Here is a 113,921-nt window from a genome sequence, read left to right on the forward strand (position 1 = left end):
GACGTCTTCGATGCGGGAGCGCAGATCCGCAAGCTCCGTCGGAACGACGCTTGGGACCCGATCCGGGAAGGATGTGGTGCCTGCACCCCATCCCGTACCTACGGGCGTGGCGATCGCATAACCGTTGGCGAGTTCCCTGCCCTTGACGACCAGGGTGCCGTTGACTCGGACCGGCTCGCACTGATCGCTGTGGCAGTGGCCGGCGAAGATCACGTCGAGGAATGGACATGCCGCCGCGAGTTTCCGATCCTCGTCGAAGCCGGAGTGGCTGAGCACAACCCAACTGTCCATCTCGTGGTGGTGGGCGAGAATCAGCTCGCGCAGGGCTTGGACGGGATCGGTGACGCAGTGGTCGACACGTTGGGCGGCCGGGATCGAGTGGAAGGCTTGCCGGCCGATCACAGCGGTTACGCCGACGCGTCGTCCATCAATGTCGGCGATGTGCAGGCGGCGGAAGAGAGCGTCGCCGGTGCTGGCGTTGACGGCGTTGGCGCAGACATGCGCCGGTGAAGGTCCGGCTCGAAGTGGTGGGGCCAGCCGTGGTTGCCAGGGGCCAGCACGTCGTACAGCATGAGCAGGATCTCCCGCTCGATCGTGCCGCCAGCGAGGCGGCAATACCCGCTGCCTTCGAAGAAGTCACCGCAGTCCACGATGAGCGAGGTCGGGCGCAGCGCGTGGAGGTGGGCCAGGAAGGGCGCGGCGTTGTCGAATGCCGAGTGGACGTCCGTCGTGGCGACGATCTGCCGCAGGTTCCGGCCGCCGGTGGTCACGGGGTGACCTCGCAGATGTCGGCGCCCAGGGTGCGCAGCTTGCCGGTCAGGTCGGCGTGGCCGCGGCGCAGCTGGTCGAGGCCGCCGATGGTGGTGACGCCTCGGGCGGTGAGGCCGGCGACCATCAGGGCGGACCCGGTGCGGATGTCGGTGGCTTCGACGCCCGCGCCCGTCAGCTGCTGGGGCCCGGTCAGGCGGCATTCGGTGGGCGAGATCTCTTCGATCTCGGCGCCCAGGCGGGTCAGCTGCGGCAGCAGGTTGCCGTGGCGGCCGGGATTGATGGCGTCGGCGAACAGATGCGTGCCGGGCAGTCCGAGGGCGAGTGCCATGAGCGGTGGTTCGAAGTCGGCGTCCAGGCCGACCGGGCTCAGGGAGGCGATGGCTCGCAGGGGACGGCCAGTGGGGGATGTCTCCTGGGCGCGGACGGTAAGGCCATTCGGCTCCGCGTCTGCGGGGATGCCGAGCTGATGAAGGGCAGCTGCGAACGGGCCTACGTCCTTGCCTTGCACGCCGTCGATACGGGCATTGCCCCGCGTCGCGGCGATGGCGCAGGCCAGTGTGGCTGCCTCGATCTTGTCTCCGGGCACCGTCCAGGCAACGGGGGCAGCCGGCGGCGAGGAGGGCGGTGAGAGAGCGAGCACATGTTCGCCTGCGCGCGTCTCCCAGCCCACCGAACTCAGGGCGTCGAGCACGCTCAGGACCTCGGGCGAGAGATTGGGCTGGCCCAGCCGTAAGGGCCGACCGGTCGTGAGGGCGCGCAGTGTCGCGGCCACGGTCGCACCGCGAGAGCGGAACGGCAGTGCGATGGAGACGGTGCCGGTGTGAGAAGTGAGGGCCCTGATGCCGTATCCGGAGCTGTCCTGCCGGCTCCGGTCGCCGAACGCCTCGTACACCTTGAAGTGCAGCTCCATCCCGCGCGCACCGATCCGGCAGCCGCCCGGCCAGGGCAGCCGTGCCTGGCCGTAACGCGCGAGCAGGGCGGGGACGAGGTAGTACGAGGCTCGGATCTGGGCTGCCTGCGCCAGATCGGGCAACCCCCCAGATGCCTCCGTCGGCAGGACCACATACGTAGTCGGTTCTCCGACGGGCTGCGCGACATGCCACCCTGCCTGTTGCAGCAGAGCGAGCATGATCTGGACGTCCGTGCTGTCCGGGACGTTGCTCAGCCGGACCGCGCGACCGAAGGCCGCCGCGGCGGCCAGGAGCGGCAGAGCGGCGTTCTTGGAGCCGTCGACGCACACGGTGCCGACGAGCGGCGGCCCAGGGCGTACGGCGATCACCTCGGCGGCCACTTTGGGGGCGTGGGTGGTCGTCATCATCAACTCCTCTGCAGAGGAAGGAAACAGGCGATGTCCTGGCTGGGTTTGCTGGTCAGGTCGATTTCGGCCCAGCAGCGCTTGCCGTTCTCCGTCGGCTCGGCGTGGTACCGGTTGGCGAGAGCGGCGACGAGGAACAGGCCCCGGCCGCCCTCGCTGTCCGCGTCGGGCAGTGCCGGCTGGGGCAGCACCGGGCTCGTGTCGCAGACCTCGATCCGCAGGACGGCCTCGTCGAGACAGACCACGAGTGAGACGGATCCGGTGCCGGCGTACTGGACAGCGTTGGTGACGAGTTCGCTGACCAGCAGTTCGGCCGCGTGCACCACATCGGTGCCCAGTCCCGCGTCCCAGCCCGCTATCGCATCCACGACCTGGTGCCGGGCCTCGCTTGGTGCGGCGGGCGTCGCTGGTAGGAAGAAAGCGAGCTGGTGCGCTTCCATGAGCGGCCTCCGGTGTAGGTGGGGCCACACCAAGCAACCAGTCCGTCGCCGTGAGTGGTGAGCCCTGACGCGGGCGCTGCATGACTTATGCAGGAGCTGCATCACCGCCAACTAGGTCTGACCTATGCTCGATTGAGCAGGCAGGATCAGCGACGGCGGAAGGAGCCGTGGCAGATGGCCGATGCGCATGGCGAAGCGAGACGGATCGGAGAACGGATCCGCCGGGCACGGGTGTTACAGCGGCGTTCACAGCACGACGTGGCCGCAGCGCTCGGGTATCACCAGTCCAAGGTGAGCCGTCTGGAGAGCGGTCGCGGCACGGAGGACATCCGCGTACTACGCGCCATCGCGCAGGAACTGAACATCCCGCCTCATGAGTTGGGCCTCGCCCCATCTCAGGACGTCTCCGCCGCCGATCAAGAAGCTGACGACATGCACCGCCGCACCTTCCTCACCGCGAGCATCGCAGCGCTCGCGGCCCCGGCCGGCTCTTCGGCCTCGCACACCGCCCTCGTCCAGGCCCTCCTGCCCGGTCCCGGCCCCGCAGGCACCGGTGGCCCACAGGACACGGCAGTCCTGTACGAACACGTCGGATCAGCACTCAGGCTCTTCCATACCTGCCACTACACGGAGCTGGAGCGCACCCTCCCAAGCCTGATCGCCGACCTGCGGATGGCTGCCAGCGATGCGACGGACAGGGACCTCGTGTCCCGGCTCCTAGCCACGGCGTATCAGACGACGACGAGCCTGTTGCTCAAGCAGCACGACCAGGGCAACGCATGGCTCGCCGTCGGCCGGGCGATGGCCGAGGCCGAACGCTCGGGGGATCCGGTGGTCCTCGCCTCCAGCGTCCGTGTGCAGGCCCATGTCCTGGTCCGTGAGAAGCACGCCACCGAGGCCGTCACCCTGGTTCGGCACACCGCCGACCAGCTCACCGGCTCCTACGACCGGCGCTCTCCGAAGTACCTCGCCGCTGTCGGACTGCTGCTCCTGCGCGGAGTGACTGCGGCCAGCAGCCGCGGTGATCGCGCGGCCACGAAGGAATTCCTCAGCGAGGCCAAGGAAGTCTCCCGGTACGTCACTCTCGACCAGCCCGACGCCTGGGCCACCTTCAGCTCCACCAATGTCGCCCTGCACGAGCTGAGCGCCCTGGTGGCCTTCGGCGACGCCGGCCTCGCCCTTCAGGCGGCCCGGCCCCTCATGCGCCGACACATCCCGGTCCCCGAACGCCGCGCCGCACTGTGGGTCGAAGCGGCCCGCGCCTACAGCCAGCAGGGCCGCCTGGCCGACGGCTACCAGGCCCTGCGGATCGCCGAGACCTGCGCCGCCCAGGACATCCGCCGCCCAGATGTCCGCAACCTGGTCGCCGCCATGGCCGCCCGCGACCGCCGACGTACCCTGCCGGAACTGCACCACTTCAGCCGCCAACTGGGAGTCCCCGCGTGACCGAACCGACCGCCCCGGACAAGAAGCCCTTCCTGTACGTCGTCGTGTGCGCGGCAGGCGTGGCCCGTGACGTCGGCAAGCTCATCACCACCGCCCAGGAGGCGAACTGGGACGTCGGCGCCATCGCCACACCGCAGGGACTCGGCTTCATCGACGCCAGGGCGATCGAGGCACAGACCGGCTACCCGATCCGCTCCGCCTGGCGTTCACCGGGAGACCCGCGCCCACTGCCCCCGGCGGACGCTATCGCCGTTGCCCCCGCCACCTTCAACACGATCAACAAGTGGGCCGCCGGAATCTCCGACACTCTCGCCCTGGGCATTCTGTGCGAGGCGTACGGCATGGGCATCCCGACCGTGGCACTGCCCTACCTGAACTCCGCCCAGGCCGCCCACCCCGCCTATCAGCAGAGCCTGGACCGGCTGCGGGGGATGGGAGTCCTGATCGGCTCCTGCGAACCGCACAGGCCGAGGGCCGGTGGCGCGGCGGAACGCTTCCGCTGGGAGGAAGCACTGGAGTTGCTGGAGCCTCTGGTCACGGTGCGGTGACGCCGTTCCGAACGTTCACTCAGGAAACGCGCGCAAAGCGGTTGTGGGGGCGGGGTGTTGTAGCCCCGCCCGGGCCGGGGGTGTTCTGGGTCAGGGCCACACCAGGCAGTACGGCTGGTGGCCTGCCTCGTGCAGGCGGTGGCTGAAGTCCTGCCATTCGTGCAGGAGTTGGTACACGTTGAACGCGTCCCGTGGGCCGCCGCGGTCCGGGACCGTGGACCAGATGAACGCCGCCGCGCCCACCGCTTCCTCGCCGATGCCGCGGAGCGGGTCGACCACCGTCATCGGCAGTTTGACCACCGCGTAGTCGGGGTGCAGGACCACCAGTTCGAGCGGCGGCACCTTGTGCAGGGGCACGCCCTCGATGCCGGTCAGCACCATCGCGGCCATCGTCTCCGGCTTGATCTTGGTGAACATGCCGTTCATGCCCAGTTCGTCGCCGCCGAGTTCTTCGGGGCGCATCGAGATCGGGACCCGGGCCGCGGTCGCGCCGTCGGGCGCGCCGAAGTATTTGTACGTCACCCCCACCCGACCACCATTTCTGCTCCCCGCCCGGAGGCGGTCGACCCGGCGGTCGGCCCAGCGGTCGGTCCGCCGGTCGGGCCGCTCGGGCTCTCCCGGTACACCCTGTGCCTGACGTGCTTCGGTCGTCTCCTCCGCGTCGCGCCGGTGCCTTCCCCGCCGGGCGCGTCGAGGACCCAGGTCATCAGTCCCCTCGCCCAGTCCGCCACCGCGATGCATATCTCCACCCGACTGCTTTTCTAGGACGCGTGGCCCCCGCCGCGCAACCCGATCATCGTGTCAGTGACCTCCCCCACGTCCGCCCGCCGAAACGTGCGTTGAAACATCAGTCCGCGGGACCTTCGTGGCTGTTGATCACCGTGTGCCGTATGAACTGGTGTCCTTCTGTGGTTTCGCCCTGTGTATCAGGCCGTCTCGGCCCACAGTCTCGCAGATGACGGGCGTTGGACCACGTGTTTGCGGGAGCCGCGACGGCGGCGGCCTACCCTGAGGAGGTCACTACGCAACCCGGAGTCCGAGAATCGCCGAGAACTTCGGGGAAGGTCGGAGAAGGTCGGAGAGGTCGGAGAAGTCGCAGGTCATGAGTGAATCGTCCCCTTCAGGTGCGCCCTACCCCTATGAAGCGCCCGTCTCGCAGGCACTGTTCGACCGCGCGTCCGCCGTCACCCCGGGCGGCGTGAACTCGCCGGTGCGCGCCTTCCGCGCCGTGGGCGGCACGCCCCGGTTCATGGTGTCCGGATCCGGCCCCTATCTGACCGACGCCGACGGGCGGGAGTACGTCGACCTCGTGTGCTCCTGGGGTCCGATGATCCTCGGGCACTCGCACCCCGAGGTGATCGCCGCCGTACAGGAGGCCGTCGCGCGCGGCACGTCCTTCGGGACGCCCGGGGAGGGCGAGGTGGCCCTCGCCGAGGAGATCGTCGCCCGGGTCGAGCCGGTCGAGCAGGTGCGGCTGGTGTCCAGCGGGACCGAGGCGACCATGTCGGCGATCCGGCTCGCGCGCGGGTTCACCCGGCGGTCCAAGGTGATCAAGTTCGCCGGCTGCTATCACGGTCATGTCGACTCGCTGCTCGCCGCCGCCGGGTCCGGCGTCGCCACCTTCGCGCTGCCCGACACCCCCGGGGTCACCGGCGCCCAGGCCGGCGACACCATCGTGCTGCCGTACAACGACCTGGAGGCCGTGCAGGAGGCATTCCACCGGCACCCCGGCGAGATCGCGTGTGTGATCACGGAGGCGTCGCCCGGCAACATGGGCGTCGTGCCGCCCGAGCCCGGCTTCAACCAGGGGCTGAGGGACGCGTGCGCCAAGAACGGCGCCCTGTTCATCTCCGACGAGGTCATGACCGGTTTCCGTACCAGTCGGAGCGGCTGGTACGGGATCGAGGGCGTCAAGCCGGACCTGATGACCTTCGGCAAGGTGATGGGCGGCGGGTTCCCGGCGGCGGCCTTCGGCGGTCGCGCGGACGTCATGGCCCATCTCGCCCCGGCCGGGCCGGTCTACCAGGCGGGCACGCTCTCCGGCAATCCGGTCGCCACCGCCGCGGGCCTCGCCCAGCTGCGGCTGCTGGACGACGCCGCGTACGAGACGGTCGACGCCGTCTCCGCGCAGATCCGCTCCCTCGTCAGCGAGGCGCTGACCAAGGAGGGTGTCGCGCACCAGGTGCAGACCGCCTCCAACATGTTCTCCGTGTTCTTCACCGACCGGCGGGTGCGCGACTACGAGGACGCCAAACGGCAGGAGTCCTTCCGCTTCACCGCCTTCTTCCACTCGCTGCTGGCGAACGGCGTCTATCTGCCGCCGTCGTCCTTCGAGTCCTGGTTCGTGTCCACCGCCCACGACGAGCGGGCCCTCCAGAAGATCGCCGACGCCCTTCCGGCGGCGGCCCGAGCGGCCGCGGAGGCCACCGCATGAGCACCGGCAAGGACATCACGGTCGTCCATCTGATGCGGCACGGCGAGGTCGCCAACCCGGGCGGGGTCCTCTACGGGCGGATGCCCGGCTACCACCTGTCCGACCTCGGGCGGCGGATGGCCGACCGGGTCGCCGAGCATCTGTCGTCCCGCGATGTGACGTACGTCGCGGCGTCCCCGCTGGAGCGGGCGCAGGAGACCGCGACCCCGATCGCCAAGGCGCACGGGCTCGGCCTCGACACCGACGAACGGCTCATCGAGGCCGCGAACGCCTTCCAGGGCAAGACGTTCGGGGTGGGCGACGGGGCGCTGCGCAAGCCCGGCAACTGGAAGCACCTCGTCAACCCGTTCAGGCCGTCCTGGGGTGAGCCGTACATCGACCAGGTGGTCCGGATGAAGGGCGCGCTGGACGCCGCCCGGGACCGGGCGCGCGGGCACGAGGCGGTGCTGGTCAGCCATCAGCTGCCGATCTGGATCGTGCGGTCGTACGTCGAAGGGCGGCGGCTGTGGCACGACCCGCGCAAGCGGCAGTGCACGCTCGCCTCGCTGACGACGTTCACCTACCAGGGGGACCGGATCGTCTCGGTCGGCTACACCGAGCCCGCCCGCGACCTCGTCCCACCCCACCTGCGCATCGGCGCCAAGCCAACAAAGGGCAAGGGCAAGGGCAAGCCCTACGGCGCCTGAAACCGCACGCCTCTCCAGCCGTGAACCACCTACGGGCTTGTGGGGCCAGAGCGCCGACGCGCCTGCGGGCTTGTGGGGCTTGAGTGCCGACGCGCCTGCGGGCTTGTGGGGCTTGAGTGCCGATGCGCCCGGGGGCTTGTGGGGCTTGAGTGTCGATGCGTCTGCGGGCGGTGGGGCTTGAGCGTCGGTGCGCCTGGGGGCTTGTGGGGCCTGAGGGCCGACGCGCCTGCGGGCGGTGGGGCTTGAGCGCCGGTGCGTCTGCGGGCTGTGGGGCCTCAGCGTGGGCGCGGGGTCTGATCGTCGACATGCGGTGGACACGCCTAGGGGCTGTGCGGCCGGTGTGCCGATGCGCTTACGGGCTGTAGGGCCCCGAGCGTGGCCTCGCCTGCGGGGGTTGCGGCGCCTGCGTGCCGACGCGCCTCCGGGGCCTGAACCGCGGACGTGCGCATCGCCGGGCGGGCCGCGCACCACCGCACGGACGTCGCGCGGAGCCCCGCAGCCCGGCGCGGGGTTCCGACTTCGGCATCCGGCTCCGTCCTGGGTGTGGGGCTCCGCCCCTGGGCGTGGTTCGGCCCTTGGCGCGGAGTTCCGCCCTGGCGCCTGACTCTGCCCTCGGCGCGGGTCACGCCCTCGGCGCGCGGCTCCGCTTTTGGTGCATAGCTCCGTCCTCGGCGTGGGGTCTGCCTGGGCGCGGGCTTCGGCCGTCGGTCAGGGGTTTCGTCCTCGGCGTGCGACTCCGTCTCGGGGCCCGGCTCTGCCCTCAGCGCACAGCTCTGTCCTCGGCGCGGGGCGCCGCCCTCGACGCTTGGCTCCGTCCTGGGTGTGGGGCTCCGCCCCTGGGCGCGGTCCGGCCCTCAGCACGGGGCCTTGGCGCCACGGCAGCCGGTTCCGCCCTGGCGTCCGCTGCGCCCACGGTGCCCGGCCCCGCGCCGCTGTCTGGCTCCGATCCGGCACCTGGACTGCCTGGGCGCGTGCCCCGGCATGGGTATCCGGACGCGTCTGGGGGGCGTGCCCTTGCCTGGGTTCCCGGACCCGTACGAGGCGTGCCCCCACCTGGGTACCCGGATCCGCCTTGCTGCCCTGCCCCGCCGCCGGCGCCCGCCCACGGTGTTCGCCCGCGGCGTCCGGCCCCGTCTGGGTTGCCGGCCCCGCGCCGGTGCCTGTCCAAGTCGCTCCCATGGCGTTCGCGCAGGGCACTGCCTTGGCGTTCCCGGTGCTCGTCCACGGCGCTCGCCCACGGCGCCCGGCCCCGCTTGGGTTGCCGGCCCCGCCCCGGCGCCTGCCCAAGGCGCCCCCACGTCGCTCGCCCAGGCACTCCCATGGCGCTCCCGGTGCTCGTCCACGGTGTCCCCGAGGCCCCCCCACGGCGCTCGCCCGCGGAGTCGCCCCGCGCCCCCACGACGCCCCCGGCGCTCGACCAAGGCCCCCCGAGGTGCCCCACGTTGCTCGTCCCCGGGTGTGGTATGCGACACGTTGGTGGGGTTGGTAGGTAAATATGGGTGAATGATTGGAACCTTGGTGTTCCTCGGGCCCTCTGAGGGGGTGACCAGCAGCAGGACGTGACGGATCGGGGATTTCATGCGCACCTTCTCCCGGAGGGGAGTACTCGGCCTCGGCGCGGGCGCCACGGCCGCCGGACTCGCGGGATGCGGCTCTCTCAGAGCATCGGACGGCGGCGGGCACGCGTCCGGTTCCGGTGGGGGCGGCAAGGACCGCGGCGGGAGTGACAGGGCGCACGGCAGCGGCAAGGGCGACGCCCCGGCCGCGCGGCCCATCGGCGACGGCTCCACGGCCTTCACGGGCAAGCAGCCGCACCAGCCCGGCCCGCCCGAGCCGCTGGAGCCCGGCCAGGTGCCGCCGCAGTTCGTGGTCTTCTCCTGGGACGGTGCGGGCGAGGTCGGCAACGGCCTCTTCCCGCGCTTCCTCGACCTGGCCAAGGAACACGGCGCGAGCATGACCTTCTTCCTCTCCGGGCTGTATCTGCTGCCCGAGTCGAAGAAGCGCCTGTACGACCCGCCGAACAACCCGCGCGGCGCCTCCGACATCGGCTATCTCACCGACGAGCACATCAGGGCCACGCTGAAGAACATCCGCCGCGCCTGGCTGGAGGGCCACGAGATCGGCACCCACTTCAACGGGCACTTCTGCTCCGGATACGGCACCGTCGGCAACTGGACCCCGGGTCAGTGGCGCAGCGAGATCGAGCAGGCCACGTCGTTCGTGAAGCGGTGGCGGACCAACAGCGGCTGGAGCGATCTGCCCGCGCTGCCCTTCGACTACGACAAGGAACTCGTCGGCGGCCGTACGCCGTGCCTGCTCGGCCAGGACAATCTGCTGCCGACCGCCCGCGAGCTGGGCTGGCGCTACGACGCCTCCTCGCCCGGCGGCCGTCAGGTGTGGCCCGGCAAGAAGCTCGGCGTGTGGGACCTGCCGTTGCAGCAGATACCGTTCCCCGGCCGTTCCTTCGAGGTCCTGTCCATGGACTACAACATGCTCGCCAACCAGTCGGTCAACTCGACCAGGGCGCCGGCGTACAACTACCCGGGCTGGCGGCGGCAGTCGGCCCAGGCTTACATCGCGGGATTCAAGCGGGCATACGAGACAAACAGAGCGCCCTTCTTCATAGGCAACCACTTCGAGCAGTGGAACGGCGGCATCTACATGGACGCCGTCCAGGAGGCGTTCGAGCACATCGCGCGGGAGCGGGACAAGGGCGCCGACGTACGGCTGGTCTCCTTCCGGCAGTTCGTCGACTGGCTCGACGCACAGCGTCCGGCCACGCTCGACAGGCTCCGCACGCTGGACGTCGGACAGCGCCCGACCGGCGGCTGGAAGACCTTCCTCTCCGAGGGCGCCGAGGCCCCCGCGAACGCCGCCTGAAATGGGGGTTTCCGTCCGCAAGGGGGGTGCCCAAGATCCCCGGAACGGGCATGCGAAACTTTTCACATGAGTACCCGCAGCCGCGCCGTCCTGTTCAGCGCCGTGGCCGCCGCGGCGGCCCTGACCCTGTCCGCGTGCGGCTCCGGCGGCATTTCCGGGGGCGGCGGCAACACCAACTTCGTCACCGGGAACAACGGCATCGACACGGCCGCGAAGGGCTCGCGGGACGCGGCGCCCGACCTGTCCGGGAAGACGATCGACGGCAAGACGCTCGACATCGCCGACTACAAGGGCAAGGTCGTCGTCGTCAACGTGTGGGGCTCGTGGTGCGGGCCGTGCCGCGCCGAGGGCAAGTACTTCGCCAAGGTCTCCGAGGAGTACGCCGGCAAGGGCGTCCAGTTCGTCGGCATCAACACCCGGGACTCCAGCACCACCCCGGCCCTCGCCTTCGAGAAGCAGCAGGGGATCACCTACCCCAGCCTGTACGACCCGACGGGCAAGCTCATGCTCCGGTTCAAGAAGGGCACCCTCAATCCGCAGCTGATCCCCTCCACGCTCGTCATAGACCGGGACGGGAAGATCGCCGCGCGCGCCCTGCAGGCCCTCAGCGAGGAGAACCTGGTCAAGATGATCAAGCCGGTCCTCGCGGAGAAGTGACGTGAGTGCACTCCTGACGCTCGCCGAGGCGACGGGCCGCAACGAGACCGTGTTCAGCGGCGCCCTGCTCATCGCGCTGCCGATCGCGGTCGTCGGCGGTCTCGTCTCCTTCTTCTCCCCGTGCGTCCTGCCGCTCGTCCCCGGCTATCTCTCCTATGTCACCGGAGTCGCCGGCACCGATCTGGCGGACGCCCGGCGCGGGCGGATGGTCACGGGCGCCTCCCTGTTCGTCCTCGGCTTCACCGTCGTCTTCGTCTCGGGCGGCGCCCTGTTCGGCTACTTCGGCTCGACCCTGCTGGACCACCAGGACGTACTGACCAAGGTGCTGGGCGTGCTCATGGTCGTCATGGGTGTGTTCTTCATGGGGCTGATGCCCTGGCTCACCCAGCGTGAGTTCCGCTTCCACCAGCGGCCGAGCACCGGACTGATCGGGGCGCCGCTGCTCGGCGCGCTGTTCGGGATCGGCTGGACGCCCTGCATCGGCCCGACGCTGGCCTCCGTGCAGGGACTCGCCATGAACCAGGCCAGCGCCGGCCGCGGCGCCCTGCTGACGGTCGCCTACTGCGTCGGGCTCGGCGTGCCGTTCGTGCTCGCCGCCCTGGCCTTCCGCAAGGCCCTCGGTGCCTTCGGCTGGGTCAAGCGCCACTATGTCTGGGTGATGCGCATCGGCGGCAGCATGATGATCGTCACCGGTGTCCTCCTGCTGACCGGCGCCTGGGACCGTCTGGTGCAGGAGATGCAGACCTGGTCCAACGGCTTCACTGTGGGGATCTGATCGATGAGCACGACTTCCAAGACCGCGCCCGACAACTCCCCGGACGCAGCGGAGGAACAGGGACTCGCGGACGCCGGCTCCCAACTGTCCACCGCGCCGCGCGACGAGCCGGTGAGCATGCCCGCGCTCGGCGTCATCGGCTGGGCCCGCTGGTTCTGGCGGCAGCTCACCTCCATGCGGGTCGCGCTGCTGCTGCTCCTGCTGCTGTCGCTCGCCGCGATCCCCGGCTCGCTGATCCCGCAGACCGGCATCGACGTCACCAAGGTCGACGACTTCCGCAAGGCCCACTCGACGCTCGCGCCGATCTACGACAAGCTCGGCCTGTTCAACGTCTACAGCTCGGTGTGGTTCTCCGCGATCTACATCCTGCTGTTCGTCTCCCTCATCGGCTGCATCGTGCCCCGCACCTGGCAGTTCGTGGGCCAGCTGCGCAGCCGTCCGCCGGGCGCGCCCAAGCGGCTGACCCGGCTGCCCGCCTACACCAGCTGGCGCACGACGGCCGAGCCCGAGGAGGTCCGCCGGGCCGCGCTCGCGCTGCTGAAGAAGCGCCGCTTCCGCGCGCATCCGGCCCAGGACGCGGTCGCCGCCGAGAAGGGCTACCTGCGTGAAGTGGGCAATCTGGCCTTCCACATCGCGCTGATCGTGATGCTGGTCGCCTTCGCCTCGGGCCAGTTGTACAAGTCGGACGGCACCAAGCTGATCGTCGAGGGCGACGGGTTCGCCAACTCGATCCTGCAGTACGACGACTTCAAGTCCGGCAGCCTGTTCACCAATGACGACCTGGTGCCGTTCAGCTTCGACCTGAAGGACTTCAAGGGCACATACGAGCTGACCGGCCCGAACCGCGGCACCCCCCGCACCTACCAGGCCAAGATCACCTACAGCAAGGGCGCCTACGGCAAGGAGACCCCGGCGACCGTCAAGGTCAACAAGCCGCTGGAGATCGACGGCGCCAAGGTCTACCTGGTCAGCCACGGCTATGCGCCGGTCATCACCGTCCGCGACGGCAACGGCAAGGTCGTCTTCGATGACGCGGTCCCCCTTCTGCCGCTGGACGGCAATGTCACCTCCTCCGGTGTGGTCAAGGTCATGGACGGCTACAAGAACCCCCAGGGCGTCAGCGAACAGCTCGGCTTCCAGGCATGGTTCCTGCCGACCTACGGGGGCAAGGGGAGCCCGATGGCCTCCCAGTTCCCCGCGTTGCTCAGCCCGATGCTGGCGCTGAACGCCTACCACGGCGACCTCGGCGTCGACTCCGGGCTGCCGCAGAGCGTGTACCAGCTCGACAAGAGCCATATGAAGGAGTTCAAGGACTCCCAGGGCAAGCTGCTGAAGAAGCAGCTCACGCCGGGGCAGACCATGACGCTCCCGGGCGGCGCCGGCTCGATCACCTTCAACAAGGAGATCAAGGAATGGGCCGGCTTCGAGATCGTCCAGGAAAGGGGCGCCGGCTGGGCGCTCGGCGGTGCCATCGCCGCGATCCTCGGCCTCGCCGCGTCCCTGTTCATCCAGCGCCGCCGCGTCTGGGTGCGCGCCGCGCCCGGCCCCGACGGCGTCACCGTCGTGGAGATGGCCGGCCTCGGCCGCAGCGAGTCCGCCAAGGTCCCCGAGGAACTGGGCGACCTCGCCGGTGCCCTCTACGACCGCGTGCCCGGGGCACCAGACCCCGACGACGAACCCTCACCATCCGCCGACTCCCCAGCCGTACCCGCCGAAGGGGCTGAGAAGCAGTGACCTCCGCCGCCGCAATCGATCTCGCCGCCGCGACCAACGAACATCTCGCGAGCGTCAGCAACACCCTGATCTACTCGTCGATGGCCGTCTATACGCTGGCCTTCTTCGCGTACATCGCGGAATGGCTGCTCGGCAGCCGCAGCAAGGTCGGCCGTACGGCCGCCGCGCTGACCGCCGACGCACCGAAGAAGGCGGCCGCGCCCGCCGTCACCGTGAAGAGCGCCGGCGGTACCGCCGTGCTGGAGCGGCCCAAGGTCGTCGTCCGGTCGGCGGCCGGCGCCCGGGACGTGCCGGACGGCCCCGGCGCGCACGGCGGTGACCAGCAGGGCGACCTCTACGGGCGTATCGCCGTCTCGCTCACCGTGCTCGCCTTCCTGGTGGAGCTGGGCGGGGTCATCGCCCGCGCGGCCTCCGTGGAGCGGGCGCCGTGGGGCAACATGTACGAGTTCAACATCACCTTCTCCACGGTCGCCGTCGGCGTGTACCTCACGCTGCTGGCGCTGAAGAAGAACGTCCGCTGGCTGGGGCTGTTCCTCACCACCACGGTCCTCCTCGACCTCGGCCTCGCTGTCACTGTCTTGTACACCGCCAGCGACCAGTTGGTTCCCGCCCTGCACTCGTACTGGCTGTACATCCACGTCTCCACCGCGATCTTCTGCGGTGCGGTGTTCTACGTCGGCGCGGTCGCCACGATCCTCTACCTGTTCAAGGACTCGTACGAGACCAAGCTGCAGAGCGGCGGCCGGCCCGGCAAGTTCGCCACCTCGGTGCTGGAGCGGCTGCCCGCCTCCTCCTCGCTCGACAAGTTCGCCTACCGGGTCAACGCGGCCGTCTTCCCGCTGTGGACGTTCACGATCATCGCGGGCGCGATCTGGGCGGGCGACGCCTGGGGCCGCTACTGGAACTGGGACCCCAAGGAGACCTGGTCCTTCATCACCTGGGTCGCCTACGCCGGCTATCTGCACGCCCGCGCCACCGCCGGCTGGAAGGGCCGCAAGGCCGCCTACCTCGCGCTGATCGCGTTCGGTTGCTGGCTGTTCAACTACTACGGCGTGAACATCTTCGTGAGTGGCAAGCACTCGTACGCCGGCGTCTGACCCGGGTGCGGAACGTTCCGCTCCGGTCCAGGCTTGTGGCATGTCCGGATCCATCGAACAGGCCCGCAGCCGGACCCGCGGGAACGCGCACCTGCTCCGCTTCCTGGTGCGCCTGCCGAGGCCCATGGAGGCGGTCTGGCCCGCGCTGACCACGCCCGACGGCCTCGCGGGCTGGCTGACCGCCGCCGACGTCCTCGAACCGCGGCTCGGCGGCATGGTCACCCTGCGTGAGCTGGGGACCGGGCGGGTGACCGCGTGGGACGTGGACCGGATCGCGGAGTACACGCTGGAGTGCGGCGGCCGGCTCAGGTTCCACCTGGAGCGCGACGGATCCGGCGGGACCGTGCTCCGCTTCACCCACGAGTTCCGGGGCGGGGCGGAGCCGGAGTCACGCTGGCGGACCCGCTTCGAACGACTGATCGAGCACCTGGAGTCGGCCCCCTAGGACGCACACCGTCACGTGCCGATGTCCTCGTTCCACAGCGCCGGATGGGCCTGGACGAAGCCGCGCAGCAGGCCGATGCACTCGGGGTCGTCAAGGACCAGGATCTCCACGCCGTGCGCGGCCAGCCAGTCGTGCCCGCCGTGGAAGGTGACGGCCTCGCCGATCACGACTCGTGAAATGCCGAACTGACGCACCAGACCGCTGCAGTACCAGCAGGGCGACAGCGTGGTGACCATCGTCGTGCCCCGGTACGTCCGCCGGCGGCCCGCGGCGCGGAACGCGGCCGTCTCCGCGTGCGTCGACGGATCGTCGTCCTGGACGCGGCGGTTGTGGCCGCGGCCGAGAAGGGTGCCGTCGGGGCCGTAGAGGGCCGCGCCGATCGGAATGCCGCCCTCGGCGAGCCCGGCGCGGGCCTCGGCGACGGCGGTGGCCAGCCAGCCGCGGGCCCGCTCCTGGTCCGGGTGCTCCATGCGTCCACTCTCCTTCGGCGCCGACTCCGGGCCACCGTGCGGAAACTACCCGCCGGGGCGCGCCGTTACCGGCATTTCGCCCGGCCGCGGACCGCAGACGCCGTCGGGCCGCGGCCCCGGGTTGCCGATGCCCGTCCTTGCGGGGTCGCCTCGGTGAAGCCCACGGAAACGCACTCTGTACTCTGGCCCGATCGCCGCCGCACGAGCGGCAGTTGGGCCCTGGGTGGGAGGAACGGTCATGGTTGCTGCTCCGGTTCTGGAGGAGCTGCGAGAGGTCTGCCAGCCGCAGGCCAAGCTGGCGAGCCGCAACGGCGAGCACTGGGCCGGGCGCCTGTACATGCGGCGCGTCTCGCTGCGGTTCACCCGCCAGCTGGTGCGCACCCGCGTCACGCCGGACCAGCTGACCTGGACCATGGTCGGCTGCGGGGTCGCGGCGGGCGCCGCGCTGCTGATACCCGGCCTGGCCGGGGCCGTGCTCGCGGTGATCCTGATGCAGCTCTTCCTGCTCTTCGACTGCGTGGACGGCGAGGTCGCCCGCTGGAAGGGGCAGAACAGCGCCACCGGCATCTACGTCGACCGGCTGGGCGCCTATCTCGCGGACGCCGCGCTGCTGGCGGGCGCCGGGTTCCGGGCCGCCGAGAACGGCTTCGGCGGCTGGCTTTCGGTCGGGATCGCCACTGCGCTCGGCGTCGTCCTGCTGAAGGCGTCCACGGACCTGGTGGACGTGGCACGCGCCCGGCGCGGGCTCGGCGTCGCCGACGACGAGGCGACCCGGCCCCGCTCCCAGGGCGTGGCCACCGTGCGGCGGCTGGCGGCGGCGTTCAAGATCCACCGGGTGACGAACGGCATCGAGGCGTCGCTGGTGCTGCTGGCCGCTGCCGTCGCGGACGCCGTGACCGGCGGGATCGACCCGACGCGCTGGGCGCTCGGCGCGCTGGCCGTGATCACCTGGGTGATGGTCCCGGCCCACCTCCTGTCCATCCTGTCCTCCTCCCGCCTGCGCTGACCCTGCCGGGGGCCCAGCCTGTCGACTCCCGGCCCGTTGAGGCAGCGGAGCCGGGCAGAAGCCGCGAGCACCACCCGGGAGCGGACCATGGGCGTCCGGCCGCGCGGCCCCGCGCAGCGGGTCGAGGACCGAGCGGAATCCGGGACGCGGTGACCGTGACGCGGGGTACGGATCGGACGGGCGTCGCGTACGTCGTCGACACGCGCTGCACTCCTGGCCCGACGTGAGCGGGCCGGTGTGCTCACGGACGTGGAGAGCGGACACGTGGACGCCGAGCAGCGTCGCGGATCTCCCTGGGGCGCAGTTTCCGGGGCATTCCGCAGAGTGCCCCCAGCGCACCGCGTTCCTCACGCAGCGCCGCTCCCGGACGCGTCCGTGGCGTGCGGCGCGCGTATGGTCCTCGTCGCCTGCGTGAGCGGGCCGGTGTCCTCACGGACGCGGAGAGCGGACGCGCGGATGCCGAGCAGCGCCACAAAACTCCTCGGGGCACCGGGGCTTTGGGAACAGCCGACAGAGGGCCCCGGCGTCTCGCTCGCAGTGCCGTTCCCAAGGGGACGAGCACCCCGGACACGTCCGCCGCCGGTGACCGGGACATCAGCACCGTCCGCCGGCGCGCCTCCCGAAAGGCCCGGCCGTCGACCGTTCGCCCGGAGGCAGTACACGAAGGCCATGGGGCCGGCGACAGCCGCCGTAAGCGAGTTCGTCCCGGCGACGTGCGCGCCGTTCAGTTGCCGCGGCGTGCTCCTGCGGTGGGTGCCGCCGCGGCGAGGTGCGGCCGTCGAGCGCGTTGAGCCGTCGGGTGGGGTGGGCCGTCGGCCGGGTGAGTGGCCGGGGTCGGCGTTCGGTCAGTTGCCCTGGGGTTCCTCGCCGTTCTCCTTGCGGCGGAGTTCTTCCTCGCGGCGGCGCAGGTCGGCCTCCCAGTTCTTCAGCAGCTGCTCGTCCCGCTTGTTCTCCTCCGCGAGGGACTTCAGGAACTCGGGGTTGTCGTCCGGAGCGACCTGCTCGAACCGGTGGTTGCGGTGCCACTCGGACGGGGTGCGGCCGGTCACGGGCGGCTGGCGGACCTTGCCCGTGGCCAGCCAGACGATCGGCCCGACGATCCAGAAGAGCAGGATGATGAAGACCCAGGCGATCTTCGGAAGGTGCCGCGCCTCGTCCTCGGGCGTGTTCAGGCAATCGATCAGCGCGAAGATCGTCAGTGCCAGCGGCACCAGGTACATCAGCAGCCTGAGCATGTGAAGGAAGTCCTCTGAAAACGATGGAGGGGTTCCGCACCGGCCCCCCGTGACGGGGCCAGGGTAGCCGCTCGGGGATACTGGACCCCATGGCTTACGACGATCTTCGCTCCTTGCTCAGGGCCCTGGAGCGCGAGGGAGACCTCAAGCGCATCAAGGCCGAGGTCGATCCCCATCTGGAGGTCGGGGAGATCGTCGACCGGGTGCAGAAGTCCGGCGGCCCGGCCCTGCTCTTCGAGAACGTGCGCGGAGCGAGCATGCCGCTGGCCATGAACGTCTTCGGCACCGACCGGCGGCTGCTGAAGTCCCTGGGCCTGAAGTCGTACGCCGAGATCTCCGACCGGATCGGCGGACTGCTCCGCCCCGAACTGCCGCACGGCTTCGTCGGCGTGCGCGAGGCGTTCGGGAAGCTCGGCGCGATGACCCACGTACCGCCGAAGAAGGTCAAGTCGGACAACGCGCCCGTGCAGGAGGTCGTCCTGCACGGCGACGACGTCGACCTGCACGCGCTGCCCGCGCTGTTCACCTGGCCCAAGGACGGCGGTTCCTTCTTCAATCTGGGGCTCACCCACACCAAGGACCCGGATACCGGGATCCGCAACCTCGGCCTGTACCGCCTCCAGCGCCACGACCGGCGCACCATCGGCATGCACTGGCAGATCCACAAGGACAGCCGCAACCACTACCAGGTGGCCGCCCGCAGGGGCGAACGGCTGCCGGTGGCCATCGCCTTCGGCTGTCCGCCCGCTGTGACCTACGCGTCCACCGCCCCGCTGCCCGGTGACATCGACGAGTACCTGTTCGCCGGGTTCATCGCCGGCAAGCGGATCGAGATGGTCGACTGCAAGACCGTGCCGTTGCAGGTGCCGGCCAATGCGGAGGTGGTCCTGGAGGGCTGGCTGGAGCCCGGCGAGATGCTGCCGGAGGGCCCCTTCGGCGACCACACCGGCTTCTACACGCCCCAGGAGCCCTTCCCGGCGCTCACCATCGACTGCGTCACGATGCGCAGGCGGCCGCTGCTCCAGTCGATCGTCGTGGGCCGCCCCCCGACGGAGGACGGGCCCCTCGGCCGGGCGACCGAGCGTTTCTTCCTGCCGCTGCTGAAGATCATCGTCCCGGACATCGTGGACTACCACCTGCCCGAGGCGGGCGGCTTCCACAACTGCGCGATCGTGTCGATCGACAAGAAGTACCCGAAGCACGCCCAGAAGGTGATGCACGCGGTCTGGGGCGCGCACATGATGTCCCTGACGAAGCTGATCGTGGTCGTCGACGCGGACTGCGACGTGCACGATCTGCACGAGGTCGCCTGGCGGGCCCTCGGCAACACGGACTACGCCCGCGACCTGAGCGTCGTCGAGGGCCCCGTCGACCACCTGGACCACGCCTCCTACCAGCAGTTCTGGGGCGGCAAGGCGGGCATCGACGCGACGCGGAAGTGGCCTGAGGAGGGTTACACGAGGGACGGGGGCTGGCCGGACATGGTCCTGTCGGACCCCGATACGGCGGCCCTGGTGGACCGCCGCTGGAAGGAGTACGGACTGTGAAGGGCACCGACATGGTGGTGTGCGGCAGCGCGGGGACGGGGCTTGCCCGCCGCCGCGGGGGTGATCCGGAGCACGGCCTGTGAGCAGCGCTTCCGCGGCGATTCCGCAGCCGGGACGCACCAGGGCGTTTCTGCGTCTGGTGATGATCGAGCACTCCGTGTTCGCGCTGCCCTTCGCGTACATCGCGTCGCTGACGGCGATGTACGCGTGGGACCGGAACATCCACTGGGGCCGGCTGCTGCTGGTCACCGTCTGCATGGTGGGTCTGCGCACCTTCGCGATGGCCGTCAACCGGATCATCGACCGCGAGATCGACGCGCGCAACCCGCGCACCGCGCACCGGGAGCTGGTGACCGGCGCGATGTCTGTGCGGCACGCCTGGACGGGCGCGCTGATCGCGCTGGTGGTCTTCCTCGGCTCGGCGGCCCTGCTGAACCCGCTGTGCCTGGCCCTCGCCCCCGTCGCGGTGATCCCGATGGTGGTCTATCCGTACGGCAAGCGGTTCACGAACTTCCCGCAGGCCATCCTGGGCCTGGCCCAGGCGATGGGTCCGGTGGGCGGCTGGCTCGCGATCAGCGGCGCGTGGTCCTGGAACGCGGTCATCCTGGGGCTCGCGGTCGGCATCTGGATCGGCGGCTTCGACCTGATCTACGCCTGCCAGGACGTGGAGACCGACCGTGCGATCGGTGTCATGTCGGTGCCGGCCCGGTTCGGCATCCCGGCGGCGATCTGGGGCGCGCGGGTCTGCCACACGATCACGACGGCCCTGTTCGTCTGGTACGCGGTCGCCACGGAAGCGGGCGCGTTCTTCTGGCTGGGGCTGCTGATCGTGGCCGGCGCGTTCTGCTACGAGCACACGATCGTGCGCCCGCACGACCTGTCCCGACTCAACCGGGCGTTCTTCTCGACGAACGGTTTCATCGGCATCAGCCTCTTCGTCTGCGCCCTGATCGACCTGCTGGTGCGGGGGCTGACCGTGTAGCTCCTTCGCCTCTTCGAGTGGCGGAGGGCGACGGCTGGTCCGGCGGTCCACCACGGGCTGCGGTGGCCGACACCCCTGCCGTGGCGGGGACGATCCGAGGGCGATTCCCATGACCCCGTGCACGGTCATGCGCGCCCCGTCCCTGCGGGGATCGTGCCCAGGCTGCCGCCCCGTCCTGAACACGATGGGGCGCGCCGGTACGCTCGTGGTGTGAACGCAGGAGAAACGCAGCGCGTGCCTTGGATCGTGGGGGTGTCCGGAGCTTCCGGAACCCCGTATGCGGCCGCCGTGCTGCGGGCGCTGCTGACCGCGGGGGAGCGGGTCGACCTCGTGGTGTCCCGGGCGTCGCGGCTCACGCTGCTCGACGAGACCCAGATCGCCTTCCGGGACGGCCACTGGCAGCAGGACCTGCGGGAATGGCTGTCGCGCGGAGCCGACGGCAAGCCCGGGACGTTCGACGTGGACATCGAACGGGTGCGGTACTGGAACGCGGGGGACCTCGCCGCCGGGCCGTCCTCGGGGTCGTACCGGACCAGGGGCATGCTGATCGTCCCGGCCTCCACCGCCTGTGTGGCCGGGGTGGCGCTCGGGCTGTCCAAGGACCTGCTCCAGCGGGCGGCGAGCGTGACCCTCAAGGAGCGCCGCCCTCTGGTCGTGGCCGTACGCGAGACCCCGCTGAACGGCCAGACGCTGCGCCATCTTCTCGCCCTGGACGACGCGGGCGCGATCGTGGTGCCCGCCTCGCCGGCCTTCTACGCGGGGGCCACCCACATCCAGGACCTGGTGGACTTCGTGGCCGGCCGGGTCCTCGACGCGGCGGGCGTGCCGCACCGGCTCTACCGGCGCTGGGCGGGCGAACTCGGCGGTGGCAGCCGGACCGAGTGAGCATCAGGCGGCGCCGGCAGCGCTCACCCCTTCGGAAAACTCCAGGAACTCGGCAGATCCCACAGCGGATCTCCTCAGCGGAAGGCTTCGATCGCATGGACGCGGTGGACAGGCAGCTCATCCAGGCCCTGAGAGAGAACGGCCGGGCCTCCTACGCGGAGCTGGGGCGCCTCGTCGGCCTGTCGGGCCCGAGCGTCACCGACCGCATCAACCGGTTGGAGGCGGCCGGTGTCATCACCGGTTACCGGGCCACCGTGGACGCGGCCTCCCTCGGTCTCGGCGTCACGGCCCTGATCGGCATCTCCCTGTCGGACGCGGCCGACCACGAGGACGTGGCCCGCAGGCTGAAGGACCTGCCCGAGATCGAGGACTGCTGGTTCATCGCAGGCGACGACTCGTTCATGCTCAAGGTGCGGGCGACGGACGTGGACGGCCTGGAGCGGATCATCCGCCGGCTGTCGGGGACCAAGGGCGTCTCACGCACCCGTACCACGATCGTGCTGTCCACCAAGTGGGAGAACCGGGTGGGTGAGCTGCCCGAGGAGGTGTAGCCGCCGGGGCGTACGGTGGGCGGAGTCTTCGAGAGAGAGGTCAAGGACATGGACGTCGGGCTCAAGCGCGAGCTGGAGGAGAAGGTGCGGGCGGGCGTCCGCCTCACCCGCGAGGACGGCATCGCGCTGTACGAGTCGGACGACCTGGCGTGGCTGGGCGGTCTCGCCCACGAGGTGCGCACCCGTAAGAACGGCGACGTCGTGCACTTCAATGTCAACCGGCACCTCAACATGACGAACGTGTGCACCGCGTCCTGCGCCTACTGCTCCTTCCAGCGCAAGCCGGGTGAGAAGGACGCGTACACGATGCGCATCGAGGAGGCCGTCAAGCTGGCCAAGGCGATGGAGGCCGACAACCTCACCGAGCTGCACATCGTCAACGGCCTGCATCCGAACCTGCCGTGGCGCTACTACCCGCGTTCGCTGCGGGAGTTGAAGGCGGCGCTGCCGAACGTCTCGCTGAAGGCGTTCACGGCGACGGAGATCCACCACTTCGAGACCATCTCCGGGCTCGGCGCCTCCGAGATCCTGGACGAGCTGATCGACGCCGGTCTGGAGTCGCTGACCGGCGGCGGCGCGGAGATCTTCGACTGGGAGGTGCGGCAGCACATCGTCGACCACCGCACCCACTGGGAGGACTGGTCCCGCATCCACCGCCTGGCGCACGAGAAGGGTCTGAAGACCCCGTGCACCATGCTGTACGGCCACATCGAGGAGCCCCGGCACCGCGTCGACCACGTGCTGCGCCTGCGCGAGCTCCAGGACGAGACCGGCGGTTTCCAGGTCTTCATCCCGCTGCGCTACCAGCACGACTTCGTGGACATGAAGGACGGCAAGGTCCGCAATCGCCTTCAGGCGCGCACCCAGATGGCGACGGGCGCGGAGGCCCTGAAGACCTTCGCGGTCTCCCGCCTGCTCTTCGACAACGTCCCGCACGTCAAGGTGTTCTGGGTGATGCACGGGGTGCGCACGGCCCAGCTGGCGCTCCAGCACGGCGCCGACGACATGGACGGCTCGGTCGTCGAGTACAAGATCACCCATGACGCGGACGACTTCGGCACGCCGAACAAGCTGACCCGCGAGGACCTGCTGGACCTCATCCGCGACGCCGGCTTCCGCCCGGTGGAGCGCAACACGCGCTACGAGATCATCCAGGAGTACCCCGGCCCCAACCCCCAGCGCCGCGAATCCCCCCAACCAATGCGCCTCTGAAGACCCCACGGCAGGCGCCCGAAGGGGCGCGGGGAACTGCGCGCTCAGCCACATCGCGTCCCGCACTCGGCATCCATCCCCCACCACCCCCTCGTTACGCCGCGCCCAACCCCGGGTACCCGCCCAACCGTGGCTACGACGCAAGCGAACGCCTACACGGCGGAGCCCTACGTGCCGACCCGAGGCGGTCTCGCCGCCCTGCGCAAGGCGGCGGCCGGCTGCCGCGGCTGCCCCCTGTACCGGGACGCCACGCAGACGGTCTTCGGCGCCGGAAACGCGGACGCGCGCGTGATGCTCGTGGGCGAGCAGCCCGGCGACCAGGAGGACCGGCAGGGCAAGCCGTTCGTGGGCCCGGCCGGAAGGCTGCTCGACCGGGCGCTGGCGGAGGCGGGCATCGACCCCGCTGAGACATACGTCACGAACGCGGTCAAGCACTTCAAGTTCACCCGGGCCGAGCCCCGCAAGCGCCGTATCCACAAGGCGCCGAGCCTGCGCGAGACGGCGGCGTGCGCGCCGTGGCTCGCGGCCGAGCTGAGGGTCGTGGAACCCGAGCTGATCGTGGTCCTGGGCGCGACGGCGGGCAAGGCGCTGCTGGGCTCGTCGTTCCGGGTCGGCGAGGTGCGCGGGACGCTGCTGGAGCGGGAGGTGCACGGGCAGTCGCGGCGGCTGGTGCCGACGGTGCATCCGTCGTCCGTGCTGCGGGCGGACGAGGCGGACCGGGACAAGGCGTACGCGGGGCTCGTCGCGGACCTGGAGGTGGCCGCCCGCGTGCTCGCGGGGTAGCCGTACGACCGCCATCCGGTAATGAATAAGATACCGGCATGCCCCTTACATTTACGCTCGATCCCGCCGTCACCCCGGCCCTGCGGGACGGCATCGTCGATCTGTGGACCGACGTCTCCAACGCCGGCGGCGCCGTGGGCTTCGTGCCGCCGGTGTCGCGCGAGGAGATACACCCGGAACTGGTCAGGCACTTCGTGGCGATGGCCGAGGGCCGCGCCCGGCTGCTCGTCGGGCACGACACGGCGGGCGAGGTCGCCGCGACGGCGTTCCTCACCTTCAACACGCACCGGCTGATGCGGCACTGGATCTGGCTGTACACGGTCATGGTGCACCCGAGGCACCAGGGCCGTGGCTACGGCCGCGACCTGCTGGCCGCCGCCGCGGACGCGGCCCGCGGCTTCGACGGCATCACCGCGATCCGGCTGACCTGCCGCGGCGGCGCCGGCCTGGAACGGTTCTACGGCGGCTGCGGCTACAAGGAGGTCGGCCGGGTGCCCGGCGCGATCCGCGTCGCCGACGGGGACGACCGCGACGACATCACGATGCTGCTGCCGCTCGCGTGACACCCGGCACCCGCCGCCACGGCCGGACGGCGGGCGTGCTTCACTGGATGATGCCCTTTGGGGTGTTCCGACCTTCCCCGGCTCCGTCGAGCGGGGACCGCCAGAAACGGAAGAGTGGATTGAGATGCTCCGCTACACGCTGATGCGCCTCGGTATCTTCGCGGGCTGCCTCCTCGTCGTCTGGGGCCTTGTCTACTCCGGTGCCTTCCCGCGCGGCTTCGGCGACTCCAACTTCCTGTGGGTGCTGCTGCTCGCGATGGTGATCTCGGCGCCGATCAGCTTCGTGGTGCTGCGCCGGGAGCGGGAACGCGCCTCCGTCCAGATCGTGCGCAAGGTCGACCGGGCGAAGGCCGGCCTTGAGGCCAACCGCCGCCAGGAGGACGTGGCCGACGACGCCGCCCGCGCCCAGGGCCAGCCGTCCTGATCACTCACCGGGCGCCCGGGGCCAACTAGTCTGACCCCATGGGTGCCGTGAAGACCAAGCGGATGCCGCGGGCGGTCCGGGAGCAGCAGATGCTCGACGCCGCCGTACGGACCTTCGGCCGGCGCGGGTACACGGCCGCGTCGATGGACGAGATCGCCGAACTGGCCGGCGTGTCGAAGCCGTTGGTGTACCTGTACCTGAACTCGAAGGAAGACCTGTTCACGGCGTGCATCCGGCGTGAGGCCAAGGCGCTGACGGACGCGGTGCGTTCGGGGGTGCGGCCCGGACTGCCGGCCGACCGTCAGCTCTGGGACGGGCTGCGGGCGTTCTTCGCGCACACCGGCGAGCATCCGGACGCCTGGTCCGTGCTGCATCTCCAGGCCCGCACCCATGGCGTGACCTTCGCGGCCGAGGTCACGGCGATGCGCGAGGAGATCGTCGCGTTCGTGACGCGGCTGATCGCGGTCGCGGCCCGGCAGGCGCACCGCAACCCGGATCTGCCCGAGCACGAGGTCGCCGGGCTGGCCGAGGCGCTGGTGGGCGCGGCCGAGTCGCTTGCCACCTGGGCCAACGCGACCTCGGGCGTCACCGCCCGGCAGGCGGCGGCGACCCTGATGAACTTCGCGTGGGCGGGCCTGGCCAACCTCATGGCCGACCGGCCCTGGACACCGCCCGAAGAGCCCGAGGGACACGAGGGGCCCGAAGGGCACCGCGTACACGAAGAGCGGCCCGGGGGACCCGGCGAACCGGTGGCTCAGCCGGGATAGACGGCGCCGGTCAGATGGACCCGGCCGTCCGCGCCGCGCAGTTCGAACCGCCCGCCGTCGGCCGCGTACACGACCGTCCCCGGCAGCAGCACGGGCGCCCGGAACTCCGCCCGCACCCGGACCGCCTCCGGTGTCCCGTGCGCGGCGAGGCAGCGGGCCACCGTCCACATGCCGTGCGCGATGGCCCGCGGGAAGCCGAACAGGCGGGCGGTGAGCGGGTGGAGGTGGATGGGGTTGCGGTCGCCGGAGGCCGCGCCGTAGCGGCGGCCGACGTCCCCGGCCAGCCGCCACCGTGCCCGCGCCGGCAGCGGCCCGCGCTCCGGCCGCTCGGCCCCGGCACCGCCGGACGTCCGGCGCCGCGCCAGATAGGTGCTCCGCGACTCCCACACGACCTCGCCCGCGGCCCGCAGTTCGGTGGCCACGGACGCCTGCGTGCCGCGCCGGTGCGGCGCCAACCCCTCGACACGGACGGCGAGTTCGTACTCGCCGGTGGTCGGCAGCGCCCGGTGCCGGGTCAGTTCGATGGACGTGTGGACGAGCCCGAGCAGCGGCAGCGGAAAGGCCCGGTCACTCATCAGCCGCATGGCCAGCGGGAAGCCCAGCACATGCGGATAGGTCGGGGGCAGGACGTCGTCGACGGCCGGGAAGCCGCACACCCGCTCGTAGGCCGCCAGATGCGCGAGGTCGACGCGCAGGGCGGGCAGCACGAGCCGGTCCCGGGGGAAGTCCGCGTCCGGGCGGGGACGTTTGAAGGGCGACAGCAGGGCGCCCCGGACCAGCAGAGGGGCGAGCGCCGGCGGCCGCGCGAGGACGACGGACATCACGCCCCCAGCAGGCTCTGGCCGCAGACCCGTACGACCTGCCCGTTGACCGCGCCGGAGGCCGGATGGGCGAGCCAGGCCGTGGTCTCGGCGACGTCGGCGGGCAGCCCGCCCTGGGCGAGCGAGTTCATGCGCCGCCCCGCCTCCCGGATGAACAGCGGGATCGCGGCCGTCATCCTCGTCTCGATGAACCCGGGAGCCACCGCGTTGACGGTGACCCCGTGGTCGGCGAGGGCCCGCGGGGCGAGGGAGCGCACCAGTGCGACGATCCCCGCCTTGGCCGCGCCGTAGTTCGTCTGACCCGCGTTGCCCGCGAGTCCTGCGATGGAGGCGGTGGCCACGATGCGCCCGCCGGCCCGCAGGGTGCCGCCCGCGAGCAGCGCGTCCGTCGTGCGCAGCACGCTGCCCAGGTTGACCTCCAGCACCGGACTCCACCGCTCGGCGGGCATGTTGACCAGCCGCCGGTCCCGGGTGATGCCCGCGTTGTGCACGAGCACGTCCAGGCCGTCGGGGAGCGCGGCGGCGATCCGCTCGCCGGCGTCGGCTGCGGTGATGTCCAGCGCCAGCGCCCTGCCGCCGATCCGCTCGGCGACCCGGCGGGCGTCGGCCTCGGCGGCGGGCACGTCCAGGACGACGACGTGTGCCCCGTCCCTGGCCAGCGTCTCCGCGACCGCCTCGCCGATGCCACGGGCGGCGCCGGTGACCAGGGCGGTCCGCCCGGCCGACGGCCGGTCCCAGTCGTCGGGCCGGTCCACCGCGCCGGTGCCGACGTGGATCACCTGGCCGCTGACGTAGGCGGACCTGGGGGAGAGCAGGAAGCGGAGGGTGGACTCGGCGGCGGGCGCGTCGCCGAGCCGCAGCAGATTGACGGTCCTGCCCCGGCCGATCTCCTTGCCCAGGGACCGGGTGAAGCCCTCCAGGGCCTGCTGGGCGGCGCACTGGTGGTGGTCGGCCGGGTCCAGCGGGGCGCCCAGCACCAGCACCCGGCCGCTGTCGGCGACGGACCCGACGACGGGGTGCAGGGCGGCGTGCACACCGGCGAGCGCGTCGACGTCCCGTACCCCGGTGGCGTCGAGGACCACCGCGGCGGGCCGCGCGTCGTCGGTGGCGAGCCCGGTGCGGGCCAGGACGGGGGCGAGGCCGGGGCCGAGGGCGGAGGTGCCGGCCGTGAGGTGCAGCAGGCCGCCGTCGAGCGCCGGGGACCGGGGCGAGAAGCGGCGCAGCGCCGCCGGCTGGGGCAGCCCGAGCCGGCGGGTCAGGAAGCGGCCGGGCGCGGTGCCGGTGAAGCTCAGATAGCGGTCGGCCATGTCTGCGACTCCCACGGGTTCGGTGCGCTGCCACTGGGCGCGGTACCCAGGTGACTTACTCTGGAGTAAGGTTACCGGAGGTAAGTAGAGGTGAGCCCGTCGGGGTGGAGGAGCAGATCGAGATGAGTCCCCTTGAGCCGCCACGGGCCCGCCGGGTCGCGGTGATCGGCGGCAGCCGTGTCCCGTTCGCCCGCGCCGACGGCCCCTACGCCACCGCCTCGAACCAGGAGATGCTGACCGCCGCCCTGGACGGCCTGGTCGAGCGGTACGGGCTCCACGGCCCCGGCGCCGTCGGCGAGTTCGTGGCGGGCGCGGTCCTCAAGCACAGCCGGGACTTCAACCTCGCCCGCGAGACGGTCCTCGGCTCGGCACTGGACGCCCGCACCCCGGCCTACGACATCCAGCAGGCCTGCGGCACCGGCCTCCAGGCCGTCATCGCCGCCGCCAACAAGATCGCCCTCGGCCAGACGGAGGCGTCCGTCGCGGGCGGCGCGGACACCGCGAGCGACGCGCCACTGGGCCTCAACGACCGGCTGCGCCGCATCCTGTTGGAGACCCGGCGGGCGAAGACGGCCGGCGGCCGGCTGAAGGCACTCGCCCAGCTGCGGCCCGGGCACCTCGTCCCCGACATCCCGCGCAACGCCGAGCCCCGCACCGGTCTGTCGATGGGCGAGCACGCGGCCGTGACGGCCCGCGCCTGGGGGATCGGCCGCGAGGCACAGGACGAACTCGCCGCGGCCGGCCACCAACGGCTCGCGGCGGCCTACGAACGGGGCTTCTTCCAGGACCTGGTGGTGCCCTTCCGTGGCCTGACCCGGGACCAGAACCTGCGCCCCGGCTCCACGGTGGAGCAACTGGCCACCCTGAAACCGGTGTTCGGGCTCGACGGCCCCGAACCCACCATGACAGCGGGCAACTCGACACCGCTGACCGACGGCGCGGCCGTGGTCCTGCTGGCCTCCGAGGAGTGGGCGCGGCGGCGGGGCCTTGAACCGCTGGCCTTTCTGACGGCGTACGAGACGGCGGCGGTGGACTTCGTCCACGGCGATGTGGCGGGCGGTGCGGACGGCCTGCTGATGGCGCCCGCGCATGCCGTGCCGCGCATGCTGGAGCGGGCCGGGCTCGGCATCGCGGACTTCGAACTCGTCGAGACCCACGAGGCGTTCGCCTCACAGGTGCTGGCGACGCTCGCCGCCTGGGAGAAGCGGGGGCTGGCGCCGGTGGACCGGGCCCGGCTGAACGTGGCGGGATCCTCCCTGGCCACCGGCCACCCCTTCGCGGCGACCGGCGCCCGCATCGTGGCGACCCTGGCCAAGCTGCTGTCGGAACGGGAGGGCCCGGCCCGCGGGCTGATCTCGGTGTGCGCCGCGGGCGGCCAGGGCGTCACGGCGATCCTGGAACGAACATGAGGTCCCCTCACATAATCTCCGGGGTTGCACAGCCCCGGCTCCGGACCCTTCCCGAAACCGCACCATCCCGCCACAGCCGGGCCGTACGATGATCAGCTAACCGTCAGTAACCCCTCATATGCGGCCGTTCGGCCCGCCGACGGTGAACGCCTCGGTGTGCGAGGCACGTACGTCATGCAGCAAGCAGTGCACCGCTGCACGCCCGAGGAGCCGCCCGTGTCCACCCCGTACCCGAACGTTCCCGTCTCCTCCGGCAAGACGGTCTCCGCCACCGACTACGACGGCGCGCCGATCCTCATCGAGCCCGAGACCCGCCGGCTGGACGGCGCCGTGCGCGAGGTGTCCGTCCCGCCGTTCGCCCCGCCGGTGCGCCACGGTTCGCTCGCCGACCTGCCCTTCGACAACGCCGTGGCCGACCCCGCGGCCGTCGTCCTCAGCCGCCGGGCGGCCGACGGCCGGTGGACGGACGTGACGGCGGCGGACTTCGCCGGACAGGTGCTCGCCCTGGCCAAGGGGCTGCTCGCGGAGGGCCTGGCACCGGGCGACCGGATCGCCGTCATGGCCCGCACCCGCTACGAGTGGACCCTCCTCGACTTCGCCGCCTGGGCGGCCGGACTGGTCACCGTCCCCGTCTACCCCACCTCCTCCGTCTTCCAGACCCGCTGGATCCTCCAGGACTCCGGCGCCGTGGCCCTCGTCACGGAGACCGCGCGCCAGGCCGCCGCCCTCGGACCGGAACTCGACCGGGTGCCGGACCTGCGCCACCTGTGGGTGATCGAGAAGGACCACCTCGAACGACTCGCGGAACGCGGCGACGCCCAGGTGCCGGAGGCCGAGGTCGCGGTCCGCCGCGGCATGCTCGGCCCGGACACCCTCGCCACCCTCATCTACACCTCCGGCACCACCGGCCGCCCCAAGGGCTGCGCGCTCTCCCACGGCAACTTCTTCGCCGAGGTGGACAACGCCATCGAACTGCTCTACCCGATCTTCAAGGCGAAGACCTCCGAAGAGGCGTCTGTCCTGCTGTTCCTGCCGATGTCCCACGTCTTCGGCCGCATGGTGGCGATCGCCTGCGTTCGGGCGCGGGTGCGGCTGGGTCACGCGCCGAGCCTCAAACCGGAACACCTGCTGCCGGACCTCGCCGCCTTCCGGCCGACCTGCCTGCTGACCATCCCGTACATGCTGGAGAAGGTCTTCAACACCGCGCGCGCCAAGGCGGAGAAGGGCGGCCGGGCCTCCTCCTTCGACCGGGCCGCGAACGTGGCCAGGCGCTACGGCGAGGCACTGGAGGCCCGGCAGACCGGCACCGGCGGCGGCCCGAGCCGCGCCCTGCGCACGGCCCGCGCCTTCTACGACCCCCTCGTCTACCGGCGCATCCGCAACGCCATGGGCGGCCGGGTCCGGTACGCCATCTGCGGCGGCTCCCCGCTCGGCCGCCCGCTGGCCGCCTTCTACGCCGGCGCCGGCATCGAGATCTTCGAGGGCTACGGGCTGACCGAGACGACCGCCGCGTCCACCGTGACCCCGCCGCTCAAGCCCCGTCTGGGTACGGTCGGCTGGCCCATGCCGGGCACCCGGATCCGCATCGCCGCGGACGGCGAGATCCTGGTCGCGGGCGAGCACGTGCTGCGCGGCTACTGGGACCCGCAGGCCGGCGGGGTGGTCCCGGCGACCCGGGACGGCTGGCTCGCGACGGGCGACATCGGGCAACTGGACGACGAGGGGTATCTGACGATCACCGGCCGCAAGAAGGAGCTGCTGATCACGGCGGGCGGCAAGTCGGTGGCGCCCGCACCGCTGGAGAACTGGCTGCGCTCGCACCCTCTGATCTCCCAGGTGATGCTGGTCGGCGACGGCCGCCCCTACGTCGGCGCGCTCATCACCCTCGACCCCGACGGCATCACCCACTGGCGGCAGATGAACGGCAAGCATCCGGTGCCGCCGGAACTCCTCGTGGACGACCCGGACCTGACCGCGATCCTGCAACGCGCGGTGGACGAGGCGAACCGGCTGGTGTCCCGCCCCGAGTCCATCAGGAGGTTCACCATCCTCCCCACGGACTTCACCGAGCAGGCAGGCCACCTGACCCCTTCGATGAAACTACGCCGCACCCAAATCATGCACGACTTCCCCGAGGCGGTAGAGGGCCTGTACACGGGCTGACCACCCCCGGCCTTCAGCCCCCGACACCTCGTCCGGCTGACGCCCCGCGCCCCCCACGGCTCGCCTGCCCCACGGCTCGCCTGCCCGACGGCCCGCCTGCCCGACGGCCCGCCCAGCGTCGGCACCGAGGACACCCCGGCCGGCACCACGGGCGGCGCCGCGAGGGCCAGCGCCGCGCCGGGCAGCCGGGCGGTACGGCCCCGGCCGATGATCTCGGCGACCGCGAGGACGCACGCGGCGGTGCGGATGTGCAGGAGCAGCCCGGTGGCCGCCGCGGCGAGCGGCCCGCCCCCGGCGAGCAGCACTCCGACCACGCTGAACTGAGCCGAGCCCGCGTACCGAGCAGCGACAGCGCCACCGGCACCCAGCGGGGGAGCCCGCCGGCCACGGACACGGCGCCGAAGGACACACCGACGACACCCCCGGCCGGCTACACGAGCGAGCTGACCCGCAGCGGGCCGGCGCGGCCCAGTTCCGTGGAGTCGGCGAGCGGGAACCCGAGCATGGAGACGATCTGGGCGCTGGGCGTGCCGTTCAGCGTGCTGGTCGAGCCGCCTACCTCCACCGTCCGGGTGATTCGCGCGGGTGAGGGGCCGACGGTCGCCTCGGAGCAGGCCGACTACGTCGCCACCCTGCTGTCGCCGAGCCCCCCGGGCGCCCGGCGGGACGTCTACCGGCTGCGGGCGGAGCCGGGCGCGGCCCGCGAGTCTGACGTGGGGGACGTGCCGCACGTCTACGAGGCGTCGGCGCCCGGGACGACCTTCGTACTGATCAGGCAGCACGCACAGCTACGGCTGACGGCCGACCGCCGGCGGTGGAAAAGGGCAGGAGCCCCGTCGCCGAAAGGCGCGGGGCTCCTTGGGTACTTCTCTCAGGGTGCGATCGGATCGCTGCTCAGACGGGGGTGACGTTCTCCGCCTGCGGGCCCTTCGGACCCTGGGTCACGTCGAAGCTCACCTGCTGGTTCTCTTCGAGGGAACGGAAACCCTGAGCGTTGATCGCGGAGTAGTGAACGAAGACGTCGGGGCCGCCGCCTTCCTGGGCGATGAAGCCAAAGCCCTTTTCGGCGTTGAACCACTTCACGGTTCCGGTAGCCATAAGCCCTCCTTGGGCTCACAAAGGGTTGCCCTGCTCCAGAACCTGCAAGTGTGAAACAGTGCCGCACAAGTGCATATGTCTGAAAACGACGAGAGCCCGCGGTTACATGCTCCGCAGGCTCTGTACTGCAAGGGAAACCAAACTGCAACTTGCGGCGAGCCTAGCATGCGGGCAGCCGGAAGCAATAGAGGTCAAGATCACGTCACTCGGAAGTTTGAACGCCGCTAGGCCGGTTGACGGAGGGGGCGGTTGTCGGCACCGTACCCCATGAGGTCTAGTCTCGCGATGTGGACAATTCTCGCACCCGGCCGCGCGTCGGCCACATCCAGTTCCTGAACTGCCTGCCCCTGTACTGGGGGCTCGCGAGAACCGGCACCCTCCTCGACTTCGAGCTGACCAAGGACACCCCGGAAAAGCTCAGCGAGCGGCTGGTGCGGGGTGACCTCGACATCGGGCCGATCACCCTGGTCGAGTTCCTGAAGAACGCCGACGACCTCGTCGCCTTCCCGGACATCGCCGTCGGCTGCGACGGCCCCGTGATGTCCTGCGTGATCGTCTCGCAGGTCCCCCTCGACCGGCTCGACGGCGCCCGGGTCGCCCTCGGCTCGACCTCCCGCACCTCTCTCCGCCTGGCCCAGCTGCTGCTCGCCGAGCGGTACGGCGTACGGCCCGAGTACTACAGCTGCCCGCCCGATCTCAGCCTGATGATGCAGGAGGCGGACGCGGCGGTGCTCATCGGGGACGCCGCACTGCGGGCCAACCTCCTCGACGGGCCGCGCTTCGGGCTCGCGGTGCACGACCTGGGCACGCTGTGGAAGGAATGGACGGGCCTGCCGTTCGTCTTCGCGGTCTGGGCGGCCCGCCGCGACTACCTGGAGCGCGAGCCGGTGATCACCCGTCAGGTGCACGAGGCGTTCCTGTCCTCCCGCAACCTCTCCCTGGAGGAGGTCGGCAAGGTCGCCGAGCAGGCGGCCCGCTGGGAAGCCTTCGACGAGAAGGTCCTGGAGCAGTACTTCACGACCCTCGACTTCCGCTTCGGCGCCCCCCAGCTGGAGGCGGTCGCCGAGTTCGCCCGCCGGGTCGGCCCGACGACGGGCTTCCCCGCGGACGTGAAGGTGGACCTGCTGACCTAGCCCCACGACCGCGCCGCCGACGCTCCTCCGCGATACGGGTCCCTCGCAGCAGTCGGCTGATCGAGGCGTGACGGAAATGTGCGGGGATTCTGGTTGCAGCTAGGCTCACGGCTGGCCGTTGAGGCCCTTCGCGGTACGGGTCCCTGGCAGCAGTCGGTCGGCCGAGGCGTGACAGAGAAATGCGGGGATTCCGGTTGCAGCCAGCAGCGGCCGACACCCCCGCCCCCGCGGGGTCCTACCGGCACCCCGGCCGCCTCGACTCCACCGGGCCGCGCCGCCGCCGGGCCTTCCCGAAGGCGCGGCGCCGACGGCTGCCCGCTCGCCGTGAAGATCGCCCACCCGCACTCCGCGCCAGACGAGCAGTCCCACGCCCTCCCCACCCTCGAATCAGCTCGCGCGCTCGCGCGGGGTACCCGCATCGGCGCGCGGGCAACGCCGGGCGGACCTCCATCGACGCGAGGCCGAGGCCGCACGGCGGGTGGGCGGCACCTGGACTGGGCCGGTCCCGGACGCCGCCCCCGACACTCCGGCGCCCTGATCCGCCACCGGCCATGCGGCTGGACCCTCCCCGGCGACCGCCGCCACCACGGGCCGCTGCCCCGCACTCCGCAAGAGCGCTCGCCGCGCCGTGGCCGGCAGGCGCGTCCGGTGTCCGGCCGACCGCCGTCCCCAGCCCACACCGGCTCCCACCGGGCCCCGCCCGCAGACACCCCGCCCCACCCCCGATTCCCAGTCCCGCACGGCGGACTACGGCTCCCGGGCCCGCGTGGTGGACTTCGGCTCCCGCCCCGCCCGCAGACACCCCGCCCCACCCCCGATCCCCGGTCCCCGGTCCCGCACGGCGGACTCCGGCTCCCGGGCCCGCGTGGTGGACTACGGCCCCCGCCCCGCCCGTCGGCGTCTCGATCCATCGCCCGCCCCCGTCCCGAGCGGTGGACTCCGCCCCCGGGCCCGCGTCGGTGGACTCCGCCTTCCAGCCCCGCCGCCGACACCTCGACCCGTCCCCGGCTCCCGTCCCGTACCGCGGGCGGTAGCCCCGTCGTCCGTGTGGCCCGGGGCGGCTGGCCAGTGTCAACGGACCAGAGCGGAGCAGCGCACCGTGCTCTTCTGCGTGCCGCAGGCTTCGCGGAGGGTGTGTGGGGTCAGCCTGGGATGACCACCGTGCGTAGTTCGCCGTCGCCCAGGTGGAGCATGCCCTTGCCGGGGGTGATCTGGCCGCCCACCAGGCTGCGGGAGAGGCGTACGCCGATGAGGTCGCCGCTGGAGGACTCCTGGGGGGACAGCAGGACGCCGCGCCGGGCCTTCTTCGCGTCGACCTGCCAGCCCGAGAAGCCGCTGCACACATCCTCCTCGTCACCGGCGATGACGAGGGCGAGGCCGCGTTCGGCGCCGCGGGAGACGATGCGCTTCATGTGGGACTCGGCGTCGCAGTCCTCCAGGATCTCCCCGTCGTCGACGAGTACCACGACCGGCTCCTCCGGGGACGCCGAGTCGATGGCCTCCTCGAACTCGTCCTCGTCGATGTCGTCGCCGGTGAAGACCTTCAACACCCCCTCCTGGCCGTCGAGTTGCCGCAGCGGCGACTGGCGCGGGGCCGCCACGACCAGACGTATGCCCTGGGCGAGGAAGGAGTGGGCGAAGTTCATCAGCACCGTGGAGCGGCCGGACTTCGCCGGTCCCGCGACCACGAACGCCGGGACCCCGTCGCCGAGATCGGGACCGAAGCCGACGATCTCGTCGCCGCCGATGCCCGCGAGCGCCCACAGCCGCGAACGCGAGCCCTCCGGGTCGCGCATCTCCCACGCGTCCTCGAAGGAGATCCGGCTCGGCAGGCTGTCCACCCGGAACGGCCGGCGCGAGCGCGGCACGCCCGCGTCCCGCACCGTCGCCGCCTCGCCGATCGCGGCGATCGCCGCCGCCTGCCCCTGCCCCGTGGTGTCCTCGGCGAGCAGCGCGAACTGCGTCTCCGTACCGGACTCGTTGCGGAACGCGCGCCCCGGCGGAATCTCCTCGGGCACCTTGCGGGCGGGGATGCCGAGCGTGGAGAAGTCGCTGCGGTCGGCGAGCCGCAGACCGTACTTGTCCTCGGTGAGCGTCGCGATCCGCCCCACGAGCAGGGTGCGGTCACCGGTCAGCACCAGATGGATGCCGACGCTCGCCCCCTCCCGCATCATCGTCGTCAACTCGTCGGTCAGCGAACCGTGGTCGATCTCGCCGAGCGTGGGCACCCAGCCTTCCCAGCGGTCGAGGAGCACGACGATGTGCGGCAGCCGCTGGTCGTCGGGCGCCGCGGCCCGCTGCTCGCCGATGTCGGCGAAGCCCTTGTCCGCCAACAGGTCCTGACGGCGGGAGAGTTCGCCCTTGAGCCGGTTGACGAGCCGGATCACCCGCTCGGTCTGGTTGCGGCCGACGACCGCGCCGCAGTGCGGCAGCCGGGTCAGCGCGTTGAGGGCGCCGTTGCCGCAGTCGATGCCGTACAGATGGACGTCGGCGCAGGAGTGGGTGCGGGCGAGGGAGCCCGCGATGGTGCGCAGCACCTGCGACCGGCCGCTGCGCGGCGCGCCGCCGATCATCAGATGACCGAAGGTGGCGAAGTCCACGACCACCGGGCGGCGCGCCTGGTCGGCGGGCAGGTCCTCCACACCGTACGGCGCGGGCGGCAGCCGGCCCGGAGCGAGCGCGGCGACCGGCGTCTCGACATCGTCCAGCAGCAGTGTCTCGGCGAGCGCGGGCAGCCACGGGCTGTGCTGCGCGGGAATGCGCAGCGCGGCGTTGGCCTCGCGGACCGCGTCGACCAGCACCTTCAGGTCGGTGATCTCCTCATCCTCGCGCGTCTCGGCCTTCGGTTTCACCAGCGCGGCCCGGCCCAGGTCCGCCCAGGCCAGTTCGCCCACCCAGGGCGCGAGGGCGGTCGGGTCCGCGGCGCCGGGCCGGCGGCCACCGACCCGTCCCGACTGGAACGGCACCAGGGACGCGTGCCCGAGACGGACGTACGCACGGCCCGGCGTGTTCTTGGAGATGTGTCCGGCCTCCGGCGAGTCGATGACGTCGCTGGACTCGCCGCCGTCGGTCACGCGCAGCGCGATCCGCAGGTTGGTGTTGGCGCGGATCTCGGGGGAGACCACACCGCTCGGCCGCTGCGTGGCCAGCAGCAGATGGATACCGAGCGAACGCCCCCGCTGGGCGATGTTGACCAGGCCGGTCACGAAGTCGGGCAGGTCGCGCACCATCGAGGCGAACTCGTCGATGACGATGAGGAGTCGGGGCACCGGCGGATGCGAGGGGTCGCGGCGCACCAGGTCCTGGTAGTCCTCGATGTCCTTGGCGTCGGCGGCGGCCAGGATGTGCTCGCGCCGCTTCAGCTCGGCGCCCAGCGATTCCAGGGCCCGCTCGACGAGATGGGCGTCGAGGTCGGTGACCATGCCGACGGTGTGCGGCAGTTTCACACAGTCCTTGAACGCCGAGCCGCCCTTGTAGTCGACGAGGACGAACGTCATGTTCTCCGGCGTGTTGGCCACGGCCAGCGAGGCGACGATGGTCTGCAGCAACTCGGACTTGCCGGAACCGGTGGTACCGGCGATCAGCCCGTGCGGGCCGTCCTTGCGCATGTCGATGCCGAACGGGCCGTCGTACGACTCGCCGATGACCGCGAGCGTCGACTGCCCGCCCATCCGCCAGCGGGCGGTGATCGCCTCACCGGTCGGCGGCTCCAGTCGCAGCACGTCCAGCAGCCGGCTCGCCGCGGGCAGCGCCGAGTCCTCGGTCTCGCCGCTGATGTCGCGCAGCGGGGACAGCGAGCGGGCCAGGCGCAGGCACCAGGGGGCGGAGACGAAGTCGGGCCGTACGTCCTTGATGCGCTCGGCGCCCGCCTCCTCCACCCGCAGCCGCAACTCCCGTGCCTGCTGGGCCGGTTCGCTCTCCTGGGTGCTTGTGGCGTGCCAGGCGTGGAAGGACGGGAAGCCGCCGGGCGCCTGCTGCTGCACCGCCTGTCGCGCCGCGCTGTCGTAACTCTGTGCCTTCGGCTCGGCGACGACGAACGCCTGGCACTCGCCCGGCAGGAACCGTTCCTCGGCGTCCAGGCACAGCGCGTAGACGGACACCGCGGGGCCCTCGCGCAGCAGCCGTACGACGCCCGGCAGGGACCGCAGCCGGCGCGAGCCGTCCCAGACGACCACGATGTCCGGGTCGGAGAAGTCCGTGCGCTGCCCGCGGTTCTGTTCGGCGGCCTTCTTGCGGGCGTCGAGGATCTGGGTCAGCTCGCCGATGCGGGCGGCGACCGTCTCGGCGTCGGTGCCGATGAGGACGTTGGCGTCCTGCCCGCCGGTCGGCCGGGCGTGCGGCAGCCAGCGCACCCAGTCCCAGCTGCTCTGCCCGCTGTTCTCGCTCAGCACGTAGAACTGGACGTCCATCGGGCTGTGCAGCGCGGCGGTCTGGGCGACCGCCCAGCGTCCGAGGGCGCGCGCCGAGTCGCCCGGCCCCGCCATGCCGATCACGCCGAGGGACCGCAGCGAGAGCGCCACCGGCGCATCCTCGATGGTCCAGGTGACCTGGCGGCGGTGGTCGTCCTGCTCCGGGTCATCGAGGACCACCTCGGAGGGCAGCCGGCCCGTTCCGACCCGCACCAGCAGATGGTCACGGTCGGTGCGGCGCCGCTCCCACAGCCGGGTGCGCGGGCCGGTGCCGAGGGAGAGGACGGCGGCCGGGTCGGGCACGGCGGCCCGCCGGTCCTGCCGCTCCGCGACGAGCGCGTCCTGCGCGTCCTTCTCGATCCGCTCCTTCTGCTCCTTGTACTCCTTGACCTGCTTCGCATGGGACGTGCGCCCGTGCTTCTTGTCCATGAAGTAGTTGGCGAACAGCAGGACGGGGCTGAGGCCCGCCATGATCAGGTAGTACCAGCGCTGGAAGATGAGCACGGACACCACCGCGCCGACCACCGGGGTCAGCGCCATCAGCCAGGGCAGCGGCCGGGCCTCGTACTCGCGCGGCGGCGACGGCAGCCGGAACTTGGTCTGCCGCTCGGGCGGGCGCAGCCGGGGCGGCCGGTTGTAGTCGAGCCCGATCCCGTCGTCCGACCATTTGAGGGCCGCGTTGGGCGGGCTGTAACGGCCCAGTTCCAGAAGGGTGTTGCCGACGGCGATCTGCGCGCCGAGCGGCCAGGCGTCGCCGTCGGCCTCGGAGATCTTCGTCCCGTCGAGGGTGACTGTGTTCTTGTCGTTCTTGTCGTTCTTGTCGTCCGTGCCGGCGTGCACGGTGACTTGGCAGGTGCCATCGGTTGCAACTGACAAGGTGAGGGCGCGGGCGTCGAGTTCCGGGTCGTCGACGCGCAGTTGTGCGGCCGGGCCGCTGCCGATGTCGTAGCGGCCGACGCCGAGCCGGTGCACATGACCGGCGGCCGGCCCGCCCACGACCCGCAGTTCGACCAGCCCCGTGGGCTCGCCGGGCAGACAGCCGGCCGGGTCCTGGAGACTGACGACGGCGCCCTCGCGCAGCGGCGAACCGACGACGGTGGCACTCGGATCGACGGCGTACCCGTCCACGTACACCAGGGGCGCGCCGCCCGGCGGTGCCGCCTGGTGCTGCCCGATCGGAATGACCTGCGCACCGCCGACGCCGACGTGTTTGGCCAGCTCCTGCGCGATGTCCCCGACGCTGGACTCGGGGTCGGCATCGAGTACGACGTCGGCGGAGCCCCCGCCGAACGGGTCGACGACGGTCAGAGTCAGGCGCACGCTCGTCCTCCCCAAGCCCCCCGTGACCGCTCCCTTGCGCAGGTCACAGTGGAAGCGACGATATCCGCTCGGCACGGGGGCGGGGCAATGGGCGGGCGGGGTCCCGTGCGCGTCCGGTGCATGTCCTGTGTGTGCGCGGACGTTCTTTCCGATGGCAACGCGCTGTGCACGCGCTCACGACGTCCCCTTCACCGTTCCTGTTCCGGATTCGGGGATGTGGCAGGTCAGTTCACCCCCGTAAGCTGCTGCCGCAAGAGCGGACGTATCACCTGGGTGGAACCACGCGGCCCACCCGTCTCGTCCGCGCACAGGGAGCCACGGGGGTTGGCCCTGCGGCATGGTGAAGAGGAGCGGTCTCATGGCCAAGGACCTTGACGTCACATACCAGGACATGCGCGACGCAGCCAAGCATGTCGTGAAGGAGAAGGAAAAGCTCCAGGAAAAGCTTGACGGGCTGCGCAAGTACATCGCCAACCTGGTCGAGTCCGGCTACGTCACCAAAAGCTCCTCGAAGGCGTTCGACGAGAACTTCGAAGAGTTCACCCGCGGCACCAAGGACACGCTCGACGGCCTGGACGGCATGGGTGACTACCTGACCAACGCGGCCGACAAGTTCGAGCAGATCGACGAGGAACTGGCGAAGGCGGCCAAGAGCCGGTGACCTCGGCCTGACGGCACGTCATGACCGGTGCGGCGGGCCGTCCAGCTCGCCGCGTCGGCATCGCCATGTCGTGCACCCCGGCTCAGTGGGCGGTGACGCCGTCCGTGGCCGACAGCACCGGGCCGCCTGGTCGCTGGTGTACGCGAGGCGGTATCTGCCGTTCCCGGAGGGTGCCGGGGCGCCCATCCGCACCCGGCCGTTCGCGTCAGTGGTTCCTGTCGCCACGGCCTGGTCCTCGACGCGAACGGTCGCCGAGTCGACCGCCACCGCGAGCTGCCAGGCATTTCCGGCGTCGGCGTTGCCGCCCGCCGGTGCCACTGGGCTCGTGGCGTTCAGGCTTCTTCGGGTGAGGCGCCGGGCGTGAGGGCCTGGGTGGGATCGACGAAGGAGACCGTCTGGAGAATGGCTCCCATCATGTCGACGAACTGGGCCCACCGATCCACGGAAGCTGTGAAGAGCGTGAAGACGGCCGTGAACGGGCCGGTCGGGAACGGCACGTGGACCTGGATCCGGGCGGTGACGAGATCCGTCGCCTCACCGCTTGCCGTCACCGCGGGGTTGAGTTTCAGCTCACGCCAGGTGACGCATGACACCGCCGGGCCGCACGGGAGATCGAGCCATTCGACCTCGCTGTAAGAGTCCGCGGAAAGCGTCGCGAGAATTCCCTGCGCCACGACATCGGTGTCGGTGTCGGCCTGGTCCGTGGGGATCGCGGCCAGGGTGAAGGCGCACTGGGCCACGCCGTCGGAGGGGTCGTGCCGGGCGATGTCACCCTCAGGAGTGTGCTCTTCCTCCGACGTGGAGAACAGGCCCATCGCGGCGTAGGAGACCCCGGTGCCCTGCATGAGTTCGGCAATTGCCGTGTAGTACGGAGCGGCGGGACCCCAGACCGTCTCGTCCCCACGGGAGTAGAGCTCCCGCACGAAGGAGTGCGCGCGGGCCGCACGTTCCTCGGGGCTGTCGGCGAGGGGCAGCGCGAAGAAACCCTCGGGGGCCAGGAACCAGACCGGTGGGGGCTCCGTAGGTGTGAGAAGTGGCTGAAGGGGATCGGTGGGCTCGGCAGAGGGGCGCATGCAGTGTGGCCGTTTCGAGTGTGAAGTGCCGGTGGTTTCAGAGATCTTCGGGGTGATATTCCCTGGGGTCGACTTCCCGGCCGTCGTCGTCCATGACCAGGCTCTCCTCCGAGGCTCCAAAAGCGGAGGTGAACCGACGCGGCAGCAGAATGTCGACGTTGTAGTGGCCGCACGTATTGCGGGTGATGATGGGGGAGACGGAATCCGGCATCTCGACCGTCGCGGCGAATTCCAGGACTGCCGCGCGCTGCTGAGGGGTCAGGGAATCGAGGGAAAGTAGGTTGGGGGCGCTTTCCAGGTATCGTGTCAGGTTTCTTCGGTAGGCGCACTCCAGTCGGCACCAAGAGTCGTCCACGAAGGTGACTTTGAAGTCGTTGCCGTCCTTGAAGTCCTTGAGTTCGATGCCGCTGATGTCGGTGCGCGGGCACTGCCACAGAACCTCGTCATCGATCGCCTCGACGCTCTTCTTGTCATAGGGCAGGCTGACGATGACGAGTCTGCGGTCGGTGACGATCGCGTGCGTACGCTGGTGCTTCTGGTCGGTGCGCCCCGGATCCAGTTGCCAGGGCAGGGTACGGGCGATGGTGCCTGGCGCGGCCCACATCACTGGGAAGTCCTCGACTTCGTTGGCTGGTTCGTCCGGCGTGTCGGAGCCGGAGTCGTCCGAGGGAGTGGCGATATTGCCGCCCGCAGCGCTGAGAACGGCCATGAAGGTCACGCCGACGACCTTGGCCGCCCCTTTGAGAGTCTTCAAACCTACCGTACTGCCCGTCGAATGGGCCGTGAACGAGGGGCCTTCGGGCCAGCCCGGCAACTCGTCCTGAATGTCGTTACGCTCGGTGTCACGGAACCAGCGCATACCCCTGACGCGCATCGCGGCGCCCGTCGCGAAGGTGACGGGCCCGCGACCCAGAAGCATTTCCCCCGGTTCGGGCTGCCAGATGTTCATGTCGGTACGCACTCCCTGTGCTCTGCCCCGCTGGTCGTCGTCGGGCTAATCGCCGGAGACGGCTTCCTTGATGTTGGTGATGGCCTTGGGGGCGATCTTGAGGCTGCCGTCGATGACCCGGCCCATGTCGCTTATCGGGTCCACGTTCCATTTCGTAAGGGTGTTGATCCCCTTGGTGCCGATCCATTGCCCTTCGTGGTAGCCGGCACTGACCAGGCCGCCCATGCGTGACGCCAGTCCACTGCTCGCATGGGACACCTCGAAGACATGCTTGGAGGTTCCGCCGATCTTCACCAGCCCGGCCAGCCCGAATCCCCCGTCGAGGCTTTTCGACGCCGCGCCCATGGACATCAGGATGCGTGATTGACCAAGCTTCGTTACCTGGAATCCTTTGCCCAGCAGGCCGGCCTTCGCCTTCGCTGCGGTCCTGGCCACCTTGGCGGTCTTACCGGCAACCTTGATCCCCTTGCCGAACATCCCGATGCCCGGAAGCAGGCCGAGCGCATCGGTGCCCAGGGTCATCCAACTCACGTCCGCTCCCGCGGCCATGGCGATGCCGTGGGCCGCCAGGGACAGGCCGCTGCCGATGAGCGCGGCCGTGCCGAAGATGGCCGCGAGGGGTGGGAACGGGAGCGTGGCGATGGCCAGCATGCCGAGTACGGCGGTCACGTTGCTGAGTACATCGCCCACCATCTTGATGAGGTCGGCGTGTTCCTTGAGCCAGTCGCCGGTGGCGTTCCAGGCGTCCGCTATGCCCTTGCCCAGCTTGTCCCAGAACCCGGGCTCGTCCGGGGCGATGTCCGCGGCCTTGTCGAGTTCCTTGCCTACCTGTCGCGCGGCCTGCTTGTACCGCTCCTCAAGGTCGTGGACCTTGTTGATGACCTCGTTTACGGCGCTGGATGCCTCGCCGAGTTCGTCGCTGCCCTCGCTGCCGGCCTCCGCCTTGGCCTCGTCCCGGGCGCTGAGCTTCTCCCCGGCCAGCTTCTCCAGCCGGTCCGCCTCGTCCTGGAAGTCCTGGAGTTCGCCCGCCCACCGGTGCAGCGCGCGCGAGGCCTTGTCGAAGGATTCGTGGCTCTTGCGGATGAGCGGAGTGACGTCCTCGCCGATGTACTCGGTGAACGCGATCGCGGTCTTGCCCTTCCAGGCGCCGCACTCTATCCGCTCCAGCTCGCGTACAGCCGTGCCCAGTTCGCCCGCCAGGCCGCCGAGCCGCTTGGCGAGTTCCCGGGTGTCCGTCACATCTCCCGGGGTGGGGTCCCACCCGATGTGCGGGAAGGCCGGCCGCTTACCGGTCACGTCACTTGCCCTTCTTCTTCACCTTGAGCGATTCGGCGAGTTCCTGGTCGAGCTTGTCGAATGTATCGCCGATGGTGTTGATCATCTTCACCGCACCGTGCGTGTGTTTGCCGAGCTGCTTGATGCCGTAGCCCCAGTCGTCGGCGAAGTCCTGGACGTCCTCGATGAGTTTGGCCTCACCGACGGCGGAGGCGTCGGCACTGCGCAGATCGCGGCGGGCGTCCTCCATGCGATCGCTGATCGAGGAGAAGGTCTTCTTCAGGTGTTCGAAGACGGTGTCTTCGAGGCGCAGGTCGCTCATGTAGTGTTCCGGTCTCCGTCACGGCCGCACAGTGGGACATATCGTGAGGCAGATGGTGGTCGGGTGTCCTGACGGTAGCGACGGGCCGCGCGGGTTCGCCCGCGAACCGCTCCTCCGCATGCTGCTGCGGAAGCGGGGCCCGTCGCGGGCCCGGCGGGTGGTGGGGCCGCCGGGCCGGGCGGTGGGGTGTCAGCGGTTGACCGACTGGATCTCCTGCACCGTGACCGCCTGGTCGTTGCCGAAGGTACCGTCGGGGAGCCCCTGCGGATCGGGGTTGCCCGTGCCGGTCCAGGTGATCTGCCATGTGACGGTGGCCCGAAGATTGAAGGTGCCGTTGCCCGAGGACCGCAGATACTTGACCCCACAGGGCGGAGTCCGCTCGGCTTTGCCCTTCGCGTACGGTTCGCCGATCGAGTCGTCGCCGTTGATAGCGCACGCGCCGGACGCCGGATAGGTGGTGGCGTCGGGAGTGCCCGGCTCGATCTTCAGGGAGACCGGTCGAGCGGTTGTGGTGGCCTGCATGTTGACGCCGTTCACGTTGAGCGCGGCGGTGACGGACACCTCTTTGAACGTCGCCTTGTCCAGCCAGGCCCAGGTGGGGAGGTTGACCTTGGTCGTGCCCTCAGGCGCCAGCGTGACCTCGGTGGTCGGCAACTGAATGCGGTTGTAGGCGAGTTCGGCGAGGATTCGCGGGTTGACCGCGTTCTCGACCTGCGGGGTCTCGCCGTTCTCGACCCAGAAGGGAAGCTTGCTGCAGTTCCAGGCGGCGAGTTCGTCCAGGCGGGAGTCGTCCTGGGCCACCACCCAGAAGTTCCCCTCGTCCTTCTTGTCGAGGTTGTAGTTCTTGTACTCGCCGTCCTTGTACATGTTCCGGAACTCCCCCGTCGCCCGCTTCGCGTAGTTGGGCTGGGCGGGGTCGTTCACCACTGTGTCGTAGCCGTCCTCGGTCCGCTTGGCGAATTCCTCCGCGGACATCGGCTCGTACCAGCAGGCGGGCGGCGTCCAGTTGCCGACCGGCGTGACGCCTCCCGTCGGGGTGCCGCCACTGCCACGTACCGCGCCGGAGAACGTGATCCGCGATTCCAGGGACCCGCCCGACTGGCTCCCGCTGGTCTCGTAACTGCCCTGGGAGGAGCCCCCGTGACGCCGGTCGGCGAACGCCGTGGCGGGGAGCAGAGCCAGTGAGGCGGCGGTGGCCGTCACGAGGAGCCATGTGGCCTTCGAGTTCACGGAGTGCACTTCGCGTTACCCCTCTCGGACGCCAGCTTGCTGGTTTGCCAGACACCGTCCGCATTGCGGTCCATGCGGGTGTTGTAGAGGACGTAGGACTTGCTGGTGACCGCGGTCTTGTCGACCTTCCCGGTCTTGCGGTCCTTGTCGTACGCCTTGCTCTCGTCGACGCAGTACGTGAGCCCCACGGAGTCCTTGCCGAACTTGGTGAGCTTCGGGTTGTAGTAGCGTGACGTGCCGGTGATCGTGTAGTCGTCGTCGGTGTAGCCCTTGATCCAGTCGGCGGCACCGAGAAGCGCGTCACCCGTGTAGTAGAACGGGATCGCCTTCGAGTTCACGTCCTTGCCGGTGATGGCGGCGTCGGTTGCCTCGATGCGCCGCTTGGCGTCGTCGAGCGCCGCGGCCTCGGTCGCATCGGACGAGGTCCAGCTCTCATAGACGTGCTTCACATCCGGGGGCAGCGACACGGCAGGGCGCTGGACGGCCTCGGACGCGCTCGCCGACGCCGAGGGTGTGGGCTTGCCGTTGTCGGCACCCGCGATCTTGTCGCTGGACTTGGCACTGTCACCCCCATCGCTACAGGCCGTGAGCAGAAGAGCTGCCGTGGCGGCGCACGCTACGGCAATGGGCACGGTGTGGCGCTTCACAGTGGACTCCCCGTGAGACAGCAGTTCATTCAAGGGCACTCACGCTACCGGTGAGCTTCTCGGGCCAACCAGCTCAGACTCCGCCGAGAACAACGGCACTTCGGGAATGTCGTGGAGGGTGGTAGCCGGTGGCGGCGGGCGGGTGGGCGTAGGGGGTCAGGGGCGTCGTCGTGGTCACGTCGACCGCGCCACCCGGCTCCCGGCGGAGTCGCGCAGGGCCGCCCGCACCTCGCGCCTGGCCTCCGCAAACAGAAGTTGGCACGCCGTCTGCCGGTCGACGAGTGTCTCCACAGGTCTGCCCGCGTCCTGTCAGCCATGCCTACCCCCGTGCGGCCCAGGATCGAAAGGTTCACGTCAAGATGATGAAGGTAGCGGTGCGGCAGGCGGTTTCGCCAGGCCGGACGTGCGGGGGCGGCCGGGAGACGGTGAAGGTCTCGCGGCGGACCGGGGCGGGTTGTGTGCGGCTCCGTGTGCGGTGGGTGCGGCGTGGGTGGTGCGCGGTTCCATGCCCGGTGGGTACGGGGTGCGTTGTGGGCGGCTCCGTGTGCTGTGAGGTCGGCGGGGTGTGCCGACCGCTGGGTCGGCGGGGGGCCGGGGCGGTTACGGCTTCGCGGTGCTGGGCGGGGCGGAGTCGGGGCGTCGTCGTACGACCATGACGGCCAGCGCCCCGAGCGCGGCGACCGTGGCGACGGTGGTGGCCAGGCCCACCAGCCACAGCCAGGGGCAGTGGCGGAACACCCAGCTCGGCGGGCCGTTCCGGCTGCCTGCCCGGCCCTCGCCGTCGTCGGTGGCGTTCAACGCGAGGGTGACGAAGGGCAGGAGAGGCACGGCCGTCGCGACGGCCAGGACAGCGCGGGCAAGGGCGCGGACCGGTCCCGTCCGCCAGGAGCGGCGGGTCGCCCCGCTCAGCGCCCACAGCGAGACGGTGAACAGGCAGGGGGCGGCGACGCCGAGGCACACCGCGAAGCCGTACGCCCCGCCGGGCCAGCTGTCCGCCGCCCATCGCCATGTGGCGTCGCCCCAGGCCCTGTCGAGGAAGGCCAGCAGGACGATCAGACCCACGACCAACGCGACGAAGAGGGACCCGACGACGAAGTCCCGCTTGCCGCCGCGGGCCTTCACCCGCCCAGTGCCCCGCACCCGCGGCCGGTGCTCGTACCGCAGGGCCGCGGCGGCCGCCTTCGGACGCCGCCCTCTGGCCGAACCGCCCATGCTCTTCTCTGTTCCCTGTGGTGTCGTGACGTAGCTCAGCGCCTCTGCCCGCAGATGGCTCTTCACCAGCCCGTGGCCATTTCTTCCAGCGGTCCCGTACCCGCGCGAGCGCCGCCGTGGCGATCACCAGCAGCGGACCGGAGCCCGCGAGGCTCGCCTTCGCGGCCTACGGGAACGCCGCAGGCGCGGCGAGCGGCAGCGGCGGCGCGATGACGAGGGCCGACGCCCCCAGCCGGGACCAGCGGACCGCGTTCGGCGGACCGCAGGGAGCCGGGTGTCGGTGTTGTCCCAGTCACCCGAGGATGATGGCATGGGCACCTCCAACCCGCGTGTGCGAAGTCCTCCTCGTGGGTGATGTGTGTGAAACGTGCGGGGATCGTGTTCGCTCCGTGAACTGGCGCCCGGTCGGGGGTTCGCCGGTGCACAGGCGGCGTGCCCTTGGTTCAACTGGTCCCCATACGCCCGAAGTTGCAGAGCGTAACGGCGATCGGGGTGCGGTCGAGGACCTGGAACGTGCCTTGAGGGGCTTATGTGCGGCTGATACGGTGCGATCGCTTGACACTCACTCTGGCGCTGGGTATCCGCCCAGGTCGAGCGGTGCGTCCAGCGCGTCTCGTGCGTCCCGTGCGAGCGTTCGGGGGTGAAGTGTCCGCTTGTGCACGGAACTTGGCAGGCATTTCTTGGGCGTACGGGGAGCGGTTGCGTGAAGATCCAGGAGCGTACGGGGGCGGGCGCGAATCGTGCCGCCGCTCCGGCTCAGCCGTCGGTCGGTGACCGGCTGCCCACTCCGCCTCGCGAGCGCAAACCGGCGCTGGCCGCGCTCGCCGTACTGCTGATCCTGCTCGGCGCGCTGGGTGCGACGACGCTCGTGCTGCGCGCCGGTGACCGGATCGAGGTCGTCAAGATCACGCAGGAGATCCCGGCGGGCGGGTCCGTCACCGACAGCAACGTGACCTCCGTGATGGTGGCCGAGGACAGCGGCATCGACTACGTCCCGTGGGCCCAGGTCGACGGGCTGAAGAAGCTCAAGGCCAAGAGCACCATCCCGGGCGGGGTGGTCGCGGTCGGTCAGATGTTCACGACGGGGGACGGGCCGGAAGCCGGCAAGGCCACCGTCGGGCTGGCCCTCAAGGAGGGGCAGTACCCGGCCAGGCTCAAGGCCGGAGACATCGTCGCCGCCTACCGGGTCGGCGGCAACAGCGGCTCCTCCGGCGGCAGTTCGTCCGAATCCTCCTCCTCGACCGGCAGCAGTGGTTCTGTGATCGTCGAGCAGGCCCGTGTCACGTTCGTCCCGAAGAAGAGCGACGAACTCGTCAGCAGCACCAACCTGGCCGTCACCCTGGCCGTGGACGGCGACAAGGCGGCCGCGCTGGCGCAGGCCGCGTCCAACGGCGAAGTGGCCCTCGTCCGCGTCCCCGGCACCGACTAAGAGGCGGAACCCACCCCATGGCGCTCATCGCTCTCGCCGCCGACAAGGGTTCCCCCGGCGTCACCACCGCGGCCGTCGCCCTCGCGGCGGTCTGGCCCCGGCGCGCGCTGCTCGCCGAGGCCGACCCGGCCGGCGGTGACCTGGTCTACCGCAGCGCCGCAGCGCACGGCGGACCGCTCAACCCGAACACCGGCATGCTGTCCATAGCCGCCACCGCCCGCCGGGGCCTGGTGCCCGACCAACTCTGGGACCACGTACAGCCGTTGAGCGGCGGTCTCGAAGTGCTCGTCGGGCTCGGCATCGCCGAGCAGGCCGCCGGCCTCGCCGGGCTCTGGCCCACGCTCGGGCACGCCTTCGCCTCCCTCGCCGACTCCCCGAACGCGCCCGCCGACGTCCTCGCCGACTGCGGGCGCATCAGCGGGGACACCCCGGCCGTCGAGCTGTTCCCGCACGCGGCCCTGGTGCTGCTCCTCTCGCGCACCGAACCCGAGTCGCTGGCCCGCGTCCGGGACCGCGCCGCCGCCCTCTCCGCCAAGCTGCACGGCGGTCCGCGCGGCGCCGCGACCCTCGCCACCCCGCTCATCGGCGTCGTCCTGATCGCCGACCCGAACAGCTCAGCGAAGATCGCCGGCCAGGTCAACGACATGCTGGTGCACGCCCAGACCGGCGCCCGGGTGGTCGGCACCCTCGCCAACGACCCCACCGGCGCCGACCAGTTGGCCGGCCGCAAGCGGGGCCGCCTCGACAAGTCCCTGCTGATCCGCTCCGCCCGCAAGGTGACCGCCGACCTGTACCAGCAGTACGGCGCCGCCTGGGCCGCCTCCGCCCAGGCCCACCAGTCCCAGCAGCCCCACCAGGTGCAGCGGCCCCAGCAGGGTCATGCGGGGGCCGGCCGATGACCGCTGTCGACCACCAGTTGGTCAAGCGGTTCCGGCAGGACGCCGGCGACCGCATCGCCGAACAGCGCCGTCTCGACCAGGTGGGCGGCGTCTCGCCGATGTCCACGGAGGACGAACGGCAGTACGCGCGCGCGGTCATCGCCCAGATCCTGGAGGAGTACGCCCGCACCGAGATCAACGCGGGCCGTACGCCCCTGGACGCCGAGACCGAGGAGCAGTACGCGGCCGCCGTGCACGCCGCGCTGTTCGGCGTGGGCCGGCTCCAGCCCCTGCTGGACGACCCCGACGTCGAGAACATCGACATCAACGGCTGCGACCAGGTCTTCGTCGGCTACTCGGACGGCCGGGAGACCAGGGGCGAGCCGGTCGCCGAGACCGACGAGGAACTGATCGAGCTGATCCAGGTGCTGGGCGCCTACTCCGGTCTGTCCTCCCGGCCGTTCGACTCCGCCAACCCGCAGCTCGACCTGCGGCTGCCCGACGGTTCCCGGCTCTCCGCCGTCATGGACGTCGCCCGGCGGCCCGCGCTGTCCATCCGGCGCGCCCGCATGGGCAAGGTGTTCATCTCCGACCTCGTCGGAAACGGCACCCTGGGCCCGGAGTTGGGACACTTCCTCGCCTGCGCCGTGCGCGCCCGCAAGAACATCATGATCGCCGGGGCCACCAACGCGGGCAAGACCACGCTGCTGCGCGCCCTGGCCAACGAGATCCCGCCGAACGAACGGCTCATCACCGTCGAACGCGCCCTGGAACTAGGGCTGGACACCTTCCCCGACCTGCACCCCAACGTGGTGGCGTTCGAGGAACGGCTGCCCAACTCCGAGGGCCAGGGCGCCATCAGCATGGCCGAACTGGTCCGCCGCTCACTGCGCATGAACCCCTCCCGGGTGATCGTCGGTGAGGTGCTGGGCGACGAGATCGTCACCATGCTCAACGCGATGTCGCAGGGCAACGACGGCTCGCTGTCCACGATCCACGCCAACAGCTCAAGCGAGGTCTTCAACCGCATCTCCACCTACGCGTTGCAGGCATCCGAGCGGCTGCCCATCGAGGCAAGCCAGATGCTGATCGCGGGCGCGGTGAACTTCGTCGTCTTCATCCAGCGGCGCAACGACTACCAGAGCGGGGGCCGGCTCCAGCGCATGGTCACCTCCGTCCGCGAGGTCAACGGCGTCGACGGCCGGGTGCTGTCCAGCGAGGTGTTCGCCGAGACCCCCGACGGCCGGGTCGTACCGCACGCGCCCATAGCCTGCCTGGAGGACCTGATGGCCCACGGCTACCAGCCGCACGGGGCGTGGGGGTGACCATGACGCACTTCGCCGCGGACGCGGCCACGCACACGGCGCTCGGCTCGCTCGGCTCCATGGGCGGCCTCTTCTCCACCACCGTCCTGTACTCGATCGGCAGCGGCGTCGCCGTCGGCGGCGGACTCGCGCTGCTGATGCTCGCCGTGCGCGGCCTGCCCGCCAAGCCCGCACACGAGAAGCAGAAGGCCGACGAGCGGATCGCCGAGCTGATCCGGTTCGCCGGACAGCGCGGCTCGCTCGCCGCCATCGTCGGCCTCGCCGTGCTGCTGCTGACCCGCTGGGCGGTGGCCGGACTCGCGGCCGGCGTCCTCGTCTTCTTCTGGGACCGGCTCTTCGGCGGCGCGGCGGAGGAACGGTCCGCCATGCGCCGGGTGGAGGCCCTTGCCTCCTGGACGGAGTCCCTGCGCGACACCATCGCGGGCGCGGTCGGCCTGGAGCAGGCCATACCGGCGTCCGCGCGCGCCGCGGCCCCCGTGCTGCGGCCCCATCTCGACGCGCTCGTCGACCGGTTGCGCGCCCGCACCCCGCTGCCCGAGGCGCTTCAGCACCTCGCCGACGAGATCGACGACGCGTCCGCCGACATCATCGTGGCCGCGCTGATCCTCAACGCCCGGCTGCGCGGCCCCGGTCTGCGTCAGGTCCTCGGCGCGCTCGCCAAGTCGGCGCGCGAGGAGGTCGACATGCGCCAGCGTGTGATGGCGCAGCGCGCTTCCACCCGCCGCTCGGTGCAGATCGTGGTCGCGGTGTCCATCGCCTTCGTCCTCGGCCTCGCCGTCTTCAACCGCGACTTCGTCTCGCCGTACGGCACCCCCGTCGGCCAGCTCGTCCTCGCCGTCGTCTGCGCCCTGTTCGCCCTCGGCTTCTGGTGGCTGCGCAAGCTGTCCACGATCGAGACACCCGAACGCTTCCTGATCCGCGACGAGTCCTCGGTGCAGTTCGTACGGCCGCGCACCGCCGCCCCGAGCGGACCGCAGCCCCAACAGACCCAGCAGCCCCCGCCGTTCCAGTCCTCCCCGTCGGAAGAAGGTGCACGCCGGTGAACCTGACGATGCCGATCCTGGTCGGCGTGGTCTTCGGACTGGGTGTCTACGCCCTCATCCGCGCCCTGATGCCGTCGAAGCGGAGCGCGGTCGCCCAGGTCGCCCGCATCGACGCGATGCGCGCGAGGGGCGCGGCGTACGAATCGGCGCGGCAGACCAAGGACACCGGGCGCCTCGGCTCGCTGCGTGCCGAAATCGGCGCCCGTGTCTCCGAGTTCTATCTGCACCAGGGCTGGGAGCAGCGCTCGCTGCGCGCCGACCTCGCGGTCCTCGACCGCAGCTGGGAGAAGTTCCTGGCGACGAAGGTGCTGCTGGCCACGGCCGGGCTGTTCTTCGGGCCGTTCCTGTTCGCGGTGGTCTGGACGCTGGGTTTTGGCCGCAGCCCGCTCATCCCGGTCTGGCTGGCCCTGTTGTGCGGGGCGCTGTTCTTCTTCCTGCCCGATCTGGAGGTGCGTCGGGACGCCGCCGACAAGCGCCGGGACCTGCGGCGGGTGATCGGCGCCTATCTGGACCTGGTGTCGATGAGCCTGGCCGGCGGCCGGGGCCTGCCCGAGGCGCTGATGGCGGCGGCCGAGGTGTCCGACGGCTGGGCCAACCAGCGCATCCGCAGCGCGCTCGCCGACGCCCGGATCACCGGCGTCAGCCAGTGGCAGGCGCTCGGTCAACTCGGCGAGGAACTGGGCGTGGAGGAACTGAAGGACCTCTCGGCCTCGCTGGCGCTGGTCGCGGACGACGGCGCCAAGGTGCGCGAATCGCTCGCCTCCCGCGCCGAGACCATGCGGCACCGCGAACTCGCCGAGATCGAGGGCAGCGCGGGCGAGAAATCGCAGTCGATGCTCGTGGCGCAACTGCTGCTGTGCGCCGGCTTCCTGGTGTTCCTCATCTTCCCTGCGGCCATGCGGGTGTTCCAGGTGTGAACCGACCCAGACGTACGCATCGTCCTACGATCCGTGACCCCCGGGCCGCCACAGCCGCCCTTGCTTCCCCAGCTTCCATGAGCTCCACTGCCCGAACCACCAGCCGAGTCGAGCTGAGTTGAGAGGACGACTCCCATGACCGAACGCACCGTCCGCACCGGAATCCCGGCGGTGGACTTCCTGGTCACCTTCCTGCAGGCCCGGGTGCGGCGCGCCCGCTCCGGCGAACTGGACCGTGGCGCATCCGCCGTCGAGTGGGTCATCATCTCCGCGGTCGTGGTGGCGATCGTCGGCGTGGTGGCCGCGATCATCAACGCCGCGCTGAGCGAGGGCGCGAACAAGGTCGGCGACTGCATCAAGGGCGCCGACGCGGGCAAGACCTGCTGACCGCACACACGAGACGGGACGACGACGAAGGGACGACCCGACGCGGCCCGGCCAGGCCCGGCCCGGCCAGGGATGGGACGGGCCGATCCGACACGACGCACGACGCACCGACGCACGACGCACCGACGTATTACGCACGACGTACTCCACACGACGCACTACGCACGACGACGGGGATGACGGGGGTTGATGGTGGGCGTGGTCAGATGGGCGCGCCGCCGCGCGCGGGCCGCGCGCGGCGAGGCCGGTGACGTTGGCATGACCGCGATCGAGTTCGTGCTGCTCACCCCCGTCCTGTTCTTCATGATCTTCGCCACGGTGCAGTTCGCGCTGTACTTCTTCGCCGACCACGTGGCCCAGGCGGCGGCCCAGGCGGGCGCCCGCAAGGCCCGCGCCACGGCCGACGAACAGCCGGGCGGCTGGCGGGGCGAGGCCCGTGACGTCGTCGACTCCTACATCCGCCAACTCGGCCCGCAACTCGTGCTGGCACCGGACGTGAAACTGCTCCAGCCCGAACCGAACACGGTGGGCGTGGAGATCTCCGCGCGGGTGCCCACGGTGTTCCCCGGCCTCGACCTGACGGTGCACGCCCGGTCCTCCGGGCCGGTGGAGCGATTCGTACCGGAAGGGGGCAACTGAATGCCCGCTGCCCGCATCTTCGCCGCCTTCGGACGACCGGCCCGAGGCGACCGCGGCCTGTCGACGGTCGAGGTGGTGATCCTGGCCCCGGTGATGATCCTGTTCATCCTGGTCCTGGTGGCGTTCGGGCAACTGGTCGACGGACGGGGAGCGTTGGACGGCGCCGCGCGCGACGCGGCACGCGCAGGATCGATCCAGAAGGACCACCCCACCGCCCTGGCCGAGGCCCGCAGGGCCGCCGAGGCGGACCTGGCCGACGTCTGCTCAGGGCCGGTGTCCGTCGTCCAGACCAGCCAGGGCTTCGAACCCGACACCCTCTTCACGGTCGAGGTGAGCTGCCAGGTGCGGGGCCTGGCCATGCTGGGCCTCGACGTCCCGACCCGGCTGTCGGCGAGCTTCAGTTCCCCGCTGGACCCGTTCCGGAGGACGGCGTGAGGACAGTCGTACGTGCGTGGTGGTCCGCCCGCCGGCCGAGGCTGGACGACCGGGGCTCGGGCGCCGGCGCGGTGATCATCTTCACCCTGGTCTTCCTGTCCCTGTCGGCGTTCGTGATCGACGGCGGCCTGTCCATCTCGAAGCGGGAACGCGCCGCCGACATCGCGGAACAGGCGGCCCGCTACGCCGCCCAGGACATAGACAAGGAAGCCCTCTACGGCAACCAGGGCGGCCCCGCGCCGATCAACTACCAGAACTGCGACGCGCGGGTGAAGACCTTCGCCCGCGAGATGGACATGACCGGCCCCGACATCGCCGCGAGCCACTGCGTGGCGGCCGACGCCCAACAGGTCGAGGTCGAGGTGCAGTTGACCTACCAGCCGGTGTTCACGGGCCTGCTCTACGGCGGAAACGTCGTCGTACACGGCCGCGCCCAGGCAGAGAACCAGGTCGGCTGAGGCCACGGACGGTGCACAGGCGAGAGAACAGCGGCGTCCCGGGCGGCGGGCCACCAGCAATGGGTGCATATCGGGCATTCGGTGAACTGGGGCTTCTGGGCGCCCGGTTCGGGTGCCGTCGGGGCTTCGACGGTGTCGGTCCCGGTCCCTAGGATCTCTGTAGGTTCCACCCGCCCCCGACCCACGCCTCCCACACACGACCCAGGACACCCGCCATGGCGCGACGCAGCACATCAAGCTCGACGGGAAGCCCGACGGGCCCGAGGAATCGGACACCGCAGCCGGTACGCGTGCGGCGCCGTACGTTCGGGGACTTCGTCAAGGCGTTCCTCGCGTTCATCGCCCTGCTCGTGCTCGTCGTCGGCGTACCCGGCGCCCTCGCCGTCCAGGTCGGCTGGCCGCTGCCGAGCGGGGCGCCGAAACTGGAGTGGCTGCAGCAGGAGATCACCGTCCAGACCTTCCTGAACGTGCTGACGGTGATCGTGTGGCTCGCCTGGGCCCAGTTCACCGCCTGCGTGCTCGTGGAGGCCAAGGCCGCGCTGTCCGGCGTGGGCCTGGCCGGACGCGTCCCCGGCGCCGGCCCCAGCCAGCTGCTCGCCCGTCAACTCGTCGCCGCACTGCTGCTGGTCGGCGCCACCGCGGCCGGCCTCACCCCGGGCCTTTCGCAGCTGGGGCACAGCCTGGAAGGCAACCAGAAGGGCACGGTGGCCGCCGCCCAGCAGACCCCCGGACTCTTCGCCCAGCAGCAGGAACAGGCCGCCGGCACCGCCGCCGCCCTCGCCGAGCAGGCCGCGCAGGCCGCCGCCCACACGGACACCGGCGCCGCCTCCGCCAGGGACGGCGGGACCAAGTACTACCGGATCCAGCCGCCCGAGGGACGCCACCACGACTCCCTGTGGGAGATAGCGCAGCGCCACCTCGGCGACGGCCGCCGGTACAAGGAGATCTACGAACTCAACAAGGACCGCGTACAGCCCGACGGTTCACGGCTGTCCGAGGCGAGCCTGATCCGGCCCGGCTGGATCATGGAGATGCCCGCAGACGCACGCGGCGGCGAACTGGTCGAGATGCCCGACGCCCAGGTCTCCCCGGACGTCCAGCAGCAGATCCACGACTACGCCAGGACCGGCGACCAGGACCAGGGCCACGCCCAGGAGGGCGGCGGCGCGGACGCCTCTCGCGCCTCGCGGCCCGAGCAGCGGCCCGGCACGGACGCCGGCGCCGGGCACGGGGAGGCGCAGGGGCGCGGGCAGCAGCACGCGAGCCCCGCACGGAACAGTTCCGGCAGCCACGCCGATGGGGGATTCGGCCTGCCCGAGGCCCTCATCGGCGCGCCCCTCCTCGCGGCCGGCCTGCTCGGCGCCCTCGGACGCCGGCGCCGGCAGGCGCTGTGGCAGTCGGCGCTCGGGGCCGTCGGCGGCCGGCGCGGCATGGAGCCGCCCACACCGTCCGGCGACGCCCAGGACGCGCAGGACGCGCTGCTGGTCGGCGCCGACCCCGAGGGCGTACGGCTGCTCGACCGGTCGCTGCGTGGCCTGGCCGCCGCCCTCGCCGCCGAGTCACGGGCCCTGCCCGTCGTCTACGCCGCCTGGCTGAGCAACGGCGACCTGCACCTCCAGCTCGCCCAGCCGGCCGGGAAACCGCCCGCGCCCTGGCGGCTCGGGCAGGACCAGACGTTCTGGATGCTCGCCCGGTCCGACGCCGAGCGGTACGAGGACGTGGACACCGCGGCGCCCTACCCGGGTCTCGTCAGCCTCGGCACCATGGACGACTCCCGGCTGCTGCTCAACCTGGAGGCGGTGCCCGGCATCGTCTCGCTCGGCGGACGCGAGGCCGACCGGGCCGCCGTGTTCGCCTCGGTCGCCGCCGAACTCGCCACCAACGGCTGGTCGGACCGCATGACCATCACCCTCGTCGGCTTCGGCGCCGACCTCACTGCGCTCGCCCCGAACCGGCTGCGCCACCTCGACGGCATCGACGCGCTCATCGAGACCATGGAGGCCGAGACCCGGCAGCGCCGCGGGGCACTGGGCGCCGCCGGGCACGACTCCGTCCTCACCGGCCGTACCGGGCCCGCCCAGCACACCCGTTGGGCGCCCCACCTGGTGCTGCTCGCCGCACAGCCCTCCGCCGAGGACGCGCTCCGGCTCGCCGAACTCGCCGCCGACGCCGGCCGCCTCGGCATCGGCTACCTGGTCGGCACCGAGACCGGCGAACTGCCGGGCGCCGCCTGGGAGATGGAGATCACGGCCGAGGGCAGGCTGCTCGCTCCGCTGCTCGGCCTCGAACTGGACGCCCAGATGCTGCCCGCCGTCCAGCAGCGCGCCGTCGTCGAACTGTTCGTCGACGCCGATCCCGACCGCGATCCGGACGGCCCGGTCAACGCCCCGCCGTTCCTCGTGGACATCAGCGAACAGGGCCGGCCCGCGGTGTACGCCCGGCTCGTCGGACCGTACGAGATCATCGGCCTGGACACCCCGGACGGCGAGCGCAGCGCGCTGCTCCACGAGGCGCTGGCCCTGCTGCTCCTGCACCGCGAGGGTGTCCACCCGCGCGTGCTGGCCTCCGCGCTGTGGCCGCGCGGTGTCACCGAGGACGTACGGGACGCGCTCGTCGAGCGGCTGCGCGGCTGGCTCGGCAGCGACCCGGACGGCACGGCACGGCTCGGCACCGACGCGACCGGCCGGCTCACGCTCGCCAAGTCCGTCGTCTCCGACCTGGACGTGCTGCGTTCCCTCTACCACGAGGCCACCCAGGGCAAGGGCGTGGACAGCCGGGCGGTGCGCGGACGGCTGCTCACCGACGCGCTGGTCCTGGTCCGCGGTCCGCTGCTCGCGGATCGCCCCGAGGACCGCTACCGCTGGCTCACCCACGAGATCATCGACGCCCGGCTCCCGCTGCTGGTCGCCGACATCGGGCTCGCGCTGTCCGCGTTCCACCTGGAGAAGGACCGCGCGGAGAAGGCGATCGAGGCGCTGGACGCGGCGCTGCGGACCGCGCCGTCCGACGAGCGGCTGTGGAACGAGCTGCTGCGCGCCACCCACGCCACCCGCGAACCCGCGCGGGTCCGTTCGCTCGCCGCCGATCTGCTCGCCCGCAGCGGCGCCCGCGGTCTGCCGCCGCGCACGGAAGCGCTCCTCGACGAGCTGCTGCCGTCGTGGCGCGACGGCGCCGTCGCGGGATGAGCGACCTCGCGACGATCGTCGCCGCCGCGCTGTGGGGCGCGGCGGCCGGTGCGCTGCTGCCCCGGGCCGCCTACCGCTTCTCCGCCCCGGCGGGCGAGCCCTGGCACCACCTCTGCCCGGCCGGCCACCCGGTACGGGGCTGGCTCGGCCCGGCCCACTGCACCACCTGCCCCCCACCCCCGGCCGACGGCGCGGGCGCGGAGGGCACGGGCGGCGGCGGTGTGGGTACGGAGGGTGCGGACCTGAACGGCCCTGACCCGGACGGCGCGGACCCGAGCGGTCCTGACCCTAACGGTTCGTACCCGGATGGTGCGGGTGCCGGTGGTGTGGGTCGGGGGTGTGGGCGTGTTGGGGCCGCCGGCGGTGGGGCTTCCGCGGACCAGAGCGCGCGGGCCGTCGGCACGGCGTACCGGTACGGCCCCCGTGTCCCCGTCCTCGCCGTCGTCACCGGGGTGCTCTCTGCCGCTCTCGCCGCCGCCACCGGTACCCGTCCCGAACTCGGCGTCTGGCTGCTGCTCGCGCCCCTCGGGGTGCTGCTCGCGGTCGTGGACTTCCGGGTGCAGCGGCTGCCGGACCCGCTGACCCTGCCGCTGGCCGCCGCCGCGCTCGGCCTGCTCGCCGTGGCGGCCCTCGTGCCCGAGCACGCCGGCCACTGGCTCACCGCGCTCTACGGCGCCCTCGCGCTCGGCGGCGGCTACTTCGTGCTGTTCCTGATCAACCCCGGCGGCATGGGCTTCGGCGATGTGAAGCTGGCCCTCGGGGCGGGCGCGGCGCTCGGCTGGTACGGCTGGCCGACCCTGCTGCTCGGCACCTTCGCCGGCTTCCTGTTCGGCGCGGTGTACGCCGGCGCCCTCGTGGCCGGCCGGCGTGCGGGCCGCAAGACGGCGATCCCGTTCGGGCCGTTCCTGATCGCCGGGGCGTACGCGGGCCTGCTGATCGGCGCGTACGCGGCCTGAAAGCGGGCCGGTGAGGGGGCTGGCGTAGGCTGGTCCGGTCCGCCTGCCCGTCTTCCTCCTGTACCGACCCCCCAGTACCGACCCCCTTGTACCGAGCGCTTCACGCGCACCTTTTGATTTCCTCGACGAAAGGGACGCCCCGGTGACCGAGAAGGCCGACCTCCAGTCCGTCCTCGACCGTGCGGCCGCCGGGGGGCGGATCACCCCCGAGGAAGCGCTCGACCTCTACCGCGACGCCCCGCTGCACGCGCTGGGCGCCGCCGCGGACGCGGTACGCCGGCGCAAGTACGCGGGCATCGAGCACATCGCGACGTACATCATCGAGCGCAACATCAACTACACCAACGTCTGCGTGACCGCGTGCAAGTTCTGCGCCTTCTACGCCGCCCCCAAGGACACCGCGAAGGGCTGGACCCGCGACCTCGACGACATCCTGCGGCGCTGCGCCGAGACCGTCGAACTGGGCGGCACGCAGATCATGTTCCAGGGCGGGCACCACCCCGACTACGGCGTCGAGTACTACGAGAAGCACTTCCGGGCCATCAAGGAGGCGTTCCCCCAGCTGGTGATCCACTCGCTGGGCGCCTCGGAGGTCGAGCACATGGCCCGGATCTCCGGGGTGACGGTCGAGGAGGCCATCACCCGGATCCACGAGGCGGGCCTCGACTCCTTCGCGGGCGCGGGCGCCGAACTGCTGCCGGAACGCCCGCGCAAGGCCATCGCGCCGCTGAAGGAGAGCGGCGAGCGCTGGCTGGAGATCATGGAGACCGCGCACCGGCTGGGCGTGGAGTCCACGTCGACCATGCTGATGGGCACGGGCGAGACCAACGCCGAGCGGATCGAGCACCTGCGGATGATCCGCGACGTACAGGACCGCACGGGCGGCTTCCGGGCCTTCATCCCGTACACCTACCAGCCCGAGAACAACCATCTGAAGGGCCGCACCCAGGCCACGCTCTTCGAGTACCTGCGGATGATCGCGACCGCCCGGGTCTTCCTCGACAACGTCCAGCACATCCAGGGGTCCTGGCTGACCACGGGCAAGGAGGTCGGCCAGCTGTCCCTGCACTACGGCGCCGACGACCTCGGCTCGATCATGCTGGAGGAGAACGTGGTCTCCTCCGCGGGAGCCAAGCACCGCTCCAACCGGCTGGAGATCATCGACCTGATCCGCAAGGCGGGCCGGGTCCCGGCGCAGCGCGCGACGACGTACGAGCACCTTGTCGTGCACGACGACCCGGCGAACGACCCCGTCGACGAGCGGGTGATGTCGCACATCTCGTCCACGGCCATCGAGGGCGGCACGGCCCACCCCGAACTGAAGCTGCTCGCGTCCAACTGACGGGCGGGAGCGAGGTGGAGACCATCCACGCGGCCGACCGGCTGTATGTGACCTGGGAGTCGGCGCCGGTCGAGAACGGAGCCGTCGTGGTGGGGAACGACCGGATCGGCGCGGTGGGGACGTTCGAGGACCTGCGGGAGCGTTACCCGGGCGCGCGGGTGCGCAGATGGCCGGGCGCGCTGGGTCCTGCCCGCGTCCACGAAGGACCGCTCCCGGACGCCCCGAGCCCGCGCGAACGTGTCCACGCGGTGCTGAAGCTCGGCGCGGTGGCGGTCCTGGCGGAGCACGTCGACTCGCCCGAACTGCGGGCCGCCGCCGAGCGGAACGACGTGGTGGTGCTGCCGGCTCCCGGGCCGGCCGCGGTCCGTCCGGCGGGGCGCGCCGATCTCGCCGTGCTGGACGACTCCGGCGCCTGCATCGCGACGGTCTGCGCGGGCCGCCTCGTGCACCGCAGGCGCTGAGCGAGCGCCCGATGGTTCGCCGAGGCGCCGGGGCCGTCGGCTGCCCCAAGGCGCCGACTGCCTGCCGCATGCTGCCTGCCGCCGGCTGCCGGGAGGGTGGTCCGCGGCCGGGTTCAGCCCGCGAAGGCCGTCGCGAAGGCTCCCGTTCGCTGGGATACGCCGCTGCAGTTCGTCGCCGCCTCCTCCCGCACCGACGTCCCGCCCCCGCACGGCCGGTCGCGGAACGTCGCCCACATCGACACCCAGGCCATCTCCTTCTCCTTCGCGAACGTACGCACCTGGGCCGCGTCGGAGAGCGTGAAGGTCTCGCCGGAGACGTCGTTGACGCCGATCATCGACGTCACGGCCATGCCCCGCCAGGCACCCGCGTCGGTCAGGCCGAAGACCTTCTTCAGCTGAGTGTGCGCGGCCTTCGCGGAGGCGAGGGCGTAGCCGCCCATGTCGCCCGTGAACGACTCGCCGTAGTTCATGGTCATGATGTTGACGGTCGACACCTGGACGTCGTGCGTGTTCGCGGACTCCAGCAGGGCAAGTCCCTCGGCGTCGAGCCCAGACGGCATCACCGGCAGGGTGAAGGAGACCTTCAGGCCGGGGCGTTCCCGCTGCAACAGCGCGATCGCCGCCGAGCGCAGGGCGACCGAGGCGGAGTCGGCGAGCGTGTCGCCCTCGATGTCGAAGTCGGCCTGGTCGGCACCGGCCGCGTCCAGTGCCGCCCCGTAGGCCGCCGCCAGTTCGGACGCACTGCCGCAGGTCCGTGCGAGTTCCGTCCCGGACGCCCCACCGAAGGAGACACGGACCGTCGCGCCGTCCCGCTTCAGCCGGGAGATACGGGAGGTCACCGCGGAGTCGGTGACCGACCGGGTGCCGTTCCACTTCGGCGTGCAGCCGCTGCCGTCCGAGAGCACGAAGGCGAGGTTGTATGTCGTCGGAGAGCCCGTGGCGTCGTTGCCGGACGCTTCTGTGGCGCTGACGTAGGGGGCGTAGGCGACGCCGTGGGAAGCTTTCGAGCCGGTCGAGCCGGTCGAGCCGGTCGAGCCGGTCGAGCCGGTCGCCGCGGGTGCCGCGGGTGCCGCGGGTGCCGCGTCGGACGTGCCGCCGGAGCCCCCGGAGCATCCCGTGACGGCCAGTGCGATCACACCGGCGAATCCGGCCGCCGGCCTCAGGAATCTCCCCATCGCGCATGCTCCGCTCTCGTGATGTCGGTCTCATGATCCGTCTCGGGACGGTATCGGACCGCCTTTTCCGAGGGGAAATGTCTCACACTCGACCGGCCGCCCGCCGGGCTTGTGCGTCACAGACGACGCACAGTCAACTCACCGACACATAAGGGCAAGACGGGGAAATACGGTGTTCGATTCGGGTGATCGGCGCCAGTTCTCCGCGTGAGGTCCGGCTGGCCGTCCGGGGAATCTCTCAGGGAAGTGACAGGTTGGCCGTTCTCTCATGGGCGGTTCACAACAATTCCAGAGAACGGGACACATAAAGGCTCCCTAATATCCGGGGAATGCATTCCGAGACTGTCATCGAAAGCCGTGCCGCCGGGCGCGGTCGCCGCCGCAAACGCGGCAACGGCTCCGCCGGGGGACCCGTGTTCGTGGACGCCTCCGGACGCCGGTCGAAGGTGCTGCGCCGCCTCGGCGTCCTCCTCGGCGTCGTCTGTCTCGCGTACGCGGGCGTGCTCGGCGCCGCCTTCATGGGCTGGGGCACCTCGCTGAGCCCGTCCTCCCTGCTCCCCTTCGCGGGCGGCGGAAACGGGCGGGTTCCCGGCGGCGGGCAGGTCCCCGACGGCTTCGGGCCGCGCGACGGCACCGGCAGCCAGGCCCGTCCGACCGACGCCGAGCCGTCGGCCCCTCCCTCGGCCGCCGCCACCCCGTCGCCGGCCTCCTCCTCGTCACCCTCCCTGGCCCCGTCCCCTTCCCTGTCCGCCTCCCCGTCCTCCTCCCCGTCCTCGGCCGCGTCCGCGGTGACCGACTGACCGGAACACAGCCATCCGATGACCCCTCAGATGCCCTCCCGGGGCCGCCGCCGCGTCCCCACCCGCATGGAGCGCGCGGCCGGCCGCGCCGCGGCCCTGCACAAGCCGCGCGTCATCCTCGCCCTGCTGCTCCTGCTCGCGCTGACCTGCGTGCTGCTGCTCGACGGCTATCTGCGCGCCGAGGTCGGCGGCGACCAGCGGGTGCGCACCGGGGCCGACTCCAGCGACGTACCGGACACGGTGCTCGACGGCGGCCCCATCCTCACCTTCCGGGGCGGCCGGGCGACCGCCGTCTCCGTCCCGGCCAAGACCATCGCGCTCACCTTCGACGACGGCCCCGACCCGACCTGGACCCCCAAGGTCCTCAAGATCCTGAGCGAGTACGGAGTCCCCGGCACCTTCTTCCTCGTCGGCTCGATGGTGTCCCGCCACCCCGGCATCGTGCGGACCATGGTCGACCAGGGCAACGAGGTCGGCATCCACACGTTCACGCACGTCGACCTGTCCTACCAGAGCGATGCGCGCATCAAGCGCGAGATGGAGCAGACGCAACTCGCCCTCGCGGGCGCCGCGGGCATCACCACGACCCTCTTCCGCGCGCCGTACTCGTCGGAGACCGACGCCATCGACGACTACAGCTGGCCCGTCTACAAGAAGCTCGGCGCCGACGGCTACACCAGCGTCTTCGTCGACACCGACAGCGACGACTGGAAGCGGCCGGGCGTCTCGAAGATCGTCAAGTGGGCCACGCCGAAGGACGCAGAGGGCGCCGTGGTCCTCTTCCACGACGCGGGCGGCGAGCGCTCCCAGACCATCGCCGCGCTGCCGCGCTACATCGAGAAGATGCGCGCGAAGGGATACACCTTCACCACCATCAGCGGCGCCCTGCGGCAGCAGAACGCTACGGAGACCGGGGCGGCCGGTGCCGTGCGGGGCGCGGGCGGCGCCACCGCGGGCGGCGCCACTGCGGGCGGCGCCACTGCGGGCGGCGCCACTGCGGGCGGCGCCACTGCGGGCGGCGCCACTGCGGGCGGCGCCACTGCGGGCGGCGCCACTGCGGGCGGCGCCACTGCGGGCGGCGCCACTGCGGACGGCGCCGCCGGGCCCTCCGCCGGCTCCGGGTCGCAGGCCGCCCACCACATCGCCACCGGCACGACCCTCTACGAGGGCAGGGCCCTCATCGCGGCGGTGGCCGTCGCCGAGTGGACCGTGCCCGCGCTGTCCGCCGGGCTGATCGTCGTCGGCGTCGCCGTGCTGGGCCGCTTCGCGATGATGCTGCTCCTGGCCCGACGCCACCACAGACAGCGCAACAGGCGCCGGTTCGGCTGGGGTCCGCCGGTCACCCGCCCGGTGAGCGTGATCGTCCCTGCGTACAACGAGAAGGAGTGCATCGCCGCCACCCTCGGATCGCTGGCCAGGAGCACGCATCCCATCGAGATCATCGTGGTGGACGACGGCTCGACCGACGGAACCGCCGAGATCGCCGAGTCCCTCGGCCTGCCGAACCTCCGGGTCGTACGGCAGGAGAACGCGGGCAAACCGGCGGCCCTCAACAACGGCGTCCGGCACGCCCGTCACGACATCGTCGTGATGATGGACGGCGACACCGTCTTCGAGCCGGACACCGTACGGCAGCTCGTGCAGCCCTTCGCCGATCCGGAGGTCGGCGCGGTCGCCGGCAACGCCAAGGTCGGCAACCGCGACACGGTCATCGGGGCCTGGCAGCACATCGAGTACGTGATGGGCTTCAACCTGGACCGGCGCATGTACGACCTGCTGCGCTGCATGCCGACGATCCCCGGCGCGATCGGCGCCTTCCGCCGCGAGGCGGTGCTGGAGGCCGGCGGGATGAGCCACGACACGCTCGCCGAGGACACCGACATCACCATCGCCCTGCACCGCGCGGGACGGCGGGTCGTCTACCAGGAGCACGCCAGGGCCTGGACGGAGGCGCCCGGTTCGCTGGGGCAGCTGTGGTCGCAGCGCTACCGCTGGTCGTACGGCACCATGCAGGCCCTGTGGAAGCACCGCAAGTCCCTGACGGACCGGGGGCCTTCGGGGCGGTTCGGCCGGGTCGGCATGCCGCTGGTGGTGCTCTTCCAGATCGTCACGCCGCTCTTCGCCCCGCTCATCGACGTGTTCACCGTCTACTCGATGCTCTTCGTCGACTTCCGGGCCGCCCTGCTGGCCTGGCTCGCGGTCCTCGGCGTCCAACTGCTGTGCGCCGCCTACGCGTTCCGGCTGGACCGGGAGAAGTACCGCTACCTGCTGATGATGCCGCTCCAGCAACTGGCCTACCGGCAGCTGATGTACCTCGTCCTCATCCACTCCTGCGTCACCGCCCTCACCGGCGGCCGGCTGCGCTGGCAGAAGCTGAAGCGGACCGGCGAGGCCGGTACCGCGGCGGGGGTGGGCTGAGTGGGCGCGCACAGCAAGGGCGGAACCCGGTCGCCGGAGCCGGCCGCCGGGCCGGTCCCGGTGCCCGACGCCGGCCCGGAGCCCGGCGGGCCGCCGCGGGAGGTGCCCTCCCGGTCGCGGACGGGCCGGCGGGACCGGTACTTCGACACGCTGCGCGCGGTCGCCCTCGTCCGGGTCGTCACGTACCACACCTTCGGCTGGGCCTGGTGCGGCATGGTCTTCCCGTCGATGGGGATCATGTTCGCCCTGGCCGGCTCCCTGATGGCCAGGTCCCTGGAGCGGCCCGCGCGCACGGTGCTCCGCGGCCGGCTGCGCAGGCTCCTTGTGCCGTTCTGGTTCTGGGGCCTCTTCGTCGTCCTCGCGATGCTGGTGCACGGCTGGATGCCGGGCCGCCAGGTCGTCTACTGGATCGTGCCGCTCGGCGATCCCCCGGGCGACGCGTGGGCCGAGCAGGTCTGGGAAGTCCTCTGGTACCTGCGGACGTACCTCTGGTTCGTGCTGCTCTCCCCGGCCCTGCTGTGGCTGTTCCGCAGGGCCCCGGTCCCGGTCCTGCTGCTGTCCCTCGCGCCCGTCTCGGTGCTGGCCTTCCTCTGGTCGCCCCCGGACGGCCGGCTGGGCAGCGCCCTGTGGGACCTGTCGACGTACCTGTTCTGCTGGATCCTGGGCTTCGCCCAGCGCGAGGGGGTGCTCCGGCGGATCCAACCGGCCGCCGTCGTCACCTTCTCGCTCGCCGCGCTCGGCTACGGCGGCTGGTACGCCCTTGCGCACCGGGCCGGGTCCGGCACGTACGACCTGGACGAGATCCCGCTGGCGCAGGCGTACTGGTCGGCCGGTTTCGGCACGCTGCTGATGTGGGCGAAGGAGTACTTCCGGATCGACTTCGCGCAGCTCACCCGGCTGCGCCGGACCGACCGGCTGGTGACGGTCTTCAACGCCCGCGCGGTGACGATCTACCTGTGGCACGAGATCGCGCTCGTCCTCGCCGTGCCGCTGATCGACCGGCTCTGGGGCGTGCCCGCCTTCGAGAGGTATCTGCCGCTGGACAGCCAGTGGTTCATGTTCGGCGTCGGCTGGCTCCTGATCGCGGCCTTCGTCCTGCTGTGCGGCTGGGTGGAGGACGTGGCCGCGCGCAGGCGGCCGAGGCTGCTGCCCGTGCCGACGGAGCCGAGGGCCCGCCGCCCGGCCGGCCGCACGGCGTGACGACGCCGAGGGCGCCGCGCGGCCGGCCCACCCCCTGCTGCCACAATGGGCGGGTGACCCGCGCATCCCTGGACAAGCAGCCGCACGAAGTCGCCTCGATGTTCGACGTCGTGGCGGAACGGTACGACCTGACCAACGACGTCCTGTCGCTCGGCCAGGACCGGCGCTGGCGCAAGGAGGTCGCGAGCGCGGTCGACGCGCGCCCCGCGCAGAAGGTCCTGGACCTCGCGGCGGGCACGGCCACCTCGTCGCTGCCCTTCACCCGGACCGGCGCCTACGTCGTCCCCTGCGACTTCTCCCTCGGCATGCTCCAGGTCGGCAAGAAACGCCATGCCTGGCTGCCCTTCACCGCGGGCGACGCGACGCGGCTGCCGTTCAGGGACGACACCTTCGACGCCGTGACGATCTCCTTCGGACTGCGCAACGTGCAGGACACGGATGCCGCGCTGCGCGAGATGCACCGGGTGACCCGGCCCGGCGGGCGCGTCGTGATCTGTGAGTTCTCGCATCCCACATGGGCGCCCTTCCGCACCGTCTACACCGAGTACCTGATGCGTGCGCTGCCGCCGGTGGCGCGGGCGGTCTCCTCAAGCCCGGACGCCTACGTCTACCTCGCCGAGTCCATCCGTGCCTGGCCCGACCAGGCCGGACTGGCCGAGCGGCTGCGCGGTGCGGGCTGGTCGAAGGTGGCCTGGCGCAATCTCACCGGCGGCGTGGTGGCCCTGCACCGGGGCTTCAAGGAGTCCTGACCGGGCGCCGTCCGCTAGCGGTTGGTCATCTGGAAGGCGCCGCCCGGTTCGTCCAGTTCCCGTTGCAGCCCGCCCGCGGGCGGCCTCGGGACGCGTGGCTCGCGGACGCCTCCGCCGCCGTCGCCCTCGCCGAACTCGAACCACACGTACACCATCGACTCCCGCGGCACCTCGGCACCGGGCTGCGGGTACTGGCGCACGACGTAGTCGACGACCGTGCGGTGAAAATCCGGTCGGTCCGGCGCGTTGAGCAACAGGCCCTGTGCCCGGGCCCGCTCACGCGCGTCCACGGCCATCAGGCCGACGAGGCGCGGGACGCGCACGTCCGGTGTTTTGGGTGGTATGTGCACAGATGTCACCCCCAGCGGTACTGGAAGGGTAACGCCGGTGCGGGGCGGCCGGAAGCGACAGGTGGCTTTCTGTGACAGACGACTACCGAGCGTCACGGATCAAGGCGGAAGCGGACGGTTCACGGGGCAGCCCTTCAGCCGGGTGATCAGCGCCGCTGAATAGACTGCCCATGTCCAGTGCCGGTCGGCACGCACCTAACGAACCTTGGGGAGATCCCGCCGTGACCGAGCCCCTCTCCGACAACACCGCCGATGTGATCGTCGTCGGCGCGGGGCCAGCCGGCTCCACGACCGCGTACCACCTCGCCAGGGCCGGACTCGACGTACTCCTGCTGGAGAAGACCGAGTTCCCACGGGAGAAGGTCTGCGGCGACGGCCTCACCCCGCGCGCCGTCAAGCAACTCGTGTCGATGGGCATCGACATCTCCGAGGAGGCCGGCTGGCTGCGCAACAAGGGCCTGCGGATCATCGGCGGCGGGGTCCGCCTCCAACTGGACTGGCCGGACCTCGCCTCCTACCCGGACTACGGACTGGTCCGCAAACGCGACGACTTCGACGAGCAGTTGGCCCGCCAGGCGCAGAAGGCGGGCGCCCGGCTGTACGAGCGCTGCAACGTCTCCGGCCCGATCGTCGACGACCGCACCGGCCGCATCACCGGTGTGACGGCCAAGCTCGGCGAGGAGAAGCGGGAGGTCACCTTCCACGCGCCCCTGGTGGTCGCCGCCGACGGCAACTCCACCCGGCTGTCCCTCGCGATGGGACTGCACCGCCGCGAGGACCGCCCGATGGGCGTCGCGGTCCGAACGTACTTCACCTCCCCGCGTCACGACGACGACTACCTGGAGTCCTGGCTTGAGCTGTGGGACCGGCGCGGCCCCCAGGACCGGCTGCTGCCCGGCTACGGCTGGATCTTCGGCATGGGCGACGGCACCTCCAACGTCGGCCTGGGCGTGCTCAACACCTCCGCCTCCTTCAAGGACCTGGACTGGCGGGAGATCCTCAAGGCATGGTGCGCGTCCATGCCGGAGGACTGGGGCTACACCCCCGAGAACATGACCGGCCCGATCCGCGGCGCCGCGCTCCCCATGGCCTTCAACCGCCAGCCGCACTACACCAAGGGCCTGCTGCTGGTCGGCGACGCCGGCGGCCTGGTGAACCCGTTCAACGGCGAGGGCATCGCCTACGCCATGGAATCCGGCCAGATCGCCGCCGAGGTCATCGCCCAGGCGCACGCCCGGTCCACGCCGGGCCGGCGCGAACTGGCCCTCCAGCGCTACCCGCGCGTCCTCAAGGACACCTACGGCGGCTACTACACGCTGGGCCGCGCCTTCGTGAAGCTCATCGGCAACCCCAAGGTCATGCAGATCGCCACCCAGCGCGGCCTGACCCACCCGGTCCTGATGAGGTTCGCCCTGAAGCTCCTGGCCAACCTCACCGACCCGACGGGCGGCGACGCAATGGACCGAATCATCAACGGCCTCACAAAGGTGACCCCAAGGGCCTGACGGACCCACGGACGACTTACACGGGACCCGCCCGGCTCGCGCGGGCCCCCGTCGGCTTGTGCGGGCCCCAAGGGCTTGCCCTGGGGCGCCGCGCCACGCTTGGGCAGCGCCCCGAAGTCGAAGGGGCGCGGGGAACTGCGCGCCCAGCCACATCGGTGCCGCAGCCGCCGGACGGCGCTGCGTGGCTCTTCGGCGGGGCGCCGGCAGGCAACTGCGCCCGGCTGGTGCGGGCACCGAGGGCCTGCCCTGCGCCGTGGGGTGCAGCGCCCCGAAGGGGCGCGGGGAACTGCGCGCCCAGCCACATCGGTGCCGCAGCCGCCGGACGGCGCTGGGAGGCTTTCTGGTGGGCGTCGGCGGGGAACTGCGCGCCCAGCCACACCGGCGCCGTAGCTGACGGCCGCCGCACGGCCCCCCCCGCGGAGCGCTCACGTGAGCGCCGCCGTACGGGTGGCTCGTCGGGCGAACACCTCCGTCCGGCGGTCGGCCACCTGCCGCAGCGCCTCCTTGCGGTCCCGCTGGGAGAGCCGGTCCAGATACAGCAGCCCGTTCACATGGTCGGTCTCGTGGGCGAGGCAGCGCGCGAAGTACCCCGTGCCCTCGATGACGAGCGGCCGGCCCTCCAGGTCCAGACCGCGCACCACGGCCCGGTCCGGACGCGGCACCTCCATCACGGCGCCCGGCACGGACAGACAGCCCTCGTCCCCGTCGAGCAGCCGCCGACCGGCCGGGTCGATGCGGTCCAGCACGGGGTTGATGATGTGCCCGACATGCCGGACACCGTCGTCGTCGGGACAGTCGTAGACGAACAGCCTGAGGCCGACGCCGACTTGGTTCGCCGCGAGTCCGGCGCCCTCGGCGACGTACATCGTCAGGAACATGTCCGCGATGAGCGCGGCCAGGTCGGGCCCGAACTCGGTGACGTCCCGGCAGGGCTTGTGCAGGACCTCCTCGCCGACCTCGGTGATCCGCCGCACCGCACCCCGCCCGGCCTCGGGCGCGAGCCGCGGATACGAGTCGACGGGCCTGCCCTGGACGAAGACGCTGGGCATCTGCTGCCTCCCTGTGTTTGTGAGGATGCTGTGGGTGAGGGAACTTCGGGGTTCCGGCCTGCCGGGCCCCTGCCTACCCTCCGGTTCTCATGACAACAGAACACGCCCAGCACTCCCAGGGGCACGTCGGACACTCCCGCAGACGCTTCCTGGCCGCCGCGGGCGGGGTGGCGGCCGGGGGAGCGGCCGCAGCCCTGGGCACGGCGGGTCGCGCCGCCGCGGCCCCCGGCGCCGCAGGCAAGCGTGTTGCCGTCCTAGGCGGCGGCGTCTCGGGCCTCAGCGCCGCCCACGAACTGGCCGAACGCGGCTACGCCGTCACCGTCTACGAGTACTACGACGCCCTCGGCGGCAAGGCCCGCTCGATGGACGTCCCAGGCACGGGCACCGAAGACCGCAGACCGCTCCCCGGCGAGCACGGCTTCCGGTTCTTCCCCGGCTTCTACCGCAACCTGCCCGACACGATGCGCCGCATCCCCTTCCCCGGAAACCCGGGCGGAGTCCACGACAACCTCCGCAGCGGCACGGAGGCACTGTTCGCGCGCGGCACCGGCCGCCCCGATCTGCACTTCCCGCTGCGCCGGGCCACCACCCCGCTCGCGCCGGGCGACCTCACCCCCTCCTGGATCCGCGACCAGATCCTGTCCGTCCTCGACCTCGGCACCCGCCTGCCCGCCCACGAGGCCGCCTATTTCGCCGACCGCATCCTGGTCCACCTCACCAGTTGCGACGCCCGCCGCGAGGGCCAGTGGGAGAAGGTCGCGTGGTGGGACTTCATCCGGGCCGGCGAGATGAGCCGCGAATACCAGGTGCTCCTCGGCATCGGCCAGACCCGCAACCTGGTCGCCACCCGCGCCGAGATCGCCTCCACCCGCACGGTCGGCCGGGTCATCATCGAGGCCCTGCTGCTGTGGGGCCTGCTGGGCCGGGGCATGGACGGCGACGCCGACATCGACCGCGTCCTCAACGCCCCCACGAGCGAGGCGTGGCTCGATCCCTGGGAGAGGTATCTGCGCTCCCGGGGCGTCGAGTTCGTGCTCGGCACCGAGGTGCGCGAGGTGGTCCACGAAGCCGGCCGGGTGACCGGAGTGCGCCTGCGCGCGCGTGAGGGCGGCGCGGAGCGCACCGTCACCGCCGACCACTACGTCTCCGCGCTCCCGGTCGAACACGCCCGCGCGACCTGGGGGCGGTCCCTGCGCGCCGCCGACCCCCAGCTGGGCCGGTGCGACGCGCTGAAGACGGACTGGATGACCGGCGTCATGTTCTATCTGCGCACCCCGACGCCCGTCGTGCACGGGCACATCAACTGCATGGACTCGCCCTGGGCGGTGACCGCCATCGGGCAGGCGCAGTTCTGGGACGGGCGGGACTTCGCGCGTGACTACGGGGACGGGCAGGCCCACGACTGTCTGTCGGCCATCGTCTCGGAGTGGGACAAGCCCGGCATCCTGTACGGCAAGACGGCCCGTGAGTGCACCCGCGAGGAGATCGTCGCCGAGCTGTGGGCGCAGCTGAAGGACGGGCTGAACGACTCGGGCAAGACCACGCTCACGGACGGGGACCGGCTCGGCTGGTTCATGGACCCCGCGGTGACGGGTCTCGGCGGCCCCGACCCGCGAAACCGCGAGCAGCTGCTCATCCACCCCACGGGCACGCTCTACCACCGCCCGTCGGCGAAGACCGCCGTGCCGAACTTCTTCCTCGCGGGCGACTACGTCCGCACGGATGTGGACCTGGCGACGATGGAGGGCGCCAACGAGTCGGCGCGACGGGCCGTCAACGCGCTCCTGGATGCGGACAATTCGGACGCGGAACGCTGCCGGCTGTGGGAGCTGTTCCGTCCGCCGGAGCTGGAACCCCTCAAACGCCTCGACGAGGTGCGCTATCGGCTCGGCCTGCCCAACACCTTCGATCTGGGATGAGCCGTGAGGGCCGCAGTCCCCGAGCGGCTGCGGCCCTCACGGAAGCGGGTGTGCTCAGAGCACCCGTACCGCGCCCGACGGCGGGTCGTACGACAGCGGCCTCTCGACGACGCCCGTGGAGGGGTTCTGCGCGCCGACGAACATGCCGTCCCCGACGTACACCCCCACGTGGTACGCGCTGCCCGCGCCGCCCCAGTACAGGATGTCGCCCGGCTGGAGGTTGCTCAGCGAGACCTGGGTGCCCGCGGTCGACTGGTCCTGGGAGACGCGCGGCAGGCTGATGCCGACCTGCTTGAAGGCGGTCTGCACGAGCCCGGAGCAGTCGTAGGCGGACGGGCCGGTGGCGCCGGAGACATACGCCTTGCCGACCTGGGCCTTCACGAACGAGATGACGGCGGCGGCCGAACCGGTCGCCGTGGAGCTGCCGGTGGAGACGCTCGCGGAGGCGCCCGAACCGGATCCGGAGGCAGAGGTGGAAGCGGAAGCGGTCAGGGTGGCCCGCTCGGCGGTGCGTGAGGCGCGCTCGGCGGCGGCCTTGCGGGCGGCCTCCTCGGCCTTCTTCTTCGCCTCGGCCTTCTTCTTGGCGTCGGCAAGGTCCGCCTTGGCCTGCTTCGCGGCCTTTGCGGCGGCCGCGTCGCGCTCGGCCTGGAGCTGGTAGTTCGCGGCGGCCTGCTGTGTGACCTCCGCGGACTGGGCGACCTGGACGGACATGTCGGCCGTCAGGGTGGGCAGTTCGAGGGTCTGCGTCACGGGTTCGGCGGCGCTCGCCGAACCGGACGCACCGGCGACTGCCAGGCTGCCGAGGACGCCACCGGCAACTCCGGCCCGCATCGCCACTTTCGAGGCGCTGCGGCGGGGCTTCCGGTGGCTGCGTATGTGAGCGGTGTGGGACATGGGATTAAGCGGTACCAGGGGCTCCTTCATATCTTCAAGAAACGTGTGCTCTGCCACAGTTGCTCAATCGCGACGGCGAATCCCGGGCGTGTCACTCTTTATTGACGCCGTAACGGACATTGCGGACGCAGGTGATCAAGCCTGTGATCTTGGGCTTTCGCCAATACGCCCGAATTGCCCCGCACCTACCATCCGTTGAGGCCCAGGCCAAGCTCCTCTCTCGGCCGGCTCTCATCGGTGTGGCGGAGGTCACGGAACGATTACCGTCGCGGTCGCGTCCGGTGTCCGGTTTGCACCCTGCCGACTTCGTGAACGCGTGCACGCGTCCACATCCCGTCCCGCGCCTCCCTCTGATGTGTGAACGCGCTCCTCTATCAGCGCGTCCGGTCCAGCGCCAATTTGCATGCAAGGGAAGTCTCTTGATATTGAGACGCCCCCTCCCGCCTGGGATGACGAGCGAAAATGTCACCTCTGGTGATCACTCGAACGCTTCGCGTGCGAAGATCACCGCTCATCCGACTTCATGATCCTTCGTCAGGTGGTGGAGATCACAAAGCTCATGCAATACCCCGTGTCGCAGATCACAGAGTGGCGGGCATAAGATGCGAGGCAGTTGGGCTTGTGACCTGCTTCACATGTTCTCGATCTTCGCCCGGGACGAGCGGGGCTCGTGGGACCGGTGGGGCGGATGTGAGCCCGATGCCAACCGCCAGCAGTCAGTGCCGACTGAGAGGAGCGAGGAGCGGTGAACGCGTATGCGCCCATCCTCGTACTGGGAGCCCTCGGGGCAGGCTTTGCGATCTTCTCCGTGGTCATGGCCACGCTGATCGGGCCCAAGCGGTACAACCGCGCCAAGCTCGAAGCCTACGAGTGCGGCATCGAGCCGACCCCCACGCCGGCCGGCGGCGGGCGCTTCCCGATCAAGTACTACCTGACGGCGATGCTCTTCATCGTCTTCGACATCGAGATCGTCTTCCTCTACCCCTGGGCCGTCACCTTCGACGCCCTGGGTGTTTTCGGGCTCGTGGAGATGCTGCTCTTCGTGCTCACCGTCTTCGTCGCGTACGCGTACGTATGGCGGCGCGGCGGCCTGGAATGGGACTGAGGGGCCTTAGGACATGGGACTCGAAGAAAAGCTGCCGAGCGGATTCCTGCTGACCACCGTCGAGCAGGCCGCGGGCTGGGTGCGCAAGTCGTCCGTCTTCCCCGCGACGTTCGGCCTCGCCTGCTGCGCCATCGAGATGATGACGACCGGCGCCGGCCGCTACGACCTGGCGCGCTTCGGCATGGAGGTCTTCCGCGGCTCACCGCGCCAGGCCGACCTCATGATCGTCGCGGGCCGGGTCAGCCAGAAGATGGCGCCGGTGCTGCGCCAGGTCTACGACCAGATGCCCAACCCGAAGTGGGTGATCTCCATGGGCGTCTGCGCCTCCTCGGGCGGCATGTTCAACAACTACGCGATCGTCCAGGGCGTCGACCACATCGTCCCCGTCGACATCTATCTCCCCGGCTGCCCGCCCCGGCCCGAGATGCTGATGGACGCGATCCTCAAGCTCCACAAGAAGATCCAGTCCTCCAAGCTGGGCGTGAACGCGGAGGAAGCGGCCCGCGAGGCGGAGGAGGCGGCGCTCAAGGCCCTGCCCACGATCGAGATGAAGGGGCTGCTGCGATGAGCGACGCGAACGGCACCGGCGGCGCGAACGGCGTGAACCCCGAGAAGGACCTCGCCGCCTCCAACCTCCCCGGCCGGCGCGGCGAGGGCGGTGAGGAGATCCGCGTCCAGCGCGGCATGTTCGGCGCCAACAACGGCGGCGACACCTCCGGCTACGGCGGCCTGGTGCGCTCGGTCCGGCTCCCGGGACCGGCCACCCGCCCCTACGGAGGCTGGTTCGACGAGGTCGCCGACGAACTCGAAGGAGCCCTGGAGGAGCAGGGACTCGTCCCGGACAACGCCATCGAGAAGACGGTCGTCGACCGGGGCGAGCTGACCTTCCACATCGAGCGCGAGTACCTGGTCCGGGTCGCCCGCACCCTGCGCGACGACCCGGCCCTGCGCTTCGAGCTGTGCACCGGCGTCAGCGGCGTCCACTACCCGCACGACAAGGGCCGCGAGCTGCACGCCGTCTACCACCTGCGCTCGATCACCCACAACCGGCTGATCCGCCTCGAAGTCAGCGCCCCGGACAGCGAGCCGCACATCCCGTCGCTGGTCGCCGTCTATCCGACCAACGACTGGCACGAGCGCGAGACCTACGACTTCTTCGGCATCGTCTTCGACGGTCACCCGGCCCTGACCCGGATCATGATGCCGGACGACTGGCAGGGCCATCCGCAGCGCAAGGACTACCCCCTCGGCGGCATCCCCGTCGAGTACAAGGGCGCCCAGATCCCGGCTCCGGACCAGCGGAGGTCTTACTCGTGAGCACGCAGTCAGCATCCGCGGCGTCGGCGGCTTCGGCGCGCGAGACCACCGAGGGCACCGTATACACGGTCACCGGTGGCGACTGGGACGAGGTCGTCCAGACGGCGGCCCGCGCCGACGACGAACGCATCGTCGTCAACATGGGACCCCAGCACCCCTCCACCCACGGAGTGCTCCGGCTCATCCTGGAGATCGAGGGCGAGACGGTCACCGAGGCCCGCTGCGGCATCGGCTACCTGCACACCGGCATCGAGAAGAACCTCGAATACCGGACGTGGACCCAGGGCACCACGTTCGTGACGCGCATGGACTACCTGACGTCCTTCTTCAACGAGGCCGCCTACTGCCTCGCCGTGGAAAAGCTCCTCGGCATCGAGGACGACATCACCGAGCGGGCCAAGATCATCCGGGTGCTCCTGATGGAGCTGAACCGGTTGTCCTCCCACCTGGTGTGCATCGCCACCGGCGGCATGGAACTGGGCGCCACCACGATCATGATCTACGGCTTTCGTGACCGGGAAATGATCCTCGACATCTACGAGCTCATCACGGGCCTGAGGATGAACCACGCGTACATCCGGCCCGGCGGACTCGCCCAGGACCTGCCGCCCGGGGCGGTGGACCAGATCCGCGAGTTCGTGAAGAAGATGAAGAAGAACCTCCCGGAGTACGACAAGCTCGCCACCGGGAACCCCATCTTCAAGGGCCGCATGCAGGACATCGGCTACCTCGACCTGGCCGGCTGCATGGCCCTCGGCGCGACCGGCCCGATCCTGCGCTCCACCGGCCTGCCGCACGACCTGCGCAAGGCGCAGCCGTACTGCGGCTACGAGACGTACGACTTCGACGTGCCGACCGCCGACAGCTGCGACGCCTACGGGCGCTTCCTGGTCCGCCTGGAGGAGATGCGCCAGTCGCTCAGGATCGTGGAGCAGTGCCTGGACCGGCTCCAGCCGGGACCGGTCATGGTCACCGACAAGAAGATCGCCTGGCCCGCCCAGCTCGCCCTGGGACCGGACGGGCTCGGCAACTCCCTCGACCACATCAAGAAGATCATGGGCACCTCCATGGAGGCCCTGATCCACCACTTCAAGCTCGTCACGGAGGGCTTCCGCGTCCCGCCGGGACAGGCGTACGCGGCGGTCGAATCGCCCAAGGGCGAGCTCGGCGTGCACGCCGTCTCCGACGGCGGCACCCGCCCCTTCCGGGTCCACTTCCGGGACCCGTCCTTCACCAACCTGCAGGCCATGGCGGCGATGTGCGAGGGCGGCCAGGTCGCCGACGTGATCGTCGCCGTCGCGTCCATCGACCCCGTGATGGGAGGCGTCGACCGGTGACCACCTCTTCTTCGGAGCGGGGCGTCAGCCTGGGCATGCCCGAACTGCCCGCGCCCGCGTACCCGGACGACGTACGGGCCCGGCTGGAGGCCGACGCGCGCGAGGTCATCGCGCGCTACCCCGACTCCCGCTCGGCCCTGCTGCCGCTGCTGCACCTCGTGCAGTCGCAGGAGGGCCACGTCACGCGCACCGGGATGCAGTTCTGCGCGGACATGCTGGGGCTGACCACGGCCGAGGTCACCGCGGTCGCCACCTTCTACACCATGTACCGGCGCCGGCCGTCCGGCGACTACCAGGTGGGCGTGTGCACCAACACGCTGTGCGCGGTGATGGGCGGCGACGCGATCTTCGAAACGCTCCAGGAGCACCTGGGCCTCGGCAACGGCGAGACCACCGACGACGGCAAGGTCACCCTGGAACACATCGAGTGCAACGCGGCCTGCGACTTCGCGCCGGTCGTGATGGTCAACTGGGAGTTCTTCGACAACCAGACCCCGGCGAGCGCCAAGCGCCTGGTCGACGACCTGCGCGCGGACCGGCCCGTGCAGCCCACGCGCGGGGCCCGGCTGTGCACCTTCAAGGAGACCGCGCGGATTCTGGCCGGCTTCCCCGACGAGCGGCCCGGGGCCGTCGAGGAGGGCGGCAGTGCGGGACCCGCGTCGCTGGTGGGCCTTCGCCTGGCAAGGGGAGAGGCCGCACCCGCGCGCGTGGTCCATCCGCGCGGCGGTCCGGAGGCGCCGCAGGACACGGTGCACGAGCCGTCGCCGGCCGAACACCTCAGTTCCCATGACGCGCCGCAGGAGACATCGGCATCCGACCCGGCCCACCCGGCAGGGCCTACCGCCGAGGAGGGGGAGTGATGACCGTGGCAGCCGAACTCAAGGACCACAGCCCCGAGAAGCTGCTCGCACCCGTGCTGTCGGCCTTCTGGGACGAGGACAGGTCCTGGACGCTGGACGTGTACCGAAGGCACGAGGGATACGAGGGACTGCGCACGGCGCTCGCCATGTCGCCGGACGACCTGATCGCGTACGTCAAGGACTCCGGTCTGCGCGGGCGCGGCGGCGCGGGGTTCCCGACGGGAATGAAATGGCAGTTCATTCCCCAGGGTGATGGAAAACCACACTATCTAGTTGTCAACGCCGACGAGTCGGAGCCCGGGACGTGCAAGGACATCCCGCTCCTCTTCGCGAACCCGCATAGCCTCATCGAGGGCATTGTCATCGCGTGTTATGCCATCAGGTCGTCGCATGCCTTCATCTATCTGCGTGGTGAAGTCGTCCCCGTTCTGCGGCGGTTGCACGAGGCCGTGCGCGAGGCCTACGCAGCCGGTTACCTCGGCGAGAACATCCTGGGCAGCGGGCTCGACCTCGAACTCACCGTGCACGCCGGCGCCGGCGCGTACATCTGCGGTGAGGAGACCGCGCTGCTCGACTCGCTCGAAGGCCGCCGCGGCCAACCGCGGCTGCGTCCCCCTTTCCCTGCTGTCGAAGGGCTCTATGCCTGCCCGACTGTGGTGAATAACGTCGAATCCATCGCGTCGGTTCCCGCCATCCTGAAAAACGGCAAGGAATGGTTCAGGTCGATGGGCAGCGAGAAGTCCCCCGGCTTCACGCTCTACTCGCTCAGCGGCCACGTCGCGAGCCCCGGCCAGTACGAGGCGCCGCTCGGCATCACCCTGCGCCAGCTCCTGGAAATGAGCGGCGGGATGCGCCCCGGCCACCGCCTCAAGTTCTGGACGCCCGGCGGCTCCTCGACGCCGATGTTCACCGACGAGCACCTCGACGTCCCCCTTGATTACGAAGGAGTGGGCGCCGCGGGTTCCATGCTCGGCACCAAGGCCCTGCAGTGCTTCGACGAGACGACCTGCGTCGTGCGCGCGGTGACCCGCTGGACCGAGTTCTACGCCCACGAGTCCTGCGGCAAGTGCACCCCCTGCCGCGAAGGAACGTACTGGCTCGTGCAGTTGCTGCGGGACATCGAGGCCGGCAAGGGTGCCATGACCGACCTCGACAAGCTCGCCGACATCGCCGACAACATCAACGGCAAGTCCTTCTGCGCCCTCGGCGACGGCGCCGCCTCGCCGATCTTCTCCTCGCTCAAGTACTTCCGCGAGGAGTACGAGCAGCACATCACGGGCCGGGGCTGCCCCTTCGACCCGGCCAAGTCGACGGCCTGGGCCGACCGCCCGGAGGTGAACGCATGACCGTGACCACCAGCGCTCCCTCAGGCGGGGGAGAAGCGGCGGTCCCGCCGGAGGACCTCGTCACGCTGACGATCGACGGCGTCGAGATCAGTGTGCCCAAGGGCACCCTGGTCATCCGGGCCGCCGAGCAGTTGGGCATCGAGATCCCCCGCTTCTGCGACCATCCGCTGCTCGACCCGGCTGGCGCCTGCCGGCAGTGCATCGTGGAGGTCGAGGGCCAGCGCAAGCCCATGGCGTCCTGCACGATCACCTGCACCGACGGGATGGTGGTGAAGACCCACCTCACCTCGCCGGTCGCCGAGAAGGCCCAGCACGGCGTGATGGAGCTGCTGCTCATCAACCACCCGCTGGACTGCCCGGTCTGCGACAAGGGCGGCGAGTGCCCGCTGCAGAACCAGGCGATGTCGCACGGCAACGCCGAGTCCCGCTTCGAGGGGCGCAAGCGGACCTACGAGAAGCCCGTCCCCATCTCCACGCAGGTGCTGCTCGACCGCGAACGGTGCGTGCTGTGCGCACGCTGCACCCGGTTCTCCAACCAGATCGCGGGCGACCCGATGATCGAGCTGGTCGAGCGGGGCGCGCTCCAGCAGGTCGGCACCGGCGAGGGCGACCCCTTCGAGTCGTACTTCTCCGGGAACACCATCCAGATCTGCCCGGTCGGCGCGCTCACGTCGGCGGCCTACCGGTTCCGCTCCCGCCCGTTCGACCTGGTGTCCTCGCCGTCCGTGTGCGAGCACTGCTCCGGCGGCTGCGCGACGCGCACGGACCACCGGCGCGGCAAGGTCATGCGGCGGCTCGCCGCACTCGACCCCGAGGTCAACGAGGAGTGGATCTGCGACAAGGGGCGGTTCGCCTTCCGCTACGCCCAGCTGAAGGACCGGCTCGACACCCCGTTGGTGCGCAACGCGGAGGGCGAGCTGGAGCCGGCGTCCTGGCCGGACGCCCTGCAGATCGCCGCCCAGGGGCTGCTGGCGTCGCGCGGCAGGACCGGCGTCCTCACCGGCGGCCGGCTGACCGTCGAGGACGCGTACGCCTACAGCAAGTTCGCGCGCGTGGCGCTCGACACCAACGACATCGACTTCCGCGCGCGCGTGCACAGCAGCGAGGAGGCCGACTTCCTGGCCTCCCGGGTCGCCGGCCGCGGCCGTGACCTGGACGGCACGGGCGTCACGTACACCTCTTTGGAGAAGGCGCCCGCCGTCCTGCTGGTCGGGTTCGAGTCGGAGGAGGAGGCGCCCGGCGTCTTCCTGCGGCTGCGCAAGGCGTGGCGCAAGCACAAGCAGCAGGTGTTCTCGCTGGCCACACATGCCACCCGGGGCCTGGAGAAGGCCGGCGGCACGCTGCTGGCCGCGGCTCCGGGCACCGAGACCGAATGGCTGGACGCGCTGGCCAGCGGCTTCGGCCTGGAAGGGGCCGGGACCAGTGCGGCCGAGGCGCTGCGCACCGAAGGCGCAGTGATCGTCGTCGGAGAGCGGCTTGCCGCGGTGGCCGGCGGCCTCACCGCCGCCGTGCGGGCCGCGTCCGCGACCGGCGCCCGGCTGGTGTGGATTCCGCGCCGGGCCGGGGAACGCGGGGCGATCGAGGCGGGCGCGCTGCCCTCGCTGCTGCCCGGCGGCCGTCCGGCGACCGACCCGCGCGCGCGTGAGGAGGTCGCGGCCGTCTGGGGCCTGTCCGAACTCCCGCACCGCTACGGCCGCGACACCGGCGAGATCGTGGCCGCCGCCGCGAACGGCGAACTGCAGGCGCTGCTCGTCGCGGGCGTGGAGATCGCCGACCTGCCCGATCCGGCACGCGCGCGTGCGGCGCTGTCCGAGGCCGGCTTCGTGGTGTCGCTGGAGCTGCGGCCCAGCGAGGTCAGCGAGCACGCCGACGTCGTGCTCCCGGTCGCCGCGGTCGCCGAGAAGGCGGGCACCTTCCTCAACTGGGAGGGCCGGGTCCGCTTCTTCGAGGCGGCGCTCAAGCCCGACCAGATGACCCGGCGGCTGCCGCCGACCGACGCGCGCGTCCTGCAGATGCTGGCCGACGCCATGGACGTCCACCTGGGCCTGCCGGACCTGCGCACCACGCGCGCGGAACTGGACCGGCTCGGCGGCTGGGACGGACCGCGGGCCTCCGAGCCGCTGGAGACGGCCTTCGCGCCGCCGCGTCCGGCCGCGGGCGAGGCGCTGCTCGCCGGGCACCGGCTGCTGCTCGACCAGGGTGTCCTGCAACAGGGAGACGAGGCGCTGGCCGGAACCCTGCACGCGGCACACGCGCGCGTGTCGGCCGCCACGGCCGCCGAGGTCGGCGCCGCGGACGGCGACGTCCTCACCGTGACCGGCCCCGCCGGGTCGGTCGAACTCCCCCTGAAGGTCACCGAGATGCCCGACCGGGTGGTGTGGCTCCCGCTGAACTCCGTGGGCGGCGGCGTCGCCTCCGACACCGGGTCCCGGCCCGGCTCCCTCGTCCGCATCGGCCCGGCGACACCCGCCGACCAGGCCCCCAAGGAGGTGGAGGCATGAGCCCGTACGTCGCCGCTGAAGACCTCTCGATGTTCGGCACCGACCCGTGGTGGCTGGTCGTCGTCAAGGCGGTGTTCTGCTTCGCCTTCCTGATGGTGACCGTGCTGTTCTCCATCGTGTGGGAACGCAAGGTCGTCGCCTGGATGCAGCTGCGCATCGGCCCCAACCGGCACGGCCCCTGGGGCATGCTCCAGTCGCTCGCCGACGGCATCAAGCTGATGCTCAAGGAGGACGTCGTCGTCAGACGCGCGGACAAGGTGGTCTACGTCCTCGCGCCGATCGTCGCCGCCATCCCGGCGTTCATGGCGATCGCGGTGATCCCGTTCGGCCCGGCGGGCAACGAGGTCTCGATCTTCGGCCACCGCACCACGATGCAGCTCACCGACCTGCCGATCGCGATGCTGTACATCCTCGCGGTCGCCTCGGTCGGCATCTACGGCATCGTCCTCGCCGGCTGGAGCTCAGGATCGACCTACCCGCTCCTCGGCGGCCTGCGCTCCTGCGCGCAGATGATCTCCTACGAGATCGCCATGGGCGCCGCGTTCGCCTCGGTGTTCCTCTTCTCGGGGTCGATGTCGACGTCGTCGATCGTCGAACGGCAGCACGACCAGTGGTACATCCTGCTGCTGCCGGTCTCCTTCATCCTCTACATCGTCACGATGGTCGGCGAGACCAACCGTGCCCCGTTCGACATGCCGGAGTCCGAGGGCGACCTGGTGGGCGGCTTCAACACCGAGTACTCGTCGATCAAGTTCGCGATGTTCATGCTCGCCGAGTACGTGAACATGGTGACGGTCTCGGCCGTGGCGACCACGCTGTTCCTCGGCGGCTGGCGGGCTCCATGGCCGATCAGCACGTTCTGGGAGGGCGCGAACCACGGCTGGTGGCCGATGCTCTGGTTCGTCGTCAAGGTCCAGCTGCTGCTGTTCTTCTTCATCTGGCTGCGCGGCACGCTCCCGCGCGTCCGCTACGACCAGCTGATGAAGCTCGGCTGGAAGGTCCTCATCCCCGTCTCCGTGGTGTGGCTGATGCTCGTCGCCTCCGTGCGGGCCCTGCGGAACGAGAACTACGACTTCAGCGACATCGTGCTCTACGTGGGCGGTGGCGTCCTCGCCCTGCTGCTTCTGTCCTTCGTCGTCGACATGTTCATGGAGAAGGCGAAGGCGGCCGAGCGGCCGGCCGGGGAAGCGGGATTCGACCCGATGGCGGGCGGATTCCCGGTGCCGCCGCTGCCCGGACAGGACCTGCCGCCGGTGCCGCGACGCCGCCCGCGCCGCGACCGGGAGCTGATTGTCAGTGGTGGGTCGGACACTGTCAGTGACGGATCTTCGGATGGAAAGGAGGCGTCCGATGGCTGAGGAGCCCAAGGAGGCCGGGCACACGTCGCCTGGTTTCCAGAACCCCGTGGCCGGCTTCGGCGTGACCTTCAAGGCCATGTTCAAGAAGCGGCTGACCGAGCAGTACCCGGAACAGAAGAAGACCACGGCCCCGCGGTTCCACGGACGGCACCAGCTCAACCGCCATCCGGACGGCCTGGAGAAGTGCGTCGGCTGCGAGCTGTGCGCCTGGGCCTGCCCCGCCGACGCCATCTATGTGGAGGGCGCCGACAACACCGACGAGGAACGCTACTCGCCGGGCGAGCGGTACGGCCGCGTCTACCAGATCAACTACGCCCGCTGCATCCTGTGCGGCCTGTGCATCGAGGCGTGCCCCACGCGCGCGCTCACGATGACCAACGAGTTCGAACTGGCAGACTCCAGCCGGGCCAACCTCATCTACACCAAGGAGCAACTGCTCGCCGGTCTCGAAGAGGGCATGGTGGACACCCCGCACGCGATCTTCCCGGGCATGGACGAGCAGGACTACTACCGCGGGCTCGTCACCGAGGCGGCGCCGGGCACCGTACGCCAGGTCGCCGTCTCCAAGGGTGAGAAGCCCGACGAGGAGGGGGTGGAGGCATGACCGCGCCACTCGCCGCATACACCACCTCCACCGGGGAGGCATTCCAGTTCTGGGTGCTCGGCACCATCGCCGTGCTCGGCGCCCTGGGCACCGTCTTCATGAAGAAGGCCGTGCACAGCGCGCTCTGTCTCGCCGGAACCATGATCGTCCTGGCGGTGTTCTACCTCGCCAACGGCGCCTACTTCCTGGGCATCGTGCAGATCGTCGTCTACACCGGCGCGATCATGATGCTGTTCCTGTTCGTGGTGATGCTCGTCGGCGTGACCGCGGCGGACTCCCTGAAGGAGACCATCAAGGGGCAGCGCTGGCTGGCCCTGCTGTGCGGGCTCGGCTTCGGCGTCCTGTTGTTCGCGGGCATCGCGAACGCCTCCCTGAAGGAGTTCAACGGCACCGGCCGGGCGAACGCGAACGGCAATGTGGAGGGCCTTGCCTCCCTCATCTTCACCAAGTACGTCTTCGCCTTCGAGATCACCGGCGCCCTGCTCATCACGGCCGCCGTCGGCGCCATGGTGCTCACCCACCGGGAGCGCACCGAGCGGGCCAAGACCCAGCGGGAGCTGGCCGAGCAGCGGGTGCGCGAGGGAGCGCACCTGCCGCCGCTGCCGGCCCCCGGCGTGTACGCCCGGCACAACGCCGTGGACATCGCGGGTCTGCTGCCCGACGGCACCCCGTCCGAGCTGACGGTCAACAAGACGCTCCGCGAGCGCGGCCAGATCCGTGACGTGTCGGCGGAGGCGCTGAACGACCTGCGCGCCCTCGAACAGCGCGCGGAGGAGCGGCTGGAGCGCACCGGGATCGAGCCGTCGATCGCCAAGCGGTCCGAGGAGGCGTCGAAGTGAATCCCGTCAACTACCTCTACCTCGCCGCCCTGTTGTTCACGATCGGCGCCACGGGCGTGCTCATCAGACGCAACGCGATCGTCGTGTTCATGTGCATCGAGCTGATGCTCAACGCGTGCAACCTGACGCTGGTCACCTTCTCCCGGATGCACGGCAATCTCGACGGCCAGATCATCGCCTTCTTCACGATGGTCGTCGCCGCCGCGGAGGTCGTGGTCGGGCTCGCGATCATCGTGTCGCTGTTCCGTACCCGCCATTCGGCCTCGGTCGACGACGCCAGCCTGATGAAGCTGTAAGGGGCGCTGGACCGTATGAACGCAGAGAACCTGATCGCGCTGCTGATCGCGGCGCCCCTGCTCGGAGCGGCCGTCCTGCTGGTCGGCGGCCGGCGCCTGGACGCCGTCGGCCACTGGGTCGGCACGGTCCTGTCGGCGGCCTCCTTCGTGATCGGCGTGATCCTCTTCACCGACCTGCTCGGCAAGGACGCCGAACACCGCACCCTCACCCAGCACCTGTTCAGCTGGATCCCGGTCGAGGGCTTCCAGGCCGACGTGGCCTTCCGCCTCGACCAGTTGTCGATGACGTTCGTCCTGCTGATCACCGGCGTCGGCTCGCTGATCCACCTGTACTCGGTCGGGTACATGGAGCACGACGAGCGCCGCCGCCGGTTCTTCGGCTATCTGAACCTGTTCCTCGCGGCCATGCTGCTGCTCGTCCTCGCCGACAACTACCTGCTGCTGTACGTCGGCTGGGAGGGCGTCGGTCTCGCCTCCTACCTGCTGATCGGCTTCTGGCAGCACAAGCCCAGCGCGGCGACCGCGGCGAAGAAGGCATTCCTGGTCAACCGCGTCGGCGACATGGGCCTGTCGATCGCGATCATGCTGATGTTCACCACCTTCGGCACCTTCGCCTTCGGCCCGCTGCTCGGCACCCACACCGAACCCGGTCTCGCGGGCGACGCCACCGAGGGCAAGCTCACCGCGATCGCCCTGATGCTGCTGCTCGCCGCGTGCGGCAAGTCCGCACAGGTGCCGCTGCAGTCCTGGCTCGGGGACGCCATGGAGGGCCCGACCCCGGTCTCGGCCCTCATCCACGCGGCGACCATGGTGACCGCCGGTGTGTACCTGATCGTCCGCTCGGCGGCGATCTTCAACGCCGCGCCGGACGCGCAGCTCGTCGTGACCGTCGTGGGCGCGGTCACACTGCTGTTCGGTGCGATCGTCGGTTGCGCGAAGGACGACATCAAGAAGGCGCTGGCCGGTTCGACGATGTCGCAGATCGGCTACATGGTGCTGGCGGCGGGCCTCGGCCCGATCGGCTACGTCTTCGCGATCATGCACCTGGTGACGCACGGCTTCTTCAAGGCCGGGCTGTTCCTCGGCGCCGGTTCGGTCATGCACGGCATGAACGACGAGGTCGACATGAGGAAGTACGGCGGCCTGCGGAAGTACATGCCGGTCACCTTCGTCACCTTCGGCCTCGGCTACCTCGCCATCATCGGCTTCCCGGGTCTGTCCGGCTTCTTCTCCAAGGACAAGATCATCGAGGCGGCCTTCGCGAAGGGCGGCACCGAGGGCTGGATCCTCGGCGGCGCGGCCCTGCTCGGCGCGGCCATCACCGCGTACTACATGACCCGCGTGATGCTGATGACGTTCTTCGGAGAGGAGCGCTGGCGGCACGCCAGGACCGCCTCACCGGCGGAGCCCAGCGTGGAGCCCGCCGCCGAGCATCGCGGCGAACACGCCGAACCGCACCCGCACGAATCACCCAGGGTCATGACGATCCCGATGATCGTGCTTGCTGTCGGCTCGGTCTTCGGTGGTGCGCTCTTCAGCGTCGGTGACCGCTTCCTGCACTGGCTGGAGCCGGTCACCGGCCACTCGCACGGCGATTCACCGGTCAGCGCCCTCACCGTCACCCTCTCCACGATGGTGGTGCTGGTGATCGGCGTCGCGATCGCCTACGCGCAGTACGGCCGCCGCCCGGTCCCGGCCCTCGCCCCGCGCGGCTCGCTGCTCACCCGGGCCGCCCGGCGCGACCTGCTCCAGGACGACTTCAACCACGTCGTCCTGGTCCGCGGCGGAGAGCACCTGACGCGCTCCCTGGTGTACGTCGACCACACCCTGGTCGACGGGGTCGTCAACGGCACGGCGGCCGGATTCGGCGGTCTTTCCGGACGGCTGCGGCGCCTTCAGAACGGCTTCGCGCGCAGTTACGCGGTCTCGATGTTCGGCGGTGCGGCACTCCTGGTCGCCGCGACCCTGCTGATGAGGGCGGTCTGATACCGATGTCCTTTCCCCTGCTGACAGCGACGGCGGTGCTCCCGGCCGTCGGGGCGGTCGCCACGGCGGCCGTGCCGGCCGCGCGACGCACCGCCGCCAAGTGGCTGGCGCTGCTGGTCTCGCTCGCCACGCTCGCCCTGGCGATCGTCATCCTGGTCCGCTTCGACCCGGGCGGCGACCGCTACCAGCTCACCGAGTCCCGCACCTGGATCAAGGCATTCGGGGTCAGGTACGAGCTGGGCGTGGACGGTATCGCGGTCGCCCTCATCGCGTTGACCGCCCTGCTGATCCCGTTCATCATCCTCGCGGGCTGGCATGACGCCGACCCGCTGGAGACCGGCAGCCGCCGCTGGCGGCCCACCCAGGGCTTCTTCGCCCTGATCCTGGCCGTCGAGGCGATGGTGATCATCTCCTTCGAGGCGACCGACGTCTTCCTCTTCTACATCTTCTTCGAAGCCATGCTGATCCCGATGTACTTCCTCATCGGCGGCTTCGGGGACCGTGCCCACGAGCACGGGGAGAAGACGGCGGCGACGCAGCGGTCGTACGCCGCGGTGAAGTTCCTGCTCTACAACCTGGTCGGCGGTCTGATCATGCTGGCCGCGGTGATCGGGCTCTACGTGGTCGCCGGGAACTTCAGCCTCCAGGAGATCGCGCAGGCGCGGGCCAACGGCTCACTGCACATGGCGACCAGCACCGAGCGCTGGCTGTTCCTGGGCTTCTTCTTCGCGTTCGCGGTGAAGGCGCCCCTGTGGCCGCTGCACACCTGGCTGCCCAACGCCATGGGTGAGGCAACCGCCCCGGTCGCCGTCCTCATCACCGCGGTCGTCGACAAGGTGGGCACCTTCGCGATGCTCCGCTTCTGCCTCCAGCTGTTCCCGGAGGCGAGCAAGTGGGCGACGCCGGTCATCCTCGTCCTGGCCCTGATCAGCATCATCTACGGGGCGCTGCTCGCCGTGGGCCAGCGTGACATCAAGCGGCTTGTGGCCTACGCGTCGATCTCGCACTTCGGCTTCATCATCATGGGCATCTTCGCGATGACCAGCCAGGGCCAGTCCGGCGCCACGCTCTACATGGTCAACCACGGCATCTCCACGGCCGCGCTGATGCTGGTCGCGGGCTTCCTGATCTCCCGGCGCGGCTCGCGGCTCATCGCGGACTACGGCGGCGTGCAGAAGGTCGCCCCGGTGCTCGCGGGCACGTTCCTGATCGGCGGCCTGGCGACCCTGTCCCTGCCGGGCCTCGCGCCCTTCGTGAGCGAGTTCCTTGTCCTGGTCGGCACGTTCACGCGCTACCCGGTGATCGGGATCATCGCCACCTTCGGCATCGTCCTCGCCGCGCTCTACACCCTCGTGCTGTACCAGCGGACGATGACGGGCCCGGTGAAGGCGGAGGTCGCCAAGATGCCCGACCTGCGAGTGCGTGAGCTGCTGGTGGTGGCCCCGCTGGTGGTGCTGCTGATCTTCCTGGGCGTCTACCCGAAGCCCGTCACGGACATCGTCAACCCGGCGGTCAAGCAGACCATGTCCGACGTACACAAGACCGACCCCAAGCCCGAGGTGGAGGCGGCCAAGTGAGCGCAGCAGCCGTCCACAGCCTGTGGACAACCGCGGCCGACCCGATCTCGAAGATCGACGCGCCGAAGATCGAGTACGCACAGCTGTCGCCGACCCTGATCATCGTCGGCGCGGCGATCGTCGGGGTGCTGATCGAGGCGTTCGTGCCGCGCAGATCCCGTTACTACGCCCAGGTGTTCGTGTCCGTCGTGGCCCTGTGCGCCGCCTTCGCCGCGGTGGTCGCGCTCGCGGCGGACGGGTACGGCACGACGAAGGCGCACATCGCGGCGATGGGCGCGATCGCCGTCGACGGGCCGTCGCTGTTCCTACAGGGCACCATCCTGCTGGCCGGTCTGGTCGGCCTGTTCACCTTCGCCGAGCGTCGCCTGGACCCGGCGGCGCACGGCAACCGGGTCGACTCCTTCGCCGCGCAGGCATCGTCCGTACCGGGCAGCGACAGCGAGAAGGCCGCCGTGAAGGCCGGGTTCACCACCACCGAGGTGTTCCCGCTGCTGATGTTCGCGGTCGCCGGCATGCTGGTCTTCCCCTCGGCGAACGACCTGCTGACCCTGTTCATCGCCCTGGAGGTCTTCTCCCTCCCGCTCTACCTGCTGTGCGCCCTGGCCCGCCGCAAGCGCCTGATGTCGCAGGAGGCCGCGGTCAAGTACTTCCTGCTCGGCGCGTTCGCCTCCGCCTTCACCCTGTTCGGCATCGCGCTGCTGTACGGCTACGCCGGCTCGGTGTCGTACGCGACGATCGCGCAGGTCGTCGACGGCACGGTCACCAGCGTCGACCCTGCCCTGGCCAACACGATGGGCAACGACGCGCTGCTGCTGATCGGCGGCGCGATGGTCGTCATGGGCCTGCTGTTCAAGGTGGGCGCGGTGCCCTTCCACATGTGGACGCCGGACGTCTACCAGGGCGCGCCGACCCCGGTGACCGGCTTCATGGCGGCGGCGACGAAGGTGGCGGCGTTCGGCGCGCTGCTGCGGCTGCTGTACGTCGTCCTGCCCGGTCTGCGCTGGGACTGGCGGCCGGTCATGTGGGCGGTCGCGATCGTCACCATGCTGGGCGGCGCGATCGTGGCGATCACCCAGACCGACATCAAGCGGCTGCTGGCGTACTCGTCGATCGCGCACGCGGGCTTCATCCTCGCCGGTGTCATCGCGACCTCGAAGGACGGCGTCTCCTCCGTCCTCTTCTACCTGGCGGCGTACTCCTTCGTGACGATCGGCGCGTTCGCCGTGGTCACCCTGGTGCGCGACGCGGGCGGCGAGGCGACGCACCTGTCCAGATGGGCCGGGCTCGGCCGGCGGTCGCCGCTGGTCGCGGCCGTGTTCGCGGTGTTCCTGCTCGCCTTCGCCGGCATTCCGCTGACGTCCGGGTTCGCCGGGAAGTTCGCCGTGTTCAAGGCGGCGGCCGAGGGCGGCGCGGTCCCGCTGGTGGTCATCGGTGTGATCTCGTCGGCGATCGCGGCGTTCTTCTACATCCGGGTGATCGTGCTGATGTTCTTCAGCGAGCCCCGGCCGGAGGGACCGACCGTCGCCGTGCCCTCGCCGCTGACGATGGCGGCGATCGGCATCGGTGTCGCCGTCACGGTGGTGCTCGGTGTGGCACCGCAGTACTTCCTGGACCTGGCGAACCAGGCGGGCGTCTTCGTGCGCTGACGCGCGATGCGGACACACCGCGGCCCGGCACCGCTCGGGGGTGCCGGGCCGCCGCCGTCTCCTGCCGGACTACTGCGGCGCGGTACGACGCGTCCTGATCTGGGTGAGGTCCAGGTCCACGGAGAAGGGGACGTCCGTCTTCATCCGCTCGCGGAAGATCCCCACGCTGGTGTATGTGCCGGTCGTCGGCTCCAGCTCGAAGGCGTGCACGGCGGCGCGGCCCTTCTCGTTCTCGACCCGCCAGTAGTGGGGGATCTTCGCCCGGGCGTACTTCAGGGGCTTGGTCTCGCGGTCGCGGGAGACGGAGTCCTCGGAGACGACCTCGATGGCCAGGATGACGGCCCGCGCCGGGAAGCGGGTCTGTTCGGCGCCCTCCACCGCGTCCCCGCGCACGACGACCACGTCCGGTTCGGGCCGGTTCTGGCGGTCGATGTCGATGGTGAAGTCCCGCACCACCTCAAGATCCTCAGGCGCCACGGAATGAAGCCGCTCGTTGAAGAAGTCGACCGTGCGTGAGTGAAAGACGGTCTGCGGACTGACGAAGACCAGGCTCCCGTCGATCAGCTCCGTGTGCGGAGGAAGATCCGGAATCCGGTCCAGGTCGTCGGCGGTCCAGCCGCCCTCAGGCGGGATCGGCCAGCTGGAGGCGGCCACCTGTGATGCTCCCATGGGACGGAGTCTCGCCGGTTCGATCAAACTATCGGCCGGAATCGGGGCAGGTCTCCCGCGAACGTGTGAACGACGGTCGTGTCCTTGACGCGGTGGAAAGCCGGAGCCTGTGGATAACTCCGGCGCTGTCGGTCCGGGCCCCTATCGTGGAGGCAGTGGTCGAGGGACGACGTACGGGGGACACGGCGATGGGCGGGACGGGCGGGATCGGCGAGATGCCAGGGGTGACCGAGAGCGAGGCGCTGGCCACGCTGCACCGGGTCTTCGGATACGAGGAATTCCGGGGCGAGCAGGAAGCGATCATCGAGCATGTGGTGGCGGGCGGCGACGCGGTCGTCCTCATGCCGACCGGCGGCGGCAAGTCGCTGTGCTACCAGATCCCGGCCCTGGTCAGACCCGGTACCGGCGTCGTGGTCTCGCCGCTCATCGCGCTGATGCAGGACCAGGTGGACGCGCTGCGCGCGCTCGGCGTGCGCGCCGGGTTCGTCAACTCCACCCAGGACTTCGACGAGCGCCGCGTGGTCGAGGCGGAGTTCCTGGCGGGCGAGCTGGACCTGCTCTACCTCGCCCCGGAGCGGCTGCGCCTGGACTCCACCCTCGATCTGCTCTCCCGCGGCAAGGTCTCCGTCTTCGCGATCGACGAGGCGCACTGCGTGTCCCAGTGGGGCCACGACTTCCGGCCCGACTACCTCGCCCTGTCCCTGCTCGGCGAGCGCTGGCCGGAGGTCCCGCGGATCGCGCTGACCGCCACGGCCACCCGCGCCACCCACGAGGAGATCACCGGCCGGCTGAACATGCCGTCGGCCCGGCACTTCGTGGCCAGCTTCGACCGGCCCAACATCCAGTACCGGATCGTGCCCAAGGCCGACCCCAAGAAGCAACTCCTCGCCTTCCTGCGCGAGGAGCACGCGGGGGACGCGGGCATCGTGTACTGCCTGTCGCGCAACTCGGTCGAGAAGACGGCGGAGTTCCTGAGCCGCAACGGCATCGAGGCGGTGCCCTACCACGCGGGCCTGGACGCGGGCACGCGCGCGGCGCACCAGGCCCGGTTCCTGCGGGAGGACGGCCTGGTCGTGGTGGCGACGATCGCCTTCGGCATGGGCATCGACAAGCCGGACGTGCGCTTCGTCGCCCATCTCGACTTGCCCAAGTCCATCGAGGGCTACTACCAGGAGACGGGCAGGGCGGGCCGCGACGGACTCCCCTCCACGGCGTGGATGGCCTACGGGCTCAACGACGTCATACAGCAGCGCAAGCTGATCCAGTCCGGCGAGGGCGACGAGGCGTTCCGCCGCCGGGCCGCCGCCCACCTGGACTCGATGCTCGCGCTGTGCGAGACGGCCGGCTGCCGCCGCGGCCAGCTGCTCGCCTACTTCGGGCAGGACCCCGATCCGGCGGGCTGCGGCAACTGCGACACCTGCCTCACCCCGCCCGAGACCTGGGACGGCACGATCGCCGCCCAGAAGGTGCTGTCGACGATCGTGCGGCTGCAGCGGGAGCGCGGGCAGAAGTTCGGCGCGGTGCAGATCGTGGACATCCTGCTCGGCAAGCGCACGGCGAAGGTGATCCAGTTCGACCACGACCAGCTGTCCGTCTTCGGCATCGGAGAGGAGCTGACCGAGGGCGAGTGGCGGGGCGTGGTACGGCAGTTGCTGGCCCAGGGGCTGCTCGCGGTCGAGGGCGAGTACGGCACGCTGGTGCTGTCCGAGGCGAGCGGCTCGGTGCTGCGCGGGGGCCGGGAGGTGCCGCTGCGCAAGGAGCCGAAGAAGCAGGCCGCCGCGCGCACGACGTCCTCCGCGTCCGGCCGGGGTGAGCGCAAGCCCAGGGCGGCCGCGGCCGAGCTGCCCGACGAACTGCTCCCCGCCTTCGAGGCGTTGCGTGCATGGCGCGCCGAACAGGCCCGTGAGCAGGGTGTTCCGGCCTATGTCATCTTCCATGACGCGACCCTGCGGGAGATCGTCACCAGATGGCCCGGCTCGGTGCGGGACCTCGACACGGTGAGCGGCGTCGGCGAGAAGAAGCTGGCGACGTACGGGGAGGGCGTGATAGCGGTGTTGTCCTCGCTCGGCGCGCCGACCGCGGCAGACCCGACCGTCACCGCGCCCGCGCCCGCCGGCCCGGCTCCGGCGGGCGGTGCGGCGGCGGAGGACGGTGGCGGGCCCGACCCGGACGCCGAGCCCGAGCCCGAGCCGGAGGGCTGGTTCTAGGCGGGCACCGGGGGCACTTGCCCGGGGCACGGTTCCGCCCATGGCCCGGGGTGTGTCAGGACAGTGCCGTCAGCCCCGGGGCGAAGGTGATCAGCAGCGGCAGCAGGGGCACCAGTGCGGCCACCGTCGTCGTCAGGGCCCGGTGCCTGCGCAGCAGCCGGGGCGGCGGCTCCAGCAGGCGGTCCACGCGTTCACCCAGCAGGCGTCGGCTGGAGGCGCAGGACAGCACCCCGCGGTGCTGGTTCAGCTCGATCAGGGCGAGGGCCGTGGTGAGGTGGCCGCAGCGGCGTGACGCCGTGTCGTCGGCGGCCAGCTCGACCAGCCGGTGGGTCTGGTCGCAGAAGTGGGCGAACAGCGGTACCCGGGGAAAGCCGGTGGCCAAAGCGGTGGACAGATGCAGCAGCCAGTCGTGATGGGCGCGGGCGTGGCCGCGCTCATGGGTGAGGACGGCGTCCAGCTGGTGGTCGGTGAGACGGTGCAGCGCCCCGGTGGTGACGACCAGCTGCGGCGGATGGCCCGGCATCCACCAGGCGTCGGGGTACTCGTCCTCCAGCACCAGCATGGGCCCGCGGGCCGTGGGCAGCCCCGCAGGCAGGTCGGGGGCGCGTTCGCGCAGGTGCGCGCGGGTCCGGCCGCGCCGTCGGCGTGCCTCGGTCAGCTCACGGGCCAGCATCGCCGTCGTCCACGCGGCACCGCACGCCAGCAGCAGGGTGAGGGCGACGGCCCAGACCGGGGCGGTGGACAGGTCGTAGGCGGCGGTGACGGCCGGCGGAGCGGGGGCGAAGACCTGGTCGCGCACGGTGTGGAAGACGGCCGCGGCACCCAGGGTCAGCGCGGCCAGGCAGCACAGCAGCACGGTGGCGACCAGGCACTGCCACACCCACAGGGCGACCACGGGTTCCCGCTCGGTCCAGGCCGCCCGGGTCAGCGCGCGGGGTGCCGGCACGGCGGACGTCACGGCGACGACGCTCAGCAGGAGCAGGCAGACGGTCATGCCAGGGGCTCCGGTTCCTGGTCGGAGGAAGGGGCGGGTGCCGGTGGTGCGCGGCAGTCGGTGCGTCGGGTATGCGGTGTCCCGCCCGCAAGTATGACGGCGATGGGCGGCCGGAGTCAGGGGTCGACGCCGAACAGACCCCTCACCTGTTCCGGTCCGCCCGAGCGCCACGGCCGGCCTGAGCCCTACCGTCCGCCCGAGCCTCGCCGTCGGCCGAGCCGCGCTGCCGTCGCGTGCCCTGCCGCCGTCGCGTGCGGGTGCGACGGCCGGCCGAGCCCCGCGGTCGGCCCTCGCCCCGCCCGGTCCCCGCTCTGCCGCCGGCCGAGCCCCCCGTCGGCCCGCGTCCTGCCGCCGCCCCGTACCTTGCCGCTGACCCGAGCCCCGCTGCCGGAGCGCCCTTGCCCGGGCCCCGCCCCGCCTCCGGCCCTCACCCCGCCTCCGGCCCTCACCCCGCCACCGGCCCTCGCCTCGCTACCAGTGCGCGCCCTGCTGTCGGGCCCGGCCCCGCTGTCGGTCCCGTCCTGCTGCCGGGTCGCGGTTCGCCGGCGAGCGCGAGCCACTGCCGGGCGGCGGGTCGGGGCGGTTGCCGAGGGTGGTCGGTGTCGAGTGGGGTGGGCGTCAGGAGATCGGTCCGGGTCACGTGTGGGCGGTCACACGGCCGGTGACGTCGCCGAGTCCCACCCGGGTGCCGCCGGGGCCCGGTGCCCAGGCGGAGAGGGTCACCACGTCCCCGTCCTCCAGGAACGCCCGCTTGCCGTCAGGGAGTTCGAGCGGGTCCTGGCCGTTCCAGGTCAGTTCGAGGAGCGAGCCGCGCTGGTCCGGCCCGGGCCCGCTGACCGTTCCCGACCCGTACAGGTCGCCGGTGCGCAGCGAGGCGCCGTTCACCGTCAGATGCGCCAACTGCTGTGCGGCGGTCCAGTACATGGTGGAGAACGGCGGTTCGGACACCACGTGACCGTTGATCGTGACGGTGATCCGCAGGTCGTAGCCGCCGGGCTCGTCGCCGGAGCCGGAGTCGTCCAGATACGGCAGCAGGGGATGGGTGCGCGGCGGCGGTGCCACCCGGGCGTCCTCCAGGGCCTCCAGCGGGGTGATCCACGCCGACACGGAGGTGGCGAAGGACTTGCCGAGGAACGGCCCGAGGGGGACGTACTCCCATGCCTGGATGTCCCGCGCGGACCAGTCGTTGAGGAGGCACAGCCCGAAGACGTGCTCCCGGAAGTCGCCGAGCGCCACCGGCTCGCCCCGCGTGGACGGCACGCCGACCACGAAACCGACCTCGGCCTCGATGTCCAGCCGGACCGAGGGGCCGAAGACCGGTGCCGGGTCCGTGGGGGCCTTGCGCTGGCCCGACGGCCGCACGACATCGGTGCCGGAGACCACGACCGTGCCGGAGCGGCCGTGGTAGCCGATCGGCAGGTGCTTCCAGTTCGGGGGCAGCGAGTCCGGGGCGTCGGGGCGGAAGATCCGGCCGACGTTCCGGGCGTGGTGTTCGGAGGAGTAGAAGTCGACGTAGTCGGCGACCTCGAAGGGGAGGTGCAGAGCCACCGACGACAGGGGGTGGAAGAGCGGTTCGATCGTCTCCCGGTGGGAAGGGACCGTCAGCCACGCCGTCAGGGCGCGCCGGACGTCCGACCACGTGGTGCGGCCCGCGGCGAGCAGCGGGCCGAGGGTGGGCCGCGCGAGCAGCGAGACATACGGCGAGCCGAGCGCGGCGGCCGCGGCGCCCGCGTCGAGCACATGGTCGCCGAGCCGCACGCCGACCCGCCGTTCCTGGCTGCCGGTGGGCGAGAACACACCGTACGGAAGATTGTGCGGTCCGAAGGGATCGCCCTCGGGGACGTCGAAGGGGGGCATGGGTGCTGCCTCGCTCTCATCCGTGCCGTGCATGGTCATGTGTGCCGTGGATCGCGGCCCACGTTACGGGTGAGTTGCCTCCCTGGGCAGTGTCTGAAGAGTGTGCAATGCCCGAATAGGCCCTGTTGTCGGAGGGGACAATTCCGGCTTAGCGTCCTTTGGGGGGACACGGGCTGGGTGGGTCCGGTCCCGTGGGGGAAACACGTGGGGGGATCCGTGCCCAGGAATGCCGTCAGCGTGCCGTTCCATGCGGACCGTGAAGTGCACGCCCTGATCGCCGAGTTCGCCCAGGTCGCCCACCGCCGCGGCGGCGGCACGACACCACACTCGCCGCACGCGCCGGACCCGCCGCACTCGCCACTCACACCGCACGCGCCGGACCCGCCGGACCCGCTGTGCGGGGCGGGGCCGGCCCGGTTCGCCGGTGAGGTTCCGCTGCCGTTCCTCACGACGGCCGCACCTTTCGTGCGGCCGGGCGTCGAACACCTCTGTCAGATCTGTCAGATCTGTCAGATCTGTCAGATCCGGCGGACCGGCTGCCGCGGCAGTACGACCACCGCCACGAAGTAGGCGTCACGACCGGGGAGGGACCACGTGATCCAACCGGTAGCAGTCATCGGTGCCGGACCCTTCGGCCTGTCCACCGCTGCCCATCTCAAGGCGCGCGGGATACCCGTGCGCGTCTTCGGCAACCCCATGGCGAGCTGGCGTGACCACATGCCCGCCGGGATGCTCCTGAAGTCGGCCCCGGCGGCCTCCAGCATCGACGCCCCGCAGCCCGGCCACACCCTGGCCGACTACTGCGACGCGGCGGGCATACCCCGGCTGGTCGCCGACGAGGACATCGTCCCCGTCGAGACGTTCATCTCCTACGGGGAGTGGTTCCAGCGGGAGCTGGTGCCCGACCTGGAGCGGGTCAGGGTCGCCTTGGTCGAGCGGAGTCCCGGCGGCGGTTTCGACGTCAGGCCGGCCTCGGGCGAGTCGTTCCGGGCCCGCGCCGTCGTGATCGCCACGGGACTGTCGGGCCTGTCCCATCTGCCCCCGGTGCTGGCCGCCGCCGCGGCGGACGGACCCGCCCCGACGGGCCCGGTCTCCCACAGCTCTCAGCACCATGACCTCACCCGGTTCGCCGGCAAGGAGCTGATCGTCGTCGGCGCCGGGCAGTCCGGGCTGGAGACCGCGGCGCTGGCGGCCGAGGCGGGCGCACGCGTGCGCCTGGTCGCGCGGCGCCGCGTCGGCTTCGATGCTCCGCCGTGGCACCGGCCGCGGCTGCGTCCGGAGTCGCCGTTCGGCCGCGCCTGGTCGCTGTGGGCCCTCGGCCGCTACTCGCACTCCTATCGGCGCCTTCCCGCGCACACCCGGCACTACCTGGTCCGCCGGGTGTGCGGCCCGCTCGGCGCCTGGTGGCTGCGGGAGCGCTTCGAGGGCAAGGTGCGGGTGGCGGAGATCGATCGCGTCATGGGCGTGGAGGCCCCCGACGGCACGCCGGTCCTCACGGTCCGCACCCGCACCGGAGCCACCGGCCGGTTGCCAGCCGACCATCTCGTCGCGGCGACCGGCTACCGCGTCGACATAGCCGCGATGGGCTTTTTGAGCCAGGGGATCCGAGCCGGGCTCGCCGCCAGCCGGGGCACGCCGAAACTCGGTCCCGGCTATGTCTCCTCCATCCCCGGCCTCTACTTCACCGGTCTGCCCGCCGCGGCCTCCTACGGTCCGGTGATGCGCTTCGTGTGCGGCACCGAGTTCGCCTCGCCGCGCCTGGCGCGGCACCTGGCGCAGCACCTGGCGGAGGCCCGCCCGTGAGGCCCGTGCCTGAGGCCCGCGCCACACCCGACGCGCGGGTCGCCGAGCAGGAGGAACGCAAGGGCCGCGAGGAGCGGTGAGTCGCGGCGGCCCGCTGTCCGTATTCTCTGGTCATGGCCGCTCCTCCCGCATATTCACTCGTCGCCACCGACCTTGACGGAACGCTCCTGCGTGGCGACGACACGCTCTCCGACCGGTCCCTCGCCGCGCTCGCGCGCGTGGCACGGGCCGGCGCCCGGCACCTGGTGGTCACGGGCCGCCCGGCGCCACGGGTGCGGCCGTTGCTCGACACGCTGGGCCGCGGGGGGCTCGCGGTGTGCGGACAGGGCGCGCAGGTGTACGACGCCGCCGCGGACCGCCTGCTGTGGTCGGTCACCCTGGACCGGGAGTTGGCCGAGACCGCGCTCGGCAAGATCGAGGCCGAGGTGGGGCAGGTGTACGCGGCCGTCGACCAGGACGGGGTGAGCGGCCTCACGCTCATCGAGCCCGGGTATCTGATGCCGCATCCGACCCTGCCCGCCGTCCGCGTCGAGCGGCGCGACGATCTGTGGTGCGCGCCCATCAGCAAGGTGCTGCTGCGTCACCCCGCCCTGTCCGACGACGAGTTGGCGGCGACGGCGCGCGCGGTCGTGGGCTCCCTGGCGACCGTGACGATGTCGGGGCCCGGGACCGTCGAGTTGCAGCCCTGCGGTATCACCAAGGCCACGGGTCTGGCACTGGCCGCCGAGCACCTTCGGCTGGCGCCTGAAGGGGCCGTCGCCTTCGGTGACATGCCGAACGACATCCCGATGTTCGACTGGGCCGCCCACGGGGTGGCGATGGCCGGCGCCCACCCCGAGCTGAAGGCGGTGGCCGACGAGGTCACCCTGTCGAACGAGGACGACGGCGTGGCCGTCGTCCTCGAAAGACTGTTTCCGTGACGGGGTGTGTCAGTAGGCGCCGTTGACGTTGTCGATCGAGCCGTAGCGCTTGGCGGCGTAGTTGCAGGCGGCCGTGATGTTGGCGACCGGGTCGTAGATGTCGTACGACGTCCCGTCCACGTGGTAGGCGTTGAACGTCGGGTCGATCACCTGGAGCAGGCCCTTGGACGGGATGCCCTTGGCGGCGTTGGAGTCCCAGAGGTTGATGGCCCGCGGGTTGCCCGAGGACTCGCGCATGATGTTGCGGTGGATGCCGTTGTAGGTGCCGGGGATGTTCTTCTCCGCCATGATGGCGAGCGATTCGCGGATCCAGCCGTCGAGGTTGTCCGGGTACCCGGCAGGCGTCGTGCCGGCCGTCGTCACGGTCGCGGGAGTGGCGGCGTGGGCGCCGGTGGCGCCGAGGAGCGGCAGGGCGAGCACGGCGGCTCCGGTGCCGGCCACGGCGAGGGTGCGGACGAGGCGGTTGGTGCGGGGGCGGCGGTGCCGAGCGGCTGCAGACATGGCGATGTTCCTCTCCGGCGCCTGCGAGGTGAGCTGTCGGGTTCGGGCTGGGGAGATGCCCGGCCGGCCGCCGAAAGGCGACGCGACTTCACCCCTAGCCGTTCCGGTCGGCTGTGCCGTCCGGCCCGGCGGCTTACCTGGGTCCCCCGCTCCTGCCGTACGAAATGTGGTTCGTCGATGGGTCAAGTCGGGTGGCGGCAGGATTCGGCGTCCATCCGACTGGCCCGGAAGCTATGCGACCGCACATGTCGGAAACAAGTGGTGGATTCCCTGCTCGTACCAATTGACATGCGATTGAGATGTATGGGTCGCTTGATCCTTTGCTATTGCCAAGCATCAACTCGGCATTCGGGAAAGGGCGGTGGGGTCCGCGGCCGGGGTGCCGTGGCACGATGAAGGGTGACTCACGTCACTCCCCTCGAAGCTCAAGTGCATTCGGTGTCAAGGGGAATTGGGGTGCTAATAGCGGCAAATCGGGCACTTCATGTCATGGTCCGCGGAATTCGCTTCTCCCAGGTCCGGTGGAAGACCACTTCGCCGCCCGTCGTGCAGACCATCTCGTCGGCGGTGACGAAGTGGCCGACGTCACAGGAGATCTCCGAACGCACCTGGACCGTCGTGTCCCACGGCAGATCCGGGCGGTGCAGCCGCACCGAGCGCTCCGAACGGGCGCGGGCCGACAGCGGGTCGTTCCCGGCGATCGAGTACGCCTCCGTCGCGTCCTCGGTCCACTCCAGACCGTCCGGGTACGCGCGCGTGCCCTCGCGGCACGGGGACACCTCCAGCCGCCACTCGTCCACGGCGACGTCCCGCACCACGAGCCGCCCGGGGCGCGGCCCGTCCAGCGTGACGGACTCGCCCGCGCCCAGCGGCTCGGCCCTGCTCGGGTTCCTCGAAGACGACCGCCGGGCCCGACGCCCTGGTTCGCACCGGCAGTTCGAGCGAACTGCCCGCCGGGTCGAGCGTGCAGCCCGCCGCCGATTCGGGCCAGGGCCAGACCCACGGCCAGTACGCGGAGGAGACCGCGAGGCGGATGCGGTGACCGGGCGGGAAGGCGTACCCGGCGCCGCCCAGTTCGACGATCGCCTCCTTCGCCTCCTGGGTGCCGCCCGGGGGCGCCACCTCCTGCGAGCCGTCCTGTGAACAGGGCCCCGCTTCCTGCGTGTCGCTCGGTGATCGGGGCGCCGCCTCCTGGTGGCCGGGCGGCGCCAGGTCCAGTACGCCCCTGGCGACCAGGGTCGACGCGCCGTCCGGGGCGACGTCGCAGACCCGGATGACCAGGTGCGTCCGCGGCGTCGGCCGGACCAGACGCAGCCGCACCCTGGGCCGCCCGAGCACCCAGGTCTCCTCGGTCACCGCGAAGTCGAAGCAGACGGACCGTCCGTCCTCGGCCCGCTGGTCGGGCGGCAGGTCGGCCTCGTCGCCGACGGGGCGGAACCGCCCCGCGTCCACGCCGGTGTGCAGGGGCGAACGCACCAGGACCGGGGTGCCTGGGAGGTCGTGGGCGACGCTCGTCACGTTGGGGGACGGCCAGGCGGGTTCGCCGACCCAGCGGCCCGGGAGGGCGGCGCGGGCCGCGTCCGGGCGGTGGGACTCGACGACGTACGCGCGCAGGACCGGTTCGGACATCACCGGACGCGCGCCCACGGAGCCACGGGGAGCGGCGGATACGGAGCCACGGGGAGCGGCGGATACGGAGCCACGGGAGGCGGCACGCACGGAGGTGTCGGAAGTGGCGAGTACGGAGCCGCGGGGAGTGTCTGCCGCGGAGCCGCGGGGAGGGCCGGACGGTGGGCCGCAGGGAGGGCCGGACGGTGGGCCGCCCTTCAGCCAGTGGTCCCACCAGCGCAGGGTCTCCTGGAGGAAGCCGATCGCCGGTCCGGGTGACAGGTCCCGGTCGGGGTAGTGGTGCGACCAGGGGCCGATCAACCCGCGGACGCGGTCGTGGGGCAGGTGTTCGAGCAGACGGAGGACAGTGTCGTGGTAGGGGTCGTACCAGCCGCCGACCGCCAGCACCGCCGCCTTGACGGTACCGAGGTCCAAAGGCGGGCCGGCGTGCGTGCCGGCGCTTCGAGGCGCGAGCCAGGTGTGCAGGGCCGGGGTCAGCGCCTCCAGGCGGGCCGACCAGGCGGCCTGCCAGGAGTCGCCGGCGTACCGCGGGTCGGGCGGGAGGGCGGCGGTGGAAAGCGCCGCGGCGGAACGGGCGTGCAGACGGGCCGCGGCGGCGGAACCTCCGGGGTGGTGCCCTTCGTTCTCGTAGCGGCCGTCGGGGCAGCAGACCGCGACGACCGCCTTGAGCGGCTCGGGCGCGAGGGCCGCGATCCGGAGGGAGGCGGAGCCGCCCCGGAAGATGCCGAACACGCCCACGTTGCCGTCGCACCACGGCTGTGCGGCCAGCCACTCGACGACCTCCGCCCCGTCGGCCGCCTCCGTGGCCTCCGCCGCCTGGCCCGCGCCCGCCGGGACGCCCTCGCTGCCGCCGTACCCGCGCGCGTCGACGCGGACGGAGACGTAGCCGTGCCCCGCGTACCAGGGGTGCCGCTGGGCGTCGCGCGGCGCGGTCCGGTCGGTGAGGCGGTCCGGTGCGTACTCCAGGAGGGCCGGTACGGGCTCGTCCGTCAGGGGGCGCCATACGCGCGCGTACAGCCGTGTCCCGTCGGCGAGGGGGATCCGGAGGTCCGTGTGAACGGTTTCGTAGGGGAAGCACGTACGGATGTGCATGGGCGGCGTTCCGGGGCATTAGCGGGGCAAAAGGTGTCGTATCCCCATGAGTCCATGAATATCGGATTGTATCGGCTGATCGGCAATATACCGGTCGTGATCCGATACCGCCCGGGCTGGACGGTGGGCGCTATCGGTGATCGAAACCTGACCGGATACGCTGACTTGAGTGATGGCAGCGACCTATCGACAAACCGTGTAATCGCCAGCAGACACCAGCAGACAGGAGACCCCTCGTGACCGTCGTCGGGCCGTTCGGGCTGAGCGTGCGGGACCAGGCTCTGGAAGCCGATGTCCAGGCCGGATTGGCGGCTGTCGAGGAAGGCTTGCTCGAAGCCACCAAGAGCGAGGTGCCGTTCATCACGGGGGCCGCGCAGCACCTGGTCCGGGCGGGTGGCAAGCGGTTCCGCCCGCTCCTCGTGATGCTCGCGGCGCAGTTCGGCGACCCGTACGCGCCCGGGGTGGTGCCGTCGGCCGTGGTGGTGGAGCTGACCCATCTGGCGACGCTGTACCACGACGACGTGATGGACGAGGCCGAGGTGCGGCGCGGGGTGGACAGCGCGAACACCCGCTGGGGCAATTCGGTGGCGGTCCTGACCGGCGACTTCCTGTTCGCCCGTGCCTCGCAGATCCTCGCCGACCTCGGTCCGGAGGCGGTGCGGGTGCAGGCCGTCGCGTTCGAGAGGCTGGTCACCGGGCAGATCCTGGAGACGGCCGGGCCCTCGGACGGCCGCGACCCGGTCGAGCACTACTTGGACGTGCTCGCCGGCAAGACGGGCTCGCTGGTCGCGGTGTCGTGCCGGTTCGGGGCGATGATGTCCGGCGCCGACGAGACGGTCGTGGACGTGCTCACGCAGTACGGCGAGCGGCTGGGCGTCGCCTTCCAGCTCGCCGACGACGTCCTGGACATCGCGTCGGACTCCCATGAGTCCGGCAAGACCCCGGGCACGGACCTGCGGGAGGGCATCCCCACGCTCCCCGTACTGCGGCTGCGGGAGCGGGCGGCGCGGCTGGGGCTGCCCGAGGACCTCGCGCTGTGCGAGCTGCTGGACTCCGACCTGTCCGACGACGGCCGGCACGCGCAGGCGCTGGAGGCCCTGCGCGCACACCCCGCACTGGAGCAGGCCCGACGGGACACCGTGCGGTACGCGAAGGAGGCGCGGGCCGCGCTGGCCCCACTCCGGGAGTGCGACGCGAAGGCGGCCCTACTGGAACTGTGCGACGCGGTGGTCCACAGAGCGGGATAACCACCCACCGGCCCGCCCACCGACCGGAACAACCACCGGCTGGCCCGCTCACCGGACACGACGGTCGACGAGCAACGACCATCCGGTGGGACGGCCGACGAGCGGCAACACCCACCGGGCGAAACGGCGGGTGCGAGCAGCGGTGAGCGAAACGACCGGCGCGCGGAGCGGCCACCGAGTGAGGCGAGTGGTGAACGCACCGACTACCGCGCCGACCGGGCCGGGCCCGCCGCGCCGCAGGATGCCGCACGAACGGGCCGACTACCGAGCGGGGCGACCGGCGGAACGACCAACGACCAGAACCGGCCGCCCCGGTCACCGCTCCCGGCACCTGGACCGCGTACTGACCCGCCGTCCACCTGTTCCGTCCGTTACGTGTGTCCGGGCTGCCCGCGCCCCGGCGACCTGCTGGGGCGTTCGCCGGTCGCGACCGTCCCCGGCGCCTGTCTCTTCCGGCCGTCTGAGCTGGCCGCGCGTCCAGGCCGTCCGTCCGGGTGCTCGGCTCACCGCGGCCCTCGGTCGCCTGTCGGCCCCGGCGTCCACTTGTGCCGGCGGCCGCTGGGGTGCCGCCGGTCCCGGCCGTCCCCCGCGCCCGCCCGTTCCGGCCGTCCGATCCGCCTGTCCGCCCCCCACGCCCCTCTGCCCGGACGCTGCTCTGCCCGGACGCCCCTCTGTCCTGGCCGCCTGCGCCGGATGTCCCGGCCATCCGCACCCGGGGTCCCGGCCGTCCCCACCCGTGGCCCTGGCCGCCCTCACCCGGGGGCCCGGCCGTCCGCACCAGGTATCCCGGCCGTCTGTGCTGGGCGTTCGGCCGGGCAGGCCGACCGTCCCCCCTCGGGCGTATGACTGGCTCAACCCCCCGGCGTATGACTGGCTCAACCCCCCGGCCGTCGCACGGTTTGACCGCGCTGACCTGGGAATCAGCGGGCCGCACCCCGGTTACCCCTACGGGTCGGGGGAGACGCATCCCCCGCGCGTCATACCGGAGGTGTACGTGGAGTTGCGTCCGCGGGGTGACGCATCCGCGCACCGGATTTGGTCAGATGGAAGCCACGGAAATCACCACTCCTCACCGATTCGGGTGAGAATGGCGGCTCAGGGTGGGAACAAGTGCATCGGTGCGTAGAAGGCCGCCGCCGACGACGGAGGTAAGCCACACATGGCACGGAACGAATCCGCTGACAACTCGGGCGCCGAGGAGGCCGAGGAGCTGCGCTCCGGCCGGCGCAAAGCCGCTCGGTACGTCGTCCCGGTCGCGGTCGTGGGGGTGACGGCGGCGACCATCGGACTGGTCCCGGCGCTCGCCGACTCCGGCGACCCCAGTCTGCCGAAGATCACCGCACAGCAGCTCATAGAGAAGATCGCCAAGTCGGACGTCGAGCAGCTGTCCGGCACGGTGAAGATCAGCACCGACCTGGGCCTTCCGAACCTGGGCGGTCTGGAGAACAGCCTGGCCTCGGGCGTCGCCCCGTCCGGCGACGGATCCTCGGCCGACCCGACGTCCAAGCTCACCGAGCTGGTCTCCGGCACGCACACCCTGCGCGTCGCCGCCGACGGCCCGGACAAGCAGAAGCTGTCGCTGATCGAGAGCGCGGCCGAGTACAGCCTCATTCACAACGGCACGGACGTCTGGGGCTACGACAGCAGGTCGAACGAGGTCTACCACGGCACCGCGCCCCAGGACGGCGCGGAGCACAAGAACGAGACTCCGGCCACGCCCAAGGACTTCGCCGAAGAGGCACTGAAGTCCGTCGACGACACCACGTCCGTGACGGTCGACGGCACCATGCAGGTCGCCGGCCGGGACGCCTACAAGCTGCTCGTCAAGCCGAAGCAGTCCGGCACCACGGTCGGCGCGATCAGCATCGCGGTGGACGCGAAGACCGGCCTGCCGCTGAAGTTCACGCTGACCCCGGCGAGCGGCGGCGCGGCGGTCGTCGACGCCGGCTTCACCCAGGTCAGCTTTGCCAAGCCGGCCGCCTCGACCTTCGACTTCACCCCGCCGAAGGGCGCCAAGGTGACCGAGGAGGACAAGTCCAGGTCCGCCGAGGTCCCGGAGTCCAAGTCCGGCCACGACCTCGCCAAGGGCCCGCAGGGCCACGAGGTGCTCGGCGATGGCTGGAACGCGATAGCCACCTTCGACACGGGTGAGAAGGGCGGCCTGCCGTCCGGTTCCGCCGGCGGTGACCTGGGCGGCTTCCTCGGCTCGCTCGGCGACCAGGTGAGCGGCAAGTTCGGCAAGGGCACGGTCTTCTCGACCCGCCTGGTCAACGCCCTGATCACGGACGACGGCAAGGTGTACGTCGGCGCCGTGACCAAGGACGCCCTGGTGAAGGCGGCGGACTCGGGGCAGTAAGTACCCTGCGGGCACGATGAATCGAGGGAGCCGATGGACGATGCGTCCACCACGGGGCGAAGGACGGCGCGGGAGCCGGAGGACGCGGGGCCGAGCGTCATCGACACCCGCGGCCTGACCAAGCGCTACCGCGGCGGACAGCTCGCCGTCGACGGTCTCGACCTGACCGTCCCGGCGGGCAGCGTCTTCGGCTTCCTCGGTCCGAACGGCTCGGGCAAGACCACCACCATCCGCATGCTGATGGGACTCATCGAGCCCACATCCGGCACCGCGCGGGTACTCGGGCGGCCCATGCCCCGCTCGGCGCGCGCGGTGCTGCCGCAGGTGGGCACGCTCATCGAGGGCCCAGCCCTGTACGGCTTCCTCTCCGGCCGGGACAACCTCATACGCTACGACGCCGCCGATCCGACCGCCGACCCGCGCACGAGACGGGCCCGGGTCGCCGCCGCCCTGGACCGGGTGGGCCTGGCCGCCGCCGCGGGCAAGAAGGCCAGGGCGTACTCGCTGGGCATGAAGCAGCGGCTCGGGCTGGCCGCCGCGCTGCTCCAGCCGCGCAGGCTCCTGGTCCTGGACGAGCCGACCAACGGGCTCGACCCGCAGGGCATGCGCGAGATCCGTTCCCTGGTCCGGGAGTTGGCGTCCGACGGCACGACCGTCTTCCTCTCCTCCCATCTCCTCGACGAGATCGAGCAGGTGTGCACGCATGCGGCGGTGATGGCGCAGGGCCGGCTCATCACCCAGGGCGCGGTGGCGGACCTGGCCGCCGGGGCGCGCGGCCGGCTGGTCGTGACCACGCCGGACACCGGGGACGCGGCCCGGGTGCTCAAGGAGCGGGGCGTGGGCGATGTCGTGGTCGCCGAGGACCGGGTGACCGCGGAGCCCCCGGAGGGTGAACTGGCCGATCTGAACACCGCGTTGGTGTCGGCCGGCGTCCGCGTCCGCGGCTTCGGGGTGGAACGGGCATCGCTGGAGGACGCGTTCGTGGCGCTGACCGGAGAGGGGTTCGATGTCACAGGTTGACGCCGGGGCGGGCGAGTCCACGGTCGCGGTGCCGGCGGCCGGGCCCGGGGCGGGACGCGCCCCGAACCCGCTGTGGACCTTCGGGTTCCTGCGCAGCGAACTGCTCACCACCTTCCGGCGCTGGCGCACGCTCGCGCTGCTGGGTGTGCTGGCCGCGGTGCCGATCCTGGTCGGTATCGCCGTCAAGATCGAGACGCGGGACGGCTCATCGGTCGGCCCAGGCGGTGGCGAGGGGCCGGCGTTCATCACGCAGATCACCAACAACGGTCTGTTCCTGGTGTTCACCGCGCTGGCCGCGACGCTCCCGTTCTTCCTGCCGATGGCGATCGGGGTCGTCGCGGGCGACGCGATCGCCGGCGAGGCCAACGCCGGAACCCTGCGCTATCTCCTGGTCGCCCCGGCGGGCCGCACCCGCCTGCTGCTCACCAAGTACGCGACGACGATGGCGTTCTGCCTGGTGGCCACACTGGTGGTGGCGGTCTCGGCGCTGGCCGTCGGGGCGCTGTTGTTTCCGCTGGGCGAGCTGACGACCATCTCCGGCACGCGGATAGGCTTCGCCGACGGCCTGGCGCGTGCGCTGCTGATCGCCCTGGTCGTGGCCGCGTCGTTGATCGGTCTTGCCGCCCTCGGTCTGTTCGTCTCCACCCTCACCAACAGCGGGATCGCGGCGATGGCCACCACGGTGGGGCTGCTGATCACCGTGCAGATCCTCGACCAGATACCGCAACTGCACGCGATCCAGCCGTACTTCTTCTCGCACTACTGGCTGTCCTTCGCCGACCTGATGCGCGACCCGATCTACTGGGACGACCTGGTCAGAAACCTCGGATTGCAGGGGCTGTACGCGGTGGTGTTCGGCTCGGCGGCCTGGGCGCGGTTCACGACGAAGGACATCACCGCGTAAGGGCGCCGTCCTTACGGGGCCGGGGTGCCTGGACGACCGCGTCCGTCTCGTGCGGGAAGCGGGCAAGCGGTGCCTCTCGCGCGAAGAAGGTCTTCGCACGCGCCAGCGCCTCCGTGTCCTTGAGTACGTCGCCCTGCGCGCTGCCGCAGCCGAGCAGGACGCCGCCGAAGCGCATCTTCATGTACGCGGCCGAGTTGTTGAGCGTGCCGATCAGCGGGGCGGCGACATCGGCTTCGCGGGCCGCGAGCACGGAGACGCCCCAGAGGGTGCGTCCGGCCAGGGTCGCCTTGAAGTCGATGCCGGGGGTGCGCAGCCAGCCGGACCAGTAGTCCAGATAGCGCTTGGTCGGGCCGGACACCGAGTACCAGTACAGCGGTGAGGCGATCACGATGTCCGTGGCGGCGAGCGTGGCGTCCAGGAGCCGGCCGACGGCGGTGTCGGAGGGCGGCCGCACATGGTCGCTGTCGTGGCGCAGGTCGGTGAACTCGGGCAGCGGATGGTCGAGCAGGCGGATCCACTCCTGCTCGACATCCACGGGCAACTGGTCGGCGGCCCTGTGGGCGAGCAGTTCGGTGTTGCCGTCGAGACGGGTGCTGCCCAGCACGAACAGAAAACGGCGGGTCATCGATCCCCCAGATGATCGGCACGCGAGGAATACAGGCTTACGCATTATATGCGCACGCAAGGAAGTCCTGTCGAGGGTGCGGAGAGCGTGCTGGGCGGGGGCTGCCGGGTCCGCGGGGCGGGGCCGGTGAAGCGGGTCGCCGGCCGGACCGTCGTGTTGCCGCGGACGGGAGGGTTCCTGGTGCGAGTCTGTGACGTCGCGGTGACGCGGAATCGGTGGCGAGCGGCGACACTCGACAGTACGCATGGGTACGACCGGATCGTGACGCCGGGGGAGTGAGGGGGCAGATGTCTCGACTCAGCCGCGAGGAGAAGCGGGAAGAACGGCGCGGTGCGGGTCCGGCGGAACCGGTGGACGTCCGCGTCTCGGCCGCGGGCGAGGCGACCGTTGACGGTGTACCCCTTGCCGCGGCCCCCGGCCGGGAGATCCAGCATGCCGTCCTGGATCACCTCCAGCGCCTGGCCCGCACGCTCGGCCACCCCGTTCGGGCGGCGATCCACGACGCCCGCGTCGGCTATGTGGTCCCCCTCCAGGTCGACACCAACGGCGCCAGCCGCTTCACCGCCGACCCGGCCAAGATGACTCCCCAGACCGAGGCGGGGGCGCCGGCGCCGGGGATGTCCGGGACGGCTTCGGAACCGGGACTGCCGGAAGAGGCGGAAGGGCAGGAGGGCAGGGCGGAGCCGGCCGACGGTTCGGGCGAGCCGGCCGACGGCCTCTCCTCGGGCTCCGGGCATGGCTTCGCCGCTGCCGTCGACGAACGGCCGCCGTATCGCGACAGGCCCACCCACTTTCTGCGGCCCGTCGCCGAACCGGTACGGGAGGTCGCTCCCACGTACCCGCTGCGGGCGGTACCTGAGCCGACCCCGGACAGGCAGGCTGCCGTACCTGAGCCGACCCCGCACGCGGAGCCTCCGGTGCCAGAGCCGACCCCGTACGCGGAGCCTCCGGTACTAGAGCCGACGCCGCTCGCGCAGCCCTCGGCGCCAGAGTCGACGCCGCTCGCGCAGCCTCCGCTACCGGAGCCGCCGCCCGCGCAGGCTGTGGTCACGTTCGCGCCCGGGCTGGTGACGGACGTCGCGCCGGGCATGGTCCGGCCCCCCACCGGCGTCTTCGGACCGCCCCCGGTCATGCCCGGCCGCCCGCCCCGCCCGGCGGACCCGCCTCACCTCACGGACCCGCGTCCTCTCACGGAGCCGCGTCCTCTCATGGACCCGCCTCACCTCGCGGAGCCGCCGCGGCCCACGGGCCCGCCGCACCCTGCGGAGCCGCCGCGGCCCGTCGAGGTGTCCCCGTCTGCCGGGCCGAGCCCAGCCGCGGTGCTGAGGCCGGCGGGGGTGTCCGGGGCGGACGGTGCGTCCGGTTCCGCGCCGGACTGGGTGTCCGACGCGGCCGTTTCGGGGGCGAGTTCCGCCTTCGCGCTCAGTGTTCCCGAGCCACCCCGCACCACCGCCCGGCCGCCCGCCGACGAGGTTTCCGCCGGGGCCGATCCCGATCCCAGGCCCACGCCGGCCCGCGGGTTCGACGCCGTGGCCGAGGCCGTGCTCGAAGACCGGGACGGGGAAGGCGGCGGGGCCGTGCTCGGGGAGCCGACCGCGCGGATCAACGAGGCCGTCAGGGCGGGGCGGATCGACACGGCGGCCGAGCTGGCGAAGCGTACCGTCGAGGAGGCGGCGGCCGACCTGGGGCCCGATCATCCCGAAGTGCTCCGGCTGCGCGAACTGACCGCCTACATCGCCTACTTGTCCGGCGATCCGCTGCACGCCTTCCGGTTGTCGCTGGACCTCGCCCGGCTCCGCCGCGGCAGCCGGGACCCCGAGGCGGCCTACGGCAACGTCCAGAGCGCGGCGGCGGCCTGGCGCGCCGTACGCGACCCCGAGCAGGGTCTCAGCCTCGGCCGTGACCTGATCGCCCTGTGGACGGAACTCACCGCCGAGGACGGCCCGGCGGCCGACGACATCGAGCAACTGGAGTCGGCCCGCGCCCGCATGGTCCGCCTGACCGAACGCGCGGCCCGGGCGGCCGACTAGGCCGGCCGGGATCTGCCGCCCGCCGTCACTGAACGCAGAACTCGTTGCCCTCCGGGTCCGTCATCACCACCCACTCCCCGCCGTTCTCCCGCACCCGCCGCAGCACCCGCGCGCCCAGCCGCTCCAGTCGGCCGACCTCGTCCTCGCGTCCACCCGTGCCCGCGTGCACGTCGATGTGGAGCCGGTTCTTGCCGGACTTCGATTCCGGGACCCGCTGGAACAGCAGCCGCCTCCCCAGCCCGGTGCCGCCGTCCTCGTCGTACGGGTCGTCGGGATGCCGTACGGCGATCAGGTCCCGGAAGGCGGGGCGGCCGTGGTGCTCGACGGTCGCCGCGCCGGGCAGCGCGCCGAGCCCCAGCAGCCGTTCGACGAGCGCGCTGTTGTCCTCGACCTCGTAGCGCAGCGCGGCGGCCCAGAAGTCGGCTTGCGCGTGCGGGTCGGCGGCGTCGATGACCAGTTTCCAGTGGAGCGGAGCGGGGCCCGGTGCGGATGTCTGCGTCATACGGCCACTTATAGCCGACGCCACAGACAGTCCCATCGGACGGCAGCGGGCCCCGGCTCAACGTGGTCGTGCGCGCGCAGCGGGCCGCGCTCCGGGTTCCAGCGTGGCGAGGAAGCTCTCGGCCGCGTCCTGGACCCGGTCACGGTCGCCGGTGGCGAGCAGGTCGAGCAGCAGCCCGCGGATCGTGGCGATCACCAGGGTGGCCGTGCGCTTCGCGGTCACCGGGTCGGTGTCCGGTCTCTGCGCGGCGCACAGGGCGCTCATCCAGTCGGCCACGACGTGCTCAAGGAAGTCCGCGAACTGCTGTGGTGCCTGCAGAGCGCGTCCGTAGGCCGCGAAGAACAGCCGGAACTCCGCGCCCCGTCGCGGGTCGGAGGTCCGCGTCCAGACCCAGCGCGCGGCCGTCGCCAGATCGGGCTTCGCGCCGAGCGCCGACCCGTCCCGGTCTGATCGCCGACCTGGAGGCGGGCCACTACTTCGCCTGAAGCACCCCGGGGTCGGAGAACGAGCCGGATACGAGCCGCACGTCGGCCGCGCGCCCGCCCAGCGGGGTCCGACCGGCGGAGCCGAGGACGCACACCGACACCCTCGGCCCACAGCCCCGACCGGGGCGCCGACGAGCCTCCGCCCGTCGGCCCCTGACACCCAGCCGAACGAAGCCGTCGGCGCCGAGTGCCGTCGGTGCGGGCCGCGCTCCGCGTTTCCGTGTGCTCGCGCCCTGCGCGCGGCCGAAGCCGTTCGCGGCTCGCGCCGCCGGCGCCGCCGGTGCCCCGCACTGTAGGAGCCGCCCGCGCACACATCACCGAACCCGCTCGCCGCCCCGCCCACCGAACTCGCCGACGCTCCGCCCCGAACTCGTCCGTAGCCGATGTCGCCCGCGCTGCCTGTGAACCGGCCCGCAGATCCCCCTTCGCGACCCGCCCCGCCGAGCTTGTCCGTGACTCGCCCACCGATCCCGTGCCCGTCACGTGGTGCCCAGGTTGTCCGGAAACGGTTCCGCGGGGCGGGATCGGGCGGGTTCAGCGGGTGGTGGTCTGCTGGACGCGGGTGTCGTAGGCCGTGCGGGCCGCCGCGATCTCCTCCTGGTGGTCCTCGGTCCAGGTCACCAGGGACTGGATGGTGGCGTGCAGGGTCCCGCCGAGCGGGGTCAGCTCGTACTCGACCCGCGGCGGCACCACCGGATGGACGGTGCGTTCGACCAGTCCGTCCCGTTCCAGCTGGCGCAGCGTCACGGTCAGCATGCGCTGGCTGACCCCGTCGATCTCCCGCCGCAGCTCGGTGAAGCGCAGCCGCCGGTTGTCCAGCAGTGCGATGACGAGGAGCGACCACTTGTCGGCGACCCGGTCGAGGATCTGCCGGACCTGGCAGTCCTCCCGGGTGTCCCACTGGAAGGGGTCGGCGTCGCCGTAGTCCACGGTGCTCGCGCAGTTACTCGGTGACTCAGAAGTGCCTTCTTCCATACCTGCCGATGCTGCCCCAGGCTGGATCCCGGTTACAAGAGGGAACCGATCCACAAGAGGGAACCGATCCACAAGAGGGAACCGACCCTCGATCCGGTGACCCCGCCCCTTCCCTTGCTCCCTGTCCTAGGAGTGTTCTCATGGGCACCCGTGCCTGGGCCCTGCTGCTCGTGCTGTGCGGAACGATCTTCCTGGAGGGCATCGACATCGCCATGATGGCCGTGGCGATCCCCGCGATCCGCGCCGACCTCGGCCTCGCCACCGACACCGCGGCCTGGGTGATGAGCGCCTACGTCCTCGGCTACGCCGGTTTCACCCTGCTCGGCGGGCGCGCGGCCGACCTGCTCGGCCGCCGCCGGATGTTCCTGCTCTGGCTGACCGTGTTCGTCGCGTTCTCCGGCCTCGGCGGACTCGCGACGGCGGGCTGGACGCTGGTCGTGGCACGGTTCGCCACCGGTGTCTCGGCCGCGTTCATGACACCGGCCGCGCTCTCCCTCATCACCACCTCGTACGAGGAGGGCCCGCGGCGCGACAAGGCCCTGCTGGTCTTCGCCGGTACGGCCGCGGGCGGCTTCTCGCTCGGCCTGGTCATCGGCGGTCTGCTCACCCAACTCGGCTGGCGCTGGGTGTTCTTCGCCCCGGTGCTGCTGGCCGCCGCGCTGCTGCTCGCGGCCGTGCGGCTGATCCCGGCGCAGGCCGCGCCGCCGTTCCGGCTCCGCGGCTTCGACCTGCCCGGCGCGATCACGGCCGCCGCCGCGATGCTGCTCGCCGCCTACGCCGTCGTACGCCTCGAACACGGCCTCGACGGCTGGCCGGCGACCGCCTCGGCGGCCGTCGCCGCGATGCTGCTGGCCGCCGCCTTCCTCGCCATCGAGCGGCGTTCCGCGCATCCGCTGGTGCGGCTCGGCATCCTGCGCAACGGCCCGGTCGTACGCGCCGACCTCGGGGCGCTGCTGTTCGTCGGCGCCTTCTTCGGCTTCCAGTTCGTGCTCACGCTCTACCTACAGGAACTGCGCGGCTGGTCGTCCCTGCGGACGGCCGTTGCGCTCGTCGTCATGGGCTGCGACGCGGTCCTCGCCCCGACCCTCACCCCGAAACTGGTCACCCGCTACGGCAACACGCGCGTGATCGTCGGCGGCTTCCTGCTGGCCGTGCTCGCCTACGGGCTGTTCCTGCCGGTCGGCGCCGACTGGCCGTACCTGGCGATGTTCCCCACGCTGATCATCGCGGGCATGGCCTTCGCGCTGGCCTACGGGCCGCTGACGATCGCGGCGACCGACGGGGTCGCCGAGCAGGAGCAGGGCCTGGCGGGCGGGCTGCTGCACACCTCGACCCAGTTCGGTTCGGCGATCGGGATCTCGGCGGTGACCGCGGTCTACGGCCTGGCGGCCTCCGGATCCGGCTCCGGTCCCGAGGCGACGCTCTCCGCCTTCCGGGCGGCGCTCGCCGTGCCGGTCGTCATGGTCCTGCTGGGCACGGCGCTCTCGCTGGCGAGCGTGCGGGCCGTGCGGGCCGCGCGACGGGCGGCCCGCAGAGCGTCCCAGGTCAGCAGCGACAGCGCCAGCCACACCAGCGCGAACCCGGCCCAGCGCTCGGGCGGCATGGCCTCGTCGAAGTAGAGGATGCCCAGCAGGAACTGGAAGACGGGCGCCAGGTACTGCAACAGCCCCAGTGTCGACAGCGGCACCCGTATCGCCGCGGCGCCGAAGCAGACGAGGGGGAGCGCGGTGACCACGCCGGTGGCGGCGAGCAGGGCCGCGTGCCCGGCGCCGTCACCGGTGAAGGTGGAGTCGCCCTGCGCGGTCAGCCACAGCAGATAGCCGAGCGCGGGCAGGAACTGGACCGCGGTCTCGGCGGCCAGCGACTCGATGCCGCCGAGGTTGACCTTCTTCTTCACCAGCCCGTACGTGGCGAAGGAGAAGGCGAGGCTCAGGGAGATCCACGGCGGGCGGCCGTATCCGACGGTCAGCACCAGCACCGCGGCGAAGCCGACCCCGACCGCCACCCACTGCGCGGGCCGCAGCCGCTCCTTCAGGATCAGCACGCCCATCGCGATGGTGACCAGGGGATTGATGAAGTATCCGAGGGATGCCTCGACCACGTGTCCGGCGTTCACGGCCCAGATGTAGACACCCCAGTTGACCGTGATCACCGCCGCCGCGACCGCGATCAGCCCGAGTCGGCGCGGCTGGCGCAGCAGTTCCCCGGCCCAGGCCCAGCGCCGCACGACGAGCAGCAGTACGGCGACGAAGACCAGGGACCACACCATCCGGTGGGCAAGGATCTCCAGCGCGCCGGCCGGCTTCAGCAGGGGCCAGAACAGCGGTACGAGCCCCCACATCCCGTACGCCGCGAAGCCGTTCAGCAGACCTGTCCGCCGCTCACCCCTCGACTCGCCGGCCACGGGCCCCTCCCTCTCACGTCCTCGCGCGCGTGTTCGCCTGGACGAAGGTAGCGCCGAGCGCCCCCGCCTGTCATACCCGTATTGGCATACGGTCATGACAAGGCAGGGGCGCGGGGCCGGGGCCCGGGGGTCGCGGTGCGGCCGGTCAGCCCTTGAGCGCGGCGGTGACGGCCTCCGCGATCGGACTGGTCGGCCGCCCGGCCAGGCGGGACAGATCTCCGGTGGAGACGACCAGCTCGCCCTTGGCGATCGACGCGTCGACGCCGACCAGGATCGCGGCCATCGCCTCGGGCATCCCGGCGCCGGTCAGGATGCCCAGCAGGGTCTCGCCCGGCACGGAGTTGTAGGCGATCTCCTTGCCGGTCTGCCTGCTCAGCTCGGCCGCGTACTCGTCCAGGCTCCACGCCTCGTCGCCGCCCAGCTCGTACGTCTTGTTCTCGTGCCCCTCGCCGGTGAGCACGGCGACGGCGGCGGCCGCGTAGTCGGCGCGCGAGGCCGAGGAGATCAGGCCCTCGCCCGCCGCCGCGACGACGGCGTCGTGCGCCAGCACCGGGGCCAGGTTCTCCGTGTAGTTCTCGTGGTACCAGCCGTTGCGCAGCAGCGTGTAGGGCAGGCCGGAGGCCAGCAGCACCTGCTCGGTGGCCCGGTGGTCGTCGGCGAGGGCGGCCGTCAGGCTGCCGGGGGCACTGGTGTAGGCGAGCAGGGCGACGCCGGCCGCCCTGGCGGCGTCGAT

98 protein-coding genes, 4 pseudogenes and 1 riboswitch (1 of these 103 running past the window's edge) are annotated in these 113,921 nt (G+C 71.2%); of the genes and pseudogenes, 68 read left to right on the forward strand and 34 right to left on the reverse strand.

Annotated features, from left to right (window positions below):
• From AC27LF_RS20880 to AC27LF_RS20890, 3 genes and pseudogenes are all read right to left on the reverse strand, one after another.
• Positions 1-770, reverse strand: a pseudogene (locus AC27LF_RS20880) (bifunctional UDP-sugar hydrolase/5'-nucleotidase); the annotation flags it as partial.
• Positions 767-2,086, reverse strand: coding sequence for a UDP-N-acetylglucosamine 1-carboxyvinyltransferase (locus tag AC27LF_RS20885; RefSeq protein WP_479659231.1), 1,320 nt, complete (start codon positions 2,084-2,086; stop codon positions 767-769). The pseudogene AC27LF_RS20880 and the gene AC27LF_RS20885, both read right to left, overlap by 4 nt.
• Before the next feature lie 2 nt (positions 2,087-2,088).
• Positions 2,089-2,526, reverse strand: a complete 438-nt coding sequence (locus AC27LF_RS20890) for an ATP-binding protein (RefSeq protein WP_479659230.1) — start codon at positions 2,524-2,526, stop codon at positions 2,089-2,091.
• A gap of 174 nt (positions 2,527-2,700) precedes the next feature.
• Here AC27LF_RS20890 and AC27LF_RS20895 point away from each other — a divergent pair, with 174 nt between their 5' ends.
• Together AC27LF_RS20895 and AC27LF_RS20900 are read left to right on the forward strand one after the other, a co-directional pair.
• A complete protein-coding gene (locus tag AC27LF_RS20895; protein ID WP_479659229.1) occupies positions 2,701-3,972 on the forward strand; it encodes a helix-turn-helix domain-containing protein in 1,272 nt (423 codons plus the stop codon).
• A complete protein-coding gene (locus tag AC27LF_RS20900) occupies positions 3,969-4,520 on the forward strand; it encodes a flavoprotein (protein WP_479659228.1) in 552 nt (183 codons plus the stop codon). The genes AC27LF_RS20895 and AC27LF_RS20900 overlap by 4 nt, the downstream gene beginning before the upstream one ends.
• 90 nt (positions 4,521-4,610) lie before the next feature.
• Here AC27LF_RS20900 and AC27LF_RS20905 read toward each other — a convergent pair whose 3' ends face one another.
• Complete coding sequence (locus AC27LF_RS20905; RefSeq protein WP_003974483.1) at positions 4,611-5,048, reverse strand: hypothetical protein; 438 nt, start codon at positions 5,046-5,048, stop codon at positions 4,611-4,613.
• Between the two features lie 574 nt (positions 5,049-5,622).
• On the opposite strand from AC27LF_RS20905, the gene hemL reads away from it, so the two are divergent.
• The 8 genes from hemL (at position 5,623) to AC27LF_RS20945 (ending at position 15,228) form a co-directional block, all read left to right on the forward strand.
• Positions 5,623-6,954 carry a glutamate-1-semialdehyde 2,1-aminomutase gene (gene hemL, locus AC27LF_RS20910; RefSeq protein ID WP_479659227.1) on the forward strand — a complete coding sequence of 444 codons (1,332 nt, stop codon included), beginning with the start codon at positions 5,623-5,625 and terminating at the stop codon, positions 6,952-6,954.
• On the forward strand, positions 6,951-7,640 hold the full coding sequence (locus AC27LF_RS20915; RefSeq protein WP_479659226.1) for a histidine phosphatase family protein: 690 nt from the start codon (positions 6,951-6,953) through the stop codon (positions 7,638-7,640). Before hemL ends, AC27LF_RS20915 begins: the two co-directional genes overlap by 4 nt.
• Positions 7,641-9,218: 1,578 nt before the next feature.
• Positions 9,219-10,520 carry a polysaccharide deacetylase family protein gene (locus AC27LF_RS20920; RefSeq protein WP_479659225.1) on the forward strand — a complete coding sequence of 434 codons (1,302 nt, stop codon included), beginning with the start codon at positions 9,219-9,221 and terminating at the stop codon, positions 10,518-10,520.
• Positions 10,521-10,586: 66 nt separating this feature from the next.
• Entirely contained in the window at positions 10,587-11,177 is a 591-nt protein-coding gene (locus AC27LF_RS20925; RefSeq protein WP_479659224.1) for a TlpA family protein disulfide reductase, read from the forward strand.
• A 1-nt stretch (position 11,178) separates the two neighbouring features.
• Positions 11,179-11,952: a cytochrome c biogenesis CcdA family protein gene (locus AC27LF_RS20930; protein ID WP_479659223.1), complete on the forward strand. Its 774-nt coding sequence runs from the start codon at positions 11,179-11,181 to the stop codon at positions 11,950-11,952.
• Between the two features lie 3 nt (positions 11,953-11,955).
• Entirely contained in the window at positions 11,956-13,686 is a 1,731-nt protein-coding gene (resB, locus tag AC27LF_RS20935) for a cytochrome c biogenesis protein ResB (protein ID WP_479659222.1), read from the forward strand.
• A complete protein-coding gene (gene ccsB, locus AC27LF_RS20940; protein WP_479659221.1) occupies positions 13,683-14,783 on the forward strand; it encodes a c-type cytochrome biogenesis protein CcsB in 1,101 nt (366 codons plus the stop codon). Before resB ends, ccsB begins: the two co-directional genes overlap by 4 nt.
• A gap of 40 nt (positions 14,784-14,823) precedes the next feature.
• Positions 14,824-15,228: an SRPBCC domain-containing protein gene (locus AC27LF_RS20945; protein ID WP_479659220.1), complete on the forward strand. Its 405-nt coding sequence runs from the start codon at positions 14,824-14,826 to the stop codon at positions 15,226-15,228.
• An 11-nt stretch (positions 15,229-15,239) separates the two neighbouring features.
• On the opposite strand, the gene AC27LF_RS20950 is transcribed toward AC27LF_RS20945, so the two are convergent.
• Positions 15,240-15,698 (reverse strand): nucleoside deaminase, encoded by a 459-nt coding sequence (locus AC27LF_RS20950; RefSeq protein WP_479659219.1) that lies wholly within the window; start codon positions 15,696-15,698, stop codon positions 15,240-15,242.
• Between the two features lie 238 nt (positions 15,699-15,936).
• Between AC27LF_RS20950 and AC27LF_RS20955 the strand changes: the two genes are divergently transcribed.
• Positions 15,937-16,704, forward strand: coding sequence for a CDP-alcohol phosphatidyltransferase family protein (locus tag AC27LF_RS20955; RefSeq protein WP_479659218.1), 768 nt, complete (start codon positions 15,937-15,939; stop codon positions 16,702-16,704).
• A gap of 845 nt (positions 16,705-17,549) precedes the next feature.
• On the opposite strand, the gene AC27LF_RS20960 is transcribed toward AC27LF_RS20955, so the two are convergent.
• Complete coding sequence (locus AC27LF_RS20960; protein ID WP_479659217.1) at positions 17,550-17,939, reverse strand: PLD nuclease N-terminal domain-containing protein; 390 nt, start codon at positions 17,937-17,939, stop codon at positions 17,550-17,552.
• Positions 17,940-18,028: 89 nt separating this feature from the next.
• Between AC27LF_RS20960 and AC27LF_RS20965 the strand changes: the two genes are divergently transcribed.
• From AC27LF_RS20965 to AC27LF_RS21005, 9 genes are all read left to right on the forward strand, one after another.
• Positions 18,029-19,486 carry a menaquinone biosynthesis decarboxylase gene (locus AC27LF_RS20965; protein ID WP_479659216.1) on the forward strand — a complete coding sequence of 486 codons (1,458 nt, stop codon included), beginning with the start codon at positions 18,029-18,031 and terminating at the stop codon, positions 19,484-19,486.
• A gap of 79 nt (positions 19,487-19,565) precedes the next feature.
• Positions 19,566-20,468, forward strand: coding sequence for a menaquinone biosynthesis prenyltransferase MqnP (gene mqnP / locus AC27LF_RS20970; RefSeq protein WP_479659215.1), 903 nt, complete (start codon positions 19,566-19,568; stop codon positions 20,466-20,468).
• 210 nt (positions 20,469-20,678) lie between these two features.
• On the forward strand, positions 20,679-21,353 hold the full coding sequence (locus AC27LF_RS20975; RefSeq protein ID WP_479659214.1) for a UbiX family flavin prenyltransferase: 675 nt from the start codon (positions 20,679-20,681) through the stop codon (positions 21,351-21,353).
• A gap of 95 nt (positions 21,354-21,448) precedes the next feature.
• Positions 21,449-21,904: an Lrp/AsnC family transcriptional regulator gene (locus tag AC27LF_RS20980; RefSeq protein WP_351737298.1), complete on the forward strand. Its 456-nt coding sequence runs from the start codon at positions 21,449-21,451 to the stop codon at positions 21,902-21,904.
• Between the two features lie 48 nt (positions 21,905-21,952).
• Entirely contained in the window at positions 21,953-23,116 is a 1,164-nt protein-coding gene (gene mqnE / locus AC27LF_RS20985; RefSeq protein ID WP_479659213.1) for an aminofutalosine synthase MqnE, read from the forward strand.
• A 129-nt stretch (positions 23,117-23,245) separates the two neighbouring features.
• Positions 23,246-23,899, forward strand: a complete 654-nt coding sequence (locus tag AC27LF_RS20990) for a UdgX family uracil-DNA binding protein (protein WP_479659212.1) — start codon at positions 23,246-23,248, stop codon at positions 23,897-23,899.
• 38 nt (positions 23,900-23,937) lie between these two features.
• On the forward strand, positions 23,938-24,462 hold the full coding sequence (locus AC27LF_RS20995; RefSeq protein WP_479659211.1) for a GNAT family N-acetyltransferase: 525 nt from the start codon (positions 23,938-23,940) through the stop codon (positions 24,460-24,462).
• Between the two features lie 124 nt (positions 24,463-24,586).
• Positions 24,587-24,886: a DUF4229 domain-containing protein gene (locus tag AC27LF_RS21000; protein ID WP_479659210.1), complete on the forward strand. Its 300-nt coding sequence runs from the start codon at positions 24,587-24,589 to the stop codon at positions 24,884-24,886.
• Between the two features lie 38 nt (positions 24,887-24,924).
• Positions 24,925-25,653 (forward strand): TetR/AcrR family transcriptional regulator, encoded by a 729-nt coding sequence (locus AC27LF_RS21005; RefSeq protein WP_479659209.1) that lies wholly within the window; start codon positions 24,925-24,927, stop codon positions 25,651-25,653.
• On the opposite strand, the gene AC27LF_RS21010 is transcribed toward AC27LF_RS21005, so the two are convergent.
• Both AC27LF_RS21010 and AC27LF_RS21015 read right to left on the reverse strand, forming a co-directional pair.
• Entirely contained in the window at positions 25,641-26,474 is an 834-nt protein-coding gene (locus AC27LF_RS21010) for a MaoC family dehydratase (RefSeq protein ID WP_479659208.1), read from the reverse strand. The two genes, AC27LF_RS21005 and AC27LF_RS21010, sit on opposite strands and share 13 nt — an antisense overlap.
• Positions 26,474-27,781 (reverse strand): 3-oxoacyl-ACP reductase, encoded by a 1,308-nt coding sequence (locus AC27LF_RS21015; protein ID WP_479659207.1) that lies wholly within the window; start codon positions 27,779-27,781, stop codon positions 26,474-26,476. Before AC27LF_RS21015 ends, AC27LF_RS21010 begins: the two co-directional genes overlap by 1 nt.
• Positions 27,782-27,903: 122 nt before the next feature.
• Here AC27LF_RS21015 and AC27LF_RS21020 point away from each other — a divergent pair, with 122 nt between their 5' ends.
• On the forward strand, positions 27,904-29,190 hold the full coding sequence (locus AC27LF_RS21020; protein ID WP_479659206.1) for an acetyl-CoA C-acetyltransferase: 1,287 nt from the start codon (positions 27,904-27,906) through the stop codon (positions 29,188-29,190).
• A 216-nt stretch (positions 29,191-29,406) separates the two neighbouring features.
• Positions 29,407-31,353, forward strand: a complete 1,947-nt coding sequence (locus tag AC27LF_RS21025) for an AMP-dependent synthetase/ligase (protein WP_479659205.1) — start codon at positions 29,407-29,409, stop codon at positions 31,351-31,353.
• Positions 31,354-31,520: 167 nt separating this feature from the next.
• On the opposite strand, the pseudogene AC27LF_RS21030 reads toward AC27LF_RS21025, so the two are convergent.
• Positions 31,521-31,762: pseudogene (locus AC27LF_RS21030) on the reverse strand (AzlC family ABC transporter permease); the annotation flags it as partial.
• Between the two features lie 28 nt (positions 31,763-31,790).
• Here AC27LF_RS21030 and AC27LF_RS21035 point away from each other — a divergent pair.
• Positions 31,791-32,135: pseudogene (locus tag AC27LF_RS21035) on the forward strand (DNA-binding protein); the annotation flags it as partial.
• 112 nt (positions 32,136-32,247) lie between these two features.
• Here AC27LF_RS21035 and AC27LF_RS21040 read toward each other — a convergent pair.
• A complete protein-coding gene (locus tag AC27LF_RS21040; protein WP_003974443.1) occupies positions 32,248-32,451 on the reverse strand; it encodes a cold-shock protein in 204 nt (67 codons plus the stop codon).
• A 287-nt stretch (positions 32,452-32,738) separates the two neighbouring features.
• Here AC27LF_RS21040 and AC27LF_RS21045 point away from each other — a divergent pair, with 287 nt between their 5' ends.
• Entirely contained in the window at positions 32,739-33,584 is an 846-nt protein-coding gene (locus AC27LF_RS21045) for a menaquinone biosynthetic enzyme MqnA/MqnD family protein (RefSeq protein WP_479659204.1), read from the forward strand.
• A 1,142-nt stretch (positions 33,585-34,726) separates the two neighbouring features.
• Here the strand turns inward: AC27LF_RS21045 and AC27LF_RS21050 are convergent.
• Entirely contained in the window at positions 34,727-39,313 is a 4,587-nt protein-coding gene (locus tag AC27LF_RS21050; protein WP_479659203.1) for an FtsK/SpoIIIE domain-containing protein, read from the reverse strand.
• Positions 39,314-39,671: 358 nt separating this feature from the next.
• On the opposite strand from AC27LF_RS21050, the gene AC27LF_RS21055 reads away from it, so the two are divergent.
• Positions 39,672-39,974, forward strand: coding sequence for a WXG100 family type VII secretion target (locus AC27LF_RS21055; protein ID WP_121893011.1), 303 nt, complete (start codon positions 39,672-39,674; stop codon positions 39,972-39,974).
• Positions 39,975-40,306: 332 nt separating this feature from the next.
• On the opposite strand, the gene AC27LF_RS21060 is transcribed toward AC27LF_RS21055, so the two are convergent.
• The 7 genes from AC27LF_RS21060 to AC27LF_RS21090 form a co-directional block, all read right to left on the reverse strand.
• On the reverse strand, positions 40,307-41,047 hold the full coding sequence (locus AC27LF_RS21060) for a hypothetical protein (protein ID WP_479659202.1): 741 nt from the start codon (positions 41,045-41,047) through the stop codon (positions 40,307-40,309).
• Positions 41,048-41,084: 37 nt separating this feature from the next.
• Positions 41,085-41,996, reverse strand: coding sequence for a hypothetical protein (locus tag AC27LF_RS21065; protein WP_479659201.1), 912 nt, complete (start codon positions 41,994-41,996; stop codon positions 41,085-41,087).
• Between the two features lie 45 nt (positions 41,997-42,041).
• Positions 42,042-43,292, reverse strand: coding sequence for an enoyl-CoA hydratase/isomerase family protein (locus tag AC27LF_RS21070; RefSeq protein ID WP_479659200.1), 1,251 nt, complete (start codon positions 43,290-43,292; stop codon positions 42,042-42,044).
• Position 43,293: 1 nt separating this feature from the next.
• A complete protein-coding gene (locus AC27LF_RS21075; RefSeq protein ID WP_404029465.1) occupies positions 43,294-43,593 on the reverse strand; it encodes a hypothetical protein in 300 nt (99 codons plus the stop codon).
• A 189-nt stretch (positions 43,594-43,782) separates the two neighbouring features.
• Positions 43,783-44,832 carry a hypothetical protein gene (locus AC27LF_RS21080; RefSeq protein WP_479659199.1) on the reverse strand — a complete coding sequence of 350 codons (1,050 nt, stop codon included), beginning with the start codon at positions 44,830-44,832 and terminating at the stop codon, positions 43,783-43,785.
• Positions 44,820-45,455 (reverse strand): hypothetical protein, encoded by a 636-nt coding sequence (locus AC27LF_RS21085; RefSeq protein ID WP_479659198.1) that lies wholly within the window; start codon positions 45,453-45,455, stop codon positions 44,820-44,822. The genes AC27LF_RS21080 and AC27LF_RS21085 overlap by 13 nt, the downstream gene beginning before the upstream one ends.
• 615 nt (positions 45,456-46,070) lie before the next feature.
• Positions 46,071-46,748, reverse strand: a complete 678-nt coding sequence (locus AC27LF_RS21090) for a hypothetical protein (RefSeq protein WP_479659197.1) — start codon at positions 46,746-46,748, stop codon at positions 46,071-46,073.
• Positions 46,749-47,385: 637 nt separating this feature from the next.
• On the opposite strand from AC27LF_RS21090, the gene AC27LF_RS21095 reads away from it, so the two are divergent.
• The 13 genes from AC27LF_RS21095 (at position 47,386) to AC27LF_RS21155 (ending at position 60,137) form a co-directional block, all read left to right on the forward strand.
• Positions 47,386-48,111 carry a hypothetical protein gene (locus tag AC27LF_RS21095; RefSeq protein WP_479659196.1) on the forward strand — a complete coding sequence of 242 codons (726 nt, stop codon included), beginning with the start codon at positions 47,386-47,388 and terminating at the stop codon, positions 48,109-48,111.
• 17 nt (positions 48,112-48,128) lie between these two features.
• Positions 48,129-49,010, forward strand: coding sequence for a hypothetical protein (locus AC27LF_RS21100; RefSeq protein WP_479659195.1), 882 nt, complete (start codon positions 48,129-48,131; stop codon positions 49,008-49,010).
• Positions 49,007-50,314: a TadA family conjugal transfer-associated ATPase gene (locus AC27LF_RS21105; protein WP_479659194.1), complete on the forward strand. Its 1,308-nt coding sequence runs from the start codon at positions 49,007-49,009 to the stop codon at positions 50,312-50,314. Before AC27LF_RS21100 ends, AC27LF_RS21105 begins: the two co-directional genes overlap by 4 nt.
• A 2-nt stretch (positions 50,315-50,316) precedes the next feature.
• Positions 50,317-51,357 carry a type II secretion system F family protein gene (locus AC27LF_RS21110; RefSeq protein WP_479659193.1) on the forward strand — a complete coding sequence of 347 codons (1,041 nt, stop codon included), beginning with the start codon at positions 50,317-50,319 and terminating at the stop codon, positions 51,355-51,357.
• Positions 51,354-52,274, forward strand: coding sequence for a type II secretion system F family protein (locus tag AC27LF_RS21115; RefSeq protein WP_479659192.1), 921 nt, complete (start codon positions 51,354-51,356; stop codon positions 52,272-52,274). The genes AC27LF_RS21110 and AC27LF_RS21115 overlap by 4 nt, the downstream gene beginning before the upstream one ends.
• Positions 52,275-52,409: 135 nt before the next feature.
• Positions 52,410-52,661 (forward strand): hypothetical protein, encoded by a 252-nt coding sequence (locus tag AC27LF_RS21120; protein ID WP_479659191.1) that lies wholly within the window; start codon positions 52,410-52,412, stop codon positions 52,659-52,661.
• A gap of 189 nt (positions 52,662-52,850) precedes the next feature.
• Positions 52,851-53,300 carry a TadE family protein gene (locus AC27LF_RS21125; protein ID WP_479659190.1) on the forward strand — a complete coding sequence of 150 codons (450 nt, stop codon included), beginning with the start codon at positions 52,851-52,853 and terminating at the stop codon, positions 53,298-53,300.
• On the forward strand, positions 53,301-53,735 hold the full coding sequence (locus tag AC27LF_RS21130) for a TadE/TadG family type IV pilus assembly protein (protein WP_479659189.1): 435 nt from the start codon (positions 53,301-53,303) through the stop codon (positions 53,733-53,735). It begins immediately after the preceding gene.
• Positions 53,732-54,193, forward strand: coding sequence for a TadE/TadG family type IV pilus assembly protein (locus tag AC27LF_RS21135; RefSeq protein ID WP_479659188.1), 462 nt, complete (start codon positions 53,732-53,734; stop codon positions 54,191-54,193). Before AC27LF_RS21130 ends, AC27LF_RS21135 begins: the two co-directional genes overlap by 4 nt.
• Before the next feature lie 215 nt (positions 54,194-54,408).
• Positions 54,409-57,378 (forward strand): BTAD domain-containing putative transcriptional regulator, encoded by a 2,970-nt coding sequence (locus AC27LF_RS21140; protein ID WP_479659187.1) that lies wholly within the window; start codon positions 54,409-54,411, stop codon positions 57,376-57,378.
• Entirely contained in the window at positions 57,375-58,334 is a 960-nt protein-coding gene (locus AC27LF_RS21145) for a prepilin peptidase (protein WP_479659186.1), read from the forward strand. Before AC27LF_RS21140 ends, AC27LF_RS21145 begins: the two co-directional genes overlap by 4 nt.
• Positions 58,335-58,476: 142 nt before the next feature.
• A complete protein-coding gene (gene mqnC / locus AC27LF_RS21150; RefSeq protein ID WP_479659185.1) occupies positions 58,477-59,676 on the forward strand; it encodes a cyclic dehypoxanthinyl futalosine synthase in 1,200 nt (399 codons plus the stop codon).
• 14 nt (positions 59,677-59,690) lie between these two features.
• The gene (locus AC27LF_RS21155) at positions 59,691-60,137 is read left to right on the forward strand and encodes an imidazolonepropionase-like domain-containing protein (RefSeq protein ID WP_479659184.1); all 447 of its coding nucleotides are present in this window, start codon (positions 59,691-59,693) and stop codon (positions 60,135-60,137) included.
• A 113-nt stretch (positions 60,138-60,250) separates the two neighbouring features.
• On the opposite strand, the gene AC27LF_RS21160 is transcribed toward AC27LF_RS21155, so the two are convergent.
• On the reverse strand, positions 60,251-61,312 hold the full coding sequence (locus AC27LF_RS21160) for a chitinase (protein ID WP_479659183.1): 1,062 nt from the start codon (positions 61,310-61,312) through the stop codon (positions 60,251-60,253).
• A gap of 329 nt (positions 61,313-61,641) precedes the next feature.
• On the opposite strand from AC27LF_RS21160, the gene AC27LF_RS21165 reads away from it, so the two are divergent.
• The 4 genes from AC27LF_RS21165 to AC27LF_RS21180 are packed head-to-tail and all read left to right on the forward strand — an operon-like array spanning position 61,642 to position 66,479.
• Positions 61,642-62,112, forward strand: a complete 471-nt coding sequence (locus tag AC27LF_RS21165; protein ID WP_479659182.1) for a hypothetical protein — start codon at positions 61,642-61,644, stop codon at positions 62,110-62,112.
• An 18-nt stretch (positions 62,113-62,130) separates the two neighbouring features.
• Positions 62,131-64,530 carry a bifunctional polysaccharide deacetylase/glycosyltransferase family 2 protein gene (locus AC27LF_RS21170; RefSeq protein ID WP_479659181.1) on the forward strand — a complete coding sequence of 800 codons (2,400 nt, stop codon included), beginning with the start codon at positions 62,131-62,133 and terminating at the stop codon, positions 64,528-64,530.
• Positions 64,531-65,730 carry an acyltransferase family protein gene (locus tag AC27LF_RS21175; protein ID WP_479659180.1) on the forward strand — a complete coding sequence of 400 codons (1,200 nt, stop codon included), beginning with the start codon at positions 64,531-64,533 and terminating at the stop codon, positions 65,728-65,730. It begins immediately after the preceding gene.
• A 53-nt stretch (positions 65,731-65,783) separates the two neighbouring features.
• Complete coding sequence (locus AC27LF_RS21180) at positions 65,784-66,479, forward strand: demethylmenaquinone methyltransferase (RefSeq protein ID WP_479659179.1); 696 nt, start codon at positions 65,784-65,786, stop codon at positions 66,477-66,479.
• A 14-nt stretch (positions 66,480-66,493) separates the two neighbouring features.
• On the opposite strand, the gene AC27LF_RS21185 is transcribed toward AC27LF_RS21180, so the two are convergent.
• On the reverse strand, positions 66,494-66,802 hold the full coding sequence (locus AC27LF_RS21185) for a PASTA domain-containing protein (protein ID WP_479659178.1): 309 nt from the start codon (positions 66,800-66,802) through the stop codon (positions 66,494-66,496).
• A gap of 197 nt (positions 66,803-66,999) precedes the next feature.
• On the opposite strand from AC27LF_RS21185, the gene AC27LF_RS21190 reads away from it, so the two are divergent.
• Positions 67,000-68,334 carry a geranylgeranyl reductase family protein gene (locus AC27LF_RS21190; protein WP_479659177.1) on the forward strand — a complete coding sequence of 445 codons (1,335 nt, stop codon included), beginning with the start codon at positions 67,000-67,002 and terminating at the stop codon, positions 68,332-68,334.
• Between the two features lie 425 nt (positions 68,335-68,759).
• Here the strand turns inward: AC27LF_RS21190 and def are convergent, their stop codons facing one another.
• Positions 68,760-69,383, reverse strand: a complete 624-nt coding sequence (gene def, locus AC27LF_RS21195) for a peptide deformylase (RefSeq protein WP_479659176.1) — start codon at positions 69,381-69,383, stop codon at positions 68,760-68,762.
• An 89-nt stretch (positions 69,384-69,472) separates the two neighbouring features.
• On the opposite strand from def, the gene AC27LF_RS21200 reads away from it, so the two are divergent.
• Positions 69,473-71,302: a hydroxysqualene dehydroxylase gene (locus AC27LF_RS21200; RefSeq protein ID WP_479659175.1), complete on the forward strand. Its 1,830-nt coding sequence runs from the start codon at positions 69,473-69,475 to the stop codon at positions 71,300-71,302.
• A 54-nt stretch (positions 71,303-71,356) separates the two neighbouring features.
• Here AC27LF_RS21200 and AC27LF_RS21205 read toward each other — a convergent pair whose 3' ends face one another.
• Complete coding sequence (locus tag AC27LF_RS21205) at positions 71,357-72,196, reverse strand: C40 family peptidase (RefSeq protein WP_479659174.1); 840 nt, start codon at positions 72,194-72,196, stop codon at positions 71,357-71,359.
• 745 nt (positions 72,197-72,941) lie between these two features.
• Between AC27LF_RS21205 and AC27LF_RS21210 the strand changes: the two genes are divergently transcribed.
• From AC27LF_RS21210 to nuoN, 14 genes are read left to right on the forward strand one after another with little or no spacing between them, the layout of a single operon-like run.
• Positions 72,942-73,301 carry an NADH-quinone oxidoreductase subunit A gene (locus AC27LF_RS21210; RefSeq protein ID WP_007383963.1) on the forward strand — a complete coding sequence of 120 codons (360 nt, stop codon included), beginning with the start codon at positions 72,942-72,944 and terminating at the stop codon, positions 73,299-73,301.
• Between the two features lie 13 nt (positions 73,302-73,314).
• Positions 73,315-73,869, forward strand: a complete 555-nt coding sequence (locus AC27LF_RS21215) for a NuoB/complex I 20 kDa subunit family protein (protein WP_404029414.1) — start codon at positions 73,315-73,317, stop codon at positions 73,867-73,869.
• On the forward strand, positions 73,866-74,618 hold the full coding sequence (locus AC27LF_RS21220; protein WP_479659173.1) for an NADH-quinone oxidoreductase subunit C: 753 nt from the start codon (positions 73,866-73,868) through the stop codon (positions 74,616-74,618). The genes AC27LF_RS21215 and AC27LF_RS21220 overlap by 4 nt, the downstream gene beginning before the upstream one ends.
• On the forward strand, positions 74,615-75,955 hold the full coding sequence (locus AC27LF_RS21225) for an NADH-quinone oxidoreductase subunit D (protein WP_479659172.1): 1,341 nt from the start codon (positions 74,615-74,617) through the stop codon (positions 75,953-75,955). The genes AC27LF_RS21220 and AC27LF_RS21225 overlap by 4 nt, the downstream gene beginning before the upstream one ends.
• On the forward strand, positions 75,952-76,815 hold the full coding sequence (gene nuoE / locus AC27LF_RS21230; RefSeq protein ID WP_479659171.1) for an NADH-quinone oxidoreductase subunit NuoE: 864 nt from the start codon (positions 75,952-75,954) through the stop codon (positions 76,813-76,815). Before AC27LF_RS21225 ends, nuoE begins: the two co-directional genes overlap by 4 nt.
• Complete coding sequence (nuoF, locus tag AC27LF_RS21235) at positions 76,812-78,161, forward strand: NADH-quinone oxidoreductase subunit NuoF (protein WP_388716308.1); 1,350 nt, start codon at positions 76,812-76,814, stop codon at positions 78,159-78,161. Before nuoE ends, nuoF begins: the two co-directional genes overlap by 4 nt.
• Positions 78,158-80,662 (forward strand): NADH-quinone oxidoreductase subunit G, encoded by a 2,505-nt coding sequence (locus tag AC27LF_RS21240; RefSeq protein ID WP_479659170.1) that lies wholly within the window; start codon positions 78,158-78,160, stop codon positions 80,660-80,662. Before nuoF ends, AC27LF_RS21240 begins: the two co-directional genes overlap by 4 nt.
• Positions 80,659-82,020 carry an NADH-quinone oxidoreductase subunit NuoH gene (gene nuoH / locus AC27LF_RS21245; protein ID WP_479659169.1) on the forward strand — a complete coding sequence of 454 codons (1,362 nt, stop codon included), beginning with the start codon at positions 80,659-80,661 and terminating at the stop codon, positions 82,018-82,020. Before AC27LF_RS21240 ends, nuoH begins: the two co-directional genes overlap by 4 nt.
• A complete protein-coding gene (nuoI, locus tag AC27LF_RS21250; protein ID WP_479659168.1) occupies positions 82,013-82,624 on the forward strand; it encodes an NADH-quinone oxidoreductase subunit NuoI in 612 nt (203 codons plus the stop codon). Before nuoH ends, nuoI begins: the two co-directional genes overlap by 8 nt.
• A complete protein-coding gene (locus AC27LF_RS21255; RefSeq protein ID WP_479659167.1) occupies positions 82,621-83,463 on the forward strand; it encodes an NADH-quinone oxidoreductase subunit J in 843 nt (280 codons plus the stop codon). The genes nuoI and AC27LF_RS21255 overlap by 4 nt, the downstream gene beginning before the upstream one ends.
• Entirely contained in the window at positions 83,460-83,759 is a 300-nt protein-coding gene (nuoK, locus tag AC27LF_RS21260; RefSeq protein WP_351737198.1) for an NADH-quinone oxidoreductase subunit NuoK, read from the forward strand. Before AC27LF_RS21255 ends, nuoK begins: the two co-directional genes overlap by 4 nt.
• A 15-nt stretch (positions 83,760-83,774) precedes the next feature.
• Positions 83,775-85,745: an NADH-quinone oxidoreductase subunit L gene (nuoL, locus tag AC27LF_RS21265; protein ID WP_479659166.1), complete on the forward strand. Its 1,971-nt coding sequence runs from the start codon at positions 83,775-83,777 to the stop codon at positions 85,743-85,745.
• A gap of 5 nt (positions 85,746-85,750) precedes the next feature.
• Entirely contained in the window at positions 85,751-87,322 is a 1,572-nt protein-coding gene (locus AC27LF_RS21270) for an NADH-quinone oxidoreductase subunit M (protein ID WP_479659165.1), read from the forward strand.
• On the forward strand, positions 87,319-88,968 hold the full coding sequence (gene nuoN, locus AC27LF_RS21275) for an NADH-quinone oxidoreductase subunit NuoN (RefSeq protein WP_479659164.1): 1,650 nt from the start codon (positions 87,319-87,321) through the stop codon (positions 88,966-88,968). The genes AC27LF_RS21270 and nuoN overlap by 4 nt, the downstream gene beginning before the upstream one ends.
• Before the next feature lie 69 nt (positions 88,969-89,037).
• On the opposite strand, the gene AC27LF_RS21280 is transcribed toward nuoN, so the two are convergent.
• Positions 89,038-89,637 (reverse strand): Uma2 family endonuclease, encoded by a 600-nt coding sequence (locus AC27LF_RS21280; protein ID WP_479659163.1) that lies wholly within the window; start codon positions 89,635-89,637, stop codon positions 89,038-89,040.
• Between the two features lie 188 nt (positions 89,638-89,825).
• On the opposite strand from AC27LF_RS21280, the gene recQ reads away from it, so the two are divergent.
• Positions 89,826-91,844: a DNA helicase RecQ gene (recQ, locus tag AC27LF_RS21285; protein WP_479659233.1), complete on the forward strand. Its 2,019-nt coding sequence runs from the start codon at positions 89,826-89,828 to the stop codon at positions 91,842-91,844.
• A 55-nt stretch (positions 91,845-91,899) separates the two neighbouring features.
• Here the strand turns inward: recQ and AC27LF_RS21290 are convergent, their stop codons facing one another.
• Both AC27LF_RS21290 and fahA read right to left on the reverse strand, forming a co-directional pair.
• A complete protein-coding gene (locus AC27LF_RS21290) occupies positions 91,900-92,838 on the reverse strand; it encodes a M56 family metallopeptidase (protein ID WP_479659162.1) in 939 nt (312 codons plus the stop codon).
• Positions 92,839-93,474: 636 nt separating this feature from the next.
• Positions 93,475-94,695 (reverse strand): fumarylacetoacetase, encoded by a 1,221-nt coding sequence (gene fahA / locus AC27LF_RS21295; protein ID WP_479659161.1) that lies wholly within the window; start codon positions 94,693-94,695, stop codon positions 93,475-93,477.
• 237 nt (positions 94,696-94,932) lie between these two features.
• Between fahA and AC27LF_RS21300 the strand changes: the two genes are divergently transcribed.
• The 3 genes from AC27LF_RS21300 to AC27LF_RS21310 all read left to right on the forward strand — a co-directional run bounded on the left by AC27LF_RS21300 (position 94,933) and on the right by AC27LF_RS21310 (position 97,418).
• On the forward strand, positions 94,933-95,265 hold the full coding sequence (locus AC27LF_RS21300) for a hypothetical protein (RefSeq protein ID WP_479659160.1): 333 nt from the start codon (positions 94,933-94,935) through the stop codon (positions 95,263-95,265).
• 24 nt (positions 95,266-95,289) lie between these two features.
• Positions 95,290-96,498 (forward strand): NAD(P)-binding domain-containing protein, encoded by a 1,209-nt coding sequence (locus AC27LF_RS21305; RefSeq protein WP_479659159.1) that lies wholly within the window; start codon positions 95,290-95,292, stop codon positions 96,496-96,498.
• Positions 96,499-96,611: 113 nt separating this feature from the next.
• Positions 96,612-97,418 (forward strand): HAD family hydrolase, encoded by an 807-nt coding sequence (locus AC27LF_RS21310; protein ID WP_479659158.1) that lies wholly within the window; start codon positions 96,612-96,614, stop codon positions 97,416-97,418.
• 9 nt (positions 97,419-97,427) lie between these two features.
• Here the strand turns inward: AC27LF_RS21310 and AC27LF_RS21315 are convergent, their stop codons facing one another.
• From AC27LF_RS21315 to AC27LF_RS21325, 3 genes are all read right to left on the reverse strand, one after another.
• Positions 97,428-97,919 carry a transglycosylase SLT domain-containing protein gene (locus tag AC27LF_RS21315; protein WP_404029377.1) on the reverse strand — a complete coding sequence of 164 codons (492 nt, stop codon included), beginning with the start codon at positions 97,917-97,919 and terminating at the stop codon, positions 97,428-97,430.
• Between the two features lie 3 nt (positions 97,920-97,922).
• Positions 97,923-98,106, reverse strand: a riboswitch (cyclic di-AMP (ydaO/yuaA leader).
• A 295-nt stretch (positions 98,107-98,401) separates the two neighbouring features.
• Positions 98,402-98,527, reverse strand: coding sequence for a hypothetical protein (locus AC27LF_RS21320; protein WP_479659157.1), 126 nt, complete (start codon positions 98,525-98,527; stop codon positions 98,402-98,404).
• Entirely contained in the window at positions 98,505-100,640 is a 2,136-nt protein-coding gene (locus AC27LF_RS21325; RefSeq protein WP_479659156.1) for a CocE/NonD family hydrolase, read from the reverse strand. Before AC27LF_RS21325 ends, AC27LF_RS21320 begins: the two co-directional genes overlap by 23 nt.
• A gap of 236 nt (positions 100,641-100,876) precedes the next feature.
• Between AC27LF_RS21325 and AC27LF_RS21330 the strand changes: the two genes are divergently transcribed.
• The 4 genes from AC27LF_RS21330 to AC27LF_RS21345 all read left to right on the forward strand — a co-directional run bounded on the left by AC27LF_RS21330 (position 100,877) and on the right by AC27LF_RS21345 (position 106,167).
• The gene (locus AC27LF_RS21330; protein ID WP_479659155.1) at positions 100,877-101,887 is read left to right on the forward strand and encodes a polyprenyl synthetase family protein; all 1,011 of its coding nucleotides are present in this window, start codon (positions 100,877-100,879) and stop codon (positions 101,885-101,887) included.
• A 1,159-nt stretch (positions 101,888-103,046) separates the two neighbouring features.
• Positions 103,047-104,243: a LolA family protein gene (locus AC27LF_RS21335; protein ID WP_479659154.1), complete on the forward strand. Its 1,197-nt coding sequence runs from the start codon at positions 103,047-103,049 to the stop codon at positions 104,241-104,243.
• A 33-nt stretch (positions 104,244-104,276) separates the two neighbouring features.
• The gene (locus AC27LF_RS21340) at positions 104,277-105,263 is read left to right on the forward strand and encodes an ABC transporter ATP-binding protein (RefSeq protein WP_479659153.1); all 987 of its coding nucleotides are present in this window, start codon (positions 104,277-104,279) and stop codon (positions 105,261-105,263) included.
• Complete coding sequence (locus tag AC27LF_RS21345) at positions 105,250-106,167, forward strand: ABC transporter permease (RefSeq protein ID WP_479659152.1); 918 nt, start codon at positions 105,250-105,252, stop codon at positions 106,165-106,167. Before AC27LF_RS21340 ends, AC27LF_RS21345 begins: the two co-directional genes overlap by 14 nt.
• On the opposite strand, the gene AC27LF_RS21350 is transcribed toward AC27LF_RS21345, so the two are convergent.
• Positions 106,157-106,792 carry a flavodoxin family protein gene (locus AC27LF_RS21350; protein ID WP_479659151.1) on the reverse strand — a complete coding sequence of 212 codons (636 nt, stop codon included), beginning with the start codon at positions 106,790-106,792 and terminating at the stop codon, positions 106,157-106,159. The genes AC27LF_RS21345 and AC27LF_RS21350 overlap by 11 nt on opposite strands.
• Positions 106,793-107,079: 287 nt before the next feature.
• Here AC27LF_RS21350 and AC27LF_RS21355 point away from each other — a divergent pair, with 287 nt between their 5' ends.
• Positions 107,080-108,822 (forward strand): tetratricopeptide repeat protein, encoded by a 1,743-nt coding sequence (locus AC27LF_RS21355; RefSeq protein WP_479659150.1) that lies wholly within the window; start codon positions 107,080-107,082, stop codon positions 108,820-108,822.
• Positions 108,823-108,847: 25 nt separating this feature from the next.
• Here AC27LF_RS21355 and AC27LF_RS21360 read toward each other — a convergent pair whose 3' ends face one another.
• From AC27LF_RS21360 to AC27LF_RS21370, 3 genes are all read right to left on the reverse strand, one after another.
• Positions 108,848-109,324 carry a VOC family protein gene (locus AC27LF_RS21360; protein ID WP_479659149.1) on the reverse strand — a complete coding sequence of 159 codons (477 nt, stop codon included), beginning with the start codon at positions 109,322-109,324 and terminating at the stop codon, positions 108,848-108,850.
• A 57-nt stretch (positions 109,325-109,381) separates the two neighbouring features.
• Positions 109,382-109,600: a hypothetical protein gene (locus tag AC27LF_RS21365; protein ID WP_479659148.1), complete on the reverse strand. Its 219-nt coding sequence runs from the start codon at positions 109,598-109,600 to the stop codon at positions 109,382-109,384.
• 743 nt (positions 109,601-110,343) lie between these two features.
• Positions 110,344-110,784, reverse strand: a complete 441-nt coding sequence (locus AC27LF_RS21370) for a winged helix-turn-helix transcriptional regulator (RefSeq protein ID WP_479659147.1) — start codon at positions 110,782-110,784, stop codon at positions 110,344-110,346.
• Positions 110,785-110,999: 215 nt separating this feature from the next.
• Between AC27LF_RS21370 and AC27LF_RS21375 the strand changes: the two are divergent.
• Positions 111,000-112,079: pseudogene (locus AC27LF_RS21375) on the forward strand (MFS transporter); the annotation flags it as partial.
• 80 nt (positions 112,080-112,159) lie between these two features.
• On the opposite strand, the gene rarD reads toward AC27LF_RS21375, so the two are convergent.
• Positions 112,160-113,188: an EamA family transporter RarD gene (gene rarD / locus AC27LF_RS21380; protein WP_479659146.1), complete on the reverse strand. Its 1,029-nt coding sequence runs from the start codon at positions 113,186-113,188 to the stop codon at positions 112,160-112,162.
• Between the two features lie 145 nt (positions 113,189-113,333).
• On the reverse strand, positions 113,334-113,921 hold the 3' portion of the coding sequence (locus AC27LF_RS21385) for an SDR family oxidoreductase (RefSeq protein ID WP_479659145.1). 267 nt of this gene lie beyond the right edge of the window; only the last 588 of its 855 coding nucleotides appear in the window; its start codon lies off the right edge, out of view — the gene reads right to left on this strand; the stop codon is at positions 113,334-113,336.

It is taken from the genome of Streptomyces diversicolor (assembly GCF_057537855.1).

What these genes read in the sequence shown, in the direction of transcription:
- AC27LF_RS21120 (WP_479659191.1), top strand. Translation starts at nt 52,410, where the DNA reads ATGACCGAACGCACCGTCCGCACCGGAATCCCGGCGGTGGACTTCCTG.
- AC27LF_RS21220 (WP_479659173.1), top strand. Translation starts at nt 73,866, where the DNA reads ATGAGCGACGCGAACGGCACCGGCGGCGCGAACGGCGTGAACCCCGAG.
- AC27LF_RS21270 (WP_479659165.1), top strand. Translation starts at nt 85,751, where the DNA reads ATGTCCTTTCCCCTGCTGACAGCGACGGCGGTGCTCCCGGCCGTCGGG.
- AC27LF_RS20960 (WP_479659217.1), bottom strand. Translation starts at nt 17,939, where the DNA reads ATGCTCAGGCTGCTGATGTACCTGGTGCCGCTGGCACTGACGATCTTC.
- def (WP_479659176.1), bottom strand. Translation starts at nt 69,383, where the DNA reads ATGCCCAGCGTCTTCGTCCAGGGCAGGCCCGTCGACTCGTATCCGCGG.
- AC27LF_RS21000 (WP_479659210.1), top strand. Translation starts at nt 24,587, where the DNA reads ATGCTCCGCTACACGCTGATGCGCCTCGGTATCTTCGCGGGCTGCCTC.
- fahA (WP_479659161.1), bottom strand. Translation starts at nt 94,695, where the DNA reads ATGCCCCCCTTCGACGTCCCCGAGGGCGATCCCTTCGGACCGCACAAT.
- AC27LF_RS21075 (WP_404029465.1), bottom strand. Translation starts at nt 43,593, where the DNA reads ATGAGCGACCTGCGCCTCGAAGACACCGTCTTCGAACACCTGAAGAAG.
- AC27LF_RS21170 (WP_479659181.1), top strand. Translation starts at nt 62,131, where the DNA reads ATGACCCCTCAGATGCCCTCCCGGGGCCGCCGCCGCGTCCCCACCCGC.
- AC27LF_RS21355 (WP_479659150.1), top strand. Translation starts at nt 107,080, where the DNA reads ATGTCTCGACTCAGCCGCGAGGAGAAGCGGGAAGAACGGCGCGGTGCG.
- AC27LF_RS20920 (WP_479659225.1), top strand. Translation starts at nt 9,219, where the DNA reads ATGCGCACCTTCTCCCGGAGGGGAGTACTCGGCCTCGGCGCGGGCGCC.
- AC27LF_RS20885 (WP_479659231.1), bottom strand. Translation starts at nt 2,086, where the DNA reads ATGACGACCACCCACGCCCCCAAAGTGGCCGCCGAGGTGATCGCCGTA.
- AC27LF_RS21110 (WP_479659193.1), top strand. Translation starts at nt 50,317, where the DNA reads ATGACGCACTTCGCCGCGGACGCGGCCACGCACACGGCGCTCGGCTCG.
- nuoI (WP_479659168.1), top strand. Translation starts at nt 82,013, where the DNA reads ATGGCTGAGGAGCCCAAGGAGGCCGGGCACACGTCGCCTGGTTTCCAG.
- AC27LF_RS20955 (WP_479659218.1), top strand. Translation starts at nt 15,937, where the DNA reads ATGGTTGCTGCTCCGGTTCTGGAGGAGCTGCGAGAGGTCTGCCAGCCG.
- AC27LF_RS21100 (WP_479659195.1), top strand. Translation starts at nt 48,129, where the DNA reads ATGGCGCTCATCGCTCTCGCCGCCGACAAGGGTTCCCCCGGCGTCACC.
- AC27LF_RS21345 (WP_479659152.1), top strand. Translation starts at nt 105,250, where the DNA reads ATGTCACAGGTTGACGCCGGGGCGGGCGAGTCCACGGTCGCGGTGCCG.
- AC27LF_RS21020 (WP_479659206.1), top strand. Translation starts at nt 27,904, where the DNA reads ATGAGTCCCCTTGAGCCGCCACGGGCCCGCCGGGTCGCGGTGATCGGC.
- AC27LF_RS20915 (WP_479659226.1), top strand. Translation starts at nt 6,951, where the DNA reads ATGAGCACCGGCAAGGACATCACGGTCGTCCATCTGATGCGGCACGGC.
- AC27LF_RS21215 (WP_404029414.1), top strand. Translation starts at nt 73,315, where the DNA reads ATGGGACTCGAAGAAAAGCTGCCGAGCGGATTCCTGCTGACCACCGTC.
- hemL (WP_479659227.1), top strand. Translation starts at nt 5,623, where the DNA reads ATGAGTGAATCGTCCCCTTCAGGTGCGCCCTACCCCTATGAAGCGCCC.
- AC27LF_RS21105 (WP_479659194.1), top strand. Translation starts at nt 49,007, where the DNA reads ATGACCGCTGTCGACCACCAGTTGGTCAAGCGGTTCCGGCAGGACGCC.
- AC27LF_RS21370 (WP_479659147.1), bottom strand. Translation starts at nt 110,784, where the DNA reads ATGGAAGAAGGCACTTCTGAGTCACCGAGTAACTGCGCGAGCACCGTG.
- AC27LF_RS21055 (WP_121893011.1), top strand. Translation starts at nt 39,672, where the DNA reads ATGGCCAAGGACCTTGACGTCACATACCAGGACATGCGCGACGCAGCC.
- AC27LF_RS20890 (WP_479659230.1), bottom strand. Translation starts at nt 2,526, where the DNA reads ATGGAAGCGCACCAGCTCGCTTTCTTCCTACCAGCGACGCCCGCCGCA.
- recQ (WP_479659233.1), top strand. Translation starts at nt 89,826, where the DNA reads ATGGGCGGGACGGGCGGGATCGGCGAGATGCCAGGGGTGACCGAGAGC.
- nuoL (WP_479659166.1), top strand. Translation starts at nt 83,775, where the DNA reads ATGAACGCAGAGAACCTGATCGCGCTGCTGATCGCGGCGCCCCTGCTC.
- AC27LF_RS21290 (WP_479659162.1), bottom strand. Translation starts at nt 92,838, where the DNA reads ATGACCGTCTGCCTGCTCCTGCTGAGCGTCGTCGCCGTGACGTCCGCC.
- AC27LF_RS21015 (WP_479659207.1), bottom strand. Translation starts at nt 27,781, where the DNA reads ATGGCCGACCGCTATCTGAGCTTCACCGGCACCGCGCCCGGCCGCTTC.
- AC27LF_RS21010 (WP_479659208.1), bottom strand. Translation starts at nt 26,474, where the DNA reads ATGTCCGTCGTCCTCGCGCGGCCGCCGGCGCTCGCCCCTCTGCTGGTC.
- AC27LF_RS21335 (WP_479659154.1), top strand. Translation starts at nt 103,047, where the DNA reads ATGGCACGGAACGAATCCGCTGACAACTCGGGCGCCGAGGAGGCCGAG.
- AC27LF_RS21325 (WP_479659156.1), bottom strand. Translation starts at nt 100,640, where the DNA reads ATGCACATCCGTACGTGCTTCCCCTACGAAACCGTTCACACGGACCTC.
- AC27LF_RS21280 (WP_479659163.1), bottom strand. Translation starts at nt 89,637, where the DNA reads ATGGGAGCATCACAGGTGGCCGCCTCCAGCTGGCCGATCCCGCCTGAG.
- AC27LF_RS21190 (WP_479659177.1), top strand. Translation starts at nt 67,000, where the DNA reads ATGTCCAGTGCCGGTCGGCACGCACCTAACGAACCTTGGGGAGATCCC.
- AC27LF_RS20995 (WP_479659211.1), top strand. Translation starts at nt 23,938, where the DNA reads ATGCCCCTTACATTTACGCTCGATCCCGCCGTCACCCCGGCCCTGCGG.
- AC27LF_RS21315 (WP_404029377.1), bottom strand. Translation starts at nt 97,919, where the DNA reads ATGTCTGCAGCCGCTCGGCACCGCCGCCCCCGCACCAACCGCCTCGTC.
- resB (WP_479659222.1), top strand. Translation starts at nt 11,956, where the DNA reads ATGAGCACGACTTCCAAGACCGCGCCCGACAACTCCCCGGACGCAGCG.
- AC27LF_RS21140 (WP_479659187.1), top strand. Translation starts at nt 54,409, where the DNA reads ATGGCGCGACGCAGCACATCAAGCTCGACGGGAAGCCCGACGGGCCCG.
- nuoH (WP_479659169.1), top strand. Translation starts at nt 80,659, where the DNA reads ATGAGCCCGTACGTCGCCGCTGAAGACCTCTCGATGTTCGGCACCGAC.
- AC27LF_RS21005 (WP_479659209.1), top strand. Translation starts at nt 24,925, where the DNA reads ATGGGTGCCGTGAAGACCAAGCGGATGCCGCGGGCGGTCCGGGAGCAG.
- AC27LF_RS21125 (WP_479659190.1), top strand. Translation starts at nt 52,851, where the DNA reads ATGGTGGGCGTGGTCAGATGGGCGCGCCGCCGCGCGCGGGCCGCGCGC.
- AC27LF_RS20895 (WP_479659229.1), top strand. Translation starts at nt 2,701, where the DNA reads ATGGCCGATGCGCATGGCGAAGCGAGACGGATCGGAGAACGGATCCGC.
- AC27LF_RS21200 (WP_479659175.1), top strand. Translation starts at nt 69,473, where the DNA reads ATGACAACAGAACACGCCCAGCACTCCCAGGGGCACGTCGGACACTCC.
- AC27LF_RS21060 (WP_479659202.1), bottom strand. Translation starts at nt 41,047, where the DNA reads ATGCGCCCCTCTGCCGAGCCCACCGATCCCCTTCAGCCACTTCTCACA.
- AC27LF_RS21145 (WP_479659186.1), top strand. Translation starts at nt 57,375, where the DNA reads ATGAGCGACCTCGCGACGATCGTCGCCGCCGCGCTGTGGGGCGCGGCG.
- AC27LF_RS21205 (WP_479659174.1), bottom strand. Translation starts at nt 72,196, where the DNA reads ATGTCCCACACCGCTCACATACGCAGCCACCGGAAGCCCCGCCGCAGC.
- AC27LF_RS20965 (WP_479659216.1), top strand. Translation starts at nt 18,029, where the DNA reads ATGGCTTACGACGATCTTCGCTCCTTGCTCAGGGCCCTGGAGCGCGAG.
- AC27LF_RS20945 (WP_479659220.1), top strand. Translation starts at nt 14,824, where the DNA reads ATGTCCGGATCCATCGAACAGGCCCGCAGCCGGACCCGCGGGAACGCG.
- AC27LF_RS21240 (WP_479659170.1), top strand. Translation starts at nt 78,158, where the DNA reads ATGACCGTGACCACCAGCGCTCCCTCAGGCGGGGGAGAAGCGGCGGTC.
- AC27LF_RS21130 (WP_479659189.1), top strand. Translation starts at nt 53,301, where the DNA reads ATGCCCGCTGCCCGCATCTTCGCCGCCTTCGGACGACCGGCCCGAGGC.
- AC27LF_RS20980 (WP_351737298.1), top strand. Translation starts at nt 21,449, where the DNA reads ATGGACGCGGTGGACAGGCAGCTCATCCAGGCCCTGAGAGAGAACGGC.
- AC27LF_RS21165 (WP_479659182.1), top strand. Translation starts at nt 61,642, where the DNA reads ATGCATTCCGAGACTGTCATCGAAAGCCGTGCCGCCGGGCGCGGTCGC.
- AC27LF_RS21360 (WP_479659149.1), bottom strand. Translation starts at nt 109,324, where the DNA reads ATGACGCAGACATCCGCACCGGGCCCCGCTCCGCTCCACTGGAAACTG.
- AC27LF_RS21350 (WP_479659151.1), bottom strand. Translation starts at nt 106,792, where the DNA reads ATGACCCGCCGTTTTCTGTTCGTGCTGGGCAGCACCCGTCTCGACGGC.
- AC27LF_RS21065 (WP_479659201.1), bottom strand. Translation starts at nt 41,996, where the DNA reads ATGAACATCTGGCAGCCCGAACCGGGGGAAATGCTTCTGGGTCGCGGG.
- AC27LF_RS21160 (WP_479659183.1), bottom strand. Translation starts at nt 61,312, where the DNA reads ATGGGGAGATTCCTGAGGCCGGCGGCCGGATTCGCCGGTGTGATCGCA.
- AC27LF_RS21040 (WP_003974443.1), bottom strand. Translation starts at nt 32,451, where the DNA reads ATGGCTACCGGAACCGTGAAGTGGTTCAACGCCGAAAAGGGCTTTGGC.
- AC27LF_RS20925 (WP_479659224.1), top strand. Translation starts at nt 10,587, where the DNA reads ATGAGTACCCGCAGCCGCGCCGTCCTGTTCAGCGCCGTGGCCGCCGCG.
- AC27LF_RS21310 (WP_479659158.1), top strand. Translation starts at nt 96,612, where the DNA reads ATGGCCGCTCCTCCCGCATATTCACTCGTCGCCACCGACCTTGACGGA.
- AC27LF_RS21340 (WP_479659153.1), top strand. Translation starts at nt 104,277, where the DNA reads ATGGACGATGCGTCCACCACGGGGCGAAGGACGGCGCGGGAGCCGGAG.
- AC27LF_RS21255 (WP_479659167.1), top strand. Translation starts at nt 82,621, where the DNA reads ATGACCGCGCCACTCGCCGCATACACCACCTCCACCGGGGAGGCATTC.
- AC27LF_RS20950 (WP_479659219.1), bottom strand. Translation starts at nt 15,698, where the DNA reads ATGGAGCACCCGGACCAGGAGCGGGCCCGCGGCTGGCTGGCCACCGCC.
- mqnE (WP_479659213.1), top strand. Translation starts at nt 21,953, where the DNA reads ATGGACGTCGGGCTCAAGCGCGAGCTGGAGGAGAAGGTGCGGGCGGGC.